Genomic DNA, 112,164 nt, shown 5'->3' on the forward strand with positions numbered 1-112,164 from the left:
GCCGGACGCGCTCGTGCGGGATGCCGCGTCGCGGCGGGCGGGGCCTGGGCGTCAGGGGGCGAGCGGTGGCCAGGACGCCGTCGTGCGGAAGGTGCGGCGTGGTGGGTGTCGGCCGGGGCTCGTGGCGCGGTGGCCAGGACGCTGTCCTGGGGGAAATCGGGGAGCGGCGGGTGTCTGGGCGGAATCCGGCGGCGTGGTGGGCAGGGTGGCGTTGTGAGGCGGGGTTCTATGACGTGGTGGGCAGGATGATGCTGCCCCTAGGTGGGGCGTTGCGGCATGCGGGCGAGGTCCCGTAGCGGGCGGCGTGGTGGGTGTCGGATCGAGGGTGCCGTGGTGTGGTGGGTCTCGGGGCGGGGTCTGTGGTGGGTGCCGGGGTGAGGGGTTGTGGGGTGGTGGGCTCAGGAGGGGATGAGGAGCCAGGATTTTGAGGGGCCGGGTTCGTACGTCGAGTCGAGGCGCTTGGCCAGGATCCCGGGCAGCCCCTGCTCGCGGGCGGCCTGACGGACCGGGCCCGCCTCGCCCGGCCACGACGGAGCCGTCTGCCAGCGGGCCCCGGCCAGCTCCAGCGCCTCCAGCGCCGCCCGTCGCACCGTGTATGGCTCGTCGACCAGCGAGCGGCCGTCGTCGTACAGCAGGTCGTAGAAGACCAGGATCTCCGCGCCCCCGAGCGTGGCCACCTCCCCGTCCAGCATCGCGGTGCGGCTGCCGAACGACTCCGCCAGTCCCCGCAGCCATGGGTGCTCCCGCGCGGCCGTGGTGCGCCCGCCCTCGACGGGGACGAGCAGGCGGCGGCCACCCCACGCGAACTCGAAGGCGTAGGCCGAGACGTCCTTCGGGGGTTTGGCGCGTTCTGTCGGGAGCATGGGTTCGACCGGCGGGAACGGGTCGCGGGACCGGGAGTCCATACGGTGGATCATCCAGTTCTGGCCTCGGGTCCGGAACAGGACGAACCGCCCCGAGGCCCGCCTTCCGTGCAGGACGAACTTGACCTCGCGATCCGACCACTTCTCCGTCTCGTACGTGCCGGTGTCCCAGACGGTCATCGTGCCGCCGCCGTACTCGCCCTTGGGGATCTCGCCGTGGAACGTGAGGTACTCCATCGGATGGTCCTCCGTGTGCACGGCCAGGTGGTTGGTGCCGGGGTCGGCGGGCAGGCCCTTGGGGACGGCCCAGGACACGAGGACGCCGTCGCGTTCGAGCCGCAGGTCCCAGTGGAGGGAGCGGGCGTGGTGCTCCTGGATGACGAACGCGTTGCCGTCCACGGAGGGAGGCGGCGATGCGGGGATGGGTTCGGGGGTGCGGCTGGCGTCGCGTTTGCTCCGGTATCGCTCCAGTTTGTCGGCCACGACATAGGTACTACCCGCCCCACCGAGGTCAGGGCGAGCGCTGGAGGTCCTGCGTGCCGATGACCTTGAGGAGCCGCAGCGCCTCGTACGACGGCGAGCCCGGCGCGGCCGTGTAGAGCACGACCCACTGGTCGCCCTCGGGCACGTGCAGCGTCTCGCAGTCGAGCTCCAGCCACCCCACCGCCGGATGGTTGATCCGCTTGCGAACAGACCTGTGGACGGTCACCTCGTGCCCCGCCCACAGCTCGGCGAACTCGGCGCTGCTCGACAGCAGCCGGTCGGAGGCCGGCCGCGTGGTGAACGTCTCCAGCGGCCTGGGCACGTTCGCGCGCGCCAGGCCGCCCTGCCCGACGTCTCGACCGGCGTCTTCCTCAGCGAGCAGGGCGGCACCAACCCCTGGTGACGGGTCAGTCGAGATCGAGCGCCTTGCGCAGCCACGACTCCACGCCCGCCACGTGCACGGTCGCCCAGGACCGGGCCACGTCGGCCTGGCGGGCGGCGATGGCCTCGTAGATCGCGGTGTGCTGCTCCCGCGTCTTCTGCATCGCCCCCTCCTGGGTGAGACCGCGCCAGATCCTGGCCCGAGTGGTCGGACCTGACAGGCTCTCGATGAACGAGCACAGCACGCTGTTGCCCGACCCCTGCGCGATCCGCTGGTGGAACTGGAGGTCGTTGGCCACCAGCTCCTCGACCGTGGGCTCGTCGGGCAGGGACTCCAGGATCAGGCGCAGCTCCTCGACCTCGGCGTCGGTCATCAGCTCGGTCGCCATCGCCGTGGCGGCCGGCTCCAGGATGCGCCTGACCTCGAAGAACTGGATCACCGTGTCGTCGCGGTGCAGGTCGAGCACGAACGACATGGTGTCGAGCAGCAGGTGCGGCTCCAGGCTGGTCACGTAGGTGCCGTCACCCTGACGTACGTCGAGCACGTTGATCAGGGACAGCGCGCGCACGGCCTCGCGCAGCGAGTTGCGTGAGAGGCCGAGCCGCTCGGCGAGGTCGGCCTCTTTGGGCAGCCGGTCGCCGGGGACCAGCTCGCCCGAGAGAATCATCTGTTTGATCTTGTCGATGGCCGCGTCGGTGACCGCCACGCTTCTCTCCCTAGACATCGGATGTCTAGGAGTCTAGAGCCTGGAAGCGGACCGGATCGACACCGGGGACCCGGCGAATCTCGCCCCTGGCCTCCAGGGTGCGCAGGTGTGCCGCGGCCTCCCCGGCCGCCATGCCTCTCAGCGCGGGGGGCAGATCGCCCCATGGCCTGTTCCACGTCATCATCGCGGCGACCTCCCAGATGGTCAGCGGTTCCGGCCGCTGGGCCAGGAGGGCGCGCAGCCGTTCGAGCTTCTCATCGTGATGGTGGCGGATCTCGGCGGCTCGCGCGGCCACATCAGGAAATATCCATTCGTGTGCGGGCAACGCGTCGAGGGGGCCCAGCTCGGCGACCCGATCCAAGGAGTCCAGGAAATCACCCAATGGATCGACATCATCCCGGTCATACGGATAAATCCCGACGTGGGGGGTGATGTCGGGGAGGACGTGGTCCCCGGTGAACAGCCGGTCGGCGTCCTCCAGGTGCAGGCAGATGTGCCCGGGAGTGTGGCCGGGCGTGTGGACGGCCCGGAGCTTGCGGCCGGGCAGGTCGACCAGGTCGCCGTCACGTAACCGGCGGTCGGGCAGCGCCGGCGGGATCGGGCGGCTCACCGCCTGCCGCACCTCGCCCGGATCGGCCCCGGCCCGCCTGAGCATGTCGGACTGGAAGCTCTCGTGCTCGTCGGCAGGGTAGTCGTGCATGAGCCTGACCAGCGCCGCGTCGTCCTCGTGCATCGCGATCCACCCGCCGGACACGTCCTTGACCTGCCCCGCGAGCCCGGCGTGGTCGGGATGGAAATGGGTGACGACCACCCCGCTCACCGTGCTCACGTCGATCCCGAGGGCGGCGAGGCCGCCGTTGAGCGCGTCCCAGGCGTCCGGATGGTTCCACCCGGCGTCGACCAGCACCGGCCCCTTGGGAGATTCGAGGGCGTAGACGAGCGTGTAGCCGAGCGGGTTGCCCGGGATCGGCACCGGCACGCTCCACACCCCGCCGCCGAGATCCTGCGGTCGCTGCTCGGCGTACGGCCTGCGTCTGCTCTTCATGCGCCCCCGATCAGGTAAGGAGTTGTTCACCGGCCGGATCAGCCGGCCCGCTCGAGAATGGTGGCCGTGGCCAGCGCCCCGCCGGCGCACATCGTGACGAGCGCGGTGGCCGAGTCGGACCGCTCCAGCTCGTGCAGCGCCGTGGTGATCAGCCGCGCGCCCGTGGCGCCGACCGGATGGCCGAGCGCGATCGCGCCGCCGTTGACGTTGACGCGGTCGATGTCGGGCGCGTGCGCGCTCGCCCACGACAGCACGACCGATGCGAACGCCTCGTTCACCTCGAACCTGTCGATGTCGCCGATCGTCATCCCCGCCGCTGCCAGCACCTTCGCCGTCGCCTCCACAGGCCCGTCCAGGTGATAGTACGGCTCCGCGCCGACGAGCGCCTGCGCCAGGATCCGCGCCCTGGGCCGCAGCCCGTGCCGCGCGGCCGCCTCCTCGCTCATCACCAGCACCGCCGCGGCGCCGTCGGAGATCTGCGACGAGGTGCCCGCCGTGTGGAGCGCGCCCTCGGCGACGGGCCTGAGGTTGGCCAGCGTCTCGACCGTGGTCTCGCGTAAGCCCTGGTCCCTGCGTACGTCCCCGACGGGCACGATCTCGCGCTCGAACCGCCCGTCGGCCCACGCCTTGGCCGCCAGCCGCTGGGAGCGCGCCCCGAGCCAGTCGAGCCGCTCCCGCGTCAGCCCGCGCCGCCGCGCGATCCGCTCGGCCGCGGTGAACTGGTCCGGCAGGTCGATGCGCCAGTCGTCCGGTTTCGCGGTGGCGGGCCGGACGTTGCTGCCGAGCGGCGCCCGGCTCATCACCTCGACGCCGCACCCGACGCCGGCCTCGATCACGCCCGCGCGCACCATCGCCGCCGCGAGGTGCACCGCCTGCTGCGACGACCCGCACTGCGCGTCCACCGTCGTCACCCCGGTCTGGTACGGCAGCCCGGCATAGAGCCACGAGTATCGCCCGATGTGCCCGCCCTGCTCGCCCGCCTGCGTCACACATCCGGCGAACACCTGGCCCACGGCCGCCGGATCGATCCCCGACCGCTCGACGAGCCCGTTCAGCGCGGTGGCCAGAACCTGTTGCGGTTTCAGCCCGGCCAGCCATCCCGCTCGCTTGCCGATGGGGGTGCGAACGGCCTCGACGATCACAGGTGTGCCCACAGTCGCCTCCAGAATGATGCTCTGGCGTGACTGTAACGCGTTCTACTTTGGCGCGGAACCCTCCAGCGTCGCCGGCAGCCCGAACGTCTCGAACAGGCTCTCCTCGAAGAACATGCCGACGTGCCTGACCTGCTCCCCGGCGAACGTCAGCACCATGATCGCGAACTGCCCGTAGACGCCGTTCTCGCGGTAGTACACCGCGAAGGCCGGCTGCCCGTTGGCGGCGATCGGGACCAGCTTGAGGTCGCCGGAGCGCTCGGCCGGGCACTGCGTCCTGGTGAGCTCCATGATCGCCTCGGGCCCCTGGTACCAGCCGACGAACGGCGGCATCTCCCAGACCGCGTCCTTGGTGAACAGGTCCACCAGGCTGTCGACGTCGTAGTTCTCGAACGCCGCGACATAGCGGTCGAGCTGGGCCCGCTGCTCGGCGGACAGCGGCTCGACCGGGTCGTCGATGCTCGGCTGCACCTCGTTGAGCTGGGCGCGGGCCCGCTGGAGGATGCTGTTGACGGCCGCGGTGGACGTCTCCAGCGCCTCGGCCACCTCGGCGGCCTTCCACTTGAGCACGTCACGCAGCACCAGCACCGCCCGCTGCCGCGGCGGCAGGTGCTGCAGCGCGGCGATCAGGGCGAGCCTGATGCTCTCGCGCGCGGTCACGATCGTGGCGGGGTCGTCGCCGCCGACGCCCACCAGGGCGTCGGGCACGGGCTCCAGCCACGGCACCTCGTGGTCCGACACCAGGGGAGCGGTCGGCTCGGTGCTGGGTGCACCGAGACCGGTGGGCAGCGGCCGCCTGTTCCGGCTGTCGAGCGCGGTCAGGCAGGCACTGGTGGCGATGCGATAAAGCCACGTGCGCAACGAGGAGCGCCCCTCGAAGCCCTCATAGGCCCGCCACGCGCGCAGGTAGGTCTCCTGGACGAGGTCCTCGGCGTCGTGCACCGAGCCCATCATCCGGTAGCAGTGCGCCAGCAGCTCGCGCCGCATCGGGTCGACCTGTTGGAGGAACTCCTCGTTTGTCGGCTTGTCGGTCATACATCCCTGTATAGACGCCGCCACTGACAGACCGGCGACTTTTGACCGCGACCAAGGCGAACCATTTACGGACCCAAAGGATTGACCATGAATGCGTCAGCGGGGCACGGTGAGGACGATCTTGCCGGTGACCCGGTTCGTCTCGCCGAGCTCGTGAGCCTTGGCGGCCTCCGCCAGCGGCAGGGCGGCGGCGACCTCCGCGCGCAGCCGCCCCGCCTCGGCCAGTGCCGCCAGCGCGCGCATCGCGGCGTGGTCGGGCTCCACCAGCATGGCCTCCGAGCGGATGCCCAGCTCGGCGGCCCGCCGGTGCAGGTCAGGGTCGAGATCCCGGAGCACCAGCGAGACGATCGTGCCGCCCGCGCGCAGGGTGCGCAGCGAACGCGGCCCGTAGTCGCCGCCGATGGTCTCTAGCACCACGTCCACGTCCCGCACGACCTCGGCGAAGTCCTCGTTCCGGTAGTCGACCAGCTCGTCGGCGCCCAGGCCGCGCAGGAACTCGTGCTTGGCCGCGCTGGCCGTCCCGATCACGTACGCGCCGCGCGCCTTGGCGATCTGCACCGCCAGGTGCCCCACCCCGCCGGCGGCGGCATGGATGAGCACCCGCTGGCCGCCCTTCAGCCCGGCGACGTCCACGAGCGCCTGGTAGGCGGTCAGCCCCGCGAGCGGGATCCCGGCCGCCTGGACGTGGTCCACGGCGGCGGGCTTGCGCACGAAGTGGCGCGACGGCGCGGTGACGTACTCGGCGAAGGCGCCGTGCCCGTCCGGGTACTTGAGCATGCCGAACACCTCGTCGCCCGGCTTGTGGAGTGCCTGCCCGACGCCGGAGTCCTCGACCACGCCCGAGACGTCGTAGCCGAGCACGAACGGCAGCTCGTCCCGCAGGAAGCCGCCGCTCTCGCGGGTCTTCCAGTCGGTCGGGTTCAGCCCGGCCGCCTCCACCCGCACCAGCACCTCGGTCGGGCCGGGGACGGGCCTGTCGACCTCGACCATCTTCAGAACCTCAGGGCCGCCCAGGGCGTCCTGGCTGATCGCCTTCATCTTCATGAGACCCAGCCTGCTGGTTCAGGGGGCGGCCCCGCGAGTGGCCCAAAGGCCATGATGTGTAAAAATCGGGCCATGCATCGAGTCGCCGTCCTCGCCGTCGACGGGGTGATCCCGTTCGAGCTGAGCGTGCCGTCCAGGATCTTCTGCGCCGCCCGGGGGCCCGGCGGCGAGCCGCTGTACGACGTGGTCACCTGCACGGTCGACGGCCGTCCCGTCGCCACGGCCGCCGACTACTCCGTCGCCGTCGAGCACGACGCGAGCGTGCTGGCGAGCGCCGACACCGTGGTGGTGCCCGCCGCGGAGTGGTACGACGGGCTCACGGGCGCGGACTCGCTGCCCGCCGGGCTGGCCGCGGCGCTGGCCCGGATCCGCCCCGGCACCCGGATCGTCTCCATCTGCATCGGCACGTACGTGCTGGCGGCGGTCGGACTGCTCGACGGCCGCCCGGCGACCACGCACTGGCGGCACGCCGAACGGTTCGCCGCCGCGTTCCCGAAGGTCCGGGTGGACGCGGACGTGCTGTTCGTGGACGACGGCGACGTGCTCACCTCGGCCGGCGCCTCGGCCGGGGTGGACCTCTGCCTCCACCTCGTCCGCCGCGACCACGGCAGCCGGGTCGCCAACCAGGTGGCCAGGGCGTGCGTGGTGCCGCCGTGGCGGGACGGCGGCCAGGCCCAGTACGTCGAGCACCCGGTGCCCGAGCCGTCCAGCGTCGGCACGGCCCCCACCAGGGCCTGGGTCATGGAACGGCTGGGCACGCCGCTCCGGCTGGACGACCTGGCCGATCACGCGGGGATGAGCAGGCGCACGTTCACCCGGCACTTCCGGCAGGAGGTCGGGCTGAGCCCGGGGCAGTGGCTGACGCAGCAGCGGATCGCGCTGGCCAGGCACCTGCTTGAGGGCAGCGACCTGCCGGTGGACCGCGTGGCGGAGCGGGCCGGCTTCGGGACGGCGGCCTCGCTCAGGCAGCACCTGCAGGCGGCGATGGGGGTGTCACCGCACGCGTACCGGCGCACGTTCCACACGGGGTGACCGGACCACCGGTCAGATGTCGGCGAGCAGTCGGGCGGCGGCGGTTTCGATGCGGCGCTGGATCTGGTCGTAGGTGCGGCGGCCCCGGAGCATCTCCAGCAGCTCCTGCACCCACACGCTGGCCAGCGACCCCGCGAGGTCGGCCTGCTCCTCGGTGGCGTCTTCGAGGGTCAGACCGTCGGCCGAGACGCGCAGCAGCAGCCCCGTGATGCGCTCCCCGAACGGCGTCTGCACCTCCGCCATGATCAGCGAGCGGATGAGCGCGTCGGCCAGCTCCGGCTCGCGCATCAGCCCGCGGGTCGCCCGCATGAGCACGTCCACCGCGCGGCTCGACGGGGTGGTGGCCCCGGGCGGCCGCCGCTCGATGCTGCTTTCGAGGAGGTCGATCTCCTCGCCCACCACCGCCACCACCAGGTCCATCTTGGACGGGAAGTAGCGGTAGAGCGTGCCAAGCGCCACGCCCGCGCGCTCGGCCACCGTGCGCATCTGCATGGCTTCGACCCCGCCGCGCGAGGCCAGCGCCGCGGCGGCCTGGACGATGCGCTTGCGGCGTTGGTGCTGGCTGCGCGTACGGACGCTGTGCCCGCCCGGCGTGGGGTGGCTCTCCATGGTCCCCTCGGTGTCGCTGGAGGGCGCGGCGGTCGTCGCGTGCGGGGTACGCATAAGAACACGTTATCTGATTTCTCGATAACACGGCTTGTTACTCGCGGGTCACAAAGAAGCCCTATAGGCCCATGTCTGTGGCGTTACAGGCTTATGTCGCGACTTATCAGGATGGGTGGGCACTGGACAGATATTAGAATCTGTTCTAGTTTGCGATTCGGCTGACCGAGCGCTTGGTGGAGGCTCTGGATGGCGGCGAACACGATGGCGGCCCTGCTCCTCGCACGGGCCGGCGACGACCGACCTGGACTGATGTTCGAGGACACGACGTGGTCGTGGCGCGAGCACGTGGCGGCCTGCCGTGGCGCGGGGGCCTGGCTGTCGCGGCGCGGCGCGGGACTGCACGTCGGGGTGCTCAGCGAGAACGTTCCGGAGCTGGTGTTCCTCGTGGGCGGGGCGGCGCTGTCCGGGCACGTGGTCGTCGCGCTGAACCCGACGCGGTCGGTCGACGAGCTGATCCGCGACGCCCGCGCCACGGACGTGGACCTGCTCCTGGTGGACGCCCCGTACATGGGGCTGGCCGGGCCGATGTCCGAGGCCCTGGGGGTGGAGGCGCTGCCGCTGTCGCGTGCCGTGGCGGACGATCTTCTCGATACGGACGCCGCGCCCGAGGACCTCATGATGCTGATCTTCACCTCGGGCACCTCGGGCCGGCCCCGCGCCGTGCGGATCACGCAGCGCAAGATGGCCGTCCCCGGATCGAGCCTGGCGGCGCTGCTCACCCCGTCGGACGTCGTGTACTGCTCGATGCCACTGTTCCACTCCGGCGCGCTCATGGCCGCCTACGCCCCGGCCGTGGCGTCGGGTGCGGCGCTGGTGCTGCGGCGGCGGTTCTCGGCCTCGGGACTGCTGCCCGACATCAGGCGGTACGGCTGCACGTACCTGCACTATGTGGGCAAAGCGCTCTCCTACGTCCTGGCCACCCCCGAACGCCCCGACGACGCCGGCAACCCGCTCAGGATCGCGTTCGGGAACGAGGGCAGCGCGGTGGCGACGAGGAGGTTCGGGGAGCGGTTCGGATGCCATGTGATCGACGCCTTCGGCTCCACGGAGACGGCCATCTCGCTCACTCCCGACCCCTCCGGGCCGCCGGGGTGCCTGGGGCGGCTGCCCGAGGGCGTCCTGATCCTCGACCCGCTCACCGGCCGCCCCTGCCCGCCGGGCCGCGTCGAGAACGGCCGCCTGCTCAACCCGGACGAGGCCGTGGGCGAGCTGGTCAACGTGCGCGGGCTGGGGTTGTTCGACGGCTACTACAACGACCCCGAGGCGGACGCCGAGCGGATCAGGCACGGCGCGTTCTGGTCGGGCGACCTGGCGTACGCGGACGGGGACGGCTACGTGTTCTTCGCGGGGCGTGGCACCGAACGCCTGCGCGTGGACGGCGAGAACCTGGCGGTCGCGCCCATCGAGGCGGCGCTGCGGGAGTTCGCGGGGGTGGTCGAGGCGGCCGTCTACCCGGTGCCCGACGCGGCGGCGGGCGACCAGGTCATGGCGGCGCTGGTGCTGGAGGGGGGCTTCGACCCGGAGGCGTTCACGGCGTTCCTCGCCGCCCGCCGCGATCTGGGTGCCAAGTCCTTACCCCGATATATCCGCCTTTCTGATCACTTGCCCCAGACGCCCTCCCACAAGGTCATCAAACGGCTCCTCGCCCGCGAGGGCTGGCGCACCGCCGACCCGGTCTGGTGGCGTTCGGGCTCCGGGCTCCGGCGGCTGACCGACTCGGACGTCAAGGGGATCGAGGACGAGTTCGTACGGCACGGCAGGCAACACCTCTTGGAGACGTGAATGGACTTCAACCTGGACGAAACCCAGCAGGAGCTGCGGAAGCTGGCGGCCGAGGTACTGGCCAGGGAAGGGGACGACGAGCGGCTGTGGCAGGCCGGGCTCATGAGCGTGTGCGTGCCGGAGGAGGCCGGGGGAGCCGGGCTCGGGCCGGTGGAGATGGCCGTGGTGCTGCGGGAGGTGGGGGCGCGGGCGGCGCCGGTGCCCGCGCTGCCCACGCTGGTGAGCACGCTGACCCTGGCCCGCTATGGCACCCTTGACCAGCAACGCCGCCCGGGCGGCAGCACCCTCGCGCTCCGCGAGCCCGGCAGGGCGCCGGCCGACCCGCCCGCGACGACCGCCCGCGCCGCCGACGGCGGCTGGACGCTGACCGGGCGCAAGGTCTCCGTGCCGCACCCCGCCGCCACGGTGCTCGTCACCGCCGACGAGGGCCTGTTCCTGGTGGAATCGCCGGCCACGATCCCCGAGCACACCTCCACCGGCGAGCCCGCCGCCACGATCGTGCTCGACGGAACCCCGGCCGAACGGGTCGCGGGGACCGAGGCGGTCACCGGGGCCCGGCGGCTGTTCATGGCGGCCGTGGCGGCCCAGGCCGGCGGCGTGCTGGCCGGCGCGCTGGAGCTGACCACCGACTACATCAGGACGAGGAAGCAGTTCGGCCGGGCGCTGGCCGAGTTCCAGGCCGTGACCATGCAGATCGCCGACGTCTACATCGCGGCCAGGGCCCTGGACGTGGCCATGTGGTCGGCGGCCTGGCGCCTGGGCGAGGACCTGCCTGCCGACCAGGACCTGGCGCTGGCCGCGTACCACGTCAGCGAGGCCTGGAAGGCCCTCTACACCTGCCAGCACCTGCACGGCGGCCTCGGGCTGGACGTCACGTACCCGCTGCACCGCTACTTCGCGCAGGCCAAGCACCTGTCCCACCTGCTCGGCGGCGCCGACGCCCAGCTCGACCTGATCGGAGCGCTCCTCTGATGCTGATCGACCTGACCCCAGCCCAGCGCGCCCTGCGCGACGAGCTGCGCGAGTACTTCCAGGGCTGCCTCACCGACGAGGACCGCAGGAAGATCGCCGAAGATCCGTTCGGCGGGGCGTACATGGAGCACTGCCGCCGCCTCGGCCGCGACGGCAAGCTCGGCCTCGGCTGGCCCAAGGAGTACGGGGGAGGCGGCTACGGCCCCCTCGAACAGCAGATCTTCGCCAACGAGATAGCCCGCGCAGGCGTCCCGTACCCGATCATCACGGTGCAGACCGTGGGGCCCACGCTCATGCAGTACGGCACCCAGGAGCAGAAGGACCTCTTCCTGCCCCGCATCCTCGCCGGCGAGTGCCACTTCGCCATCGGCTACAGCGAGCCCGAGGCCGGCACCGACCTGGCCTCCCTGCGCACCACGGCGGTGCTCGACGGCGACCACTACGTCGTCAACGGCCAGAAGGTGTTCACCAGCGGCGCCCACTACGCCCAGTACATCTGGCTGGCCGCCCGCACGAACCCCGAGGCCAAGAAGCACAAGGGCATCACCATGATGATCGCCTCCACGGACGACCCCGGCTTCTCGTGGACGCCGATCGTCACCATGGACGGCCGCCACCACACCAACGCGACCTACTACAGCGACGTCCGCGTACCCGCGAACATGGTGGTCGGCGAGGTGGACCGGGGCTGGGACCTGATCGTCAACCAGCTCAACCACGAGCGCGTCACCCTCGGCCCGGCCGGGAACCTCGGCCAGACCTACGACCGCTTCCTCGCCTGGGCCCGCCGCACGGGGCAGGCCGACAATCCGGACGTACGGCGCGCGCTGGCCAGGGTATGGGGCGCCTTCCGTACGAACGAGCTCCTGAACTGGCAGGTCGCCGCGAACATGGACCTCGGCTGGCTGGGCGCCCCCGACGCGTCGGCCACCAAGATCTACGGCTCCGAGCGCATGCAGGAGGTCGGCCGGCTCGTCGGCGACATCCTGGCCAGGTACGGGGACCCGTCGGACCCGGAGACGGCCGAACTGCTCGAACGCACCGATCACGGGGTGAAGGGGGCGGTGGTGCTGACGTTCGGCGGCGGAGTGAACGAGGTGCAGCGGGAGCTGATCGCCATGCTCGGCCTGAACCTGCCGAGGCCGCCGCGATGACCTCTCCCATGAGCGACGAGGAGCTGCACGAGCTGGCGGGCAAGCAGGCGGCGCTGGGAGAGGTACGCGGAACCCCCGCGCAGGACCCGGTGAACGGCCCCATGATCCGGCACTGGCTGGACGCCATGGGTGACGAGAACCCGGCGTACCTGGAGAAAGGGGTCGCCCCGCCCGCGATGGCCCAGGTGTGGACGATGCCGGGGGTGCGCCGGGGGGCGAAGGACCGTTCGCCGGTGGACGACATGATGGCCACGCTCGACGCGAGCGGTTACACGGGCGTGGTGGCGACCAACTGCGAGCAGACCTACCACCGGTACGCGCGGGTCGGCGAGCGGCTCACCCCGGCCACGCGGTTCTCGGACCTGGCCGGGCCCAAGCGGACGGCGCTGGGGGTGGGGTTCTTCGCCACCTGGAAGGTCACCTGGTACGGCGAGGACGACGAGCCGGTCGCCGAAATGCTCTTCCGAGTCCTGAAATTTCGCCCACGCACCAAGGCTGCCGTTGAGCGGGAGGCTGCCTACCCGCTCCAACCGGCGATCAACCAGGACACCGCGTTCTTCTGGGAAGGCGTGCGGCAGGGGGAGCTCCGCATCCAGACCTGCGCCGACTGCGGCCACCACCGCCACCCGCCCGGCCCCCTGTGCCCGCAGTGCCGCTCGGCCAGCAGCTCCCACCTGGTCGCGAGCGGCCACGGAACCCTCTACAGCTACGTCGTGCACCACCACCCGCCGGTGCCGGGCCGGGAGACCCCGTTCGTCGTGGGCGTGGTGGAGCTGCCGGAGGGGGTGCGGATCGTCGGCAACGTCGTGGACTGCCCGATCGAGGAGGTGGCCGTCGGCATGCCGCTGCGCGTGACGTACCGGCCGATGGACGACCAGCTCGTCCTGCCGATGTGGGCGCCTTCGAAGGAGGACGCGTGATGCCTGCCGAGATCGGGTCCGCGCTGCCGGAGCTGGCCATCGACCTCACCCCCACCGTGGTCGTCTCCACGGCCCTGGCCACCATGGACTTCACGCCGGTGCACCACGACGTCGGAAAGGCGCGCGCCCAGGGGTCGAAGGACATCTTCCTCAACATCCTGACCACCATGGGCCTGGTCGAGCGGTACGTCACCGACTGGGCCGGACCGGAGGCCGTCATCGAGCGCATCGCGGTCAAGCTGGGCGTCCCGGCGTACGCGGGGGACCGGCTGTGCTTCAACGGGACGGTCGTGTCGCGCGAGGACGGCCGGTTCACGGTCGAGGTGCGCGGCAAGGTGAGCCTGGGCGACCACGCCAGCGGGACCGTCACCTTCGCCCTGGCCGAGGAGGGGAAGCCGTGTTGAGCGGGCGTACCGCCGTCGCGGGCGTCGGCGCGACCGAGTTCAGCAAGAAGTCGGGGCGTTCCGAGCTGCGACTGGCCGCCGAGGCCGTACTGGCGGCCCTGGACGACGCCGGGCTCTCACCCGGCGACGTGGACGGCATGGTGACCTACACCCAGGACTCCAGCCAGGAGATCGCCGTCGCCAGGGAGGCGGGGATCGGGGACCTGACGTTCTTCTCGCGGGTCGAGTACGGCGGCGGCGCGGCCTGCGGGACCGTGGCGCACGCGGCCATGGCCGTGGCCACGGGGATGGCGCGGACGGTCGTCTGCTACCGCGCCTTCAACGAGCGCTCCGGCCGCCGCTTCGGCCAGCCGAACAGTCGCCTGACCGGCGAGCCCACCTCCCAGGGGCTGGAGATGAGCTGGCACGTGCCGTACGGGCTGATGACGCCGGCGGCATGGGTGGCGATGTTCGCCCGCCGCTACATGCACGTGTACAACGCGACCTCGGAGGACTTCGGCCGGGTGGCGGTGGCCATGCGCCGCCACGCCGCCACCAACCCCGCCGCCTGGTTCTACCGGCGCCCCATCACGCTGGAGGAGCACCAGGCGTCCAGATGGATCGTCGAGCCGCTGCACCTGCTCGACTGCTGCCAGGAGAGCGACGGCGGCGTGGCCCTGGTGGTCACCTCGGCCGAACGCGCCCGAGACCTCCGCAGGTCGCCCGCCCTGATCACGGCCGCGGCCCAGGGCGCGGGCTCGGGCCAGATGATGATGACCAGCTACTACCGCGACGACATGACCGGCCTCCCGGAGATCGCCGTGGTCGCCCGCCAGCTCTGGGAGATGTCCGGCCTATCACCCAGAGACATCCAAACCGCGATCCTGTACGACCACTTCACCCCGTTCGTCCTGGCCCAGCTGGAGGAGCTGGGCTTCTGCGCCCGCGGCGAGGCCCCGGACTTCCTCCGGGACGGCGCCATCGAACTGGACGGCCGCCTGCCCGTGAACCCCCACGGAGGCCAGCTGGGGGAGGCCTACATCCACGGCATGAACGGCATCGCCGAAGCCGTCCGCCAGATCCGCGGCACGGCGGCCAACCAACTCCCGGGCGTCCGAAACGTCCTGGTCACGGCCGGAACCGGCGTACCGACCAGCGGCCTCATCCTCTCCTCCGACTCGTAGACCGCCCGGACAACGAGTTCCGCCCGTCGGCGCCGGCTGCGGGCCGGCGGCAGCGGTGGATGAACGCTGCGGTGTTCGCGGTGTTGTCCTGGTCTAAGCGGTTTGGTGCGCAGTGGCGACAGCCTTCTCGCGCCAGGTGTCGATGTCCGACATCAGGGTGCGCTGATGCCGCTCGATCTCCTCGATGCAGTCCCCGCCGACAGCAAGGTGTACCGGTGGGTGCTCTGCGGCGGCGACTTCGACGAGAAGCCGTCCCAGGGCCGCCGGATCGCCGACCTGCTGGTGATTGGCCTGCTCGGCGAAGGATCGCATCCCTGTGCGGGAGGGCTCGTAGTCGGCCAGTTCCTGCGCTGGGCTGGCTTGCACGGAGGAACCGTCGAGGAAGTCGGTGCGAAAGTAGCCGGGCGCGACGTTGGTCGCCTTGATGCCGAACGGGTGCAGCTCGATCGCCAGTGACTCGGTGAATCCCGTGACGGCGAACTTGGTGGCGGAGTACATGGCGGCGCCGCCCACGTAGCCTGCGGCGGAGGAGAGGTTGAAGATGTGCCCTGACCGCTGCCGTCGCATGATCGGGAGCACGGCCCGGGCAACGCGCATGAGTCCGAAGACGTTCGTCTCGAACAGGTCGTGCACCTGTGCCTCGTCCGTCTCCTCGAAGTGGATCAACATGCCGCGGCCCGCGTTGTTGACCAGGACGTCGATACGTCCGAAACGTTCCATGGCCGACTCGACCAGCGAGGAGTACGCCCGCTCGTCGGGTGTCGTGACGTCGAGCGGCAGCACCAGCAGACGGTCGCCGAACTGTGGATCGGTGCCGTCGAGCTGGCCGCTGCGGGTCGTCGCCACGACCGAATGTCCAGCCGCGAGTGCAGCGTCGGCGATGGCGCGGCCCAGTCCGCGGGAGGCGCCGGTGATGAGCCATACCTGTGACATGAGTAGTCCTTTCCGGTCCGTCAGGACGCGGGAACGTGGGGCTGTGCTGATGGGTCTGTGGATGGGGTTCGCGCCACTCGGCGGCGGGTTGAAGGGGAACCTGGTCAGAAGGCGTAGGGCCCGAACCGGCCCCAGGCGACGACCGCCGCGGCGATGAGCAGGACCGCGTTGAACGCGATGGCCTGCGGCTCCCTGCGGCGAGCGTGGACGCCCATGGCCAGGATCATGATGATGCCCAGGCCGGTGGCAGCCAACGGGGTGAGCACGGTGGCGATGCCGGTGGCGGCGGGAAGGATCAGCCCCAGCGCCCCGGCCAGCTCGGCTCCGCCGATCAGCCGCACGACCGGGGTGGAGAAATCCTCAACCCACGGCAGGCGCGGGATGAGCTTGTCACGCTGCTGGGTCAACTTGGTGACGCCGGCGCCGGCGAACAACGCGGCCAGGGCGCCCTGCAGGATCCACAGGAACACGTTCATCGGAGCGGAAACCTCTTCTTCGGTCGTGCTGCGGCGGATCGGGGGTGAACGATGGGGGGAGATGAGGAGAGCCGGAGCGGGCCAGGCACTTGCGTCAGCGTGACAGCACGCATCGCGACTCCTCCGATCGATCTGGAAAGGTCTATCCGGTTCGCTGGCCAGCATACACACAAATCGGATAGACCTTTCCAGTTCGTTAGGATGGGCCCATGAACCCAGGCGACCCGCGAGCCGACGACACCACCCCACCGCTGCGCAGCGACGCCGAACGCAACCGCGAACGCATCCTGGCCGCCGCCCGCACCGTCTTCGCCCGCGACGGCCTGGGCGCCTCCATGGCCTCGGTCGCACGCGAGGCAGGCGTCGGCATCGCCACGCTGTTCCGCCGCTTTCCCGCCAAGGAAGACCTGGTCGCCGCCGTCTTCGCCGACCGCATGGACGCCTACGTCGACGCCGTCGCCACCGCCCTGGCCGACTGCGACCCCTGGCACGGCTTCACCGGCTACCTCCACACGGCGTGCGCCATGCAAGCCGCCGACCGCGGCTTCGCCGACGTGCTGACCATGACCTTCCCCACCGACAAGACCCTGGAGGGCCGCCGCAGCCAGGCCTACGACGGCGTGGTGAACCTCATCGACCGCGCCAAAGCCGCAGGCCACCTGCGCGACGACTTCACCCCGCAGGACGTGGCCCTGCTGCTCATGGCCACCGCCGGCGTCATCACCGCCACCGCCGACGCCGCCCCCGACGCCTGGCGCCGCATCCTCGCCCTGATGATCCAGTCCTTTCAGGGCCCGGCCCGCGGCCCGCTTCCTGCCCCGCCCGCGCACGCCGCCCTGTACCGGGCAATGATCAACCTCGGCCGCGCAGACTCTCCTTCCCGCGAATCGACCAGAGGCTGATCTCGGCCGGGGCGCTCTCGCAAACGCTCCTTCCGCGCGGCGGCACGGTCGCCGGCGCCATCGAATACGTGCACCGGGCCACCCCGACACCCCGGCATCGAGCGGCACATCCTGAAGAGGGCTACCGGTCCGCCTCGGACCGGCTCAGCGGTGCAGGGCGGTCTCCCGCTTCATGTGCGACAGCTTCTCGGGGTTGCGTACGGCGTAGAGGCCGGTGACGAGGCCGCCGTCGATGCGCAACGCCAGGACGGTGTCGATCTCGCCGTCGAGCCGGACGATCAGCGCCGGGTAGCCGTTGACCTGGGCCGGCTCCAGCGATCGTGTGGGGGCGACCCGGCCCAGCACGGGAGCCACCTTGACGGCTCCCACGACGGGCACCAGCGCGGCCTGCTTGATCCCGCCGCCGTCGGTCAGCAGGACGACGTCCGGCGCGAGGATGTCGAGCAGGCGTTGCAGCTCGCCCGTCTCGACCGCCCGCTGGAACGCCTCGAACGCGTCTCGGGTCTCGGCCGGGGAAACGACCTCGCGCGGCCGGCGCGCGGCGACGTGCGCCCGTGCCCGGTGGGCGATCTGGCGGACCGCGGCCGGGCTCTTGCCGACGGCGTCGGCGATCTCGTCGTAGTCCAGATCGAACACCTCGCGCAGCACGAACACCGCCCGCTCGGTCGGCCCGAGCGTCTCCAGCACCAGCAGCATCGCCATCGAGACGCTGTCGGCCAGCTCGACGTCCTCGGCGACGTCGGGCGAGGTGAGCAGCGGTTCGGGCAGCCAGGGGCCGACGTAGGACTCCTTGCGCCGGCCCAGCGTGCGCAGCCGGCCCAGCGCCTGCCGGGTGGTGATCCGGACCAGGTAGGCACGCTGGTCCCGTACGGCGTCGAAGTCGACGCCGGCCCACCGCAGCCAGGTCTCCTGGAGGACGTCCTCGGAGTCGGCGGCCGAGCCGAGCATCTCGTAGGCGACGGTGAACAGCAGGTTGCGGTGGGCGAGGAACGCCTCGGTGGCAGGGTCGGGGCTCATGCCCCCGTCGCGATCTCCGGGCGCGGTGTGTGACGTGCCGGCCATGGGTGGCTCCTGTTCGCTCTCGGCTGTTTCACCCACCAGACGCCGGCCACCGCCGTTTTGTGACACCGAGGCGGTGGCCGTTCCTTGTCGTCCGCTGCCTGCGCGCCACCTGCCTGTGGCGCACGTCACGTACGCCGAGCTGTCACAGGACTCTGGGCACCGGCATCTCGTGTTCGTCCAGTACACGACAGCACGAGTGAGGATGACTCGCGTTCTCCCGTGTGGAAGGAACGTCATGAGCTCAGCGCTTGAAACCCTTCGCCGTGACTTCGGCGGCGACATCATCGAACCGGGCGGGGCGGAGTACGCATCGGCCAGCCGCTCGGTGCTGGCCTCGGGCAGCCCGGCCTACGTCCTGCGGCCCGAGAGCGTCGCGGACGTGCGGGCAGGTGTCGGATTCGCCGCCCGCACAGGGCTGCCGCTGTCCGTACGAGGCGGCGGCCACGGCTTCGCCGGCTTCGGCACCAACGACGACGGCGTCGTGATCGACCTCGGCAGGCTCTCGGCCGTGGAGATCATCGACAAGGAACGTCACCTCGTACGGATCGGCGGCGGCGCCACCTGGGGCCAGGTCGCGGCCGCCCTGGCCCCGCACGGCCTGGCGATCTCCTCGGGCGACACCAAGAGCGTCGGCGTCGGCGGGCTGACGTTGACCGGCGGCATCGGCTGGAAGGTCAGGAAGTACGGCCTGGCCCTGGACAACGTGGTCGCGGCGGAGCTGGTCACCGCCGGCGGAGAGGTCGTGCGCGCGAGCGCGGAGCAGAACCCGGAGCTGTTCTGGGCGATCCGCGGCGGTGGCGGCAATTTCGGCGTCGTGACCGCCTTCGAGTTCGCGGCGCATCCGACGGCGGACGTCTTCCACGGCACGATCGCCTTCCCGGCGGCGGAGGCGGCCACCGTACTCCAGGGCTGGGCGGACCACCTCCGCGCCGCTCCCGACGAGCTCACCTCCGTCGTGGACTTCGCCAATCCCTTCGCCGGGGGGCCCGAAGCGCCGGTCGAGGTGCACGTCACCTTCGACGGCGACGACCCGGAGCACGCGGCCCGGGCGCTCGACCCGATCCGCCGGCTCGGCACGGTGATCCGCGACGATGTCGCGCCGAGACCCTACGCGGACACGCTCGTGGACGGCGCGACCCCGCCGCCCGGCATCCGGCTGGTCACCCGGAGCGCGTTCGTCGACAAGGAGTCGGTGTCCGCGGTCCTTCGGATCCTCGCCGAGGTCGGGGCGTCGGAGCGGTCGCCGTTCATCGCCGTCCGCAGCGTCGGCGGCGCGGTGTCGCGAGTCCCCGAGGACGCCACCGCCTACGCGCACCGCCAGGCGGAGCTGATGTTGGTGACGACCGTCGCGGGTCCGGAGCCGGTCGTCGAGGCCGCTCGTCCCGCTCTGGAAGCGATCTGGGGGAGGCTCGCGCTCCACGTCAGCGGCGCGTACGCGAACTTCCTCGCCTCCGCCACCGAGCAGGACGTCGCCGCGATCTATCCGGCGGCGACCTACGAGCGGCTCGCGGCGGTCAAGCGTCGGTACGACCCCGGCAACCTGTTCGCCCGCAACCACAACATCCAGCCATAGAAGGTACGGAGAGACATCATGAGCAAGATCTGGTTCGTCACCGGCTCGTCCCGCGGCCTGGGCCGCCACTTTGTCGAGGCCGCGCTGTCCCGCGGCGACAGGGTGGCGGCCACCGCCAGGAACGCCGCACACCTCTCAGAGCTGGTCGTCGCGTACGGCGAGGCGGTGCTCCCGCTTGAGCTGGACGTGACCGACAAGGCCGCCGTCTTCGAGAGCGTGAAGCGGGCCAGGGAGCACTTCGGCCGCCTCGACGTCATCGTGAACAACGCGGGCTACGGCCTGCTCGGCGCCGTCGAGGAGCTGACCGAGCGGGACCTGCGCGACCAGCTGGAGACCAACCTGTTCGGCGCGTTGTGGGTCGTCCAGGCCGCGCTGCCCCATCTCCGCGAGCAGGGCGGAGGGCACATCGTCCAGATCTCCTCGGTCGGCGGCGTCACCGCGATGCCGCTCGGCGGCGGATACCACGCCTCCAAATGGGCTCTCGAAGGTCTGAGCGAGTCCCTCGCCCAGGAGGTCGCCGGCTTCGGCATCAAGGTGACCCTGGTCGAGCCGGGTTCCTACGCCACCGAGGGGGCCGCCGGCGCCGTCCACGCCGAGGCCCACCCGCTCTACATGGCTGCCCGCGAGAGCTTCGCCGAGTTCGCGAAGACGCTCGACGCCGGCGACCCGGCCGCCGCGGGCCGGGCCCTCCTCGAGATCGTCGACTCGGGCGACCCGCCGCTGCGGGTGTTCTTCGGCGTCCAGGGCAGCCCGATCGTCCAGCAGGCCTACGCCAACCGGCTCAAGACCTGGGCCGACTGGCAGGACCTCGCGGTGCGGGCCCACGGCCACACCCCGAAGGGTTGACGGCGCCTCATGAGAACGCCTGCCCTCTTCCCGGGAAGGGGGCAGGCGTGTCACTTCGCCGGGGTTACCCCCACTGGCCGACCTGGTAGTCCCCGGCGGGCTGCTGGGTGATGACGTTCAGGCGGTTGTAGGAGTTGATGATCGCGATGAGGGCCACCAGGGCGGCGAGCTGGTCCTCGTCGTAGTGCTTGGCGGCGTTCGCCCACGCCTCGTCGGTGACGCCGCCGGCGGCGTCGGCGATGCGGGTGCCCTGTTCGGTCAGTTCCAGGGCGGCGCGCTCGGCCTCGGTGAACACCGTGGCCTCCCGCCAGGCCGCGACCAGGTTCAGGCGCACCGAGGTTTCGCCGGCGTGCGCGGCCTCCTTGGTGTGCCCGTCGATGCAGACGGCGCAGCCGTTGATCTGGCTGGCGCGGATCTTCACCAGTTCCTGCGTCGCGGTCGGCAGCGTCGAGTCGTGCACGACCTTGCCGGCCGAGCCGAGGTACTTCATGAACTTGGCCGCGATGGAGTTGCCGAAGTAGTTCAGGCGGGCTTCCATGGTGATCTCCTTGCCGGGTTCGCTGTTACGTCCCACTGACGGAACAGCTCGGCAAGAAGTGACATCCGACGACTGTGATGTGCGTCTCTAGTCCCCGGAGTCCGCGCGCGAGCCGTACGCCGGGCCGAACACGACCAGCAGCGTCAGGTCCTCGGTGATGTCCACGAAGCGGTGTTCCTCACCGGCCGGGACGAAGATCACGGCGCCGGGGCCGACCTCTGCCTCGCCGCTCGCCGCCACCATCCGGGCCCGGCCCGAGGTCACCACATAGATCTCGTCCTCGGTGTGCGGGCTCTGGGTGTCGGCCCCGCCCGCCGGGATGCAGTACGTCCCGACGGACAGGTTCGGCACTTTGAGCTGCTCGACCCAGTCGTTCGCAGCCCCGGCGGCAGGCTGCGCCCACTCGCCCGCGCCCTTGATGATCTGCAATGACGTGCCTCTTACGGGTGGAGGAACACGGGCATCGAGAAGAAGACGATCATGGCGATAGCCACGCAGATCAGGAACCCGACGACCTCCCAGGCCCAGTCGAAGTGCCGGTCCTTGCGGCGGTGGGGCTTCTCGGGGCGAGCCCCGTACTCCGGGAGCTTTCTGGACACCGGCCGGGCCCGTACCGGGCGGGGGGCCAGGAGCGAGGGCTCAGGAGCGAGCGAGGCGAAGGAGTTCCGGGTCTCCTCCTCGGGCGGAGCCGGGCCCTTCCTGGCCGGGCTGGCGGGTTTGGGCAGGGTGGGAGGCTTCGGGGGCGCCTTGTCGTACAGGGGCAGGCGGTAGACCGGTTCAGCGGGCCTCACGGGTTCGGCCGCTTCGGGGGCGCGCTTGGCCGGCTCCGAGGGCTTGGGGGCCTTGGTGCGCCTGGAGGACTTGGGGCGCGGGCGGAAGAGGGGCGCCGGCTCGTTCGTCCGCGGCGGTTGCGGGAGCGGGCGGGCGGGGCCCTTGTGCACCAGCACGTCGACGTGCGGGTCTCTGGGGGCCAGGATGTCGCCGTCGTCGTCGCCACCGCCGAACGGCTTCGGGACGTCTCTCGGCAGGATGATGTCGCCGGTGGCGAAGGGCTCAGGGGTGTCCCTGGGTAAGATCACGTCGCCGGTGGCGAAGGGCTCGAAACCACCCGACGGCTCGTCGGGCGGGTCCACGAAGAACGGGTGGGTGTGGGGCGGCACTGGGGTCCTCCCTGCGAAGGGTGGAGCTGTTTGTGGCGTGCCGGGCTGGTAGGGCCGGGCACCGTCCACCGCCGCCGGGGGGTCTCCTAGGGAAGCCGCCGAATCCAGGACGTCCCTGCGGGGACGGTTGGAGGCCAGCGGGTCCCTGAGGGACGGGGTGGGTCCCAGAGGGTCGTGCAGACGCTGGGCGGAGGCCAGCGGGTCCCTGAGGGATGAGCGCGAGTTCGCGGCCGGGCCGTCCCCGAAGGGGGAGCGCGGCGCGGCGCGGGTCGGGCCGTCTCCGAAGAAGGAGCGCGAGGCCGGGGTGTCTCCGAAGGGGACGTGTGAGGTCGGGACTCCTCCCCGGCGTGGGGTGGACTCCGGGGACTTGTTGAGCTTGGGCATCGGGGCCGTGGTGGCGGCGTGCTCGGGCACCTGCGACGACGACGGCGGCGTCAGCAGCTCGGCCGGGAAGATGCCCGTGCTGGTCGCCGGGTCCTCCTCCGCCAGGGGCTGGGGCCACATCGGCGGGCTGGGCCAGCGGGGCTTGACGAAGAGGGGACCGGGAGTGGCGGAGCGGGAGCCCGCGAACTGGATGCGGAGCGCGCCCGGCGGCTCCGCCCAGGGGAGGCGGCTGATGATGTCGGCGAGCGGAGCCACGCTCAGCGCGCCGTACACGTCCGCCACCGGCTTGGGCACGCGGACCCCGGTCGAGGAGAGCCCCGTCACCAGCGCGTGGCGGAAGTGGTTGCCCGCCCCCACCGCCAGTTCGTCGGCGGTGTCCGGGGCGACGTCCAGTACCCACGCCAGCTCCGATTTGCTCAGCCCGCAGACCGCGCACAGCACCAGCACCTCGCGCTGGTGTGGCCGCAGCTCGCGGAAAGTGCGCTCGACGAGGGCGGAGGCCGGGTCGATCAGTGGATCGATGGAAGGGGGCGCGTAGACGATGTCCCGCCGGTGGATCTCGCGTCGGGCGAACGCGTAGAGAGCGGCGCGAGGCGCCTCGGCGGCGGAGGGAACGCCGGCGACACTGGAGAACAAGGTCACCAGGACGTCGGACGCAGAGCCTAGATCGCCGAGCTGGTCAGCGCAGTACGCGAACAGCCCAGCGGCATGGCGGTCGTAGAGCTCTGCGATCAACTCGGCGCGACGGCGCTGATCGGTGAGCGGCTGAGACACGGGGCCGGATCCTCTTGCTGTGAGCGGACGCTGAGGGTGAGGGGTGAGGGGCTGGAGTTCGTGAGTTTGGTATGGAGTGCTCGTCAGGACTTTGTGTAGGTATAGGACAGAAGTTCGTGGAGGTAATCATGCCAACTCACCATGGTCCGGCGCACTAGCACTTCAATATTTGGGGTAAATATCCAGCTCAACTGAAGCGTTTCAGCTGGATCCCAGGACGACATGGTGGTCCGGATCGCCGTAGTCTGTCCTGCGATAGATCATGCGGCGGTCGTGGCACGGGGGCTGCGACCCCTGCCACAGAAGCCTGAAGCGAGAGTTCGCGCGTGATCACATTCGACGCTGTCACAAAACGCTACCCAGACGGAACGGTCGCCGTGGACCGTCTCGACCTCGAGGCGCCCACGGGTGAGATCACCGTGCTCGTCGGCCCCTCGGGCTGCGGGAAAACCACGTCACTCCGGATGATCAACCGGATGATCGACGCCTCCGACGGTCAGATTCTCCTCGACGGCGTGCCGGTGCAGGGCATCGACCCGCCGACGCTGAGGCGCGGCATCGGGTACGTCATCCAGCAGGCCGGCCTGTTCCCGCATCGCAAGATCGTCGACAACATCGCCACCGTCCCCTACCTGCTCGGCTGGGACCGGAAGAAGGCCCGAGCCAGGGCCATGGAGCTGCTCGAACGGGTCGGCCTCGACCCGGCGCTGGCCGGTCGCTACCCCTTCCAGCTCTCGGGCGGGCAGCAGCAGCGCGTGGGCGTGGCCAGGGCGCTGGCCGCCGACCCGCCCGTGCTGCTCATGGACGAGCCGTTCAGCGCCGTCGACCCCATCGTGCGCACGAGCCTGCAGGACGAGCTGCTCCGGCTCCAGTCCGAGCTGAACAAGACCATCGTGTTCGTCACCCACGACATCGACGAGGCCATCAAGCTGGGCGACCGCGTGGCGGTGCTGCGGGTGGGCGGCAAGCTGGCGCAGCTCGCCGATCCCAAGACGCTGCTGTCCGCGCCGGTCGACGACTTCGTGAAGGAGTTCCTCGGGCACGACCGGGGGATCAGGCGGCTGCAGTTCATCCCGACGGACGGGCTGCGGCTGCGTACCGACCTGACCGACGCCGGGGACGAGCCGTGGCGGCTGGTCGTGGACGAGGACGGTAGGCCCACCGGCTGGGTCTCCCGGGAGCGGCCCGACGAGCTGGAGCCGTACGGGACGTTCGTGCACGGGCGCGACTCCATGCGCGCGGCCCTCGACGCGGCGCTGCTGTCGCCGTCCGGCTGCGCGGTGGGCGTGGACGAGCAGGGCAAGGTCGTCGGCGTGGCCACCAGGGAGACGCTCGACCAGGCCCTCGCGGAGGCCGCAGATGGGTGACGGCCCTCCTTCCATATGGGAATGGATCGGGCGTAACTGGGACACCGGCCGGGTCGACAGCATCAAGAACCTGCTCCTCGACCACCTGACCATGTCCCTCGTGCCGATCCTGGTCGCGCTGGTCGTCGCGCTGCCGCTGGGGCTGGCCTGCGTGCGCTGGCGCTGGCTCTACCAGCCGACCGCCGGCTTCATGAACGTCGTCTACGCGCTCCCCTCGCTGCCGGTCTTCATGCTGCTGATCTCGGCGACCGGGCTTTCGCAGACCACGGTGATCATCCCGCTGACCTTCTACGGCATGGCCGTGCTGATCCCGGCCGTCGTGGACGGGCTCGGCTCGGTGCCCGACCACGTGCGGCAGTCGGCTATCGCGATGGGGTTCACGCCGCTGCGCAGGCTGCTCGCGGTCGAGCTGCCGATCGCCGTCCCCGTGGTGCTGGCGGGGCTGCGGGTGGTCGCGGTCTCCAGCATCAGCCTGGTCAGCGTGGGTGCGCTGATCGGGCAGGGCGGGCTCGGCGGGCTGTTCACGCGGGCCTACCAGAACCCGTTCATGCCGCCGGTGATCGTCGGCATCGTGCTGATCGTGGCGCTGGCGCTGGTTGCGGACGGGCTGCTGGTGCTGGCGCAGCGGCTGCTCACTCCATGGGTACGGGCCCGAAGGGGGCAGGCATCGTGAGCTGGCTCACCGCGTTCTTCGGCTGGCTGATCGAGTTCTTCGGCAGCGGCGCCAACTGGTCGGGCCCCGACGGCATCCCCATGCGCCTGCTCGAACACCTGGAGTTCTCGGCCCTGGCCCTGGTCCTGGCCGTGCTGGTCGCCGTCCCGCTGGGGCTGCTGATCGGCCACACGGGCCGGGGCGAGGTGGTGGTCGTCGTCACCGCGAACCTGTCCAGGGCGCTGCCCACGCTGGGCCTGCTGGTGATGTTCGTGCTGCTGCTGGGCACGGCCTCGATCTGGCCGGTGATCATCCCGCTGGTGCTGCTGTCGGTGCCGCCGATCCTGGTGAACACCTTCGAGGGCATCAAGGGCGTCGACCCCGAGCTGCGCGACGCCGCGTACGGGATGGGGCTGCGCGGCGGGCAGGTGCTCGGACGGGTGCTCGTCCCGGTCGCGCTGCCGCTGATCCTGCTGGGGTGCCGGCTGTCGGCGATCCAGGTCGTGGCCACCACCACCGTCGCCGCGTACACCGGGCTCGGCGGTCTGGGGCGGTTCGTGATCGACGGTTTCGCGACGAAGGATTACGCGAGCGTCGTCGGCGGTTCAGTACTGATTGTGCTGTTTGCCCTGGTGGTCCAGATATTGTTCACGCTCGCCCAGAGAGTGACGGTCTCCCCAGGGGTGAGCCAGCGGCTGAAGGTTCGATAGTCTCCTGTATTACCTCCCGCTTAGAAGGGAAAAGCAAGATGGGACGCAAGTACGGCATCGCCGGGGTGTTCGTTTCGGCGATGCTCGCGCTGTCCGCCTGTGGCGGTGGCGGCGGTGGCAACACTGGAGGCAACCCGCTCGACACCTCGAGCGCGGCACCCAGCGGTTCGGCTTCGAGCGGGGGCGGGGGCAAGGCCGTCATCGGATCCTTCGACTTCGACGAGAGCGTGCTGCTCGGGTCGATCTACGCCCAGGCGCTGGAGGCCAAGGGCGTGCAGGTGGAGGAGAAGTCGCGCATCGGCAGCCGCGAGGTCGTGTTCGACCAGGTCAAGAGCGGTGGCCTGACCATCGTGCCCGAGTACAACGGCAACCTGCTGGCCTTCGTCGACCTCAAGAACACGGCCGCGACCACCGACGAGGTCAACGCCGCGCTGAAGGAGAAGCTCCCCGCCGAGCTGGAGGTGCTCGACTCCTCCCCGGCCGAGGACAAGGACAGCCTGTCCATCAGCAAGGACACTCAGACCAAGCAGTCGCTGAACACCATGGAGGACCTGGCCAAGGTCTCCAAGACCTTCATCGTCGGCGGCCCGCCCGAGTTCAAGAAGCGGTGGGAGGCGCGGTTCAAGGAGGTCTACGGGGTCGAGTTCAAGCAGTGGAAGCCCACGGGCCCGACCACCGCTGACGCGATCAAGGACGGCACGATCCAGGTCGGCAACGTGTTCACCACCGACCCCAAGATGACGGCCAACAACCTGGTGCCGCTGCAGGACCCCAAGAACATCTTCCCCGCCCAGAACGTGACGCCGCTCCTCAACAAGGCGGCCGCCACCGACACGATCAAGACCACGCTGAACGCCGTCTCGGCGAAGCTCAGCACGCAGTCCCTCCTGGACATGATGCAGAAGATCTCCGTCAACAAGGACGAACCCGCCACCGTGGCCAAGGAATGGCTGACCGCCAACAGCCTCAGCTGACGCAGCTTTCCGGTGCGGGCCCCCGTCGTCCGGGGGCCCGCACCGCTAGGTTCGTGCCGTGAGCGAGTTCACGGAGGCGATGGCGCAGCTCGCGGCCGGGGTGGCCGTGGTGACCGTCCGCGATGGGCGTGACGACCTGGGCACCACGGTGTCGGCGCTGATGTCCGTCTCGCTGGAGCCCCCACTCGTCCTGGTGAGCCTGGCCGGCAGCGGTTACCTCAACGAGGTCCTGCTCCGGCAGGACCGCTGGGCGGCCTCGCTCCTCTCCTCCGGCCAGGCGGCCATCGCCAGCCGCTTCGCCACCGCCGGCCGGCCCAGCGCGCGGCTGCTGCTGGCGGGCACGCCGCATCACCGGGGAACGCACTCGGACGCGCTGGTGGTGGAGGGCGGGGTGGCCGCCCTGGAGGCCGAGACCACCACAGTGGTCCCGGCCGGGGATCACACCCTCTTCATCGCCGCGGTCCTCGCGGTCCCCTACGTCGAGAGCTCCCTCCAGCCCCTGGTACGGCTGCGCTCCCGCTACCGCCCGATCGGAACGTGACGCCGGTGCTCAGCGGATCACGTACCACGTCGGGAGGAGCAGCGGTCCGGCGGCGGGGAGGCCGAGCTCGGCGGACAGGCGGGCGAGGGGGCCCCACGCGTCCAGGCGCAGGCGGGCCAGGGCGGCGGACTTGTCCTCGCTCGAGTCCGGCCCGCGCAGCCGCTCCAGCGGGTTGAGCCGGGGGTAGGCGCGTACGGGGGCGTCGTCGGAGAGGCCGGCCCGCTTCCTGGCCAGGGCCAGCGCGTCCTCCAGGCCGCCCAGCTCGTCCACGAGGCCGCCGGCGTGCGCGTCGGCGCCGGTCCATACGCGGCCGCGGGCCAGCTCGTGCGCGCGCTCCCGGGTCAGGTCGCGGCTCGCGGCCACTTTGCCCACGAAGTCATCGTAAATACGGTCGAGCCAGGCGTTCACCCGCTCCCATTGCTCGGGGGAGAAGGCGCGGGACGTGGAGAACATTCCGGCGTTGGGCCCGGACGCCACCATCTCAGAATTTATACCGAATTTTTCGAGCATTTCCGAGATGACCGGCTTGCCGCCGTACACGCCGATCGAACCTGTCAGCGTGCCGGGCTGGGCCACGATCACGTCGGCGGCCATCGCGACGAAGTAGCCGCCGGACGCGGCCAGGTCGCCCATCGAGACGATCACCGGCTTGACCTTGCGCGTGAGGGTCACCTCGCGCCACACCGTGTCGGAGGCCACGTACGAGCCGCCAGGGCTGTCCACCCGGAACACGACGGCCTTGACGTGCGCGTCCCGCCGGGCCGCGCGGAAGGCGGCGCTGATCGTGTCGGAGCCCATCGCCCCGCCCCCGCCGAGCGGGCTGCGCCCGCTGCGGCCGGTTTTGATCATGCCGGTGCCGTGGATGAGCGCGATCCCGTCCGCCGTCGGGTGCGGCAGCTTCTTCACGGCCGCGCTCCTGGCGTACCTGGACACGTACAGGAGGTGCGAGTCGTCGCCCGCGGCCTGCTTGACCTGGTCGTACACCTCGTCCCGGTACGCCAGCCCGTCGACCAGCCCGGCCTCGAGCGCCTCGGAGGCGGTGAACGGGCCGCGGTCGATCAGCTCCCGCACCTTGCCCGGGTCGAGCCGCCGCCCGTCGGCGATGCCCGCGCTGAGGCTCTCGGTGACCGAATCGACGATGCGGCTCATGGACTCGCGGTGGGGCTCGGTCATGTGGTCCTGGGTGAAGATGTTCACGGCGGTCTTGTACTCGTGCCGCTGCCCGGCCTCGTACCCGACGCCCAGCTTCGTCAGCGCTCCCTTGACGAAGCGCTGCTCCAGCGCCACCCCGGTCAGCCCGACGTCGCCGCTCGGCTGCAGGTAGACGCGCTCGAACGCGGTGGCCAGGTAGTACGGCACGGTGCCGCCGCCGAACTCCCCGAACGTCTCCGCGAACGCGACGGTCAGCTTGCCCGACGCCCTGAACTGGATCACCGCCTGGCGCAGCTCCTGCACCATGGCCAGGCCCAGCGGGTTGCCCCCGATCTTCACCACCAGCGCCTTGACCCTGGAGTCCTGCCTGGCCCGCCTGAGCCCGGACAGGACGTCGGAAAGGCGCGTCTTGCGCATGGACAGCACCGCGGCGAGCGGGTCCGCCGGCGGGCCCTCGGTGAGGCCCTCTGTGAGATCGAGCTCCAGCACCAGCGGGGCCGTGCGCCGCTGGCGAAGCTTTTCGACGGTTTCGAAGATCGCCTTTCCTGCCTCCATGAAGACACCCTAAGCGACCCGATGCGGATCCGCTTAGAGATGTACAGCTAAGGTATTTGCACCTAAGTTGTATGCACCTAAGGTGTATGTTTATATCATGAGCTCGATCGCCAAGCCTGCTGCGGCCAAGCCGCCCCATGTCTTCGACCGTGATCGCGAATGGGCGAGCTTGATCAGGTTCGCCACGTCGCCCAGCTCTGATGTGAGGCTCGGCATTGTGAGCGGGAGGCGTCGGCAAGGCAAGACCTACCTGCTCGACGCCTTGGTCCAGGAATTCGGTGGGTTCTTCTTCGCCGCCATTGACGAAACGGAAGCCGAGGCGCTGGCCCGTTTCGGCGAAGCCTTGGCGACGCAGGCCAGCGGCGCAGGCGGGCGATTCACCTTCGCCAACTGGAACGAGGCGCTGGAGCGGCTGTTCGCCCTCGTTCCTGAGGGGCTCATCGTGATCGACGAGTTTCCTTATCTGAGCAAGGCCTCGCCTTCACTTCCCTCGCTGATCCAGCACGCCCTCGATCCCAGGGGATATGCGAGACAGGGGAAGACGCGCCTGCTGCTGTGTGGTTCGGCGCTGGGGGTGATGGGCCGCCTCCTCGCGGGCAACGCGCCTCTGCGGGGGCGGGCCAGCTTGGAACTCGTGATCAAACCGCTGGACTACCGCGCATCTGCCAGATTCTGGGGTATCGAGGATCCGCGCCTCGCGGTGCTGGTCCACTCCATCGTGGGGGGCACCCCGGCTTATCGTCGGGAGTTCGTGGCCGGGGACGTCCCCGAGTCGGTGGCGGACTTCGACGCCTGGGTGGCGCGTACCGTGCTCAACCCGGAGATCCCGCTGTACCGCGAGGCCCGCTACCTGCTGACCGAGGAGACGGACATCCGCGACACGGCCATCTACCACGCGGTGCTGGGGGCCATCGCGTCGGGGAACGCCACGCGTGGCGGCATCGCGAACCATATAGGCCGCAAATCCACCGACATCGGTCACCCGCTTTCGGTCTTGGAGGACTCGCAGCTGATCGCCCGTGAAGAGGACGCGTTCAGGAAAGGGAGGTCCCTCTACCGGATCTGCGAGCCGCTGATCGTTTTCTACGAGGCGGTGATGCGTCGCGAGTGGACCCGGCTGGAGCGCGGCCGGACCGAGGCCGCCTGGAGCAATTCGCGTGCCACTTTCCTGTCGCAGGTGGTCGGGCCGCACTTCGAAGCCCTCTGCAGGGAGTGGGCGATGTTCGCCGAAGAGGAGGTGTTCGGCGAACTGCCCGGCAGGGTGGCCGCGGGGGTGGTGGCCGATCCGCACAACCGGACGCAGATCCAGGTTGACGTGGCGGTTCTCGCTCAGGAGGAGCCCGGGCGTCCGCAGCGGATCCTGTCCTTGGGCGAGGCCAAATGGGACAAGGTGCTGACCGCTGGACACGTGGACCGGCTGCGGCGGGCTCGCGACCTGCTGTCGGTGAAGGGGTACGACACCAGGGACACGGTGCTGGCCTGCTACAGCGGGGCCGGGTTCCATGAGGACATCCCCGAGGGCGTCCGGCTGGTCGGCCTCAAGGAGCTCTACGCATAGCCGAGGGCGGTGCGCCTAAACCGGTCCGGAGCCGGGGCCCGGTGCGTTCGGGCTGACCAGGCCGGTTTCGTAGGCGAGCACGACCGCCTGGACCCGGTCGCGGAGCTCCAGCTTGGACAGGATGCGCGCGACGTGCGTCTTGACCGTCGTCGGGCTCAGCACCAGGCGGTCGGCGAGCTCGGCGTTGCTCATGCCGGTCGCGAGCAGGCGCAGGACCTCCAGCTCGCGCGGGGTCAGTTGCGACAGGTCGCCGTGGACGCCGTGGACGCCGCGGTGCGCGGTCTGGTCGCGGCGGGCGAAGCGTTCGATCAGTCGGCGGGTGATCGTCGGCGCGAGCAGCGCGTCCCCGGTGCGCACCAGGCGCACCGCGGCCACCAGGTGCTCGGGGGAGACGTCTTTGAGCAGGAAGCCGCTGGCCCCGGCGGAGAGCGCCGCGTAGACGTAGTGGTCGAGATCGTACGTGGTCAGGATGAGGACGCGGGGTCCGTCCGTGCCGCCGGACAGGATCTGCCGGGTGGCCTCGATGCCGTCCAGCCGCGGCATCCGCACGTCCATGAGCACGAGATCGGGCCGGGTCCGCCGGACGACCGCGACCGCTTCGACGCCGTCGGCGGCCTCGGCGACCACCTCGATCCCGTCGGCGGTCAGGATCATCCCGAACCCGCTGCGCACCAGCGCCTGGTCGTCGGCGATGACCACGCGCGGCGCCTCGTTCACGCCGTCCATCGTAGGCGCGCTCTCGTCAGGAAGCCTCCGCCGCTCCGCGGCCCCGCCTCCAGGGTCCCGTCGTAGAGCGCCAGCCGTTCGCGCAACCCGATCAGCCCCCGGCCCTGGCCGGCCCCCGCGCGCGCCGCGGGGGCGCCGCCGCTGTCGGCGACCTCGATGTCCAGCCAGTCGCCGGTGTGGCTGATCGCCACCGACACGGCGGCGCCGCCCGCGTGCTTGATCGTGTTGGTGAGTGCCTCCTGAACGACGCGGTAGACGGCCAGGCCCGCTCCCGGCGGCACCGGCCCCTTCGGCGTGCTGATCTCGGCGCTGACCGGGACCCCGGCCGCGCGCACGCGCTCGATGAGCGAGTCGAGCTGGTCGAGCCCCGGCTGCGGTTCGAGAACGTCGGAGCCGCTGCCGGAGGCGGCCAGCAGCCCCATGACGTGGCGGAGCTCGGCCATGGCGGCCCTGCCGCTGGTCTCCACCGCGAGCATGGCCTGCTTGGCCCGGTCCGGCGCCGTGTCCATCACCTTGCGCGCCGCCCCCGCCTGGATCACCATCACGTTCACGTTGTGGGTGACGACGTCGTGCAGCTCGCCGGCGATGCGCGAGCGCTCCACCTGTACGGCCTGGTGGAGCCTTTCGTCGCGTTCGGCGAGTTGCTGCCGCCAGAACCGGACGAAGCTCGCCATGACCCCCGCGCTGAGCAGCACCACGAAGGGCCCAAGCCAGCTCGGCAAGCCCGCGACGGCATCCTTGAAGGCCGCACCCGCCAGTACGGTGGCCAGAACCAGGCCGCCCAGCGCCACCAGCCGGTTGCGGCTGTAGGCGACCGCTCCATAGGCGGCGATGGCGCAGCTCGCCACGGTGACCCAGGTCGCCTCGTCGTCGGTGGCCAGGGCGGCGAGCAGCACGACCCAGAAGGCGGTCAGCGGATACAGCCGCCGTACGGCCAGCGGCAGAGTCGTCAGCGCCACGATGAAGAGCAGACCGGGATCGACCGGGTCACCGTCGGCGGGCAGCAAGTTGTGGGGCAGGTCGGGCAAGGGTGGGGGAGTGGGCAGGTCGGGCAAGGGTGGGGGAACGGGCACGACGGGCCGGGGTGGGGGCGGCAGCCGCAGGAGTTCGACGCTGTGGGCGGTGTCCATGGAGGCCGCTGCCGCCACCGCCAGCGCGGTCAGGACGGCCGCGAGGAGGAGGTCGGCCAGGAGCGCGTGATGTGAGGGCCTGCGCTCCGCAAGGAGCATGTCCTGCCATCGCCTTTTGATCGGTGACACCTGCACATTGTCCTGTTCGTGGCGTATTGGCGGCATCGGCGGAGCGGAGTACATCTCAGGGATGACCCCGCCGCCGATGTCGTCGTCGCGGACGACGCGCCCGGAGATCGCCGGACCCTAGCGTCAAGGCCCATGACTCACCGAATGGGGCGTCTTGCCCTCGCCGCACTCCTCGCCCTGCCGGTCGCCGCCGCGTCCGCGTCCGCCGCGTCCGCCGCCGCGGGCCGGGGGAACCCCGCGGGCGGCTCCACCATCCAGACCGTCGCCGCGCGGGAGACCGCTCTCCACATCCCCAAGCCGACGGGCAAGCTGCCGATCGGCATGACCTCCCTCTACCTCAAGGACGCCTCCCGCCCCGACCCCTGGGTGTCCAGCGTGAAGGCGCGGGAGCTCATGGTCTCGCTCTGGTACCCGGCGGCGAAGGCCGGCGGGGCGCGGGCGGCGTACATGACGGTCAAGGAGTCCGAGCTCACGCTGAAGGAGGCGGGTGTTTCCGGCGTACCGGGCGACCTGCTCAGCAAGACGCGGATCGACGCCGTCAAGGACGCCAAACCGGCGGCCAAGGGCCGGCTGCCCCTGGTGATCCTCTCCCCGGGCTTCACCAAGCCCCGCTACTCGCTCACCGGCCTGGCCGAGGACCTGGCCAGCCGGGGCTACGCGGTGGCCGTCGTCGGGCACACGTACGAGAACGTCGTCACGAGCTTCCCCGACGGGAGGGTCGCCGAGTGCGCCGCGTGCGAGATGCCGCATGATGCGGCGTTCTGGGCCAAGGTCGATCAGGTCCGGGCGGTCGACGTCACCTTCGTCCTTGACTCGCTGCTGGCCAGATACCCCAAGCTGATCGACCGATCCAAGATCGCCATGGGCGGCCACTCCGTGGGCGGCGCGGCCTCCGTGTCCGCCCTGCTGAAGGACGCCCGGCTGCGCGCCGGGATGAACATCGACGGCACCATGGATGTCTCGGTCCCCAGCGGCCGGCTGGCCAAGCCGTTCCTGCTGCTCGGCACCGAGGTGAGGCACAGCCCGGGCAAGGACGCCTCCTGGGACAAGACCTGGACGAACCTCACCGGCTGGAAGCGGTGGTTCGTCGTGTCGGGCACCGAGCACGCCTCCTTCACCGACATCTCCGTGCTTTCCGAGCAACTCGGCATCGACGACGGCGCCGACCTGCCCGCCACCCGATCCCTGAAGATCACGCGCGCGATCGTCGCGGCCTTCTACGACCAGCACCTGCGAGGGAAGGCGCAGCCTCTCCTGAACGACCCGGGATCGCGCTTCCAGGAGGTCAAGTCGGTGGGCGGCACGAGCTAGACCTGGCCGCCTGCCGGAGTTCGTTCTGGCCGATGGCGCGGGGCCGGGTGGCCGGGTGGCTCACAGGCCGTGGCCGCAGGTCCCGTAGAAGCCGCCGTCCCAGCTGAAGCAGTGCTCCCAGACGATCGGGACGCCCTCCTCGGTGTAGGTGACCCACCGCGACGCGGCGTCGGCCGGGGCGGCGGTGACGGCGCTGATCGCGGCGGCACTGAGGACCCCGGCCATGGCGATCACAATCCGCCTGGCAATTCCGGAAAATCGTGACATATCTATCTCTCCTCGTTCTGTCAGGACAAGATCGAGTCCAGCAGGGGGGTCCTGTGACCGGCTTGGATCGTCTTGCAGGCGAGTTGGAACAGTGATCATCAGGACTCACTCCGGATCCGGCAGGTCCATCGACGCGAGCCTGGCCGGGTCGGTCACGACCGAGAGGCCGGTGATCCGGCCGTCGACGACGGTGAACGCGATGACCGAGAACGGGCTGCCGTCCGGGCGCCACGACACGAACCCGGGAAGGCCGTTGACGTACACCGCCTGCCCCCGCGTGGCGGCGGAGGCGGACCACCGCGCGCCGGCGGCGACCTTGGTGGCGCCGAGGATGACGATCTCGCCCTGCGGGGTGTCGACGGTCAGCCGCACCTCGGGGTGGAGCACGCGCAGCAACCCCTCGAAGTCGCCGCTGCGCGCCGCCGTCAGGAAGGCCTGGACCACCTCTCGCTGCTCCCGTCCGGCGGCCGCCGGCCGGTCGGTCGCCTGCACCTTCCTGCGGGCGCGGCTGGCGAGCATCTTGGTGGCGTCGGCGGACTTGCCGAGGATCCGGCCGATCTCCTCGAACGGCACCGCGAACAGGTCGTGCAGCACGAACGCCAGCCGTTCGCTCGGCCCGAGCGACTCCAGGACGACGAGGAGCGCGAGCCCGACCGAGTCGGCGAGCGCCACGTCGTCCTCCGGCGCGGGGCCGTCGTCGACCGTCACGACGAACTCGGGCAGTTGTGCGTCGTAGGACGCCTCAGGGTGGGTCTGGCGGGATCGCAGGACGTCGAGGCTGATCCGGCCGACCACCGTGGTCAGCCAGCCGGAGAGGTTGTGGATGGTCGCGGTGTCCTGGCGCGACAACCGCAGCCAGGCCTCCTGGACCGCGTCCTCGGCATCGGCATGCGATCCGAGCATGCGGTAGGCGACCGCGCGCAGCCGGTCGCGCTGGGCCTCGAACGCCTCGGCCACCGGGTCTCTCGGGCTGGTCTCGGACATGTTGTTACCTTCCTCGGAGCTGCTCCGTCATGGGGATGACGAGCCAGAACGGGCTCAGGTAACCGATGAAGGAGCAAGACCGATGGAAGCACGCATGCAGAGCCCGGCGAACCCCGACGTGTTCACCGCGATCCAGCATCTCTACAAGGCCATGCAGGCCGGTGGCGTCGACCCGGTGGTGCTGGAGCTCGTCCACCTGCGCGCCAGCCAGATCAACGGCTGCAGCCCGTGCGTCTTCGCCGGGGTCGCGTCGGCCAAGAAGCACGGAGAGACCGACGAACGGCTGCACAACGTGGTCACGTGGCGCGAGACGCCCTTCTTCACCGAGCAGGAGCGGGCGGCGCTCGCGCTGACCGAGGCCGCCACCCGGATCCAGGACGGCGCGCCGGGCGTCACCGACGAGATCTGGGACGCCGCCGCGGCCCAGTTCGAGGAGAAGCAGCTGTCCGCGATCATCCTGAACATCGCGCTGACGAACTTCTTCAACCGGATCAACCGTACGATCCGGGAGCAGGCCGGCAAGACCTGGTGAGGTCGCCGACAGCCGGCTTGTAAGTTACGGCCGGTTCGAGGCCTGGCCGGTCGTGACTTGGGCCATGAAGCGTCTCAGCGCGCGCGGACTCCGGATCACGTGCAGTTCCGCGTCACCTGCGTGAGCGGCGATCGCCGTGAGGAGAAGCGGCCGGCTCCGGCGGCGGTAGGCCCACACCCACAACCAGAAGTCGGCGCGTTCCCGGGAGCGGCGGATCGCGCGCCAGGCACAGCGCCAGAACGAGAAGTCCAGCAGGATGACGGTGTCCGCCGCTCGGAGCCGGACCTCCAGGACGTCGTACGGACCGAGGTCGCCGTCCATGATCCAGGCCTCGGCCCGGACGAGGTCACCCTGGACGGCCGCCCACTGATCGGGAGGCGTCGCTTCAAGCTCTGGCCCCCAGAAGTGCTTGTCCAGCTCGATGACGGGAGATCCGGTGATCGCGCCCAGCCGGGCTGCCAGGGTCGATTTTCCCGAACCGCCACGCCCCAGGATCACGACTCGTTTCATGGCTGTCATGGTTCCAGACCGGTTCCCGGGACGTGGGGGTGTCATGCCATGGGGGCCGGGCCGTTCGGACGAGGTGGGGTGCGGTGATCGCCGTGCCGTCGGGACCGGTCCCGGCGGCACGATCGGTGTCGCGGTGGCCTTCATCGTCCTCGCGAAGTTCATGCGGGAAGGGAGCGACGCCGCCCGGATCACGCTGACCGTACTGGGGTCCATGTTTCTCCTGACCTTTTGGCCCATCCTGTTCGTCATCCCGGCGATCGTGCTGCAGTTCCGGCCGGCCAGCAGCGCGTGGTTCCAGGCCGTCAAAGCGGCCGCGCCCAGGTTGGACCGGCGCCTGCCGTAAGCGTCGACTGCGCCGGGCCGCGAGTGGCGGCGTTCGGTCGGCGGCGCCCGGTGCCTCACGCCGAACCAGGGCGCTCAGCCATGTCGGCCCGTGCCGCTACGGTGCTGCCGTGGCTGACATTCACGAACTCATGGTCGCGATGGACCTGCGTGGCGACCTGCCCGAGACCGAACTCGCCGAGTTGCGCTGGCACGTGGGCCTCGGCTCGCGGCCCGAGCACATCACCGAGAAGACGATCGTCGTCAACGACGTTCTCGATCTGCTGGACGACGAGCAGCAGCCGGTGCGGAACGAGAACGGCGACTGGGTGGTCAAGGAGTTTCCGCAACCGGCGTGGGACGACGGCTCGCCGTACGCGGCCTCGAAGATTCCCGGCGCCGGCGGCTCGATCCTGGTGCGTGCGGATGACCACGACGACGAACGCTGGGCGCTGACCTGCCGCTGGGAGATCCACCCCGACGGGCATGCCGAGGTGGCCAAGCTGATGGACTGGTTGGCCACCCGGCTCCACAAGGACGAGTCCTTTTTCGGTTACCAGCGGTGGTATGAGGACGATGGGCCGGAGTTGCTGAGCGTTCGGGACGGGAAGGTGGTGGCGCGTCGCGACGCCGCCCTCGTGCCGCCGTTCTGGGTCGAAGCCGACGAGGACTGAGCGATCGTTCGCTGTTCTGGCGGCGTTTATCTCCGAAGCCTCGCCTGCCTGGCCAACGGTCAAGGCAGCAAATAAGAGGACTCATTGATACGCCCGGGGCCAGTGGTCGCCAATGGGTGGTCCGAGAGGCGTCCCGGCCGGGGCGAAGGTGATCGGTGGGTCGTGACTACGTGAGAGGATTTCAAGATCGTTCGGCAGCGGGAAACGGCACGGGGACCGCGCGGCGGGCGAGGGACGCGTGGTACTGCCGCGCTGGCGTAATCCGCTGGCCGATCTTGCTTGCACGGTTACTGACCACAGTCCTGGATGATCATGGATGAGGATGGACTGTGAGGACGTATCCAGGGCTGCGGCCGGTTCGTTGAGGCGTGGGCAGACGGGGGCGCGTCAATCCATCCAGGTAACGCGAACGATCAGCACAAGGCGCAGATGCTCCGCGACAATGAAGTTGAGGAATCCACGGCCGCCGAACAGATCAAGCGTTCGAAGACCTCCCCCATGCAGCGGGCCTCTGCCGGCGCGGGTCGCGTCCCTTCCGAGGACTGCGAGTTGGTCGGCAAGCCGCTCAACCTCGAGGATGACGGTCGGCGGAGCCCAGCGATGACATGCTCGGCGTCGGGGTTGTACTCCCACGTCCAGGCGTCACTCACCGACGGCCTCTCGGCGCGCGGATGCCGTGATCTCGCTGATTTCGGCCAAGGCCGAGTCCAGCTTGGCTCTGTCGGTAGCAGCGGCGACTTCTGCCTCCAATGCCTGCAGCCGGGCCGCCCAGGCAGGGTGGCGCTGGATCGCCACGAACTCGCCCCACTGCTGCAGGAAATTCTGCAGAGGTGCCACGGTGCTCTGCCGCGCCGCCTGCTCTGTCGCCTGGTCGAGGTGGTCAACAAACTGGCCGAGGTAGGCCGGAGCAATCTGAGCAACTGCCGCCCGAAGGGCGGCGGTGGTCAATGGCGGGCGAGGGATCAGTACCTCGCCGTCTTGATGCGGGGTGGACATAGTTGACCTCCAAGCTGTACGCGTCCACGCTACCGATACCACTGAAGCCATACCACCCTAGAAGCGCAGGTCGAAGGCTCTGGTGTAGGTGGCTGGCGTTCTTCGCGTTGTTGGCGGCGAGATGTCCGGATCGCGTAATCGTCAGGGGAGATCTCTGCCGGATGATGAGTCCGGCCTTCCGACTCGACTCAGGCGTCAAGACGCGCCGCTGGACGATCGGCACGCCGAGTCATGAATACCGCTCCTTCAGGCCCGGAGGGTCTTCCCGCGCGGGCCTTCACCTCCCACCTAAAAGTGGAGCACTGGCCCGCATCGCCGTAGATGCGGCTCCTCCCAACCAGTTGTTGCGCCCGAAGCCAATGGACGGCCCGAAAGGCATCCCGCTCGGGGCGGGGTCCAGCGGGATAACCACCAGTGGGGCAACGGGTGGGGGAGCCTGGCCCACCTACCCGTTGCCCCCTTGGGTTTCTAGTAGCGGGTGCGCAGGGCCGCGTACACGTTGATGCGGGGCGTCGTGACCTCGGCTTCCGCGCTCGTGTACGTGATCGGCTTGCCCGTGCGCTTCAGGGCGTCCACCATGCTGTCCACCCCGGCCCGCGGCCGCTTCTGGTGGAGGAGTGCCAGTGCGCCGGCCACGTGCGGCGATGCCATGGAGGTGCCGTTCAGCGTCGCGTACGTGTTGCCCGCGATCGCCGCCTTGATCGACACGCCGGGCGCGAACACGTCCACGAGCGTGCCCCGGTTCGAGAAGGCGGCCACCGCGTCCTGCTTGTCCGTGGCGCCGACCGAGACCGTGTTGGAGACGCACGCGGGCCACGACACCGCGGCGTCGAAGCCGTTGTTGCCGGAGGCGACCACCGTGGCGGTGCCCTTGGCGAGGAGCTTGTCGACCTCGGCCTTGAAGTCGGCTCCGTCGCCCGCGTCGCAGGCCTCGGTGTACTGGCCGCCGCCCAGGCTCAGGTTGACGGAGGCGATGTTGTACTGGTCCGCCAGCAGGTCCGCGTACGCCATGCCGGTCAGGATCGACGAGTCGTAGGCGAGGATGCAGACGGGACGGCCCGCGCAGTACGGGGAGTCGTCGAAGCGGCTGAACACCTGCACCGGCACGATCTTGGCCTTGGGGGCGACGCCGCCGGCCGGGAAGTCGGCGGTGGCCTGGCCGGCGGTGATGCCGGCGACGTGCGTGCCGTGGTAGCACAGGCCGTACTGCGGTTGCGGTGCCCCCGTCATGCAGGCGGCCGTCTCGGCGTCGGCGGCGCCGTCGCCGATCTGGAACGGGCTGCCGTTCGGGCACAGCGGCGTGGAGTTGTCGGCCGGGTCGGCGGCCGAGAAGCAGGCCTGGGCGACGATGCGGTCGCCGAAGGCGGGGTGGTCGTCGTCGATGCCGCTGTCGATGATCGCGACGGCCGTGCCCTTGCCCGTGACGCCCCGGCGGTGCGCCCGGTCCGCGCCGATCAGCGGGATGCTCTCGACGAGTGAGGGCTCGTTGAGCCTGTCCTTGCGGATCGAGACGACGTCGGACTGCTCGGCGATCTTCTCCAGCTCCGCCCGGGTGCCCCGGTAGACGAAGAAGTCCAGCTTGTCGGCCACCTCGGAGGGCGGCTCCGCGGTGACGTTCCGCCTGTCCCGCTTGATCTCCTCCGCGTCGGACTGCGCGGACCTTACCTGTGCGGGCTGCCGCACGCGGACGATGGCGCGGTACTCGCCGGTCGCGGTGATCGCGGGGTCGATCTTGGACTCGGGGTCGGCCAGGGCGGGTGTGGCGGCCAGCGTGGCCGAGGTGGCGGCTAACGCGATGGCGCCGGCCAGCAGAGACAGGAGTCTCAACTGTTCCTCCGGGGGTTGAGGGGGTGTTTGTTATTAAGAGTAATGATTGATGTAAGAAGACAGAGAAAGGGCCGGATCCCGCCGATCCGGCCCTTGTAGCCGGCCCCCGCCGGTCCGGCCCTCGCGGCCGGACCCCGCCGGTCCGGCCCTCCCCACGCCGATCAGGCGCGGGCGCCCGCGGTGGCGCGCTCGGCGTCGATCCGCATCGTGGTCACAGAGGTTCCCGCCGCGTCGTACCGCACGGCCGTGCCCGTCTCCTGCAGCCGCTGCAGGCTCTGCGCGACCGTGAAGGCCGGGTACGCCTGCTTCATCAGCGCGAACATCCCCGCCACGTGCGGCGCGGCCATCGAGGTCCCGCTCTTCTCCCCGTACGTGTTGTCCGGCACGGAGGACCTGATGTTCACCCCCGGCGCGAACAGGTCGAGCAGCGGCCCCCGGTTGGTGAAAGCGGTCACCGCGTCGGAGTCGTCGGTGGCGCCCACCGCGACGGCGGTGGAGATGCAGGCGGGGGAAGCGACGCCGTTCGCGAAGCCGTTGTTGCCCGCCGCCACCACGGGGGCCACGCCCAGGCCCACCAGCGTGTCGAACTCGGGCTTGACCGCGGCGACGGACGCGTCCGTGTCACAGGCCTGGGCGTACGGGCCGCCCCCGCCGAGGCTCATGTTCACCGACGCGACGTTGTGCGTCTTGGCCACCCGTGCGACGTATTCGAGCGCCAGCTTCTGATCGGAGGTGTAGCTGAGGAAGCATGGCGGGGACGTGCCGCCGATCAGGCAGGTCATCGGGCTGTCCACGCGGCTGAAGACCTGGATCGGCAGGATGCCGGCCTCGGGGGCGACGCCGCTGGACGGCGCCCCCGTGGCCAGCCGGCCGGCCGCGATGCCGGCCACGTGCGTGCCGTGGTTGCAGACGTTCGCACCCCTGATGACGCACTGGGCGGTCTCGGCGTCGGCGGCGCCGGGACCGGTCTGGCTGGGCTGGTTGTTCGGGCAGAGGGAGACGGTGCCGTCGCCGGCGTCGGAGGAGGAGAAGCACGCCTCGTCCACGATCCGGCCGGTGAAGAACGGGTGGTCCCGGTCGATGCCGGTGTCCAGGACGGCGATGGTGGCGCCCCTGCCGGTCCAGCCTGCCTGGTTCGCTCGGTTCGAGCGGATGAGGGCGGTGCTGACGTCAAGGGCGGGCATGCGCAGCTCGTCCTTGTAGACGGACTGGACGCGGCTGTCCTTCTTGAGCTTGGCCAGCGTGGGGCGGTCCACCTCGGCCACGAAGAAGTGCGGCGACTGCGCGGCCTCCAGGACCCGGCTGCCCTCGGACGCCTGCTCGAGATCGCGTGCGACGGCCTCGACGCTCTGCCCTGGTTTGAGCTGGATGATGGAGCGGACTCTGGACTTCGCCTCGACCTCCGCGGCCAGCGACGGGCTGATGATCGGATCGCCCGAGTCGGCGTGGAGCGCCGGGGCCGTACAGAGCCCGGCGACGGTTGCGGCCAGCGCCGTGGCGCCGGCCAGCAGAGTTCGTAGCCTCACTTGTCCCTCCGAAGGCTCCCGGCTGACTTACAGCCGCATACATCCCCACCTGCGACAACTGTGATGTCGGTGACATATGGAGCCCAGAGCAACGTTGGAGGCTTTTTTGCCTTCCTGTGGACGTTGCAGCCTAACGCTGGCTATTTAACGGTCTTAGCCGCCTTCCGTAGCGCCGCCGCGGTCGACTTGGCGTTCAGCCGCACCTTCTCGGCGGTGGTCAGCTTCTTGGTGCCGTTCGTGCCGTGCGCCCAGTTCAGCCAGGACGTGAGCAGCGCGCTGTCCAGCTTGGCCTTGCCGGCCTTGGTGTTCTTCAGCACCCGGTACGCCTTGCCGAGTGAAGACGCCTTCGTGATCTCGGGGAACACCTTGCTCGACTTGCCGATCAGCTTGAGGTAGCAGGTGAGCGTGGCGTCCGGGATCGTGCCGCTGCTGCGGTGGATCTCCACGGCCCACTGCTTGGCCGACAGCTTGGTGGCGTTCGTCCCCCGGGTGCAGACCTGCGCGGTGGTCTTCGGGGTCGGCGTGATCGTCACCGTGACGGTCACCGTCGGCAGCGGTACCGGAGAAGCGGAGGGCGTGGGGTCGGCCGGGTCGTCGGGCTCGGGGCTGGGGCCGCTGCTGTCCGACGGGTCGGGCTCGGGGGCGGGGTCCTCGGTCGGCACGACCGGGGTCTGCGTGATGGGCGGCTGCGGCGAGGCGCCGGCCAGGGCCGCCGCCAGGTCCAGGCGCGGCGTGGTGACCTGCTGGCCGTTGGCCTCGTACGAGTACGGCCGGCCGGTCGTCTTCAGCGTGTTGATCAGATCGGCCATCGGTGTCTGAGGCGAGGACTGCTTCATCAGCGCCAGCGCGCCGGCCACGTGCGGGGTCGCCATCGAGGTGCCGCTGTGGACGGCCGTCTGGTTGTCCGGCACCGACGACTCGATGTCCACGCCCGGCGCGAACAGGTCCACGATGGCCCCGCGGTTGGAGAAGTCCGCGATGACGTCGCTGTTGTCGTTCGCCCCGACGGCCACCGCGGAGGAGATGCAGGCCGGGTACGACGCCCCCTCGAACGACTCGTTGCCCGCGGCCACCACGGTCGCGATGCCCTTGTCCAGCAGGGCGTCGATCTTCGGCTTGAAGATCGCCCCTTCCTCGCCGGTGTCGCAGTCGGTCTCGGACAGCTCACCGCCCAGGCTGAGGTTCACGGCGGCGATCGGCTCGCTCAGGCCGGCCACGTAGTCCATGGCCTGCCGCAGCGACGACTCGAACGCCAGCAGGCACGAGGGCTCGCCGCAGATGTCCTCGTCGTTGACCCGGCTGAAGACCTGCACGGCCACGATGTTCGCGCCCGGCGCGACGCCGCCGGTGCCGGCCGCGATGCCCGCGACGTGGGTGCCGTGCTCGCACAGGTTCGTGCCGTCGGCCAGGCACTTGGCCGTCATGGCGTCCGCCGCGCCCGCCCCGGTCTGCGACGTCCCCCCGTTCGGGCAGAGCGACTCGACGCCGGTCTCCACGGCGGAGAAGCAGGCCTCGGCCACGATCCTGTTCCCGAACCACGGGTGGTCGCGGTCGATGCCGGTGTCCAGCACGGCCACCGCCTGCCCGGCCCCGGTGAAGTTCTTGGCGTGCGCCTGGTCGGCCCCGATCAGCTTGAGGTTGGGGCTGACGTCCACCGGCGCGTACGTCCGGTCCCGGTGGATGGAGGTGACCCGCGGATCCTCGGCCAGCTTGGCCAGCTCCTCCGCGGTGCCCTCCACGACCATGAACGGCTGGCTCTGCGGCTGCAGCACCACGTCCACGCTTTCGGCCACCGCCAGGCTCGCGACGGGCGCGTGCTGCGCCGGGTCGGCGAGCTCGACGATGGCCCGCACGGAGCCGCCGTCGACGCCTAACCCCTCCTCCACCTTGGCAGGGGACTCGGTGGCGTCGGGCGTCGGCTCCTCCATGGTCTGGGAGACGCTCGGGCTTGGGGTCGGATCCTCCGCGTAGGCCGGCGCCGATAACGGCAGCAGAGCCAGCGCGATCGAGCTCACGATCAAGGGGCGAAGTCGCACGCGTCCTCCGAGAGGGGGATGATCTCGGAGTTTAGGGTGATTTTTCGGATAGAGACAGGCCTCGGGGCCGGATTCTCACCTAACTCACAGCAGGCGCACCTCAAGCGTTCAGCGTGTCCCCCTCGTGCGTGAGCCACACCGCGCCGAGCGGCGGCACCCGCAACGTGGTCGAGTGCGGCAGCCCGTGCCACGGCTCGTCGTCGGCCTCGACCACGCCCATGTTGCCCACGCCGCTGCCCCAGTAGTCGTAGGCGTCGGTGTTGACGATCTCCGACCACTGGCCCGCGTAGGGAAGGCCGAGCCGGTAGCTCTCGTGCGGCCCGCCGCTGAAGTTGATCACGCACGCCAGCGCGGACCCGTCGCCGGCATAGCGCACGAACGAGAACGTGTTACCGGAGGCGTCGTCGGCGTCGATCCACCGGAACCCCTCGGGCCTGGAGTCCTGATCCCACAGCGCGGGGGTCTCCTTGTAGATCCGGTTGAGGTCGCGGACCAGCCGCTGCACGCCCTGGTGCCCGTCGAACTCCAGGACCCACCAGTCGAGCCCGCGCTCCTCCGACCACTCCGAGCCCTGGCCGAACTCGCCGCCCATGAACAGCAACTGCTTGCCCGGATGCGCCCACATGAACGCCAGCAGCGCCCGCAGCTGGGCGAACCGCTGCCACTCGTCCCCGGGCATCTTGCCGAGCAGCGACCCCTTGCCGTGCACGACCTCGTCATGGGACAGCGGCAGCACGTAGTTCTCGGAGTACGCGTACAGCAGCGAGAACGTCAGCTGATGGTGGTGGTACTGGCGGAAGATCGGCTCGTGACGCAGGTATTCGAGCGTGTCGTGCATCCACCCCATGTTCCACTTGAACCCGAACCCGAGCCCGCCCAGGTGCACCGGGCGCGAGACCCCCGGCCAGGCCGTCGACTCCTCGGCGACGGTCGAGATGCCCGGCGCCTCCCGGTAGGCGACGGAGTTCAGCTCCTTGAGGAACTCGACCGCGTCGAGGTTCTCCCGGCCGCCGTAGACGTTCGGCGTCCACTCGCCCTCGCGCCGCGAGTAGTCGAGGTAGAGCATCGACGCCACCGCGTCCACCCGCAGCCCGTCGATGTGGAACTCCTTGAGCCAGAAAAGCGCGTTGGCCACCAGGAAGTTGCGCACCTCCCTGCGGCCGAAGTCGAACACGTACGTGCCCCAGTCGGGGTGCTCGCCCCTGGCCGGGTCGGCGTGCTCGTAGAGGGGGGTGCCGTCGAAGCGCGCCAGCGCCCACTCGTCCATGGGGAAGTGCGCCGGCACCCAGTCGAGCAGCACGCCGATGCCGCGCCGGTGCATCAGGTCCACGAAGTGGCGGAACTCGTCGGGCGTGCCGAACCTGGCCGTCGGCGCGTAGTAGGACGTCACCTGGTAGCCCCACGACCCGCCGAACGGGTGCTCGGCCACCGGCAGCAGCTCCACGTGGGTGAACCCCATGTCGACCACGTACGCGGACAGCTGCTCGGCCAGCTCCACGTACGACAGGCCCGGCCGCCAGGACCCCAGGTGCACCTCGTAGACGCTCATCGGGCCGTCCTGCGGATGGTTCTCGTCCCGGTCCGCCATCCACTGGTCGTCGGCCCAGGTGTAGGCGGACCTGTCGACCACGGAGGCGGTCAGCGGCGGCACCTCGGTGCGCCGGGCCATCGGGTCGGCCTTGTCGCGCCACACGCCGTCGGCGCCCAGGATCTGGAACTTGTACCGCTCGCCCGCGCCGACGCCGGGGACGAACAGCTCCCACACCCCGGAGCGGCCCAGCGACCGCATCGGGTAGGCGGTGCCGTCCCAGTGGTTGAAGTCGCCGACGACCCGGATGCCGCGCGCGTTGGGCGCCCAGACGGCGAACGCCGTGCCCTCGACGTCCTCGTGCTTCATCACGCGGGCGCCGAGCGCCTCCCACAATCGTTCGTGCCGCCCCTCGCCGATGAGGTGCAGGTCCACTTCGCCGAGCGTGGGCCAGTGCCGGTACGGGTCGCGGATCTCGTACGCGTCGTGGTCGGCGTACTTGACGCTCAGCGTGTAACCGGGCACCTTGTCCAGGCCGGGCACCGTGACCTCGAACACCCCGTGGGCCTGGTGTTCCATGTCGTGGGCCGTACCGTCCTCCAGCACCACCCGCACCCGCTCGGCCAGCGGGCGCAGGGTACGGAAGACCACCCCGCCGGACACGGGGTGCGCTCCCAGCACGGAGTGCGGGTCGTGGTGTGCTCCACCCGCGAGGCGGTCGAGCTCTGTCCTCATCGGCATGCTCCCAACCTTGCCCTATGATGACCGTCCATCCCAGGCACTGCCCGCTTTCACCGGGACAATCACCGAAAGTGGGAAATCGTGGGTTTAACCTGCCTCACACCAGGCTTGGATCCAACCGCTCCGGCTCCGACGCCGCGCCACGCGTCAGAGCGGCCTCAAGCGCCTCCCGCCCCAGAACCGCCCGCACCGCGGCCGTGATCCGGTCGACGTCGCCCCGTTCTCCGGCGGGGAGCGGCGCGCCCGCGCCCGCCCGCAGCGCCGTAGCCCGGCCCAGCAGCAGCGCCGCCTCCTCGTGCCGCCCGGCCAGGGCACGCGCGCCCGCCAGCCCCTCCAGCGCGAGCGCGGTGGCCCGCGGATCGCCGACCTTGCGGGCCGCCCTGAGCCCTTCGAGCTGCAGCTCCAGGGCGGCGGCCGCGTCGCCCCGCTGCTCGGCCGCGAACCCCAGCTCGGCCAGGATCAGTGCCGCCCCCGGCTCGCCTGCCACGTCCCTGACCCATTCCAGCCAGGCCCGCAGCCGCCGCTCGGCGTCGTCGAGGCGCCCCTGCCGCCGCGCCGCGAGCGCCAGGCCCAGCTCCGCGAACTCCTCGGCCGGACGGTTCGACTGCTCCACGGCCAGCCGCCTGGCCCGCTCGTGATAGTCGTCGGCCCGCGCGTGGTCACCCGTCAGCAGGGCGATCCGTCCCAGCCGGGACAGCGCGTCGGACACCGAGCTCCACAGCCCGAGCTGCTCCGCCATCCGCAGGCCCTCGGCGCGCAGCGCGGCGGCCCCCTCGTAGTCGCCGGTGATCTCGGCGAGCGTGCCGAGGTTCTCGGCGGCCCGCAGCTCGCCCCACCGGTCGCCGAGCTCCCTGAACAGCGCCAGCCCCTGCTCGCCGTCCCGCCGCAGCGCCGCCAGGTCGCCGCGCATGGCGGCGTAGCGGGCCAGCACGTTCAGCGCCGCGCCGATGCCCCACGTGTCGCCCAGCTCCTGGAACGTCTCCAGCGCCTGCTCGATCAGGGTCCGGCTGGCCGACAGATCGTCGTACCCGAACATCGCGTACCCGACGAACCACCGCGCCCTGGCCCGTTCCGACCGCTCCTCGATGGCCTCGAACACCTCGCCGTCCGGTGCCTGCGGCCACCCTGACAACATCCGGAGCCCGGCCAGCCACGCCGTCGCCTGCGCGGCGCCGGACCCTCTCGCACCCGGGACGGACAGCGCGGCCTCCAGCGCTCGCCGCCCCTCGCCGAGCCTGCCGCGCAGCACCCAGTACCAGGCCATGGCGTTCACCAGCCGCAGCGCCTCGCCGGGCCGGCCCAGCCGCACCGCCGTCTCCAGCGCAGCCCGCAGGTTGGCGCTCTCGGCGTCGAGCAGCGCGAGGGCGTCCCGCTGCCCGTGCCCCCGCAGGTACGGCTCCGCCCGCTCGGCGAGCGCCGTGTAGTACGCGGCATGCCTGAGCCGCACCTCGTCCAGCTCGCCGGCCTCGTCCAGCCGCTCCAGGCAGTACGCCGAGACCGACTCCAGCAGCCGGTACCGCGGCTCGGCCCCGTGGCCCCGCACCCGGACGACCAGCGAGCGGTCCACCAGCCTGGCCAGCACGTCGAGGACGTCCACGCCGGGGTCGGCGGACACCTCCTCGGCGGCCTCCAGCGTGCTGCCGTCGGCGTGCGCGGCCAGCCGCCGCAGCACCACGCGCTCGGGGCCGGTCAGCAGCTCCCAGCTCCAGTCGATCATCGCCCGCAGCGTCCGCTGCCTGGCCGGAACCCCGCGCAGACCCGACGCGAGCAGCCTGAACCGGTCGTCCAGCCGCTCGGCGAGCTGGCGCGGGGTCAGCGCCCGCATCCTGGACGCGGCCAGCTCCAGCGCCAGCGGCAGGCCGTCCAGGCGGGCGCAGATCTCCTCCACGTCCGCGTCGGGCTCCACGCCGGCCCGCGCGGTGAACAGCTCCACGGCCGCCTCGCGCGCCAGCGGCGGCACGCACCACAGGGCCTCGCCCTGGATCCGCAGCGGCTCCTGGCCGGTGGCGAGGATCCGCAGCCCGGGCGCGGCCTGGAGCAACCGTCCGGCCAGCGCGGCGACCTCCTCGACGACGTGCTCGCAGTTGTCCAGCACGAGCAGCGTCTCCTTGCCCGCCAGCGCGCCCGCGATCCGCTTGACGGCGCCCTCTCCGATGCCCTCCCCGATGCCTTCCACGATGCCTTCCACGGGGCCTTCTCCGATGCCGCCTTGAAGCCCCGGCCGGGCGGTGAGCGCGCCCGGCCGGCGGCGGGCGGCCGTGTCGTCGCGCAGGCCGAGCACGGCCGCGATCGCCTCGGCCACCTCGACGGCCGCCGCCCCCGGACGGAGCGCGGCCAGCTCGACCAGCCACGCGTCCCCGCCGGCCGCGCCCGAGGCGGCGGCCAGGGCCAGGCGGGTCTTGCCGACGCCGCCGGGGCCGGTGAGCGTCACCAGGCGGCCGTTCCGCAGGAGCGAGCGGACCTCGGCCACCGCCCCGTCCCGGCCCACCAGGCTCGTCAGGGGGGTGGGCAGGTTGGTGCGGGGGCGCCCGGCCGGGCCCAGGGACGGGTCCTGCCGCAGGATCGCCTGGTGCAGGGCCGCCAGCTCCGGCCCGGGGTCCAGGCCCAGCTCCTCCGACAGGCGCCGCCGCAGCTCCCCGTAGCCGGCCAGCGCCTCGCCCTGCCGCCCGGCCAGGTAGAGAGCCCGTACGTGCGCGGCGCGCAACCGTTCGCGCAGCGGGTGCTCGGCCACCAGGGAGGCCAGCTCGGCCGCGAGCAGGACGTGCTCGCCGAGCCCGAGCCGGGCCTCGGCCAGCTCCTCCAGGGCCACCAGCCGCTGCTCGCCCAGCCGGGCCACGGCGGCCAGCGCGAACGGCTCGTCGGCGAACTCGGCGTAGGCGTCCCCGCGCCACAGCCCGAGCGCCTCGCGCAGCAGCGCGGCCCGCTCCTCAGGCCCGGAGGCCCGCTGCGCGCGCCCGATCAGCGTCTCGAACAGGCCCGCGTCCACGGAGGACGGCTCGACCTGGAGCACGTACCCGGGCGCCCGGTAGGCGATGAGCCCGCCGACCGCCCGGCGCAGCTGCGACACCTTCACCCGCAGGGCGCCGGGCGCGTTCGCGGGGGGACGGTCGCCCCAGAGGTCCTCGATCAGCCGGTCCGCGGAGACGGGGCGGCCCGCGTGCATCAGCAGGTCGGCGAGGAGCGCCCGGACCTTGACCTCCGGCACCTTGACCGGCTCCCCGTCCGCGGTCCACACCGCGAGCGGGCCCAGCACCCCGAACCGCATCCGCCCCCCATAACCGAGCCCGAATCAGACCATAACCGCTCCCGTGCAGGCTGACGGCATAACGCTCGTACATGGAGGAACAACGAAATGTCGGAAAATATCTCCGTTTTGGGCCTCGGCCTCATGGGCTCCGCGCTCGCGGAAAGCCTGATCCGGGCCGGCCACCACGTCACGGTGTGGAACCGTACGCCGGCCAAGGCCGACCCTCTCGTCGCCGAGGGCGCGACCCGCGCGGACACCCCGGCGCAGGCCGTCTCGGCGAGCCCGCTGGTGATCGTCTGCCTGCTCGACTACCCCTCCGTCCTGGAGACGCTCAAGGACGTCCCGCTGGAGGACCGCGTCGTCGCCAACCTCACCACCGGCCGCCCCGCGGAGGCCCGCGAGATGGCGGCCTGGGTGGCCGAGCGCGGCGGCGAGTACCTGGACGGCGGCATCATGGCCGTGCCCCACATGATCGCCAAGCCGGGCGCGCTCATCCTCTACAGCGGCTCCCGGCCGGCGTTCGAGCGCTACGAGCAGGTGTTCGGGGCCATGGCCGCGTCCCGCTACACCGGCGACGACCCCGGCATGGCCCCGCTGCTCGACCTGGCCATGCTGACCGGCATGTACGGCCAGATGGCCGGCTCTTTGGAGGCCCTTGCCCTGGTGCGGTCAGCGAAATACCCGTTGATGGAGTTCACCACGGAACTGCTGGTCCCGTGGCTCAACGCGATGGCCGTGCAGCTGCCCCAATGGGCGAAGGAGATCGAGGCGGGCGACTACCGGACCGAGGTGTCCAACCTGGAGATCAACCGGGCGGGCATGGAGAACCTCGTCCGCGCCTTCGAGGAGCAGGGCGTCAAGCTGGATCTCCTGCTGCCGATGAAGACCGTCATCGACCGGCGCGTGGCCCGCGGCCTCGGCCACGAGGGCCTGTCGGGGCTGGTGGAGGAGCTCTAGCGGGCTCTAGCGGGGGCGGAACGCGGCCAGGGGGATCGAGATCCACGACGGCCGGTTGCGGGCCTCGTACACGACCTCGTACACGGCCTTGGACAGCTCGAACGCCCGCAGCAGCGCCGCGTCGCCCCGCGTGATCACGCCGCCGCCCTCGGCATACCCCTCAAGGAACGCCTCCCGGTTCCGGTCCGCCCACTCCTGGGCCCGCGGCTCCAGCTGCCCGGCCTGGGGGTGGCCGGCCAGCAGGTGCCTGGCCGCGTAGTCGAACGAGCGCAGCATCCCGGCCACGTCCCGCAGCGGCGAGTACAGCGCCCTGCGCTCGGCCAGCGGCTGCCCGGGCTCGCCCTCGAAGTCCAGCACCACCCAGTCCGTGGGCGTGCGCATGACCTGGCCCAGGTGGTAGTCGCCGTGAACCCGCTGCACGGGCACCTCGTGGGTGAGCAGCTCCACCTGGTGGTAGGCGTGCTCGACGGCGGGCACGTGCTGACGCAGCTCGGGCACCTCCGCGGCGGCCCGGCCCAGTTTCCGCCTGAACGTCTCGGCCATGCGCTTGACCTCGTGCGACTCGACGACCTCCGTGGGGAAGGCCGCGGCCAGCTCGTGGTGCACCCGCGCGGTGGCGCCGCCGAGCCGCAGCGACTCGGCGGCGAAGTCCCCGCCCGCCTCGGCCGCCGGCACCTCGGGCAGCGACGCGTACAGGTCGCGGACGCTGGTCAGGGCCAGGTCCCAGCCGTCGTTCGCGGTGGACAGGAACTCCTGCATGAAGCCGAGCGTGGTGTCGGTGCCGTCGAGGTCCGACTCGATCCACCCGTACGGCTGCGCGATGTGCGGCGCGCCCCTGGCCGCCAGCGCGGTGACGATCTCCAGTTCGGGGTTGACGCCGGGGATGAGGCGGCGGAAGAGCTTGCAGATGTACGCGTCCCCGTACACGAGCGAGGTGTTGGACTGCTCCGCCCCCAGCACCAGGCTGCGGTGGGAGGTGTCGACGGCGGCGCCGGGCACGTGGCGCATGCGCAGGCCGTTGCTGGTCGCGTCGTGGGCCATGCCTTCGAGGAGCCAGCTCGTGCGCTCGGGATCGTGGACGGCGTCGTACAGGTAGGTGTCGCCCACCGTGCCGATGAGGGCGTGCGTCAGGCGGTCGGGGAGTTCCGTCCGCTCGCCGAGCAGGAGCTGGTAACGGTCCCGCGATCCCTCCTGCCACACGGCGACGATCAGGTGTCTGAGCCCGGACGTCAGTTCGACGTCCGATTCGATCGACAACTCGTCGATCACGCGCCCCTTGCCGCCGAACCAACGCTGACGACCGATCCACGCGGCAAGGGGCTCGCTCAGCACGTCCTACTCCTCCTGGATGATGGCCGGCGGGAGTGTGAACCAGTAGAACCCATGCCCAGGAAGCGTCAAAAGATACGGAAGTTCGCCAATTGCCGGGAATGGAACCCCACCCATGGTCTCCACAGGAGAAACCCCGACAAATCTCCGCAGGTCCAGCTCGACCGGCTGCGGGAAGCGTGACAGGTTGTTCACGCAGAGCATCCGGTCGTCTCCCAGCTCCCTGACGAACGCGAGCACGCTGGGGTTGGAGGAGTTGAGCTCCGCGTAACCGCCCAGCCCGAAGACCGGGTGCCGCTTGCGGATCTCGATCATGCGCTTGGTCCAGTGCAGCAGCGAACCGGCGTTCTTCTGCTGGGCCTCGACGTTGATGCCTTGGTAACCGTAGATCGGATCCATGATGACCGGCAGGTAGAGCCGGCCGGGGTCGCAGTCGGAGAAGCCGGCGTTGCGGTCGGGGTCCCACTGCATGGGCGTGCGCACGCCGTCGCGGTCGCCGAGCCAGATGTTGTCGCCCATGCCGATCTCGTCGCCGTAGTAGAGCACGGGGGAGCCGGGCAGTGACAGGAGCAGGGCGGTGAACAGCTCGATCTGGTTGCGGTCGTTCTCCAGCAGGGGCGCCAGGCGGCGGCGGATGCCGACGTTCGCCCGCATGCGCGGGTCCTTGGCGTACTCGGCGTACATGTAGTCGCGCTCCTCGTCCGTGACCATCTCGAGCGTCAGCTCGTCGTGGTTACGGAGGAAGATCCCCCACTGGCAGTGCTCTGGAATTTTCGGCGTTTGCGCCAAGATTTCGGAAATGGGGTAGCGGGACTCCCGGCGTACGGCCATGAAGATGCGCGGCATCAGCGGGAAGTGGAAGGCCATGTGGCACTCGTCGCCGCCGCCCACCGGGTCGCCGAAGTACTCCACCACGTCCGACGGCCACTGGTTGGCCTCGGCGAGCAGCACCCGGTCGGGGTAGAGCCGGTCGATCTCGGCCCTGATCCGCTTGAGGTATTCGTGGGTCCGCGGCAGGTTCTCGCAGTTGGTGCCCTCCTCCTCGAAGAGGTACGGCACCGCGTCCAGCCGGAACCCGTCGATGCCCAGGTCCAGCCAGAAGCGCAGGACCTCCAGCATGGCCTCCTGGACGTCCGGGTTCTCGTAGTTGAGGTCCGGCTGGTGGTGGAAGAAGCGGTGCCAGTAGTACTGGCCGCGCACCGGGTCGTAGGTCCAGTTGGACGTCTCGGTGTCGATGAAGATGATCCGGGCGTCCTGGTACTTCTCATCGCTGTCGGACCACACGTAGAAGTCGCCGAACGGCCCCTCGGGGTCGTGGCGCGACGCCTGGAACCACGGGTGGGCGTCGCTGGTGTGGTTCATGACGAGGTCGGCGATGACGCGCATGCCGCGTTTGTGTGCCTCGTCCACGAGCTTGACGAAGTCTCCCAGGTCCCCGAACTCGGGCAGGATCTTCATGAAGTCCGCGATGTCGTAGCCGCCGTCACGCAGCGGCGACTCGAAGAGGGGCAGCAGCCAGAGGCAGTCGACGCCGAGCCATTGAAGGTGGTCGAGCTTGTCGATGAGCCCTCTGATGTCGCCGGTCCCGTCGCCGTTGGAGTCGGCGAAACCTCGGATCAGGACCTCGTAGAAAACCGCGCGTTTGTACCAGTACGGATCGCGCGGCTTTTCCTCGTCAAAGGTGTTCGGAATGGGTGTGGTTGAGCTCATGAGCCGCTCCGGGAGTGGCTCATGACGGAGGCGCTTTCACACACGTTGAAGACTCCCCGCTGAATTCAGTTCTTACCGTGGCGCGGCTCGTACGGTGAGAATGTGGGCAGGCTGGATGTGGGGATCGAGGCGCACGTAGTTGCTCTGCCGCCAGCGGTACGACTCGCCCGAGAGCTCGTCGTCCACGACGAACTCGGCGTTCCGGTCGAGTCCGATGGCAGGAAGGTCAAGGTCAACGGTCGCCTCGTGGGTATGGTGCGGATCCAGGTTGACGACCGCCAGCACCACGTCGCCCGGACCGTGCCTGCGAGTGGCCGGGTCATAGGCGCCGGGAAGCCGCTTCGAGAAGCAGACGATGTCCGGCTGGTCGACTCTGTGGATCCGTAGATTACGCAATTCCTGCAGTGCCGGATGCGCTCTTCGGAACAAATTCAGGTGAGTGATGAAAGGCGCCAGGCTCCACCCCTCACGCTCGGCGGTAACCCAATCGCGAGGTTTGTACTGATATTTCTCGCTATCGAGGTATTCCTCACTGCCGGGGCGCACCGGAATGTTCTCTATAAGCTCATATCCGGAGTAAACCCCCCAACTTGGCGAGCCGAGCGCGGCCAGCACCGCCCTGATCTTGAAGGCCGGCACGCCGCCGTGCTGCAGGTATTCGTGCAGGATGTCCGGCGTGTTCACGAAGAGGTTCGGGCGCAGGTAGACGGAGGTCTCGTGGGAGAGCTCCATGAGGTACGACTCCACCTCGGGCTTGGTGTTGCGCCAGGTGAAGTACGTGTACGACTGGTGGAATCCGACCTTGGCCAGCGCGCGCAGCATCGGGGGCCTGGTGAACGCCTCCGACAGGAAGATCACGTCGGGGTCGGTGGTGTGCACGTCGGCCAGCAGCCGCTCCCAGAACCCGACCGGCTTCGTGTGCGGGTTGTCCACCCGGAAGATCCGCACGCCGTGGTCCATCCAGTGCAGCATCACCCGCTTGACCTCGGCGTAGATGCCCTCGGGGTCCTTGTCGAAGTTGACCGGGTAGATGTCCTGGTACTTCTTGGGCGGGTTCTCGGCGTACGCGATGGAGCCGTCGGCCCTGATCGTGAACCACTCGGGGTGCTCCTTGACCCACGGGTGGTCGGGCGCGCACTGGAGGGCGAAGTCGAGCGCGATCTCCATGCCCAACTCCCTGGCGCGGCCGGCGAAGACGTCGAAGTCCGCGAGCGTGCCCAGGTCGGGGTGGATGGCGTCGTGGCCGCCGTCCTCGGAGCCGATGGCCCAGGGGGAGCCGGGCTCGTCGGGCTCGGGGCTGAGCGTGTTGTTGCGGCCCTTGCGGAACGTCGCGCCGATGGGGTGGATCGGCGGCAGGTAGACGACGTCGAAGCCCATCTTGGCGATGGCGGGGAGCCGCTTGGCAGCAGTCTGGAAATTTCCGGATTTGGAGATGCCGAGCTCGTTGACCACCGCGCCTTCCGACCTGGGGAAGAACTCGTACCACGAGCCGTACAGCGCCCGGCGCCGGTCCACCCTGACCTTCTGCGACTTGGACCTGGTCACCAGCTCCCGGAACGGATGCGCTTCCAGCAGCGCGGACGTGTCCGGCAGCTGCGCGATCGACAGCCGGGCCCTGGGGTCCAGCTCCTCGTCGCGCAGCGTGGCGGAGACCGACAGCAGGGCGGCCCGGTGGCCGCAGGCGCTGTCGCCGTTCGCCTTGGAGCCGTTCGAGCCGTTGGCGGGCCGCCCGTTGGGCCGTCCATTGGGCCGTCCGTCGGGCCGGCCGTTGGGGCAGTCGGCCGTGCGCACGGCCTTCGCCGCCCGCTCGAACAGCCGCGCGCCCTCCTCGCACATCAGGTCGACGTCCATGCCGCGCGGGATCTTGATCTCGGCGTCGTGCAGCCACGTGGCGATCGGGTCGCTCCACGCCTCGACCCGGAACAGCCAGTCACCCTCGGCCGGCAGGCAGACGTCGACGCCCCAGCGGTCGGTGCCGGGGGCGAGCTCGCGCATCCGTCTCAGGCGGCCACGCTGCCCATCGGGCGAGGTGAGCACCACGCCCGCGGCCACGGCGTCGTGGCCCTCTCTGAACACGGTCGCCGAGACCTCGAAGGTCTCGCCGGCGACCGCCTTGGCGGGCCACTGCCCGCAGTCGACGACGGGGGAGATGTCCGTGATGGGAATTCGTCCGATCATCGCATTCAAGGGTTTGCGGCGGCGCGCTCGGTGCCGCCGGAGGCTTTCCGTGGGTGCAGACTCCGCGTCCCGGCGGTGGGCCGCTGGAGGCGAACCACCGTGGTAGGAACGATCCTTGCATGTAAATTGTGGACAGCAGCGGATAGACCTCCCGAGTGTGTCCGCGGGAGTGCCAACAATCAGGAAAGTTGCCCCAATCGTCCCTCTTCATGCTTGTTCCCGGAAGGGGTTTGAACGGCCTTCATGGGGGTGAAGGACTGAGAGGTCCCTCCTAGCCCGTAGGGTGCAGAAACGTGAGAGCAATCCGCCGGTTTACCGTCCGCACCGTCCTGCCCGCGGAGCTGGCCGCCCTCGGCGAGCTCGTGCACAATCTCCGTTGGTCCTGGCACCCGGAGACGATGGACCTCTTCGCGGAGGTCGACGCCGACCTCTGGGAGCAGGTCGGGCACGACCCCGTGGCCCTGCTCGGCGCGGTCTCCCCTGCCCGGCTCACCGAGCTGGCCGCAGACCGCCGCTTCCTGCGCCGTCTCGCCGACGCGGCCGACGACCTGCGCGAATACATGACCTCCCCGCGCTGGTACCAGACGCTGCCCGACGGGGCGCGGGCCATCGCGTACTTCTCCCCGGAATACGGCATCGCCACCGCCCTGCCCCAGTACTCGGGCGGCCTCGGCATCCTGGCCGGAGACCACCTCAAGTCCGCCAGCGACCTGGGCGTGCCGATCCTCGCGGTCGGCCTGCTCTACCGCCACGGCTACTTCACGCAGTCGCTGTCGCCGGAGGGCTGGCAGCTGGAGCACTACCCGTCGCTCGACGCCGGCGGCCTGCCGCTCAGCCTGCTGAAGGACGCCGACGGCGAGAGCGTCAAGATCCGCCTCGCCCTGCCCGGCGAGCGCGAGCTGCACGCGCAGATCTGGGTGGCGCAGGTCGGGCGGGTGCCGCTGCTGCTGCTCGACTCCGACGTGGCCGAGAACGACACGGCCGCCCGCGACGTCACCGACCGCCTCTACGGCGGGGGCACCGACCACCGGCTCATGCAGGAGCTGCTGCTGGGCGTGGGTGGTGTGCGGGCCATCAGGGCGTACTGCCGGATCACCGGGCACCCCGATCCCGAGGTGTTCCACACGAACGAGGGGCACGCCGGCTTCCTCGGCCTGGAGCGCATCCGCGAGCTCACCGAGGCGCGGCTCTCGTTCGACGAGGCGCTGGAGGCCGTGCGGGCGGGCACGGTGTTCACCACGCACACGCCCGTCCCCGCGGGCATCGACAGGTTCCCCGTGGACATGATCGAGCGCCATTTCGGCGGCTCGAACGCCTGGCCGACCGTGCCCGTCGAGCGGATCCTGGCGCTGGGCGCGGAGTCCGATCCCACCCGGTTCAACATGGCCGTCATGGGCATGCGGCTGGCCCAGCGGGTCAACGGCGTCTCCAAGCTGCACGGCGAGGTCAGCCGGGAGATGTTCCAGGATCTGTGGCCCGGGTTCGACGTGGACGAGGTGCCGATCGGCTCGATCACGAACGGCGTGCACGCGCCCACCTGGGTCGGCAGGGAGCTCATGGAGCTGGCCGGGCGGGAGCTGCCCTCGCTGCTGGAGCGGGCCCGCGGCTGGGAGGGCATCCAGAAGATCTCCGACGCCGACATCTGGCAGATCAGGAGCACGCTGCGGCAGCGGCTCGTCGAGGGCGCCCGGGTGCGCCTGCGCAGGTCGTGGCGGGAGCGGGGCGCCTCGGACGCCGAGCTCGGCTGGATCGACGACGCGCTCGACCCCGACGTGCTGACCATCGGCTTCGCCCGGCGGGTGCCGTCGTACAAGCGGCTCACGCTGATGCTGCGCGACTCCCGGCGGCTCACCGAGCTGCTGCTCGATCCGGACAAGCCGGTCCAGATCGTGATCGCCGGCAAGGCGCACCCCGCCGACGAGGGCGGGAAGAAGCTGATCCAGCAGATCGTCAAGTTCGCCGACCGGGCGAACGTCCGCCACCGCATCGTGTTCCTGCCCGACTACGACATGGCGCTCGGCCGGCTCATGGTCCAGGGCTGCGACGTCTGGCTGAACAACCCGCTGCGCCCGCTGGAGGCGTCCGGCACCTCGGGGATGAAGTCCGCGCTCAACGGCGGGCTCAACCTGTCGATCCGCGACGGCTGGTGGGACGAGTGGTACGACGGCACCAACGGCTGGGCGATCCCGACCGCCGACGGCGTGACGGACCCCGATCGCCGGGACGAGCTGGAGGCCGCCGCCCTCTACGACCTGATCGAGCACGAGGTGTCCGACCGGTTCTACGACCGACCCGTCGACGGGCTGCCGCGGCGCTGGCTGGAGATGGTCAAGCACACGCTCACCTCGCTGGGCCCGAAGGTGCTGGCCGGGCGCATGCTGCGGGACTACGTGGTCGACCTGTACAACCCGGCCGCCGCCGCGGCCAACGCGCTGTCGGCCGACTCGTACGCGCCCGCCAAGGCGTTCGCGGCCTGGCGGGTCCGGGTCACCAGAGCCTGGCCCGGGGTACGCGTCGAGCACGTCGAGGCCTCGGGCGTGGGGGACACGCCGGAGGTGGGCGCCACCATCGAGCTGCACGCCACGATCGCGCTCGGCGACCTGGAGCCCGACGACGTGCTGGTCGAGGCCGCCTACGGCAAGGTCGGGCCGCACGACGAGCTGGCGCATCCGGCGTACGCGAAGCTCACCGTCGCCTCGACGGGCGACGACGGGCGGGCCCACTACACCGGCACGGTGCCGCTCGACCGCACGGGAGCGTTCGGTTACACCGTGAGAGTCGTCCCTTACCACTCGCTGGCGGCCACTCCCGCCGAACTGGGCCTGATAGCCGTGCCGGAGGAACCCGTCGGTATGACAAATGGCACATTGCGTTAAACAGGGGTACCCACGACCGGCATATCGCGTGTAAACGGACGGCATAATCAGGACGTGGAAGACAGCGGCAACGGCTTGCGGGCCGACACTCTGGTGGCCACGGTCCGCGGTGTGCTGCCGTCCCTGACGCCGGCCGCGCAGACCGTCGCCCGGCTCATCCTGGAGGACCCCGCGACGGTGGCCAGGAGCACCATCACGGAGCTCTCCGCCGCCTCGGGCACCAGCGAGGCCACGATCGTGCGCACGGCGCGGCTGCTCGGGTTCGCGGGATACCCCCAGCTCCGGCTGGCCTTAGCGGCGGCCGCCGCGCAGCCCGACCGGCTCGTGCCCGGCGACCTGGCGCCCGACGACCCGCTGTCGGAGGTCATCCAGAAGGTCGCGCGGGCCGAGTCGGAGGCGATCAACGACACCGTGGCCCAGCTGACCTCCGAGCGGCTGGGCCTGGTCGTGGACGCCATCGTGGGGGCGCGGCGGATCGACGCGTACGGCGTGGGCGCCTCCGGGCTGGTGGCCGAGGACGTCGCGCAGAAGCTGCTGCGCATCGGGCTGTCCAGCCACGCCTTCCAGGACGCGCACCTGGCGCTGACCAGCGCGGTGCTGCTCAGGGAGGGCGACGTGGCGATCGGCATCAGCACGTCGGGGGAGACGCCCGACGTGATCGAGCCGCTGACCCGGGCCAAGGAGGCCGGGGCCACCACGGTCGCGATCACGAACAACCCGCGCTCGTCCATCGCGGAGCTGGCCGAACTCGTGCTGATCTCCGCCGGGCGCGAGACGGAGTTCCGCCCCGGCGCCCTGGCCAGCCGGATCAGCCAGCTCCTCGTCGTCGACTGCGTCTTCGTCGGCGTCGCCCAGCGCACGTACGACTCCTCTCAGGAGGCGCTCGCGAGCACCAGGCGCGCCGTCAAGGAGTTCACCCGGAGAACTTCACCTGCACGTCGTCAGCCTTGACGAACATGACGCGGTGGCCGAACTGGATCTGCAGGTACTTCGTCTTGCCCCGCACCACCTTGTGGTCCTGGTCCATGGTGAACGTGACCGCCCGGTAGTACTCGGCGGGCGCCGGCCCGGCGAGCGTGTACTTCTCGCCTGCCGAGAACGTGTACTGCAGCGGGGTCACCGCCTGGTACGGGATGTCCGCCGGGTACGCCTCCTGCTCGGGGTACGCCCTGCCGTACACGGGGACGGTGGCCTTGCCCGGCTTCGGGGTGACCACGAGGCCGGCTGACGGGACGGCGGTCGGCGCGCTCGCCGGGTTGAAGAACCACGCCTTCTGGCCGAGGTACCAGATGGCCGTCCAGTCGCCCTGGCGGTCGGCCACGGCGAAGCGCTGGCCGGTGGTGGCGCGGGCGCTGTGGTCGTACACGCTGTAGAGGGACTCGCCCGTGGGGTGCTTGCCGATGTCCTTGACCAGCGGCGCGTCCGACCTCGGCTCGGTACGGAGCCAGACCGTGCTCGCGGGGAGCGGCGGGCAGGCGTTGTTCGGGTTCTTGCGGTCGCACCCGTAGAAGTACGGCTTGTTCGTCGCGAAGTCCGGCTTGATCATGACCGACCCGGACCTGGGCCCGCCGAACCGGTGCAGCGGGGCGCCCATCAGCTTGAAGTAGTGCGCCCAGTCCCAGAACGGGCCCGGGTCCTCGTGCATCCCCTTGACGGTCGTGGGCAGGGTGCCGGGCACGTTGTCGTGGCCCAGGATGTGGGCGCGGTCGAGCGGGATGCCGTACCTGAAGGCCAGGTAGCGGACCAGGCGGGCGCTCGACCGGTACATCGCCTCGGTGTACCAGGTGCTGCCCTCGGCCAGGAAGCCCTCGTGCTCGATGCCGATGGACTTGGCGTTGATGTACCAGTTGCCGGCCTGCCAGGCGACGTCCTTGCCCTTGATGTGCTGGGCGATGTGGCCGTCGCTGGAGCGTACGGAGTACTGCCAGCTGGCGCCGTACTTCGGGTCCTGGTTCAGGCGGATGGAGGAGTCGAAGTATCCCTCCATGTCGTGAATGATGATGTACTCGATCTTCTGGCTGACCGGCCGGTTCGCCAGGTCGTAGTGCCCGTAGTCGTCCGGGGGCAGCTCCTGGTACGCGGACGGGATCCACTCGCACGAGACCGAGACCGGGCACTCCACGCCGTCCGTCCTGGACGGGCGGAGACCGAGCTTCTCCAGCCACTTCTCGATCTTGTCCAGGCCCGGGACCGCCGGGAGGGCGACCCGCTGGCCGTCGTCGGTGGTGCGCGCGACGCCGTCCTTGATCGTCGTGAACACCTCGTCGGCGAAGAACTTCGCCGCCCCGGCCTCCTGGGCGCCGGAGTACTTGGCGACGGCGCCGTACCACTCGGCGGGGTTGGCGCTCAGCGGCGCGCCGAGCGCCTTCTGGTAGTCGGCGAGCAGCGCGGCGCCGCCCCGGATGTTGGCGACGTCGTCCGTACGCAGCCGCTCGTGGGTCTCGCCGGTGAGCTGCGCGGCCTTCTCCATGGTGCGGAGGGAGGCGGGGATCTCGGCGGGGGACGCCTGGGGTTCGGGGGCGGGCAGGGGCCGGGTCTCGTCGCCCCGGGCATCCTCCTCGCCCTCGCTGTGATGGTTGGAGGCGGTGTACGCGGCGGCGTCGGTGAGATGCATGGGCCCGAACCCGGCATCGTTGGACGGCTGCCCGGCATGGGCATCCCACCGCGACTCCAGGTAGGACACGCCGAGCAGGATGCTCTCGGGCACCTCGAACTCCTGCGCGGCGGCCGCGAAGGCCTGCTGCCGGTCGCCGGGATCCTGGGCGTGAGCTGGGGTGACGCCGGACGTTAAGGGCAGCGCGGCGACCGCGGAGATCGCCAGTAGGCGGCGCATGAACCACTCCTCGGGACTGGGGGGCACCTGGTGCAGATCAGCGTCTCAACATTTTCCTTCGTAGGCGAGATCTTTGCGAAGACATTCTTCATCGATTGCCGCGGATCACCTCACGGCGGCCTGCACGGTCAGGGTGCCCGCGGCCGTGTCGACGGTGGCCTTCGTGCCGATGGGGATGGTGGGCGGGTGGTGGCCGTCGACCCGGACCCGATCGCCGGGCTTCAGGCGGGGAGATCGTAAGGTGCCCATCGCCCGCCACCTTATTCGCTGGACCGGGTCTGGTGATCGTGCGAGGCTCGTCGTGTGCCGGACTACTACCGCGACCTGGCCGTCGACTACCACTGGATCTTCGCCGACGAGATCGTGAATCCGCCGGGCGTGATCGGCGGCACGTCCGTCTCCAGCCGGGAGTTCATCCGGTCCGTGGTCGACGCCCTTCCGCCCGGCGCCCCGGTGCTCGACTGCGCCTGCGGCATCGGGACGGACGCCATGGCGCTGGCGCACGCCGGGTTCCAGGTGACCGCCACCGACGGCGGCCCCGCGATGGTGGCGCAGGCGCGGCGGCGACTGCCCGCCGACGTGGAGGTGCTCACCTCCCGGTGGGAGGACCTGTCCGCCGCCGTGAGCGGGCCGTACGAGCTGGTGCTGTGCCTGGGCAACTCCCTCGTCCACACGGGGTCGCGCGAGGCCATGGTGGCGGCGCTGTCGGGGATGCGGCAGGTGCTGTCCCCGACCGGCACGCTGATCGTCGACTCCCGCAACTGGGAGCTGCTCTATCGCGAGCGCCGGCGGATCGTGGTCGGCGACCGGGAGCCGTTCACCCCCGCCGACCTCGAAGCGCGGCTGGCCGAGGCCGGGTTCACCGTCGTCGGCTCGTCCTACCGCCCAGAAAACCCGCAGTACGCCGTCGCGGCTAAGGGATGAGCACGACCTTGCCCGTCGTCCGCCTGCTTTCGAGCGCGGCGTGGGCGGCCGCCGCCTCCGAGAGCGGGAACGTCCGCACGGCAGGGGTCAGCGTGCCGTCGGCCGCCGCCGCCAGGGCCCTGACCTCGTACTGCGGGCGCGTGTTCGGCTCGCCGAGCAGCAGCATCAGGGCGTTGGTCACGGTGAGGCCGCGCTCCTTCACCGTCTGAGGGTCCGGCTGGAAGTCCTGCCGGGAGGCGTTGCCGATGGTGACGTACCGGCCGCCGTCGGCCAGCAGCCCGAACGCGGCCCGCGCCTTGTCGCCGCCGACCCCGTCGAGCAGGGCCGTGACCGGGTGGTCGCCCAGCTCCTTGACGACGTTCTCCTCCCAGCCGGGCTGCTCGTAGTCGACGGCGAGGTCCGCCCCGAGGTCGCGTACGGCCGCCACCTTCGCGGGCCCGCCCGCCGCGCCGACGACCTTGGCGCCGAGACCGCGCGCGTACTGGACGATCAGGCGGCCGATGCCGCCGGCCGCCGAGGTCACCAGCACCACGTCGTCAGGGGTCAGCTCGGCCACGTCCAGGAACTGCAGCGCGGTCACCCCGGTGACGATCATGGCCACGGCCGTCTCGTAACCGGAGGTGATCGGGTGCACGGACGTCACGTCCGCGACCGCCAGCTCCGCGTAGCCGCCGGGCCGGCCGCGCGCGGTCACCACATCGCGCCCGATCCAGGACGGATCCACCCCGGGACCCACTTGGTCCACGCGTCCGGCCACCTCGCCGCCGAAGATCGCCGGAAGCTCCGGCAGCGGCGGCGTCATGCCGCCGGTCAGCCCCGAACGCATGGTCGTCTCGATCAGGTGCACCCCGGCCGCCCTGACCGCGACGCGCACCTGGCCGGGACCCGGCTCGGGGTCGGGGACGCTCTCGTAGCGGAGGTTCTCGGCGGGGCCGAAGGTGTGCAGGACGACGGCATGCATGGCGCACTCCCGGAGGTGGCGGTCACTTCGTCCTCCGAGCCTGCAACCTCAACCTTGCTTGATGTCAACCGCCATGCTTTGACGTCAACCGCTCACAGGAAGCCGCGGCCGGCGGCGGCGCGGGCGTACCCCTCGACTCCCATGATGCGCTGCACCCGAGCCCCGGCCGCGGGCCACACGCTCGCCAGCCCGGCCGCGACGCGGACGGGCAGCGGCGCGACGTCGATCTCCGCGGCGTCGGTCAGGATGGCCCGGCACACCGCCCGTGCCACGTGCAGCGGGCTGCGCGTCATCCACGGAGGCACGGTCAGCGAGGTACGCGTGAGCATCCCGGCGTCGCGCACCAGCCCCGGGCAGATGACCGACACGCCGACGCCATAGGGCGCCAGGTCCATCCTGGCGGCGTGCCCGAACCCCCGCAGGCCGTGCTTGGTCGCGTTGTAGACGGCGAGGTGCGGATGCGCCATCTTCCCGCCGATCGAGCTCATGAACACCAGGTGGCCGCGCCCGTTGGCCACCATCCGCTCGGCGGCCAGGCGGGCCATCACGAGCGGCACGCGCAGGTTGAGCTGCAGGTAGTGGTCGATCTCGTCGAGATCGTGATCGGTCATCCGGGCGGGCGCGATGACCCCGGCGTTGGCCACCAGGATGTCGACCGGTCCGGCCTGTTTCATCATCTTCGCGATGGCGTTGCGGCCGGTCAGGTCGGCGGGGACGGCACGTCCGCCCACCTCCGCGGCCAGCGCCCGCAACACGCGGGCGTCGCGGCCGGTCAGGACCAGGCGCGCGCCGTGCCGGGCGAGCGCGCGGGCCGTGGCCTGGCCGATGCCGCCGCTGGCGCCCGTGACCAGGGCGGTCGTGCCGGCGAGCTTCATCGGTCCTCCAGGAACGGGGTGAAGACGAGGGTCGCGTTGTGCCCGCCGAAGGCGAACGAGTTGGACAGCACCGGCCCGGGAACGATGGGGCGCGGCCCGGTCACGACGTCGACGGGACAGGCCGGGTCCTGGCGGTCGAGGTTCGCGGTGGGGTGGACGGTGAGCTCGCGCAGCGTCAGCACGCTGATCACGGCCTCGATGGCGCCCGAGGCCCCCAGGGCGTGGCCGACCACGCTCTTGCTCCCCGTGACGGGCACCCCGTACGCGCCGAACAGCCGCGCGATCGCCCGCGCCTCGATCTCGTCGTTGAGGCGGGTGGAGGTGGCGTGCGCGTTCACGTGGACGACGTCGGCCGCCGCGATCCCGGCGTCGGCCAGCGCGGCCCGCATGCACCGGTACGCGCCGTCGCCCTCGGGGTGGGGGGCCGTGAGGTGATGGCCGTCGGACGTCCGGCCGTACCCGCTCAGCTCGGCGTACACGTGGGCGCCCCGGCACAGCGCGTCCTCCAGCCGTTCCAGCACGAGGAACGCGGCGCCCTCACCCAGCACGAACCCGTCTCGGTCGGCGTCGAAGGGCCGGCTGGCGCGTTCGGGCTCCGACACGCGGCGCGACAGCGCTCCCGCCCGCCCGAACCCCGCCAGCGCGCTGGCCAGCACGCACGCCTCCATGCCGCCCGCCAGCACCACGTCGGCCGTCCCGTCGCGCACCAGCCGCGCGCCCTCGCCTATGGCGTGGGTGCCGGAGGCGCACGCGGTGGCCACCGACATGCTCGGGCCGAGGAACGCGTGCCGGATGCTGATCTCCGCGGCGGCGGCGTTGTGCATGCTCATGGGGATGTGCAGGGGGCCCGGCCAGGCGCGCCCGCGTTCGTCCAGGGCGCCGAAGGCGACCTCCTGGGTGGCGGTGCCGCCGTACCCGGTCCCGGTCACGACCGCCCGGCGCTCAGGCACGGCCGGCGGATGCCCGGCATCGGCCAGGGCATCGGTCGCCGCGCAGAACGCCAGCCGCGTGACCCGGTCCATCCGGCGGGCGTCCCTGGGCTTCACGTAGCCGTCCAGGTCGAGGTCGGGCACCTGGCAGGCGAAGTCCGCCGGCAGGCCCTCGGCGTCGAACGAGGTGATCGTACGTGCCGCCGACCGGCCGGACAGCAGGGCACCCCACAGCTCCCTGGGCTGGGCGCCGGCCGGGGTACGAACACCCATACCGGTCACGGCCACGCGGGAGCGCGGTGGAGCTCCGTTGGATCGCATGTCCCACATGAAAACCGATCATCGCACGCGTTATCACGGAAAGTAGTGCGACAACCCCGTAGTGTCGCGGACGTTTAACTCACCCTCAAACCGGCCACGCCCCCATCCACTCCTTCGGGACTGACCACCACCCCAAACTTTCGATGCCGAGGCCCAGCCTTGCTGCGTCTGGCGCGAGCCACCGCCCCCGCACTCCCAGCGCCGTCCACCCTCGGGGTCGGTCACCGTTCCCAAAGCGCCTTCCGGCCGCCGTGACGCAGAAGAGGCGGCCATGGCGACCGCCACCAGCGCGGGAGTTCACCAGCGCAGAAGTACAGTCCCAGCGCTGACCCCGCTGGCCACCCCCACCAACGCGACCAGATCCCCCCGCTGGACCCGGCCCGACCGGACCGCCTGGTGCAACTGCACCGGGATCGTGGAGGCGACGAGGTTCCCGTGCTCGGCAACGGTCACCACCACCTTGCCCAGCGGGATCCCGATCGCCTCGCAGAAGGTGTGCAACGACGACAGGGACGCCTGGTGTACGCAGATCGCCGCCATGTCGTCCCAGTCGAGCCCGCGCTCGTCCAGCGGCGCCCGCAGCACCGACCGGTCGAGCTTGTGCACTCCGACGGCCAGCCCCACGGGATCCACGGTGAACGCGCCGAACTGATAACCGGCCGAGGCGGAACGCGTGACCGGCAGGACGGCCGCCTCCCAATACGCCGAACTGGCGCAGAATCGGTGCCCCAGCACCCCGGGCACCGCACTGGCCTCCAGCAACATGGCCGTCCCCGAGTCGGAGACGGTGTAGGAGGGGCCGGCGGCGGCGAAATCCGCGGCCGACTCGACGTGCCAGCGGATGGCCGGAGTGACGATCTCCCCGCACACGATGAGGACCGTGCGGTAGCGGCCGGCCGTGATGAGGGTGTCGGCCAGCTCGATCGCGTTCAGAACGCTGTTGCATGCATTGCGTACATCGAATACCGGGCAGCTCGCCCCCAGCTCGGCGGCCACCATGTGCGCGGTGGCGGGCTCGACGGCGTCGACGCTAACCCCCGCGTAGATGATCAGGTCGATGACGGGCGGGACGTGCCCGGTCTGTTCGAGCAGGGTACGGGCGGCGGCCGCGGCCAGCCCCGCGGCAGTCTGGCCGGGAGCGGCGACGTGGCGCCGCTGCACGCCGCTGGCCTGCTCGATGACGCCGCGGGGAATATGCGTGCCGGGATTACGCGCGGCCAGCAAGCCTTCCAGCTCCGGCGTGGTCATGCTCTCCTCGGGCAGGTGCACCGCCACTCCCGCGACGTGGGCGTACCGCCTCGGGTTCGTCTCGGGCTGCGCGGCCACGTCCATCCCCCTCAAGATCAGGTGCTGCTCAGGATAGGTACGCGGTGCCGCGGGGGCCCGTCGCGACCCTCGAAACTTGATCAACTCCTTAACGGCGGGTTCCGCGTCACCAGTGACCATTTATCGGGTGATCGGCAACGCTAGGTGACTAGACCGCTACGAGGAAGGGGCCTGGTGTGAGCGACGAGGAGATCCTGGCGGTGGTACGCGATCACTGCGTCAGCATTCTGAAGGTCCACCCGAGCCGGGTCACACTGGACGCACGGCTCCATGAGGACCTGGAGGCCGACAGCCTCGACCTCGCCGAACTCCACGTCGCCATGGAGGACGCGTGGGGCCCGATGCCGCGCGAGACCCTCGCCGGGGTGCACACGATCGCCGACGTCCTCACGCGGGCCCGCCTCCTGGTCGGGACGAGTGTGTGAAGAACGCCCGCGCCGCTCCGCCCGCCGACTGGGGCCTGCGCGTCGCCATACCGCCCCATGCCGCACCACCGACACCAGCCAGCCCCTTTTGCGGCCGCGGCGGCGACAACCCAACTCGGATCTTCTCGCCGGCCACGAAGGAAGCAGCATGTACAAGCACGCTCTGACCGCGACCGCCATCGGCGCCGCCCTGCTCTCCGGCCCGGCCGCCACCGCCGACACCCCACCGAACGCGGGCCAGGACGGGAAAGTCTGCATGAAAGTCCCGGTGAAGGCAATAGCCAAGTCCTTTATGGACTTCGTCACGATGGGCGACGTGAGCATTCCCGTGAAAAAGATCGTCAAGGGAGACCAGGTTTCCCTTTCTGACTTCATCGGCGGCAGAACACCAAAGGACGTGACGATCCTGGAAAGCACGCCATGTTAGTGCGACCACCCCATTGACTATTCCGGGCCCGGTAGGCGGGCCCGCCTACCGGTAGCTGCTGGGCGCCTACCGGGGAACTGCACAAGCGACCGCCGCACCGGGTGACCGCGGCACTGGGCGAGCGCCGTCGCGCTGGTCGCCGCCCCCTGTGCGACGAACCCGCCACCGGCCGCGCAATCCAGGCCCGCCCTCACGGCAACTCGCAAGGAGGGCGATGTCGTCTCCTCGGCCGATCGCGTTAAATGAGCTTTCGTTACGCACGGTTATCGCGTGCTTGCGGGGTCAAAAGGTGACGCCAGCGTTCGGCCGTCTGGAGTATGTCCTCGCCGGTACGCCGAAGAAATTCGCCCACGAATTCACAGCGTGCGCCGGCGGGTGTTGTGGCGCCCAATATGCGGGCCCCGTTGCGAGCGGTCTCGGCCAGCATGAAGTTTCGCTGGGCGCTCGCCAGGAACGACCGGTACCAAACGGCGTTGTCGACGCTGTACAACTCGCGACGCCACCGTGGGTCGCGGTCGCGTTTGATCAGCTCCTGCTCCTCCAGGTACGCGATGGCGGTGGAGATCGAGGCGGGGCTGACCTGAAGGCGTTGGGTGAGGTCTTTCGCCGTGAGCGCGCCGGCGTCAGTGGTGTAGAGGCAGGCCAGGACCCTCGACGGCATCCGGGGTAGGCCCGTCAGTACCAGGATGTCGACGAGCTGCTCCGTGAATTCGCGCATCTCCTCGGGGTCGCGGCCGTACGCCGTGTCGGTGATCTGCGGCGCGGATCGAGGGGGCTGCTTGCGGCGGCGGGCGCGTTGCTCGGTCGCCTGGTGTGCTCGGTCGGCCCGGTACGCTTGCGGGCCGCCGTTGCGGCTGACCTCCCGGCTGACGGTGGAGGTCGGCCTGGCCAGGCGCCGTGCGATCTCGGCGTAGCCGAGTCCTGCCGCCAGACCTGCGGAGATCTCCCGGCGGTCCTGTTGGGTCAGCCTGCCTCCTGGCATCGGCACTCGCCTCCTGGGGCTCCTGTCATGGCGATCTGGTGGACCAGTATTGCGTTCAACCGCATTCCATTGCAACAGCGGCAGGCTTGGGCGTTGCGTTCAATTGCAGACTCATTGCAATCTTTGGTCCATATAACCTGCTCATATGCGAGATTATCGATCAGATCTGGTTGACATATATTTGAATGCAACGTAGCTTTTGGTCGCAACTGAACACGTACTATCGCGAATGAGGGGTTGTGAAAGCTCATGCCCAGGCGGGGCCCGGCAGGCGCTGGACGAGGTTGCTGGTCACCGACGCCACCGTGGAAAGGCTGCCCGATGGGGTGGTGGTTGGGGGCATGGAATGGCCGGGCGGGGTGGCGGTCGGGGTTCTGGGGTTGCCCGGTGGGGTGGCGTCAGGGTTCCGGGCTGCCCGAGCGTGTGGCGGTTGCGGGTCTGGAGTGGTGATCAGCGGCTCGTTCCCGGTGGCGATACCCGGCTGCCGTTCAGTGACCTCGCCCTGCTCGCGGTGGATCTCCCTCGAAGCGGCTCCCGGTGAGCCCCGCAGGACATACCTGAGCGGCGCCGTCGGGCCCGCCGCCGCATCAGTCCGGCGTGCAGGTCCGGAACGGGAGCAGCGTGCGGGCCCGGAACGGGAGCGGTGTACGGGCCCGGACTGGAACTGGCCTACAGAACTGGAAGGAAATCGACATGACCCTTACGGCGCCCACCGGCGTGACTGCGAGAGCGCTGGCGCCGGATCTGGCGCGTGGCTTCATGCTGCTGCTGATCGCCCTGTCCCACGCGCCCGCGTTCGTCGGCGACTGGGACGCGGGCCCCGCCGCGCTCAACGCCGTGGCGAGGTTCGTCAAGTCCCTGTTCGCCGACAACCAGGCCCGCGACATGTTCGTGTTCCTGTTCGGCTACGGGCTCGGGCAGTTAGCCCACAGCCAGCAGGCCAGGGGCAGCGACTGGATCTCGATCCGGAGCCTGCTGCGACGCAGGGCGCTGTGGCTGATCGTCATCGGGTTCGTGAACACCGCCGTGCTCGTGCCCATCGACATCATCGCGGTGTACGGGCTGACCCTGCTGATGCTCGCCCCCCTCGTACGAGCGCGGGACGCGGTGCTGTGGTGGACAGGATTGCTGACGCTCGTCCCGGCGACCCTCCTGCTGGCCTGGCAGAGCGTGGTGGCCCAGGCGAAGCCGGTGACGATGGCGGAGTTCATGGAGCCCACCTTCGGCGCCCACCTCGTGGCCAGTCTCCCGTCCTGGCCGGTGGAGACCGCGATCTCCACCGTCACCGTGGTGCCGGGCATGATGCTGGGCATCTGGGCCGCCCGGCGCCGGGTGCTCGACGAGCCCGAGCGGCACCTGCCGCTGCTGCGCCGCGTCACCGCGGTCCTCATCGGCGTGGCAGTGGCGGGCAGGCTGCCCGCGGCGCTGCTCGCGGCCGGCGCGTGGACGCCTGCCTCGGCCCCCGTCAGCTGGGCGGTCGCCGTCGCGCACGACCTGACCGGATACGCCGGCGGCATCGGCATGGCCGCCGCCGTCGGGCTCGTCGCGGTCAAGGTCCGGCGTGGCCGGCTCACCACGGCCCTGGCGGCATTGGGGCAGCGGTCGTTGACGTTCTACCTGTTCCAGGCCGTGATCTGGGTGGTGCTCTTCTACCCGTTCACGCTGAGCCTGCACGACGACGTGAGCTTCGCCGCCACCTTCGGGATCGCCGTCGGGGTCTGGCTGTTGTCGATCGCGCTGGCCGAGTGGTTGCGCGCCGTCGGCTACCGGGGCCCGGCGGAGGTGCTCCTCCGGCGGATGTCGTACGGCCGCCGTCGGTGATGCCATCCCGAAGCCATGAGGCTGGTGTCAGTCCGAGGCTGTGAGGCTGCCCAGCAGGCCCAGGAGTTCGGCGCTGCGGCTGCCCGGTTCGGCGTGGAAGACGGCCAGGATGAAACCGTCGGTGCCGTTGATGGTGAGCTTGTCGGACTGGAGGTCGATGTCGCCGACCAGCGGATGCCGCAGCCGGATGACGTGCGCCTTGTGGGGCTGCACGTCGTGGCGGGCCCACAGCCGCCGGAACCGGTCGCTGCGCAGTGACAGGTCGCCGACGAGCTCCACCAGCCGCGGATCGTCGACGTCCGGCCCGACGCGGGCGCGCAGGCTCGCCACCGCGTCCTCGGTCGCCCGCTCCCAGTCGCGCCGCAGCTCCCGCTCCGCCGGGTCGAGGAAGACGGCGCGGAGCAGGTTCACGCCGGGCGCGTGGTTCGGCGACAGCGCCGCGCCCAGAGTGTTGACGGCGAGGATGTCGGTGAGCTTGTTGTGCACGAACGCCGGATTGGTGGTCCAGCCGTCGATGAGCCGGCGGACGCTCGGCGGCACCTGCTCCTGCTTCGGGGCGCGCCGTCTGCGCGGAGTCCCGCGCCGCTCCTCGTGCAGGCGCGCCAGGCCGATCATGTGGGCGGTGGCGTCGGCGTCCAGCCGCAGGACCGCGGCGAGCGCGTCGAGGACCTGCACCGAGGGGTTGCGGTCGCGGCCCTGCTCCAGTCGCAGGTAGTAGTCGGAGCTGATGCCGGCGAGCGTGGCGACCTCCTCACGGCGCAGGCCGGGCACGCGCCGCAGGCCACCGGCGCTGATCCCGACGTCCTCGGGGCGCACCAGCTCACGCCTGGCGCGCAGGAACTCGCCGAGCGCGTTCGTACCGTCCACGAATTCCAAGGTAGTCGCGCCGCATCGTAGCTGCCTGGCCCTGTCACCCCCAGGAACGACGGGGTACTCCCACCTGGAGCAGGCACGTTGCAGAGTGTCCGCGGAATGAGAGGAAATCAGGAAATGTCGAATAACGCCCTGACGCTTGCGGACGACCTCACCCTCAACCGCATGGGGTACGGCGCCATGCAACTGGCCGGACCCGGCGTCTTCGGACCGCCCAAGGACCGCGACCAGGCCGTCGCCGTGCTGCGCGAAGCCGTCGATCTGGGCATCAACCACATCGACACCAGCGACTTCTACGGCCCTGTCGTCGTCAACGAGCTCATCAAGGAGGCACTGCACCCGTACCCGGCGGACCTGCGCATCGTCACCAAGGTCGGCGCGCGCCGCGGCCCCAACGGCGAGTGGAACCCCGCTCAGGACCCCGCGGATCTCAAGGCCGCCGTGCACGAGAACCTCCGGCACCTCGGCCTCGACGTCCTCGACGTCGTCAACCTGCGCCTGGTCACGCACGAGGGCGGGACCGAGGAGTCGCTCGCGGAGCAGTTCGGGGCGCTGGCGGAGCTGCGGGACGAGGGCCTGATCCGCCACCTCGGTCTCAGCGACGTCTCCGCGGCCCAGCTCATCGAGGCGCAGTCCATCGCGCCCGTCGTCACCGTGCAGAACCTCTACAACCTGGCGAACCGCCAGGACGATGCCCTCGTCGAGCGGTGCGCGGCCGCGAACATCGCCTTCGCGCCGTTCTTCCCGCTGGGCGGCTTCACCCCGCTCCAGTCGGAGACGCTGGAGAGCGTGGCGGCCCGCCTGGGCGCCTCGCCGCAGCAGGTCGCCCTGGCCTGGCTGCTGCAGCGCTCGCCCACCATCGTCCTCATCCCGGGGACCTCGTCGGTGGCCCATCTCCGCGAGAACGTCGCCGCCGCCGACCTGGCCCTGCCCGCGGACGCGGTCGCGGAGCTGGACACCATCGGTAAGGGCTAAAGGACGAGCTTCAGCGAGGGCCGCTGGTCGGGCAGGCCGATCAGCTCGCGTACGCGGGTGATGGGCCAGGCCAGCTCCCGGGCGAGGGTGGCGGCGGTCAGGTCGCTCTCGCGGGTGGCCAGGTCGAAGGCGTGGGCGAGCAGGACCGGCTGCTCGCCGGGGTAGCCGGAGACGGGCTCGTTGGTGAAGCCGGGCTGGTCGCGCAGGGCGGCCAGGCGCTGGTAGGCGCGGCCGGCGGCGGAGTCGGAGATCAGCCCGGTCTCGCGGCACCGGTAGAGCAGCGAGTCGACCGACACCCCCCACGTGCGCCGCAGCTCGGCGAGCTTGCGCAGGTCGGCCCGCTGCGGCAGCTGCGGCAGGATGCTGTCGCGCGGCGTGAGGAACTCGGCGGCGAACGCGTCGGCCTCGCGCTCCTGATGGCTGTCACCGGCCGCGGTGTCGCCGTGCAGGACGAGGTGGCCCAGCTCGTGGGCGGCGGTGAAGCGATGGCGGTAGATGTCGTCGAACCGGTTGGGGGTCAGCACGACGATCGGCCGCGGCAGGCTGGAGGTGGAGAACGCGTCGACGGTGACCGCGTCGGGGTCGTGGCGGGGGAAGGCGACGACGATGCCGTGGGACTCCATGTGGCGGACGAGGTGGCTGACCGGGCCGGTGCCCAGCCCCCAGTGGGCCCGCAGCGCGCGGGCCGCGCCCGCCGGGTCGCGCGGCAGCGCCGAGTGCATCTCCCCGCCCGCGAACCCGGGCAGGTCGACGGCCGGCAGCTGGACCCGCTTCTCCAGCGCGTACGTCAGCTCCCACACCTGCTCGACGAAGGCCACGGCCTTGGCCCGCTGGTAGGCGCGGGTGGAGCGCAGGCTGCGGAAGTGGGCCATGGAGCCGTCGAGCTTGCCGTGCGGCCGTCCGGGCAGGAAGAACGCCATCGGCACGGCCAGCACGTCGGCCAGCAGCGGGATCAGGTCGGGGCGCGGGCGGGTGACCCCCGATTCGTATTGCCCGACCGCGGCGGGGGAGACGCCGAGGAGCTCGGCCACCTCCTTCTTGGTGAGCGCGGCCAGGTGGCGGCCCTGGGTGAGGCGGGTGGCGTCGAACGCGTCGGCGACGGCCTGCGGGGTGGGCGCGCCGGTCTTGAACTCACTCACCGCCGGCGGCTTCTGCCCTGATCGGCACGGCTTCGCTGACGGGCGCCGACAGCCGCTCGGCCCCGGTGCGGGGGTTGAGCGACGGGGTGGGCAGGGCGCCCTGGTCGAACGCGGCGGTCTGCGCCCCGGGCTGCCCGGCCGTCGTCGTGTCGTGGGCCAGCGGGATCGGCTCGCACACGTGCCAGCGCAGGCTGCCGGTGCGGTCGAGCAGCTCGGCCTCGCCCCACCAGGCGTCGAGCAGCCCCGCGTGCGCGTTGCAGGCGTAGGCGATCAGCACCAGGCTCGTGTCGTCGGGCAGGCCGGACAGCGCCTCGGCCACCGGCGCCGCCTGCGGCGCGAGGTCGTGCAGCGCGAGCTGCCGTATCCGGGGCTCGGGCCCGAACCGGTTGAACAGCGCCTGCACCAGCGCCGACGGCCGGCCCTCGCCGATGCGCGCGCTCATCACGCTGATCGAGCGGTCCTTGGCGTAGCGGAACGGGAACAGCAGCTTGCCGTCGAGCACCACCAGCTCGTGGGGGGACCCGGCGGGCTTGATGATGCGCACGTCGCCCATGTCCTCGAACGCCTCGGCCAGCGCCTCGAACTTACGCGACATGAGCGTGAACCCGAACGGGTGCGTGTGTACGGTCTGCGCCGCCGTCTGCGCCTCGCGGGCGTTGTCGAGCGCGACCGACAGCGCCTCGGCGACCGCCTGTCTGATCAACGGCACACGCTGCCCGAACGTGTCGCGGGCCCACTGCGACTCCAGCATGCGCCGACCTCCGAACGCTTTGCCCGGCGGCGACCGGAGACCGGAGCCGCTTCATTTTCCAACATCATAGACCCGCCACGACTTCACGAAGCCACTCCTTCGACACGCGCGTGTCGCCCCGCTTTTGTGACTCCTGCAGTCTTGCGTGACAATGTTCCGAGTCTGACCGGGAAGAGGACTGCGCGTGACCAAGTGGACCGTGAACTGCTCGATCCTCTACACGGAGCTGCCCCTGCTCGAACGCCCGGCCGCGGCCGCCGCCGACGGGTTCGCGGCGGTGGAGTTCTGGTGGCCGTGGCCGGTGGCCGTACCCGAGGACCGGGACGTGGACGCGTTCGTCCGCGCCGTCGAGGACGCCGGGGTGCGCCTGACCGGGCTCAACTTCTTCGCGGGAGACATGCCGGGCGGAGACCGCGGGCTGGTGTCGTGGCCGGGACGCTCGCGGGAGCTGCTGGACAACATCCCCGTGGTGGCGGCCATCGGGGAGCGGCTCGGCTGCCGGGCGTTCAACGCGCTCTACGGCAACCGCGTGGACGGCGCCGCGGCGGAAGAGCAGGACGAGCTGGCGGTCGAGATGCTGGCGGCCTGCGCCCGGGGCGTGACCGGGACCGTGCTGCTGGAGCCGGTCAGCGGCGCGCCGCGCTACCCCCTGCTGACGGCCGGCGACGCCGTGGCCGTGCTCGACCGGCTGGGGGACGTGCCCGGCCTGGGGTTGCTCGCCGACTTCTACCACCTGGCGACCAACGGCGACGACGTGGCCGCCGTCGTCGAGCGGTACGCCCCGCGCATCGCCCACGTGCAGATCGCCGACGCCCCGGGGAGGGGCGCGCCCGGCGAGGGCACGCTGCCGCTCCAGCAGTGGATCGACGACGTGTATGCCGCCGGATATGACGGATATGTCGGCCTCGAATACCGTTCCGAGGGCCCGGACCGCTTCGCCTGGCTCCCCCGCGACCGGCGTGCGACCCCCGGGATCCCGGGGCGCTGACACGGGAGGATCAACGTGACCACCATCGCCTTCATCGGCCTCGGCATCATGGGCAGCCCCATGGCGATCCACCTGGTCAAGGCCGGGCACACGGTGACCGGCTACAACCGTTCGCCGGAGAAGGCCAAGGCTCTGGCCGAGGCCGGCGGCCGGGTGGCGGAGTCGGTCGCCGGCGCCGTGGCGGGAGCCGAGGCGGTCGCCCTCATGGTCCCCGACTCGCCCGACGTCCAGGACGTGCTGACCGGCGACGACGGCGTGTTCGCGCACGCCGCCCCGGGCACGCTGATCATCGACTTCTCCTCGATCCGCCCCGACGTCACCCGCGAGCTGGCGGCCGAGGCCACGGGTCGCGGCCTGCGCTATCTGGACGCCCCCGTCTCGGGCGGCGAGGCGGGGGCGAAGAACGCGGCCCTGTCGATCATGGTGGGCGGCGCGGCCGACGCCTTCGAGGCCGCCCGGCCGATCTTCGACGCCGTCGGCAGGACCGTGGTCCACGTCGGGCCGAGCGGCGCGGGCCAGACGGTCAAGGCCGCCAACCAGCTCGTCGTCGCCGCCAACATCGAGGCGCTGGCCGAGGCGGTCGTGTTCCTGCGCGCGTACGGGGTGGACCTGGAGGCGGCGCTGGAAGTGCTCGGCGGCGGCCTGGCCGGGTCGGCGGTGCTGGCGCAGAAGCGCGCCAACATGGTGAACCACACCTTCGAGCCCGGCTTCCGCATCGAGCTGCACCACAAGGACATGGGCATCGTCACGTCGGCGGCCCGCGAGGCAGGCGTCGTGCTGCCGCTCGGCGGGCTGGTCGCCCAGTTGGTGGCGGCGGCGAACGCGTCCGGGGACGGCGGGCTCGACCACTCCGCGCTGCTGCGCGTCGTCGAACGCCTGGCGGGCACATCCTGACAGGCGTTACCGGCTGACGGCCGCCGCGGGGGGCAGGAGGCGGTCGCGGAGCGCGGCCAGGGCCACCACCCACGCGCTCCAGGCCACGTACCCGGCGAAGTTGGCCAGGTCGGCGCCCGGCACGGCGAGCGGCGCGAGCACGCCCGCCGCGACGGCCAGCGCCGACCCGATCCCGAGCGTGGCGAACCAGCGCGGCGGCCGGGGCAGCGCGGCCAGCACCAGCACGGTCCAGGCGGCCGTGAGCAGGTAGCCGAGCGTCTCACCGACGCCGGTGCCGAGATAGCCGTGCAGCGCGGCGAAGGTCGTCTCGGCGGCGCGCGGGTCGGGCGCGTGGACCAGGGCGGGCACGGCGTACGGCCACCGCAGCAGCCCGAGCACCTGCACGAGCCCGGCGAGCACGCCGACCGGCGCCGACAGGGACGCCGCCGGCCCCGGCGGCAGCAGCCGCCCCAGTAGGACCGCGCCGGGCACGAGCGCCAGCGCGCTCACCGCGAGCACCAGGAACCAGGCCGAGACCGCGCCCTGATGGGCGGCGAACGCGGCCAGGATCCGCCCGGGAGGCTCGGCGAGCACGCCGGGGTAGCCGAAGGCGGCGGAGAGGCCGATGAAGGCGAGGTTCGCGGCGACGACGGCGACGATCAGGGTCCATCTCATGGCGGGCTCCTTGTAACTCTGAACGATGTTTAATATTAAACACCGTTTAGAGTTGCCTTGTGAAGAGAGGACCTCAACGTTCGGTGGACCAGAAGGCCGTCCTGGACGCCGCCCTGGAGCTGATCGACGCGGACGGGCTGACCATGCGGGCCCTGGCCACCCGCGTGGGCCTGACGCCCGGCGCGCTCTACACCTACTTCCCCGACCGGGCCGCGATCGTGACCGCGCTGGCCGACCGGCTGCTCGGCGAGGCCGACCTGGGGTTGCTGGAGGACGGGAGCCGCCCGCCGGGCGAGCGCATCGTCGCGTTCGCGCTCAACCTGCGCGACGTGCTGATGCGCCACCCCGCGGCGGTCCCCGCGATCCTCGGCGCCGCCTTCAGCGGCCCGGTCGCGCTGCGCGTGGGCGAATGCCTCCTGGCCGCGCTGCCGGACCCGCGGGCGTCCTACACGGTCATGGTGTACGTGCTGGGCGCGATCGCGCTGGAGGCGGCGGAGGTGCACGGCCCGGTCCCGCCGGAGGAGGAGCGGATCGCCGCCCGCCGCGCCGCGCTCTCGGTCGACCCCGAGGCCTTCCCGCGTACGCACGCCGCAGTTGACGCGATCGCCGCGTACGTGTCGACGGACCAGTTCCGGTGGGGCCTCGAACGCGTCCTGGCGGGCCTCGCCTAGGGGAGGCGCTTGCGGTAGACGGCCCTGGCGCGCTCGTACAGCTCCAGGTGGTCCTCCAACTGGGCGGGCGTCTCGAACGTGCCGTATTCCCGCAGCAGGACCTCCAGGCGGTCCAGCCACGCCAGGCACCAGCGCACGTCCGCCTCCCTGGCCACGTGCCCGCCGGCGACGTCCACGTAGACCGGGCTGGTGTGCGCGTACGCCCCCGACCGGTGCGCGCTGCGCGGGTGTGGCCCGCCCGACGCCACCGCGACCACGTACGTCGGCTCGCCCGCCGTCATCGACGCGACCAGCCGCCCCGGCGGCCCCTGCGCCAGGACGCCCTCGGCCGTGCGGATCTCCAGCGACTCGACCTCCGGCCCGATCGAGGAGAGCACGATCTCCACCCGCTGCCCGGGCGCCAGCTCCAGCGTGTCGCCTGGCCCGTGGCCGTTCACGGTCAGCTCCAGCCACGGCCCGGTGGTGGCGAACGTGCGGCCGAGCAGGATCGCCTCGGTGTAGGACTCGGCGGTGAGCGGGCCCGCGACGTTCGCGTACACCCGCTCCCACCCCGGCGGGCTGGACGCGGTGCCGCGCCGGCAGAAGGACAGCACGGCGTCGGTGCCCGCGGTGGCCGTGAGCCGGTTGCCCGCGCCGATCAGGCGGCGGTAGACGGCGGCGGTGCCGGCGATCGAGGAGTGGTTGAGCACGTCGAGCGTGTCGATCAGGCCGAGCGCGGCGTCTGCGACGATCTCCCTGGCCGAGCAGTCGCGCCCCCTGTCGAGCACCACGTCGGGCGGGTCGTCGTCGGAGAACGCCGTGTGGAACGGGTGCCCGTAGCCCGTCACCCCGCCGAGCCCGCGCAGCTCCTCCAGCGCGACCGCGTTGGGCGGCCAGTCGACCGTGCCCTCGAACCCCGTGTGGTAGCGCCGCGGCGGCTCCCGCAGGCCGAACGCGGTCAGGTGGCCGACGACGTCGTTGCGGTATTCGACGCCGAGTCTGGCCAGATGCCTGTCGTCGGACCAGGGCAGGTCCTCGCCCACCCAGTGCTCCAGGGCCTCGACGTCGTAGACGCGCCCGCTCGCGACGTTGCCCGCGACGAGGTTGAGGACGTGCAGGTCCTCGCCGTGCTGCGCGGCCGCGGCCAGCTCGGGCGCGGCGGGCTCCTCGCCCATCCAGTTGAGGTGCACGTGCAGGTCGCCGCCGTACCAGCCGCGGGCCGCCGCGTCGTACAGGCGCTCGGGGGCCAGCTCGACCAGCGTCTCCGCGCCCGCCTCCGGGGTGATCACGACCTCGGACGAGGTGTACTCCATGCCCCTGGCCACCGCCACCGTGACCGGCGCGGCGGGCACGGCGATCACGAGGTCGTCGCCGTGGAAGTAAGGTCTGCGGTGGGCGTCCAGCTTGGGCGGGGCGCCCTCGGGGTACCAGCCCTGCCCGTTCGCGCCCGTCACGCTCCACCGGCACGGGAACCCCGCCCGCACCCTGATCGTGGCCGCCTCCGCCCGCCTGCGCGGCGGCGACAGGTCCACGGACCGCCCGGCCACGCTGACGTCCCGCTCCAGGCCGGCCACCCGGGCGCCGCGGGGAGGCACCTCGTACGGGATGCCGTCCACGACGACCGTGACCGGCTCGTCCACGCCGGAGTCCAGCAGCAGCGACGTACGGAAGGGCCGCTCGTCCAGCACGACCCGAGTGACGGCCGCCAGCGCGAACCCCTCGGGGGTGAGGCGCAGCGCGGCCAGGTTGTCCGGCACGTCGCCCGCCAGCGCGTCGCGCACGGCCCGCTCCGGGTCCACCTCGTCGAGATGGTCCTCGGCCTCCTCCGGGGGGTAGCGCTCGGCGAGCTGCCGCAGCGCCGCGTTCCAGTAGTTGTGACGGCGGTCGAGGAAGACGGTGGCCCAGGCCTGGACGACGTACGGGATGGGCGGCTCGCCCCAGCAGGGGCCATGCGCGTCACGCAGCTCGCGGTAGCCGGCCAGCGCGCGGGCAACGGAGACGGGCAGCAACGGATCGTCACACATCGGGCACTCCCTGAACAGGACGCCTCGTCATCGTGACACGAATCGCCGTCTGAGGGTACGTGGACGCCATGACGAACATCATCGATCGCGAAGCCGTGCGGGACCTGGTCGCCAACCGGCGGGCCCAGCTCGTGGAGGTGCTGCCGGAGAAGGAGTACGCGTGGGCGCATCTGCCCGAGGCCGTGAACGTGCCGCTCGCCGCCATGCGCGCGTCCGCCGGCGAGCTGGATCCGGGGCGTCCGGTCGTCGTCTACTGCCACGACTGGGTCTGCGACCTGAGCCCGCGGGCCGCCGCCCGGCTCGAACACCTCGGGTTCGAGGACGTGTACGACTACAGGCTGGGCAAGATGGACTGGCTTTCGGCGGACCTGCCCTACGAGGGCAAGGCCGCGCTGGTGTCGCGGAGCCTGCGCCGCGACCCCGTGCGGGCCGCCCTCGGCGACCCCCTGGACGAGATCACCGAGCGGATCATCGCCGACCCGGCCGGGCTGGCGGTGGTCGTGGACGACGACGGCGTGGTCCAGGGCGTGATCGGCTCGCGTGAGCTCAAGGGCGCCGACCTGGACGGCGTCGCCGAGCGGGTCATGCGGGTCGGCGTGCCCACGGTGCGGCCGAGCGAGGAGCTCGAACCGCTGGTCCGGCGCATGGATCGCGCCAAGGCGGACCACGTCGTCGTCACCCGGGTGGATGGGACGCTGGTGGGCCTGTTCGGGCTGGGCGACGTGCGCCCGCCCGAGACCGGGCCCGACTTCGGTTAGGACCTGTCAGGAACGGCGATCCAGCCGGAACGTCGGCTGCCCCGGCGCGCCCGGCTGCGCGTCGAGCGCCTTGTCGTCGAGGACCTGGACCACGTCCTCAGCGACGAAGACGCGTACGTCCTCCTTCTCGACGACCTGGTCACCCGCCTCCGGCGTGCTCGCCAGCGAGAGTTCGAGCGTCCCGGCCTCGTCGGGCTTCGGGGAGATGCGCAGGCCCGCGTCGGCGGGCACGTCCTCTCCGATCATCAGGTCACGGATCGCCTCGACGGCGTTGTCTGTCAAGGTCAGCACGGCTAACTCCTTCGCAGTCGCCAACCCTCCGCCTCCCCATCGACCTCCACCCCAAACCCGGTATGTCACGACACGCCGCGGGTAGCGGGCGGGCATGGGTAAGACCGACAGGGAGACTGGCAGGGCCGTTGTGGACGCGCTGCTCGACCGATACGGCCGGACGTTCGCCCGCGAGGCCGGGATCAGGCTGGCCGACCAGCCCAAGCCCCTCTACCAGCTGCTCGTCCTGGCCACGCTGCTCAGCGCGCGCATCTCGGCCGAGGTCGCCGTCGCGGCGGCCAGAGAGCTGTTCGAGGCCGGGTACGGCACGCCCAGGGCCATGCGGGAGGCAAGCTGGCAGGACCGGGTCGACGCGCTGGACCGCGGCCACTACGTCCGCTACGACGAGCGCACCTCGACGATGCTGGGCAAGGGCGCCGAACTGCTCCTCGACCGCTGGAAGGGCGATCTGCGCCGCCTGCGCGACGAGGCCGGCGGCGACGACCGCGGGATCGCGGGGCTGCTGACGGAGTTCCCGGGCATCGGCCCGACCGGGGCCGACATCTTCCTGCGCGAGGTTCAGGCCGTGTGGCCCCAGGTCGCGCCGCACCTGGACCAGCGGGTGCTGGACGGCGCGGGCAAGCTCGGGCTGCCGCGCCAGGAGCGCCGGCTGGCCGAGCTGACCCACTCCGGCGACGAGCTGGCCCGGCTGTCGGCGGCGCTCGTCCGGGCCTCCCGGAGCAGCAAGGCGGTGGACGAGGTGATCTCCGCCGCCCGCTGACCGTGGCTGCCGTGGACGGGCGCGATCACTCTGTTAGGTTCGGCTCATGGGTGAGTTTGTGAGCGTCGAGGTGGCCGACCAGATCGCCACGATCCGTCTTGACCGTCCGAAGATGAACGCCCTCAACGGGCAGGTTCAGCGGGAGATCGCCGAGGCGTCCCGCGAGGTGGACGCCGACCCGCAGGTGCAGGCCGTGATCGTCTACGGCGGCGGGAAGGTCTTCGCCGCGGGCGCCGACATCAAGGAAATGGCCGACATGTCCTATGCCGACATGGCCGCCCACTCCCGTACGCTCCAGGCCTGCTTCACCGCGGTCGCGCGGATCGGCAAGCCGGTCATCGCCGCCATCGCCGGCTATGCGCTCGGCGGCGGCTGCGAGCTCGCCCTCTGCGCCGACTTCAGGGTCGCGGGGGAGTCGGCCAAGCTGGGCCAGCCGGAGATCCTGCTCGGCATCATCCCCGGCGCGGGCGGCACCCAGCGCCTGCCCCGCCTGATCGGCCCGGCGCGGGCGAAGGACCTGATCTTCACGGGCCGCCACGTGCCCGCCGCGGAGGCCCTCGAAATGGGCCTGGTGGACCGGGTGGTGCCCGACGAGCAGGTCTACACGGCCGCCCTGGAGTGGGCCGCCACGTTCGTCGGCGGCCCCTCGGTCGCGCTCCGGGCCGCCAAGCAAGCGGTTGATCAGGGTCTGGAGGCGGACCTCGACACGGGGCTCGAGATCGAGCGGCTGCAGTTCTCCGGACTGTTCGCCACGGACGACGCCAAGACCGGTATGCGGGCGTTCGCGGAGAAGGCCAAGCCCAAGTTCACCGGCCGCTGAAAAGGGAAAGTCAAACCATTCGAACGGCTCGTCCTATCGCGTGCGGGTTTGCCAGTATGGTGGCGTTTCATGATGCGCGTCCTGGTCCCTGCGCGGCTCCGGAAGGCCGTGCGTACGTGGTTCGACTCCCGCTACATCTCCATTTCCGACCACCGTCAGGACATCAGGGACGCGCTCTGGGAGGTGCAGACGCTCCGCCGGGAGATGGCCACCCTCCAGAGCGAGGTGGAGCGGCTCAGGAACGCCCGCCCGCCCGCGAGCAGCCCCGGGATCGGGAAGGCCGACAAGGCGCGGCTCGACGACGCCCACCGGCTCGCCCAGGAGACGGCGAAGGCGCTGGACGGCGTGCTCCAGAACGAGGTCCTGGTCTGGCAGGCCATCGACGACCTCCGCGCCGGTCGCGCCTCCGGGCAGCCGGGGGAGCAGCCGTGCGCGTGACCTGGACCGGCACGAGCCTGACCTTCCGCCTCGACGCGGAGGACGAGATCACGGGCAAGGCCTCCGACGAGCATCCCATCAAGCTGGCCACCAACTCGTGCTCCATCGGCGGCGTCCCCGGCGACGCCCACCCCGACCTCTTCGCCGTCGCCGCCTGGACGGTCGTGGCGCCGTGGACCAGGAAGCGCATCTCCTTCGACCGCGCCATCTCGGCGGGCCTCGCCGACGCCCTGCACTCCGGATGGGGCGTCGAGGCCGGGCCGGTGGGGGCCGAGCCCCGCCGCCCTGGGGCCCGGCTCGCGATCTCGTACAGCGGCGGCGCGGACTCCGTGGCGGCGGCCACCGTCTATCCGCAGGCGCCGTTCGTGCATTTCCGGCGGGTGCCGCACCCGCGCGTGCCCAACCGCTGGTCCCACTACCGGTCGGACGTGCTGGCCAAGCTCGCCGCCAGGACCGGGCGCGAGCTGAGCACGGTCACCTCCGACCTCGAGTTCACCCTGGCCGAGCCCCGCCCCGGTTACCCGGAGCACCACGCGGTCGCGTCCGGCGCGCTGCTGCTGGCCGACCAGCTGGACCTCGGCGGGCTGGGCTTCGGCTACGAGCTCGGCTCGCGCTGGCTCGGCGGGGGCCGCTACCTGTGGCGCTACACGCCCGACAACCCCATGTGGTCGCCGCACGGCAGGTGGGGCCGGCTGTTCGCCGCCGCCGGCGTGCACATCGTGCTCCCCGTCGGCGGGGTGAGCGAGGCGACCACGATGCGCCTGGCCCTCGGGTCCGACCTCAAGGACCACGTGCGCTGGTGCCTGCGCGGCACCGACGGCCCGTGCCGCACGTGCGGGAAGTGCCTCTACAAGGAGCTCATCCAGGCGGCCGTCGAGCGCCGCCCCCTCGACACCCCCATCACCGCCGACCGCCCCGTCGCGCAGAAGTACCTCAAGAAGCCGCCGTACGGGGGGCAGGAGATGATCGAGTACGGTTTCGCCCGCGTACCCGGCATCGAGAAGACGCTCTTCGCCAAGGCGCTCGACTACTTCGACGTCTCGGAGGAGTCGACGGCCTGGCTGGACCACTGCTACCCGCGGGCCCTGGCCGAGATCCCGGCCCAGTGGCGCGAGGAGGCCACGGCGTTCGTCGAGAAGCACGTGGGGCTCATGACGGAGGACGAGGTCCGCCGGGTGGAGACATGGGGCGCCTGATGAGGAGTGGGAACGCGTGAAGGTTTATCTGTCCGTCGACATGGAGGGCGTGACGGGGCTGACCGACCCCGAGGAGATGCACGCCGGCAAGCGCGGCTACGAGCGCGGCTGCGAGCTGATGACCGCCGACGCGAACGCCGCCGTCGAGGGGGCCTTCGACGCCGGGGCGGCCAGTGTGCTGGTCAACGACGCGCACGGCTCCACGAAGAACCTCCGGATCGACCTGCTCGACCCGCGTGCCAGCCTCATCCGCGGTCCGGGCAAGGCGCAGCGGATGGCCCAGGGGCTCGACGGCTCGTTCCAGGCGGCGTGCTTCGTCGGGTACCACGCCCGCGCGGGCGTGCAGCACGGCGTGCTCAACCACACGTGGATGGGCAAGGAGATCCAGAACGTCTACCTCAACGGCGAGCTGTGCGGCGAGACCAGGCTCGTGGCGGCGTGCGCCGGGTTCCACGGGGTGCCGGTCGTGCTGGTGGCCGGGGACGAGGCGGTCGGCGAGGAGGCGCGCGAGGTGCTCGGCGACGTCGAGACGGTCGCGGTGAAGAAGGGGATCGACAAGTTCTCCGCCGAGTTGCTGCCGCCGAGCGTCGCCCAGGCCAGGATCCGTGAGGCGACGGCGCGGGCGCTCAACCGGTTGAGCGACTTCACGCCTTACGTGGTGGATGCTCCGTACACGCTCGGGGTGGAGTGGAACTCCACCGCCATCGCGGCGGCCGTGGCGCTGATCCCCGGTGTGAAGTCGGTGGGGTCGCGGCACATCGAGTTCACGACGGACGACTTCACGCAGGTCATGGCCCTGTTCGGCATCTTCGCCTCCATCGGCGGCCAGATAGCCTGCGGCAGCGGCCCGTACGGCTGACAGGCGCGGCGACAGGCAGGGCGGTCTTGTGGAGCAGGGAGGGGAGGCGGCGGCGTGGAGGGTGCGGCGCTGACTCGGCGGGGGTTGCTCGTCGGGATCGGGGCGGTGGGCGGCGCGGGCGCCATGTACGCCGCCATGGGCGCCCTCGGCCTGGCGCCGTCCGAGCAGGACAAGCGGTTCGTCGCGCCCAGGCCCGGCGACTTCGGCCTGAGCGGTAAGGGGGCGGCGAAGGTCGTGATCCTCGGGGCCGGGGTGGCGGGGCTGACGGCCGCGTACGAGCTGGGCAAGGCCGGGTACGACTGCACGCTCCTGGAGGCCAGGGACAAGGCGGGCGGACGGAACCTCACGTTGCGTCGCGGCGACCGGCTGTCCGAGCTGAACGGCCCCGCCCAGGACGTGAAGTTCGGCGAGGGCGTCTACTTCAACGCGGGCCCCGGCCGGATCGCCCCCTGGATGGTCACCCTCGACTACTGCCGCGAGCTGGGCATCCCCATCGAGACCTTCGTCAACAACAACGCCGCCGCCTACGTGCACACGAACGACCGGACGGTGCGGGCGCGCACTGCCCGCGCCGACATGTACGGATATATCGCAGAATTATTGGCAAAAGCGACAAATGTCGGCGCGCTGGACAAAGCCGTCAGCAAAGCCGACCAGGAAACGCTGCTCGACTTTCTCCGGAGATTCGGCGACCTGGGCCCGAAGCATGAGTACGAAGGGTCCATGCGCCGCGGTTTCACGAAATATCCGGCAATCGACATCGGCACTCCGCTGAGCGCCCCGGGCACCCTCCACCAGGTCCTCGCCGCCGGCACCGGCCGGGCCATCACCAACGACTTCGGCTACGACCAGGCCACCCCCATGTTCCAGCCCGTCGGCGGCATGGACGCCATCGTCGCCAAGCTGACGGAGGCGGTCGGCCGGGACCGGATCAGGACCGGCGCCAAGGTCACCAAGATCACCAGCTTGGCGGACGGCGTCGAGGTCGTATGGGAGGGCGGCAGCGTCAAGGCCGACTACTGCGTCGCCGCCCTGCCGCCCCACATCCTCGCCAGGATCCCGCACAACCTCGGCGCCCAGGTCGCCACCGCGCTCAGTACCCCGATCCCGGTCGCCGCCGGCAAGATCGGCCTGGAGTACGGCCGGCGCTGGTGGGAGCTGGAGGACCGCATCTACGGCGGCGTGACCGAGACCGACCTGGACATCACCCACATCTGGTACCCCTCCCACGGCTACCACTCCGAACGCGGCCTGCTCGTCGGCTACTACAACACCGAGCGGAACGCCGAGCTGTACGGAGCCCTCACCCCCGAGGACAGGAGGCGCAGGGCGCTCACCCAGGGCAAGAAGATCCACGGCGACAAGTACCGCCAGAACGTCCTGTCCAGCGTCTCCATCGCCTGGGAGCGCCAGCCGCACATCCAGGGAGGCTGGGTGCGCTGGCCCGACTTTGATTCGTCCTTCACTTTTCTGCAACGCCCCGCCGGAAGGGTTTACTTCGCGGGCGACTGGCTCACCCATCTGATCGCTTGGCAGGCGGGGGCCATGGAGTCCGCCCGCGCCGCCGTCACCCAACTGCACCAGCGAGTGCTGCAGTCCGCGTGACGCCGCACGCTGCTCCCTCGGCCACCGTAGGCTCCAAGGAGGAGCGAGTGATCGAGGAGATGGGATGACGTTGCACTGGGTGCCCGCCACCGACCGGATCGACCTGCTGGCCGACCCGGTCGCGCACGCCGTGCCGGAGCTGGAGGGCGTCGAGGTGACCGAGATCGACCCCGGGCTGGCCGACACGGCGAAGTTCTGCGAGCGGTACGGCGTGACACTCGACGAGTCGGCCAACTGCGTGGTCGTGGCGGCCAAGCGGGGCGGCGAGACGCGCTACGCCGCCTGCATGGTGCTCGCGACGATGCGCGTGGACGTGAACGGTGTGGTGCGCCGCCACCTGGAGGCCCGGAAGGCGAGCTTCGCGCCGATGGCCGACGCGGTCGAGCTGACCGGGATGGAGTACGGCGGCATCACGCCGCTGGGCCTGCCCGCCGACTGGCCGATCCTGGTGGACAAGCACGTCGCGGAGCACCCCAGAGTGGTGATCGGCAGCGGTGTGCGCAGGTCGAAACTGGCCGTGTCCGGGGCCGCGCTGGCCGGGCTGAAGGGCGCCGAGGTGCTGCCGCTGGCCGGCTGAGGGAAAACTGAAGCCGATTCGAGACCGTTGGATGGGAAACCGATGGGCCCTTTCTGGACGTTGTACGAGTGGGAATGTGGCCTCATGGTTCATCTCGTGGGCGGGGATTAAGCCGGTATGGTGCTTCATGCCATGAACGATGACCGACTAGGCCCTTACCGGCTGCTCAGGCGGCTCGGTGAAGGCGGGATGGGCGTTGTCCACCTCGCTGTCGACCCGCAGGGGCGGCAGGTGGCGGTCAAGGTCCTGCGCGGAGAGGTCGCCGGCGACGAGGTCGCCAGGCGGCGGCTTTCGCGCGAGGTCGAGACGATGCGGCGGGTCCGCAGCAAATACATCGCCGAGGTGCTCGACGCCGATGTCACCGGTCATCGGCCGTACATCGTCACCCGTTACGTCCCCGGCCGTCCGCTCGACGAGATCGTCAAGGACGACGGGCCCCTCGACCTGCCCTCGCTGGTCAAGGTCGCGCACGGGGTGGCCGCCGCGCTGTCCTCCGTGCACTCGGTGGGCGTGATCCACCGCGACCTCAAGCCGGGGAACGTGCTGATCCTCGACGGCGAGCCCGTCCTGATCGACTTCGGCATCGCCCAGGCGGTCGACGCGACGCGGCTGACGCAGACCGGCATGTTCATCGGCACGCCCGGCTACCTCGCGCCCGAGATCATCGAGGGCCAGGAGGCGGGGCCGGAGGTCGACGTTCACGCGTGGGCGGGCACGCTGCTGTTCGCCGCCACCGGTCTGCCGCCCTTCGGCAAGGGCACGCTGGAGATGATCTTCTACAACATCACCGCGGGCAGGGCCGACGTGAGCGCCGCCCCGGCGGCGTTGCAGCCGCTGCTGAAGGCCGCGTTCCAGCGCAACCCCAACAAGCGTCCCAAGGCGCCCGAGCTGGCCGAGCAGACCGCCCGGATGCTGCCGAAGACGCCGAGCGCCTCGCCCGACGAGATCTCGACCGTTCCCCGGCCGACCGAGCCCCCGCGCCCGGCCGAGTCTCCGCGCCACACCGAGCCTCCGCGCCCGGCCGAGCCCTCGCGCCACACCGAGCCCCCGCGCCCGGCCGAGCCCCCGCCGTCCGTGCAGGACAAGCCGTCGTACGACGTGTCCACGCCGCCGGTGACGCCCAAGCGGCTGCTGGAGTCCCAGGAGCAGCCGGCCCCGCTGCCGCAGGACCAGCAGTACGTCTCGCTCCTGCCCAACCAGCCGGACCCGTGGCCGACCCGCAGGGTGACGCCGGAGGAGCTGCGGCGCATCCAGCGCGAGAGCGGACCGACCCCGCCGCCCTGGCAGCCGCAGCAGCCGGTCAACAATCACGGCCACGTGGCCCCGCCGGGCGAGGGCGACGTGCCTACCCGACGGGTTCGCCCCGACTCGCCCGACTACGGGCGGATCCACACGCCGGTTCCGAACGCCCAGGTGCCGAACGCGGGTCCCGACGTGCCCGACTACGCCCGGCCCGCGCCGAACCCGGTCCGGCCGCCCCCGTACATCCCGCCGCAGTACCCGCAGCCCGACCCGATCACCAAGCGGGAGCCGTACATCCCGTCGGTCCCGCCGGGCAAGATGCTGCAGCGCTCCAAGGCGTACGGTGTGGCCGGCGCGATGCTGCTCGTCCTGATGATCGTGGCGGCCGTGATCGCGCCCGTGCTGGTCGCGGTCGTGGCGGTTCCGGCCGCGATCCTGCTGCGCGCGGCCGACCTGGCCCAGCCCCAGCTGACGGCCCGCAGGGCCGCGGGGGCCGCCGCGCTCGACGTGGTCAGGGTGTTCGCCTTCCCTCAGGCGCTGGCCAAGTCGGTGGGCATCACGCTCGCACTCGTGCTGTACGCGCTCATCCTGGGCCTGCCGGTGACGCTGCTGCTCACCGTGGTGGCCAGGATGGACCCGACCAACGCCCTGGCCTGGGGCGCCGCGGTCGCGCTGTGGACCGTCTGCGCGGGCCCCGGAGTGGAGGGTCCTGGCAAACAAATGCGCAGAACGCTCTCATCGCTCGTACCCTCGAGGGCAGCGGCGATGGTGATGGCAGGGGCTCTGGCGGTGGCCGCCGCGCTCTCGCTGATCCTCGCCGCCGGCACGTTCGGGGACGAACCTAGGGGGGCCGTATGGACTCCGCTGAACGTCAATCCAGTGGTCGAGAAGCTAGACGGGCTAAGGGGGAATCCCGGGGGATGACGCGGGGAAGGTGGCGATGAGCACCCAAGCACCAGAACGCCTCGGCCCTTACCGGTTGGTCAGGAAGATCGGCGAAGGCGGCATGGGGGTCGTCCACCTCGGTCTCGACGGCGAGGGCCGCGAGGTCGCCATCAAGGTGCTCCACCCGCACGTGGCCGCCGACCTCAAGGCGCGTGACCGGCTGACCCGCGAGGTCGAGACGATGCGGCGGGTCCGCAGCCCGCACGTCGCCGAGGTGATCGACGCCGAGCTCGTGGGCGGCCAGCCGTACGTCGTGACCCGCTTCGCCCCCGGGCGCACGCTGGAGGACACCGTCCTGGCCGACGGTCCTCTGGAGGCGCGCGAGGTCATCAGGCTCACCCAGGGGCTCTGCCAGGCGCTGGTGGCCATCCACACGGCCGATGTGATCCACCGCGACTTCAAGCCGTCCAACGTCATGCTGGTCAACGGCGAGCCGCTGGTCATCGACTTCGGCATCGCCCACCTGGTGAACGCGACCAGGCTGACCCAGACGGGCATGTTCGTCGGCACGCCGGGCTACCTGGCTCCCGAGATCATCCGCGACTCCGAGATCACCCAGGCAGCCGACGTGCACGCGCTGGCCTCGACGGTGTTCTTCGCCGCGACGGGGGCGCCGCCGTTCGGCACGGGAACGTTCGAGGCGGTCTGCTTCAACATCATGGAAGGGCGGGCGCAGATCGACAAGGCGCCCGCGTGGCTGCGCGGCTGGCTCGGCAGGGCGCTGCAGGTCGATCCCGCCTCCCGGCCCGGCGCGCACGAGCTGCTGCGGATGGCCAGGGCGCTCGACCCGGCGGTGACCACCTTCAACGAGACCTCCTTCGACGGGCCGACCGGCACCAAGCGCATGGGCGGGGGCACGCGGGTCATGGACTCGTACGCCGACCTGCTGCCGCCGGTCGAGTACGGCAAGACCGCGCCGCCCCCGCAACGTGAGGAACGGCCGCACCGGGAGGAACGGCCGCCTCCGCGCCGGGAGGAGCGGCCGTACCGGGAGGAGCGACCGCCCTCGCACCGGGAGGAGCGACCGCCGCCCTACGTGCCCGCGCCCGTCGCGGCCAGGCCGCCGATACCACGCGCCGACCAGCGGGTCGCGGGCTACCCGGCGCCGCCGCCCACGTCGCCGTCGCAGGTCAGGCCCTATACGCCGCCGCCCCAGTACACCCCGCCGTCCGAGCGGAAGAGATACCTGTTCGGCAGCCAGGTCGTGGGCCTGCTCCTGCTGGTCACGCTGGTGGCGCTGACCGTCATGATGCCGGTCATGGTCGGCGTGATCGCCGTCGCGCTCGCGCTGGTGCTGCGGCTCGGCGAATACCTGTTCGGCGACCTGGTCAAGCGGCGCCAGATGCGCGGGAACAGCTCGGCGGACCCGCTGCTGGCGGTGGTCGGCACGCCCTGGGCGCTGGTCAAGTCGGCTCTCGTGACGGCCGTGCACGTGCCGCTGGCGCTGCTGTTCGGCCTGTGCGTCTGGGGCCTGCTCCACTGGGTGGGCGGGATGGACGTCAACGAGGCGGCCTCGTTCGCGGCGGGCTCGTTCGCGGCGGGCCTGTTCGTGCTGCCGGGCGGCGGCGCGCCGCGCATGGCCGTCACCCGCACGCTCACCGGCGTGCTGCGCAGTCCCGGTGCGGCACTGGTCGCGGTCGTGCTGGTGGGCACTGCGGCGCTGTTCGCGGTGATGTTCGCGCTGGGGCAGGACCCTTCGTGGTACCCGTGGCGGGCGCCGAAGTCGGTCATCGACGAGCTGGCGAGCAGCGCCCAGCAGAGCACGATCGGCCTGATCACCGGAATGATCGACAGCCTGCTCGGCGACCTCGGGCTGGGGTTCCTGACTCCCTGGTCCTGAGTGTCCGCATGGGCTCTCGGGGGGAGAGATGAGGTATGAGCGAGCGCCTCGGCCCATATGAGCTTCTTTCCAAGCTCGGGGCGGGCGGGTTCGGCGAGGTGCATCTCGCCCTCGACGCCGAGGGCCGTACGGTCGCGGTCAAGGTGCTCCACCCTCACGTCACCGCCGACGGCGGGGCGCTGGCCCGGCTGGGGCGCGAGGTGGAGACCATGCGCCGGGTCGGCGGGCCGCACGTGGCGGAGGTGCTCGACGCCTCGCTCGAAGGCGCCCGGCCCTACCTCGTGACCCGCTACGTCCAGGGCCGCCCGCTCAGCGCCGTGCCCGTGCCCGTCGCCGACCTGCGCAGGCTGGCCGCCGGGCTGGCCGACGCGCTGCTCGCCATGCACGAGGCCGGCGTGGTCCACCGCGATCTCAAGCCGGCCAACGTGATGATGACCGAGGGCGAGCCCGTCGTCATCGACTTCGGCATCGCCAGCGCGCTCGACTCGCTGTCGGTCACGGCCTCCGGCGCCGTGGTGGGCACGCCCGGCTATCTGGCCCCCGAGGTGCTGGAGGGCAAGAGCGCGGGCATGGAGGCCGACGTGTTCTCCTTCGGGGCGACGCTGGCGTACGCGGCGACCGGGCGGCAGCCCTACGGGCAGGGGCCCGCGTCCGCGGTGGCGTACCGGGTCGTGCACCATTCGCCCGACCTGGAGGACGTCCCCGAGTGGCTGGCGCCGCTGTTACGCGAGTGCCTGTCCACCGACCCGGCCGCGCGGCCGACGGCCGCGCAGCTCTGCGCCAGGCTGGGGGTCGAGCCGGTCTCCCACGTACGCGACGTCCGGCCCCGGGCGGTGAGCCCCGCCGACGACACGGCCACGAGGGAGTGGCGGCTGGGCAAGCGGCGGCCGCGCAGGTCGGTGGAGGAGTCCAGGGCCAGGCACCGGGAGAAGGTACGCAGGCGCTGGCTGATCGGCTCGGGACTGTTCGTGTCGCTGCTGGCCGCCGCCGCCCGGGAGCCGCTGCCCGAGGTGGCGTTGTTCCTGCTGGCGACGTACGCGCTGGCGGTGGTGGCCGACGCCGGGGTGGCGCTGTTCTCGAAAGGCCTGTTCCGGCGCGGTCGCATGATCGCGGACCTGGTCAGCGTGGCGGGGGCCGTGGGGCTGTGTTTCGGGCTGGCGGCGGTGTTCAGCACGTTCACGCTGGCGCTGTTCGCGGGTACGGCACTCGTGGTGGGGATCGTGTTCCTGCTGTCAGCCTAGACCGAACAAAGTTCTGTATAGTGGGTAGCTGCGGGTTTGCAGTTAAGCTACTCATGGGTAACATAACTGGCGAAAGCTAGGGCAGACCCTCTGTCAGTGGCCTCGTGGGCACCTGGCAGTCTGGACAGCATTGCATTCGGCGCCGGCCGCAACGAGGCGGTGGCGCACGCGAACACGGGAGGTCGGCCACCGGCCATGAACATCGTCGTCTGCGTGAAGCAGGTCCCCGACACTGCGACCGAGCGCAAGCTGCGGTCCGATGACAAGACGCTCGACCGCGACGCCGTCGACGGCGTGGTCAACGAGCTTGACGAGTACGCGGTCGAGGAGGCGCTGCGGCTCAAGGAGGCCCACGGTGGTGAGGTGACCGTGCTCACCATGGGCCCCGGCAAGGCCACCGAGACCATCCGCAAGGCGCTGGCCATGGGCGCCGACAAGGCCGTCCACCTCAGCGACGACGCGCTGCACGGCTCGGACGCGCTGTCCACCTCGTACGCGATGGCGCAGGTGCTCAAGAAGATCGGGTTCGACCTGGTCATCCTGGGCTCCGAGTCCACCGACGCGCGCACCGGCGTGCTCGCCGCGATGCTGGCCGAGCGCCTGGGCACCCCGCAGCTCACGCTGGCCAACAAGGTCGACGTCGAGGGCTCCTCGATCGCGATCCAGCGCATCACCGACTACGGCTTCGACAAGGTCGAGGCCACGCTGCCGGCCGTCGTCTCCGTCGTCGAGAAGATCAACGAGCCGCGCTACCCGTCGTTCAAGGGCATCATGGCCGCGAAGAAGAAGCCGGTCGAGACGCTGGCCATCGGCGACGCCTCCATCGACGCCGCCCAGGTGGGCCTGGCCGCCGCGTGGTCCTCGGTCGTCGACTTCGCCGCCGCCCCGCCGCGCGCGGCCGGCACGATCGTCAAGGACGAGGGCGACGGTGGCGCGAAGGCCGCCGACTACCTCGCGTCCAAGAAGTTCATCTGAGAACGGGAGTTTTGCTGAAATGTCGGAGATTCTCGTTCTCGTCGAGCAGGTCGAAGGCGAGGTCAAGAAGGTCACGCTGGAGCTGCTGACCCTGGCCCGCTCGCTCGGCACCCCCTCCGCCGTCTGGGCGGGCCCCGGCCTCACCGCCGAGGCCAAGGCCAGGCTCGCCGAGTACGGCGCTGACAAGATCTACGTGGCCCCTTCGAGTGACATCGTCGAGTACGTGGTCGCGCCCAAGGCCGAGCTGCTCGCCCAGCTCGTCGCCGCCAAGTCCCCGGCCGCCGTGCTCGTGGCCGCCACCTCCGAGGGCAAGGAGGTCGCCGGGCGCCTGGCCGTCAAGACCGACTCCGGCGTCATCACCGACGCCGTGGGCCTGGGCGAGGGCTTCGTGGCCGACCAGTCCATCTTCGGCGGCGGCGTCAACGTGCAGTCCAAGGTGAGCAAGGGCACGCCGATCGTCGCCGTACGCCCCAACTCGACCGCCCCCGAGGCTTCCCCCGCCGCCGGCGCCGAGGAGGAGGTGCCGGTCACCCTGTCCGACGCCGCCAAGGCGGCCCGCATCGTCGAGCGGGTCAAGCAGGAGAAGGGCGCCCGCCCGGAGCTGACCGAGGCCGCGATCGTGGTCTCCGGCGGCCGCGGCGTCGGGTCCGCCGAGAACTTCTCGATCATCGAGGGCCTGGCCGACTCGCTCGGCGCCGCCGTCGGCGCCTCCCGCGCCGCCACGGACGCCGGCTGGTACCCGCACCAGTTCCAGGTGGGTCAGACCGGTAAGACGGTGTCGCCGCAGCTCTACATCGCGGCGGGCATCTCGGGCGCCATCCAGCACCGGGCCGGCATGCAGACGGCCAAGACGATCGTCGCGATCAACAAGGACCCGGAGGCCCCGATCTTCGAGCTGGCCGACTACGGCGTGGTGGGCGACCTCCACCAGGTCGTGCCACAGCTCACCGAGGAGATCAACAAGCGCAAGTAGGCGCCGGGGGGAAGGCATGGTCTTCGCTTGATAGCGCTTCGCGCTGGGGAGCTCAGGCTGTGACATTGGGGGGCGCGGCCCCCCAAACCCCCGGCTTCAAAGGCTCGGGCCTCGCGGTGGGGGCGCTTCGCGCTTGGGGGCTCGGGCTGTGACATTGGGGGGCGCGCCCCCCAAACCCCCTGAGTGACTCGAACGCGTCGTCGGGCAGGCCCGACCAGAGCTGGGCGCGCGCCAGCTCGATGTAGAAGCCGCTGCGCCGCTCGGCGGGCAGTTCCGGCGGCGGCGCCCACTCCCGGGCTACTTCAAGGGCGCTGTGCACATGCTCGCTGCCGAGGCTGACCGCGACGGACACCTCGTGGATGCGGACCGAGGACGGTCCAAACGCGGTGCCGCCGTACACCGCCTCCGGCACCTGGTCGCCAAGGCGGCGGGCCTCGGCGAGATGCGTGTGGGCCGAGTCGACGTCGCCGGCCCGGCCCGCGATGACCGCGGCCCGCATGTGGAGGGCGCCTCGCGCGGCTATGGAGGCCGTGCTGCCGGGCGAAGCCGCGGAGTCGAGCGCGACCTCCAGGGCGCGCAGGCCGTGCTCGTGCGCGCGAGCAGCGAAGAACGTCTCCGTGCGGACATACGCGACCACGCTGTCCAGGAGGCTGTCATCGGCCTGCCTCGCTGCCCAGCGCATCAGGTCGATGAGTCGAGCGCTCAGATCGTGGGCGCCGAATTTGTAGGCGACGGCATCGGCTGACCGGCAGGCGGAGGCGACGAGCCGGGCCACGTCAGGCTGATGCCGGGGCGGAGCGGCCTGCAGCGCGCGGAACAGCTCGGCGAGCAAACTGGGCGCGTGACGGGTGATCTGTACGTATTGGGCGGCGAGCCGCCAGGTCACCGCCTCGGCGACGGCGCCCTGAAGCAGTGGCAGCGCACGTACGGGAGCATCGTCAGGCACGTCGTAGGCCGCGATTGCGGCCGACAGCGCGGGGATCGCGGCCTTGATGCGGGAGCTCGCTTGCGCCCGATCGGCCAGCAGTAGCGACGGGTCGATGCCGAGCGCGGCCGCGATCGACTCCACGACCCCGTCGCTTGCCCCACGTGCTCCGCGTTCGATTTTCCGTAGCGTCCCGACATGGATGTCGGCAGCGTCGGCCAGCTGTTGCTGCGTGAGTCGGGTGACGCTCCGGTGGTAGGCGATGCGCCGGCCTATCCCGCCGTGGGGGGCTGAAGACATTAGGGCTCCAGTGCGAGGCTCTTCTCGGACTGTAGTCGCCTCGTGACAGGTCTGCCCAGGCTTACGTGACGATCGCCGCCAGCTCGGAAAGCGTGCTGATCCGCCAGTCGGCCGCTGCGGCGGCAGGGGTGTCCGCCCACAGATGACCCCACGGGCCGCGGCGAATGTGTGCGGCTCGCAGGCCCGTGGCCTTGGCCGGTCCGACGTCGTTGGCCGGGTGATCGCCCACGTACACGATGCGATCCGGCGGGGTCCCGGCGAACTCGACCAGCCGGTTGAAGAAGCGCGGGTCAGGTTTGGCGACGCTCCACTCACCAGACGTGGCAATCGCATCGACCGGAAGATCAAGCGCGCGCAGCAGACGGGCAGCTCGCGCCGTCTGGTTTCCCGCGATCACGAGGCGGTGGCCGGCCGCCCGGAGCGCGATCAGGGCAGGGCGGACGTCGGGATAGATGTCGTCTTCTTCGATGCGCTCGCCGCGTCCGGCGGCCTCGCGCGCCTCGTACTCGGCATCGAGGTCGATGCCGGGGCGGAGGAGGCGTAGGGCGTCGGCGTTGTCCCGGCCTTGGGCGACGACGGCGCCGACGAGGGCGGACAGGGTGTGGTGGGGGATGTCGAGCCAGTCGGCCCACGCCGCCCAGTATCGGTCGTCGCGGATGATGGTCTCTCCGACGTCGAAGGCGAAGGTCAGCACACGCTGAGCTTACGAGGCGCTCATCAAGGGCAGAGACCGCACGGCCGAACGCGACGCCTGGGGCGTGTCCTGCGGATCTTGGTGTCGTTCCTTGAGGGTTCAGGAGTTGGACTGCCATTGGGTGAATATCGCTCGATCGCCGTCCTCAACCCGGAAGGTGATCTGCTTACCGAGTTCGTGTGGGGTCCAGCCGTGATCCAGCGCATTGCGGACGATCTCTGCCACCAACCCGGGCGTGATGATCGTGCCGTGTTCCACCCACGTGACCATCCGCTGGCCAGACCCTTCGGCCTGCTCAACTACAATCGCTAGGCCTGGCTCGTCATCTGGGGCGACAACCCAGCGAAAGCTTGCGCCATCTACGACGATGGTCCTTGTTCCCTTCCTCGCCAGAGCCATGCGATCGATAATGCCACTGCGCCGATCGCTCCGAGCGATTCACTCGACGATGCGCTGTTCGCATGATCATGTGACCGGATCGCGCAGCCAGATTCGAATCGAGGCGACATCGACGGTGCCTCGATAGATGCGCTCGCGCTTGTCGGTCCTCAGGGCCACCGCCCGGTAGCCCTTGAGCTTGTTCACACACCGCTCCGCGGTATTGCGCTCCTTGTGTCGTTCGGTGTCAAACGCGGGTGGTCGCCCACCCCTGCGACCTTGCTTGAGCCGGTTGGCTCGCTGGTCTTTCTTGATCGGGATGACCGCCTGGATGCCGCGCCGACGCAGATACGCGCGGTTGGCGCGGGAGGAGTACGCCTTATCATCCAGCACCCGAGCGGGACGCTTCCGAGGGCGGCCCAGGCCGCGGCGTTGGATGCGCACACCTTCCAGCACGCGTCGGAAGTACGGGCTGTCGCCTTCGCCGTTTCGCCGGCCGATTACGTTCGTGAGGGCCATGTGAAGAGGGAGAAACCGTTCACGCTCGTGGTCAGAAGCCTAGAGTTGCAGCGTGAGTGCCCAGGAACTACGCAACAACACCGCTGAGGTGCTGCGGTAGGCCGTGATTGCGGCCGACAGCGCGGGATCGCGGCCTTGATGCGGGAACTCGCTTGCGCCCGATCGGCCGGCAGCAGCGACGGGTCGATGCCGAGAGCGGCCGCGATCGACTCCATGACGCCATCGTTTGCCCCCACGTGCTCCGCGCCCGACATGGATGGCGGCCAACTGCTGCGTAAGGAGGGTGACGCTCCGGGGCAGGCGATGCGCCGACCTAATCCCGCCGTGGGGGCTGAAGGCATTGCGGCCTCATGGCAGGTCTGCCCAGAGTGACGTGACGATCCCTTGGCCGGGTTGGGGGCATTTCTACCTTTTGTCGAGCAGGCGCTCAGGAACGCTGACGCAAGGGAACCGTCGCGGGACGCGGAGGAATTATCGCTGGTCGGATAGGCATTGTCGTCGGGAGAGGGCCAGCCTGCGTCGTTCTCGGTCGATTTCGGTGACGACGACCGTGAGCTCATCGCCGACTTGGACGACATCTGACGGAGTCTCCACGGGCGTCCAGGCGAGCTCTCGCAGGTGGACCAGTCCCACGATTCCGTCGGCGATCTGGACGAAGACGCCGAACGGGATCAGCTGGGTAACCCGTCCGTGCAGCTTCTGCCCCACAACGATGCCGTCGGCGAGTGCCTGGAAAGGATCCGGCTGAGTCGCCCGCAAGGACAATCTGGCTTCCAGATTCCATGTGTCGAACTGGAGGAACTCGCATGAGACGCGCTGTCCGACCTGCACGACGTCGGAGGCCGCTTCGAAGTGCCGCCAGGACAGTTCGGGAATGGTGATGAATCCGACACCGGGGAAGACCGGGTGGTCGGGGCCGTCGTCCAACGCCACGAACACGCCGAACCGTTCGATCGCTGTGACGGTGCCGGAAAGGATTTCGCCGTAGTGCAGTGATTCCAGGAACGCCCAGAGTTCCGGGTTCTTAGACGGCCCGCCCATCATGCTCCCAGCCTTTCACGAGGAGCTGCGCCTGAGCGGCGCGTCAGAGGACTACTTCTCGTGCAGGCTCTCGATTTCGGCGGCCAGCACGGCCATGTCGCGCACGTGCGTGTAGTACTTGGTCGCGTACTCGTCGTCGATCGCCGGGAGAACCTTCTCGAACACCGACGTCAGCCGCGTCAGGCCTGCACGGCGCTGTTCGCTGAGCGGACCTTTGAGGACGCTTGAGGCGTAGCCGGCGGCGTCCGCGTCGAGCATCACCATGTCCTGGTCCTCGATGTCCAGGCCGCGGAAGCTGGGTGGGAACGGCATGGCCATGTGCTCGGCCATCATCCGCGAGAGCGCGTCGAGCTTCTCTTCGAACATGCGGGAGATCCTGCCAGTCCCCAAGTGCGGCTCGCGTCATTGGATCGGACGTCCCGGCACCCAAACGTGTGCCCCAACCCGGTGAAGGGATGTCGTCTTCTTCGATCGGTGTCATGCCGCATTCCTCGCGGACCGTGCGCGTCAGATGGGGGGCCCACCGGAACGCCGTCCAACTCGGGGATCGGCGGGCGTAGGCTCTCCCGGATCACCGCCGCGAACGCCTGGATGTGGCGGATCGCCGCATCCAGCTCGATCTCGGACTCGGCAACACCCAGAGCACCTTGGATGTTGGCTCAATCAAACAGGCAGGAATTGGCTCTCTCACCGGAGCCGCTTCGTCAACTAGGGTCGTGCCGCCCAGAACGATCCACTGCCAGGAGCGGTAACGATGTCCTACCCGCCGTCGCGATACGTGAAGGATCACGGGATCGCCAGCGCAACCTACCGGTCGGCCAACGTGCCACCGGACCTCACGATCGGAGTCAAGTCCCGGGTCGGCTATCTGGCGACCGGGGCGAGCACCGATGGCCAATTCGGCCTCTACCGCTGGGACATGGCCGCGATCCCGAACGGCCCCGGCGCCCATTTTCACAGGACCATTTCCGAGTCGTTCTTCGTCCTGGAGGGCACCGTCTCGCTGTACAACGGCGAGCGATGGCTGGACGCGACACCGGGCGACTTCCTGTACGTGCCGCCAGGCGGGGTCCACGCCTTCAGCAACAACTCCGATGCGCCTGCTTCCATGCTGGTGCTGTTCACCCCGGGAGCGCCCCGGGAGGCGTACTTCCAGGAGCTGGCCGAAATCGTCGCGTCCGGCCGCCGGCTCACCGACGAGGAATGGACCGAGCTGTATGCCAAGCACGACCAGTACGTCGCACCGTGAACACACGTGACTCCGGCAAGCGCCGCACGTGGCGGGCCGGGGCCCGGCCACCTGCCACAGCGCGGCGGGCGGGCGTCAGCTCGGGTCGGCGGCCGGGAGGCGGACCCGGAAGGCCGCGCCCCTGCCCGGCGAGGAGCGGACCTCCACCCGGCCCCCGTGGGCCGTGACGATGGAGCGGACGATCGCCAGGCCGAGCCCCGCACCCCCCGTCGCCCGGGTACGGGAGCCGTCCGCCCGGTAGAACCGGTCGAACACCCTGGCCGCCTCCTCGGCATCGAGTCCCGGCCCCTCGTCCTCGATCACGAGCACCGCCTCCGCCCCCTCCGTTCCGACGCCGATCCGTACCGGCGTGCTCGGCGGAGTGTGGGTGATGGCGTTGCCGACGAGGTTGCTGACCACCTGCCGCAGGCGGGCCTCGTCCCCCAGCACGGGCGCGGACGCCGCCGGGCCGCCGGAAGGGCCGGTGAAGGTGACGGGCCTGGACGGGGCGAGCGCGGCGAAGTCGTGGCGGGCGTCGGCGGCCAGCGTCCGCAGGTCCATGGGGGTGAGGTCGAGCCCCGGCCCGTCGCTCTCGTCGAGACCGGCGAGCAGCAGCAGATCCTCCACCAGCCGGGCCAGGCGGCCCGACTCGCTCTCGATGCGGGCCAGCGCGGGCCCCGCCTCGGTGCCGCCCATGCGGTACAGCTCCGAGAAGCCCTTGATGCCGAACAGCGGGGTGCGCAACTCGTGGCTGACGTCCGCCACGAACGTGCGCATCCTGGCCTCCGACTCCACCTTCGCCGCGACGCCCTGCTCGATCTGGGCCAGCATCTTGTTCAGCGAACGGGCCAGCCTGCCCACCTCGGTGGACCGGCCGGCCGGTTCGGGCACGCGCCTGGTCAGGTCGCCGTCGGCGATGGCCGCCGCCGTCTCCTCCACCCGGCGCAGCGGCGACAGCCCGGCCCTGATGGCGACCCCGCCCACGAGCGCGAGCACGCCGAGCAGGACGGCGCCGGTGAGCAGGCAGGCCACCCGGAGGCGGTCGATCGTGGACCGCATCTCGTCGAGCGAGACCGCCGCCACCACCGCGGTGTGTTCGGCCGGGCCGAGGCTTGTGCCGCCGGAGCCGAGGCCGTTCGTGCCGGCGCGGGGCAGCGCCACCGCTCGCCATTCCTCGCCGTTCGTGCCGCTCACCGTGAACGGCTGCCCGGCGCGGGCCGCCACCGCGGCGCTGTCGAGCCGGGGCAGCGCGGGCCCGGCGAGGTCGCCCAGTTCGCGCAGAACGGACCCGTCGGCCGCGAGGTAGGCCACGAACCCCTTCTCCACCAGATCGAACTGCCCGGCCGGGATCGGGGCGCGCGACAGCTTGACGACCAGGTCCGGCGGGATGGCGGACGCCGCCTTGCCCATCGGCTCCAGCTGGGCGTCGACGCGGGTCATGAGCTGGGCCTCCAGCTGGCGCAGCACCACCGAGCTGATCACCACCAGGCCGACCGCCAGCAGCGCGACCGCGATGGCCAGCAGCCGGGCGGCGAGCGACAGCCGGCCGATCATGGCGTGGGCCTGCGCAGGACGTAGCCGACGCCGTGCACGGTGTGGATCAGCTTGGGCTCGCCGGTGTCGAGCTTGCGCCGCAGGTAGCTCACGTACGTGTCCACGATGCTCGTGTCGCCGGCGAAGTCGTAGCGCCACACGTGCTCCAGGATCTGGGACTTGGGCAGCACCCGCCCGGCGTTGAGCACCAGGTGGAGCAGGAGCCGGAACTCCGTGGGCGACAGCCGTACCGGACGTCCCGCCCTGCTGACCTGGTGGCCGTCGGGATCGACTTCGAGGTCCCCGACCACCAGCGTGGACTCGTCGGGGGTCGCGCCCGTGCGGCGGAGGATGGCCCTGATGCGGGCCAGCAGCTCCTCCAGGTCGAACGGCTTGGTCACGTAGTCGTCGCCGCCCAGCCGCAGCCCGTTGATCTTGTCGGCCGTGGCGTCCCGCGCCGTGAGGAACAGCACCGGCACCGGACCGGGCCGCCCGCCGCCCCTGGGCAGGCTCCGCAGCCGACGGATCACCTCGAACCCATCGAGATCGGGCAGCATGACATCGAGGAGGACCAGGTCCGGCGGGTCGCGCCTGGCCGACTCCAGCGCCTGCGCGCCGTTCTCCGCCGAGCTCACCGTGAAGCCGGCGAACCTCAGCGTCGCGGAGAGCAGCTCCTTGACGGTGGGCTCGTCGTCGACCACGAGCAGCCGTTCTCCCACGAGAGGCACCTCCCCGGTCCAGCGTAGTCAGGCGTCGCGGTTCTTGAGCTGGACGTACGCGCCGATCAGCAGGACCGTCACGAACCCGACCAGCAGCCCGAACCCCACCGCCTCCGGCAGCTCGGACTTCCCGGAGACGGCCTGGAGCGCGGCCATGCTCGGCCAGTAGACGCCGATGAGATCGCGCAGGAAGCCGGGCGAGGCCCCGGCCATGACGGGAAGCAGGAGGAAGGCGGTGCTGACGTTCACGGCGGGGGCCGTGCCGCGCAGGAGGACACCCAGTGACAGGCCGAACAGCGCCAGGAGCGTCAGCACGAGCGGCCCGAGCAGCAGCAGCCGCAGCGCGGCGGAATCGGCCGGCATGACGGACGGCGCCCCGCCCGCGGACAGCGTCATCTGGCTCGTCACGAACATCAGCCACACCGCGGCCACGCTCACCGGCAGCGCGGCCAGCACCGTCATGCCGCACTTGGCCGCCAGCAGCCGGCTGCGGCTGCTCACGGCGGCCAGGCTGGCCCGCATCGTGCCGGAACCGTACTCGGAGGAGGCCACCAGCACGCCCAGCGCCGCCACCAGGAGCTGCACGATGAACACTCCGCGCATGCCCAGGTCCAGCGGCTGGAAGTCCAGCCGCTCCTGCGCCGTGGCCGTGGCGTACTCCTTGGCGGCCGTGCTGCTGAACAGCCACCCCAGCAGCGCCGCGACGGCGGCGGTCGCCAGAGACAGCACCATGGTGGACCGGATGCTGCTGAACTTGGTCCACTCCGCCCTCAGCACCCCCGCGTCGATCATCGCGCCACCCCGTACTCGACGCTCTCCCTGGTGAGCTCCATGAACGTCTCCTCCAGTGACGTGCGGCGCGGGGCCAGCTCGAACAGCGGCACGCCCTCGGCCGCCGCCAGCCGCCCGACGTCGGGCGCCGTCATGCCGGTGACCAGCAGCTCGTCGTCGCCGCTGGGCTGGACGTGGGCGCCGGACAGCTCCAGGCGCCGCGCGAAGGAGGCCGCGTCCGGCGTGCGTACGACCACCGCCGCCCCGCCCTCGGTGAAGTCGCCGATGTCGCCCTCCGCGATGAGCCGGCCCTTGCCGATCACCACGAGGCGGTCCGCCGTCAGCGCCATCTCGCTCATCAGGTGGCTGGACACCAGAACGGTGCGCCCCTCCGCGGCCAGCCCGCGGATGAGCGTGCGGATCCACAGGACGCCTTCGGGGTCCAGGCCGTTGACCGGCTCGTCGAGCATCAGCACCGGCGGGTCCCCCAGCAGGGCCGCGGCGATGCCCAGCCGCTGCCCCATGCCCAGCGAGAACCCGCCCGCCTTCCTGCCCGCCACCGCCGTGAGCCCGACCAGGTCGAGCACCTCGGCGACGCGGAGGTCGGGGATGGCGTTCGTCTGGGCGAGGTAGAGCAGGTGCTTGTACGCGCTGCGCCTCGGGTGCACGGCCTGCGCCTCCAGCACCGAGCCGATCTCGCGCAGCGGATGGCGCAGCTCGTGGTGGGCGCGGCCGTTGATCGTGGCGGCGCCGGAGGTGGGCAGGTCGAGGCCGAGGATCATGCGCATCGTGGTGGTTTTTCCCGCGCCGTTCGGGCCCAGGAAGCCCGTGACGAGGCCGGGCCGTACCGTGAAGGTGAGATCGTCCACGGCGAGCACGTCGCCGTGGCGTTTGGTCAGTCCATCGAGCTGGATCATGGGTCCAGCGTGCGGCGGGCGGTTGGAGGAGTTCTGGGGAGTCTGTGAGTTCTCTGTGAGCCGGGGCGGCCCCACGTGGGCCGGCGCGGCGCCGCCCGCAGCCGATTCACAGAGAACTCTTAGGAGAGCGCCTGCCGGACGCGCGCGGCCAGCTCCTCCGCCTGCGCCCGCGTCCAGGGGATGAGGCCGTTCTCGGACATGAGCGCGTGGTACTGCTGCTTCTCGTACGGCGTGCCCGGCGGGAGCGGGGCCACGTGCCAGTGCAGGTGCGCGTTGCCCTGCCGGCTGCCGAGGGAGAGCAGGTACGTGCGCTCCGACGGGACGACCGCCTCGACGGCCAAGGCCACCTTCCTGACCACGCGCATGAGGGCGAGGTAGGCGTCCTCGTCGAGGTCGCGTACGACGTGCTCGACGTGCTGCTTCGGGCTCACCAGGAGGTAGCCGGGGAGGGTGGGGTAGCGCGAGAGGAAGGCCAGGTGGTGCTCGTCCTCGTAGACGATCTGCTCGTGGTCGTAGGCCGGGTCACCGGCGACTATGGCGCAGATGAAGCACGGGCTCGACTTCACGCGGGCTTCGTAAGCCTGGACGTCGAAGGGCACGTTCCTTTCAAGATCCATCCCACGATGATGCCACCCAGCAGCGCGGCCGGCGCGCCCGTCCTGCACCACCAGCGCCGTCCCCAGCCGCCACCACTCACCGTCGCCGATCGCCGCCGGGTCCCACATCAAGGCGGGCTCCAGGCCGGGGCTCGCGAACTGGAGGAGGCTGGGGACCGCCGTGATCACGAAGACCGCGGCCGTGGGCGTACGGGCTTGAACATGGCGTTCAGCCTCGCCCAACGGCTCTGAACAGGGCAGTGTCCTATGTACGAGGCTGAATGGTGACAGATGTCAGGCCGCGACCTCGGCGGGCTCGCGGTCCGCGAGCGGGACGGCCGGGGTGATCGCGGCCGGCTCGCCGCGGGGGAGGAGGCGGGAGGCGGCGGCGATCAGCACGCCCAGGACGACCCCGATGCCGAGCGCGGTACGCAGCGACGTGGCGTCCGACATGAAGCCGATCACGACGGGCCCGAGCAGCAGACCGGCGTACCCCATGGCGCCGGCCTGGGCGATGGCCGGCCCCGGGGTGTCGGTCGCGGTGCCCGCCAGCGACAGGGTCAGCGGCGAGATCGTCGCCACGCCGAGCCCGACGAAGAACATCGCGAACACCGCCACCAGCGCCGCCGGCGCCAGCAGCACCACCGCGAAGAACCCGGCCGTCGCCACCCCGGAGACGGTCAGCATGCCCCGGACGCCGAACCTGGTCCGCAGCCGGTCACCGGTGAGCCTGGCGATCAGCATGCCCGCCTCGAACACCGGGTAGCCGAGGGCGGCCAGCGCCTCGGGAGCGCCCAGCTCGTCGCGCATGTAGAGGCCGTTCCAGTCGGCGACCGTGCCCTCGACCATGAACGCGAAGAACATGATCGCGCCCAGCAGGTAGACGATCGGCGGCATGCGCCGGCGCGCCGCCGCAGCGGTCTCGGCCGCCGGGGGCTCGGGCAGGTACGTACGGCCGATGACGACCATGACGGGCAGCGAGACCAGGCCGATCAGCGCCACGTTGGCGGTGAACGGCAGCCCCACGGCGATCGCCAGGCTGCCCAGCGCGCCCGCCGAGATGGCGCCCACGCACCAGCCCGCGTGCATGCCGTTCATCAGCGGCCGGCCGTACGCCTGCTCGACCGTGGAGCCCTGGGCGTTCATGGCCACGTCCACGGTGCCGAACGCCATGCCGAAGAACGCCACGGCCACCAGGAGCAACGGGAGGTTCGGGGCGAAGGCCACGGCCACGAGTCCCAGCGCGGTGAGTGGCCCGCCGATCCGCAGCACCGCCCTGCTGCCCGCACGAGCCATGATCCGGCGCATGGACTGCATGGTCAGCAGCGCGCCCAGGCCCCACACGAGCAGCACGGCGCCGATCGTCGACTCGGACAGGCCGAGCTTGTCGGTCATCGCCGGAATACGCACCGTCATGGTGCCCACCATGAGTCCAGCCAGCACAAACGTCAGGACCGCCCCGTAGCGGGCGCCTCTCAGCGCGCGGGTCATGACTTAACACCTCACAAATTTCTGCACTATTTCGCCATGTTCAGGTCTCGCCGCCACGGCTTGATCAGGGAGTGGGCGCGCTCGGCCGTTCTGCCCGAGCGGCGCGCGGGATCGGGCCCTCGACGGCGTACGTCGAGCGGGGAGCAGGCGGATGCCGTCCAGCCGGCCGAAAGGCGCGGTCGTGGGGCGCCGTCGTGGGGCGCCGCGCACCGGGCGCGCGCCGAGGGGCAGGGGGATCAGGAAGGGGGTAGGAGCAGCGCTTTCATCCGAGTCTCAAGAGCCCGGAGGTCGTCCTCGGTGTTCAGCTCCGGGTCGTGGCTGGCCACGTCCCAGAGCCCCTCACACGCCAGTCGTACGATCTGCGAGGCTCGCGGATCCGGCTCCTCGCCCAACCCCTCGCGATGCCAGCGGGCCATCGCCTCGCGCAGCGGCGCGAGCAGGAAGAGGTTGCCCGAAGCGCCCGTGACCACGGCCCATCGTCGCAGCCGCCCGGAGCGGACGGCGGCCAGCGTGGCGTGCAGGTAGCGCTCGGTGTAGGTCTCTCCGGGCTGCGCGGCCATGAGCTGGTCGAAGTCCTCGATCAGGCGCTCCACCATGCCCTTGATCAGGGCCTCTTTGGTGCCGTAGTGGTAGAGCAGCCCGCCCTTGCTGACGCCCGCCCGGTCCGCCACGGCGGCCAGGGTGAGCGCGGACGAGCCATGATCGCAGAGGAGGTCCTCCGCCGCATCCAAAAGCTCGTCTCTTCGCATGCCACCACTGTACCGTCCGGACGGTACAGTGGCAAACGAGATACGCTGATCGGGTGACCAGACCGTCGGCCTATCTTGACCATGCGGCTACCACGCCCATGCTGCCCGAGGCGATCGAGGCCATGACGGAGCAGCTCAAACGCGTCGGCAACGCCTCCTCGCTGCACGCGGCGGGCCGCCGGACGCGGCGGGTGGTCGAGGAGGCGCGCGAGACGATCGCCGACGCGCTCGGCGCGCGGCCCAGCGAGGTCGTGTTCACCTCGGGCGGCACCGAGGCCGACAACCTCGCGATCAAGGGCCTCTACTGGTCGCGCCGCCCGCGGCGGCGCGTGCTGCTCAGCTCCGTGGAGCACCACGCCGCGCTCGACCCCGCCCACTGGCTGGCCGACAGCCAGGGCGCCGAGGTCGACCTGCTCGACGTCGACGCGTACGGCCGGGTCCACCCCGAGACGCTGCGCGCGGCCATCGAGCGCGACCCCGACGACGTGGCCATGATCAGCATCATGTGGGCCAACAACGAGGTCGGCACGGTCCAGCCGGTCCACGTGCTGGCGGCCATCGCCCACGACCACGGCATCCCGTTCCACACCGACGCGGTGCAGGCGGTGGGGCAGTTGCCCGTGTCGTTCTCGGGCTCGGGGGTCGACGCGCTCACGCTGACCGGCCACAAGGTCGGCGGCCCGATGGGGGCCGGCGCGCTGCTGCTGGCCAGAGGGCTGACGCCGGTCTCCGTGCAGCACGGCGGAGGCCAGGAGCGCGACGTGCGCTCCGGCACGCTCGACGCGCCCGCCATCGCCGGGCTGGCCGCCGCCGTCGGCGCCGCCGTCAAGGAGCAGGAGGCCCTGGCCCGCCGCCTGACGTCGCTGCGCGACGAGCTCATCCAGCGGGTCCGCCAGGCCGTCCCCGACGTGGTGCTCAACGGCGACCCGGCCGACCGGCTGCCCGGCAACGCCCACTTCTCCTTCCCCGGCTGCGAGGGAGACGCGCTGCTCATGCTGCTCGACGCCAAGGGCGTGGAGTGCTCCACGGGGTCGGCGTGCTCGGCGGGCGTGGCGCAGCCGTCCCACGTGCTGCTGGCCATGGGGGCCGACGCGGCGGCGGCGCGGGGCTCGCTGAGGTTCACGCTGGGCCACACCTCGACCCGCGACGACGTCGACCGCCTGATCGAGGTGCTGCCCGCCGCGGTCGAGCGCGCCCGCCGCGCCGGCCTCAGCTGAGGTCAGGTCAGGAAGGCCACCACGGCTGACCAGGAAGGGTCGGCGGCCACGTCAACCCGGGGCTCGCCCTCCTCCCAGCTCACGATCAGCTCCTTGGCGTGGATCGCCGCGTCGCCGGTCGGGTCGGCGTACACGTGGATGATCCGATGCCCCTCGGCGCTCATGTGCGCCGCCAGCACCGCGTCGTCGCGCAGCTTGAGCAGCCGCGCGGCCAGCCGCTCCTCGAAGTCGCGCAGCGCCGTCAGCGAGTCGCCGACCGGCAGGCCGTTCTCGTCGCGGTGCGTGTACGGCAGCGTGATCGCGATGTGCTGGTCGAACAGCGGATAGTCCACCGGCCGCAGCGGGTGGCGGGCCGTGGCGACCAGCGGCGCGCCGCCGCCGGTCTGCCCTTCCAGCAGCAGCCACTCCTCCTCGGTGTAGCCCGAGGCCACGTCGGCGACCACGGCGGGCAGGTGGGCGGCCGCCACGGAGTCGATCGGCTGGAACGTGGCGGGCGTGATCTCCCCGACCCACCTGGCCACGTCGTCCTCGCCGAGCAGCCAGTCGAGGGCCAGCAGCGTGGCCTCCATCCGGGTGTCCTCGTCCAGCTCGCCGAAGATCGGGTGGTACGCGGACACGTCGACCCGCGGCTGGTCCCTCGGCACCCGCAGCCCCAGCATCAGCTTGTCGAGCGCGAACTCGAAGCCCCCGACGTCCAGCGTCAGATCCATGGCCTGCGGATTGGCCTGCCGCGAGGGGTGGTACTCCCACAGCATGTCGGACGGCGGCGCCGCCTTGGCCCAGCGGTGCGCGAGCGAGCGCAGCTCGGGGTCGCCCGCCGCGGTCACCACCAGGGCGTGCGCGGCCTCCTTGCCCGGGGCCACCTCCCAGACCAGGCTCGGGTGGATCGCGGCGGCCGCCGGGGCGAGCTGCTCCTCCAGCCCTTCGACGTCGCCGTTCGCGACCAGGGAGTCGAGTCCCGGCCTGGACTCCTGCCACCACGCCCAGAATTCGGCGATCCCGTCGCCGGCCTCTTCGTCTGCGCCCTTGCGCCCGAACAGTCGCATGGCCTGAATACTCGCAGACCCCGGCCATGGTCGCGCACTCCCGCGCGGACAGTACGCTGGAACGGTCATGGGACTGCGTGTGCTTGCCGCCATGTCGGGCGGCGTCGACTCCGCCGTGGCCGCCGCTCGGATCGCCGAGGCCGGTCACGACGTCACTGGTGTGCACCTCGCTCTGTCGGCCAACCCCCAATCCCACCGCACGGGCGCGCGGGGCTGCTGCACGATCGAGGACTCGCGCGACGCGCGTCGCGCCGCCGACGTGATCGGCATCCCCTTCTACATCTGGGACATGGCCGAGCGCTTCCAGCGCGACGTGGTGGAGGACTTCGTGTCCGAATACGCCGCGGGCCGCACACCCAACCCGTGCCTGCGGTGCAACGAGAAGATCAAGTTCGCGGCGGTGCTCGACCGGGCGCTGGCCCTGGGCTTCGACGCCGTCGCCACCGGCCACCACGCCAAGCTGGTCGACGGCGTGCTGTCCAGGAGCCCCGACCAGGGCAAGGACCAGTCGTACGTGCTCGGGGTGCTCACCCGGGAGCAGCTCAGCCACGCGATCTTCCCGCTGGGCGACTCGACCAAGGCCCAGGTGCGCGAGGAGGCCGCCAGGCGCGGCCTGACCGTCGCCGACAAGCCCGACAGCCACGACATCTGCTTCATCGCCGACGGCGACACCCGCGGCTTCCTGGCCCAGCGGCTCGGTGCGGCCGAGGGTCCCATCCTCGACCAGAGCGGGGAGGTCGTCGGCAGCCACCAGGGCGCCCACGGCTTCACGGTCGGCCAGCGCAAGGGCCTGCACATCGACCGCCCGGCGGCCGACGGCCGGCCCCGCTACGTGCTGTCGATCGAGCCGGTGTCCAACACGGTCACGGTCGGCCCGCGTTCTGCCCTGGAGGTCACCTCGATCACGTGCGGCAGCCCGGTGTGGAACGGCCCGGCCACGGTCGAGGACCTGACCGTGCAGCTGCGGGCGCACGGAGAGGTGTACGGGTGCCGCTTCGCGGAGATCGACGGCGGCGTCCGCATCGACCTCGACCGCCCGGCCACCGGGGTGGCGGCGGGCCAGGCGGCCGTGCTCTACTCCGGCGACACCGTGATCGGCTCGGCGACGATCGTCGCCGCTAGCTGAGCGTCACCGACTCGCCGACCGCCAGGCGGCGGATGTCGGCGCTCTGGTGCTCCGACTCCATCTTCAGCCAGTTGTCCACCAGGCCGAGGCCGATGTCGTTGTACAGGCCGTCATGGGTGGAGAACGCCCTCGCCGGGCGGATCTCGCGGAGATATCCGACCATGTCGCTGAGCTTCAGCCAGGGCGCGCCGGTCGGCACCAGCAAGGTGGGCACGTCCACGCCCGGGACCGTCAAGGCGTCACCCGGGTAAAAGATCTCGTCCTCGACAAGGAACCCGACATTCTGGACGACGGGCACGTCGGGGTGGTTCTTGGCGTGCCACTCGCCGAAGGCCCGCACGCGGAAACCGGCCGCCTCGAACGCGTCGCCGTGCCGTACCACCTGGACCTTCTGAGGAACGTCCGTCAGATCCGCGGCCACGCCCTCGCAGGTGTAGATCTCCAGGGTGGGCGGCGCGGCCTTCAGCTTGTCGACGTCCACGTGGTCGAAGTGCTCATGGGTGATCAGGACCGCGTCGGCGCCGTCGAGCACCGGTCCGTTGCTGAACGTCCCGGGGTCGATGATCAGGATCTTGCCGTTCTTCTCCACGCGTACACAGGCGTGCTCGTGTTTCGTCAGCTCCATTCCGCAGAGCCTACGCTTGTCCCCATGTCAACGTGGGAAGCCACCGGAGTCGGCTCGCACCCGGGCGAGGACCATCTCGAGGCGATCAGGGTCGTGTTCGGAGAGGTGCCCGGACTGCCGTACCTGCCCGAACTGCCGGCCAGGGGCGTCGGCGCCGACATGATCGGCAGGACGGCCGGGCTGCTCGTCGAGCTGCCCGTCGAGGTGCAGCCCTCCGGGTGGCGGCTGACCGATCGGCCGGGGCGTGACCACCAGCGGGCCGTCGATCATCTGCGGCGGGATCTCGACGGGCTGGAGGAGGTCGGCCACGACTACTCCGGGCCGCTCAAGCTGCAGGTCTGCGGCCCGTGGACGCTGGCCGGGTCGATCGAGCTGAAGCACGGCGACAAGATGCTCTCCGACGCGGGGGCCGTCCGCGATCTGACCGCCTCGCTGGCGCAGGGGGTCGCCGACCACTGCGCCGACGTGCGGCGGCGGCTGCCCGGGGTGACGGAGATCGTGCTGCAGCTCGACGAGCCGGGGCTGCCCGGCGTGCTGGCGGGGACCGTGCCGACGGCGTCGGGGTTCGGACGGCTGCCGGCGGTCGAGGAGTGGCGGGTGGAGGAGTCCATGCGCGCCTTCGACGCCCCGATCGTGCACTGCTGCGCGCCGTCCGTGCCCTTCGACCTGCTGCGCAGGGCCGGGGTGCGCGGCGTGTCGGTGGACGCCTCGCTGCTGCGGCGCAAGGACGAGGACTCCGTCGGGGATGCCGTCGAGGCGGGGCTGCGGTTCCTGCTGGGGGTCGTGCCCGGCAGGGACGTCCGGCTGCCGGGCGTCGGGGCGGTCGCCAAACCGGCGCTGGACCTGTGGCGGCGGCTCGGGTTCGCGCCCGACCGGCTGGCCGAGCAGGTCGTGCTGACCCCGGCGTGCGGGCTGGCCGGGGCGTCGCCCGCCTACGCCCGCGCTGCCCTGGCGGCCTGTCGGAAGGCGGCCCAGGTGCTCAGGGAGGACCCGGAGGCGGGGCCGCAGGGCGGGTGAGCCGAGCGTCGATTGTCAGTGTTCGGCGGTAGCGTTTGCACAGGTTGGCGTATGGAAGGGGACCCTACGGTGAGTGAGACAGGCGCCGAGGTCGCGGGTGTGCCAGTGGCCGCGCTCAAGCGGCATGCCGAGCTGAGCGAGCTGGTCGACGAAGCTCGCTGGCGCTACTACGTGCTCGACCAGCCGACGGTCAGCGACGCCCAGTTCGACGGGTGGTTCAGGGAGCTGCTCGCGCTGGAGGAGTCGCATCCGTCGCTCCAGACGCCCGAGTCGCCGACGCAGAAGGTCGGCGCCCCCGTGTCGGGCGACTTCGCCAAGGTCCAGCATCTCAACCGGATGGAGAGCCTCGACAACGCCTTCAACGAAGCCGACATGGCCGCCTGGATGCAGCGGGCCGAGCGGCTGGCCGAGGGCGATCCGGGGCCCTACCTCTGCGAGCTCAAGATCGACGGGCTGGCCATCGCGCTGGTCTACCGCGACGGCAGGCTGGAGCGCGGGGCGACCCGCGGCGACGGGCGCACGGGCGACGACGTGACGGACAACGTGCGCACGATCAAGGGCGTGCCCCACCGGCTCACGGGCGACGACGTCCCCAGCCTGGTCGAGGTGCGCGGCGAGGTCTACATCCCGGTCGAGGACTTCAAGAAGCTCAACGAGCAGCTCGTCGAGCAGGGCAAGACGCCCTTCGCCAACCCGCGCAACTCCGCGGCCGGCACGCTGCGGCAGAAGGACCCGCGCGTCACGGCCCAGCGGCCGCTGCGGATGCTGGTGCACGGCATCGGCGTCTGGGAGGGCTCGGCCGTGCCGAGCGCGCAGTCCGACGTGTACGACCGGCTGCGGGAGTTCGGGCTGCCGGTCAGCGATCTCTACCGGGTGGTGCCGGGGCTCACCGAGGTCAACGAGTTCATCGAGCACTACCGCGTGCACCGGCACGATCCCCCGTACGAGATCGACGGGGTGGTCGTGAAGGTCGACGACTTCCGCACGCAGCGGGAGCTGGGCTCCACGTCGCGGGCGCCGCGCTGGGCGATGGCGTACAAATACCCGCCGGAAGAGGTCAACACCAAGCTGCTCGACATCCAGGTGGGCGTCGGCCGCACGGGGCGGGTCACGCCGTACGCGGTGATGCGGCCCATCGTGGTGGCGGGCTCGACCGTCGAGCGGGCCACGCTCCACAACGCCGCCATCGTGGTCAAGAAGGGCGTGCTCATCGGCGACACCGTGGTGCTGCGCAAGGCGGGCGACGTCATCCCCGAGATCGTCGGGCCGGTGACGGCGCTGCGCGACGGGTCGGAGCGCGAGTTCGTCATGCCCACCCACTGCCCGGAGTGCGGCACCGAGCTGGCGTACGAGAAGGAGGGCGACGCCGACCTGCGCTGCCCCAACGCGCGCGGCTGCCCCGCCCAGATCCGCGAGCGCATCTACTTCGCGGCCGGGCGGCGCGCGCTCGACATCGACGGGCTCGGCTACGTCGCGGCCACCGCGC

General features: G+C 70.9%; 106 protein-coding genes (1 of these 106 only partly in view). 49 read left to right on the forward strand and 57 right to left on the reverse strand.

What is annotated here, in order from left to right; genetic code table 11:
- Positions 1-398: 398 nt before the first annotated feature.
- The 7 genes from ACIBQ1_RS21750 to ACIBQ1_RS21780 all read right to left on the reverse strand — a co-directional run bounded on the left by ACIBQ1_RS21750 (position 399) and on the right by ACIBQ1_RS21780 (position 6,703).
- Positions 399-1,346, reverse strand: coding sequence for a DNA polymerase ligase N-terminal domain-containing protein (locus ACIBQ1_RS21750; protein ID WP_397279947.1), 948 nt, complete (start codon positions 1,344-1,346; stop codon positions 399-401).
- A gap of 28 nt (positions 1,347-1,374) precedes the next feature.
- Positions 1,375-1,668 (reverse strand): hypothetical protein, encoded by a 294-nt coding sequence (locus ACIBQ1_RS21755; RefSeq protein WP_397279949.1) that lies wholly within the window; start codon positions 1,666-1,668, stop codon positions 1,375-1,377.
- 85 nt (positions 1,669-1,753) lie between these two features.
- On the reverse strand, positions 1,754-2,434 hold the full coding sequence (locus tag ACIBQ1_RS21760; protein ID WP_397279951.1) for a FadR/GntR family transcriptional regulator: 681 nt from the start codon (positions 2,432-2,434) through the stop codon (positions 1,754-1,756).
- A 25-nt stretch (positions 2,435-2,459) separates the two neighbouring features.
- Positions 2,460-3,479, reverse strand: coding sequence for an MBL fold metallo-hydrolase (locus tag ACIBQ1_RS21765; RefSeq protein ID WP_397279952.1), 1,020 nt, complete (start codon positions 3,477-3,479; stop codon positions 2,460-2,462).
- A 38-nt stretch (positions 3,480-3,517) separates the two neighbouring features.
- A complete protein-coding gene (locus ACIBQ1_RS21770; protein ID WP_397279954.1) occupies positions 3,518-4,633 on the reverse strand; it encodes a steroid 3-ketoacyl-CoA thiolase in 1,116 nt (371 codons plus the stop codon).
- Positions 4,634-4,675: 42 nt separating this feature from the next.
- The gene (locus tag ACIBQ1_RS21775) at positions 4,676-5,665 is read right to left on the reverse strand and encodes a sigma-70 family RNA polymerase sigma factor (RefSeq protein ID WP_397279956.1); all 990 of its coding nucleotides are present in this window, start codon (positions 5,663-5,665) and stop codon (positions 4,676-4,678) included.
- Positions 5,666-5,761: 96 nt separating this feature from the next.
- Positions 5,762-6,703, reverse strand: coding sequence for an NADP-dependent oxidoreductase (locus ACIBQ1_RS21780; protein WP_397280345.1), 942 nt, complete (start codon positions 6,701-6,703; stop codon positions 5,762-5,764).
- A 78-nt stretch (positions 6,704-6,781) separates the two neighbouring features.
- Between ACIBQ1_RS21780 and ACIBQ1_RS21785 the strand changes: the two genes are divergently transcribed.
- Positions 6,782-7,741 carry a GlxA family transcriptional regulator gene (locus ACIBQ1_RS21785; protein WP_397279958.1) on the forward strand — a complete coding sequence of 320 codons (960 nt, stop codon included), beginning with the start codon at positions 6,782-6,784 and terminating at the stop codon, positions 7,739-7,741.
- Positions 7,742-7,753: 12 nt separating this feature from the next.
- On the opposite strand, the gene ACIBQ1_RS21790 is transcribed toward ACIBQ1_RS21785, so the two are convergent.
- Positions 7,754-8,404, reverse strand: a complete 651-nt coding sequence (locus tag ACIBQ1_RS21790; protein ID WP_397279960.1) for a TetR family transcriptional regulator — start codon at positions 8,402-8,404, stop codon at positions 7,754-7,756.
- A 189-nt stretch (positions 8,405-8,593) separates the two neighbouring features.
- On the opposite strand from ACIBQ1_RS21790, the gene ACIBQ1_RS21795 reads away from it, so the two are divergent.
- Genes ACIBQ1_RS21795 through ACIBQ1_RS21820 form a run of 6 tightly spaced genes read left to right on the forward strand, consistent with a single transcriptional unit; the run spans position 8,594 to position 14,802 of the window.
- The gene (locus tag ACIBQ1_RS21795; RefSeq protein ID WP_397279962.1) at positions 8,594-10,189 is read left to right on the forward strand and encodes an AMP-binding protein; all 1,596 of its coding nucleotides are present in this window, start codon (positions 8,594-8,596) and stop codon (positions 10,187-10,189) included.
- Positions 10,190-11,161, forward strand: a complete 972-nt coding sequence (locus ACIBQ1_RS21800; protein ID WP_397279964.1) for an acyl-CoA dehydrogenase family protein — start codon at positions 10,190-10,192, stop codon at positions 11,159-11,161.
- A complete protein-coding gene (locus ACIBQ1_RS21805) occupies positions 11,161-12,315 on the forward strand; it encodes an acyl-CoA dehydrogenase family protein (RefSeq protein ID WP_397279966.1) in 1,155 nt (384 codons plus the stop codon). Before ACIBQ1_RS21800 ends, ACIBQ1_RS21805 begins: the two co-directional genes overlap by 1 nt.
- 8 nt (positions 12,316-12,323) lie before the next feature.
- A complete protein-coding gene (locus ACIBQ1_RS21810) occupies positions 12,324-13,235 on the forward strand; it encodes a bifunctional MaoC family dehydratase N-terminal/OB-fold nucleic acid binding domain-containing protein (protein WP_397279968.1) in 912 nt (303 codons plus the stop codon).
- Complete coding sequence (locus ACIBQ1_RS21815; RefSeq protein WP_397279970.1) at positions 13,235-13,639, forward strand: MaoC family dehydratase; 405 nt, start codon at positions 13,235-13,237, stop codon at positions 13,637-13,639. The genes ACIBQ1_RS21810 and ACIBQ1_RS21815 overlap by 1 nt, the downstream gene beginning before the upstream one ends.
- Positions 13,636-14,802, forward strand: coding sequence for a lipid-transfer protein (locus tag ACIBQ1_RS21820; protein ID WP_397280348.1), 1,167 nt, complete (start codon positions 13,636-13,638; stop codon positions 14,800-14,802). Before ACIBQ1_RS21815 ends, ACIBQ1_RS21820 begins: the two co-directional genes overlap by 4 nt.
- 93 nt (positions 14,803-14,895) lie before the next feature.
- On the opposite strand, the gene ACIBQ1_RS21825 is transcribed toward ACIBQ1_RS21820, so the two are convergent.
- Together ACIBQ1_RS21825 and ACIBQ1_RS21830 are read right to left on the reverse strand one after the other, a co-directional pair.
- Positions 14,896-15,735, reverse strand: a complete 840-nt coding sequence (locus tag ACIBQ1_RS21825; RefSeq protein ID WP_397279972.1) for an SDR family oxidoreductase — start codon at positions 15,733-15,735, stop codon at positions 14,896-14,898.
- Between the two features lie 104 nt (positions 15,736-15,839).
- Positions 15,840-16,211 carry a DoxX family protein gene (locus ACIBQ1_RS21830; RefSeq protein WP_397279974.1) on the reverse strand — a complete coding sequence of 124 codons (372 nt, stop codon included), beginning with the start codon at positions 16,209-16,211 and terminating at the stop codon, positions 15,840-15,842.
- A gap of 209 nt (positions 16,212-16,420) precedes the next feature.
- On the opposite strand from ACIBQ1_RS21830, the gene ACIBQ1_RS21835 reads away from it, so the two are divergent.
- Positions 16,421-17,113: a TetR/AcrR family transcriptional regulator gene (locus ACIBQ1_RS21835; protein WP_397279976.1), complete on the forward strand. Its 693-nt coding sequence runs from the start codon at positions 16,421-16,423 to the stop codon at positions 17,111-17,113.
- 144 nt (positions 17,114-17,257) lie between these two features.
- Here ACIBQ1_RS21835 and ACIBQ1_RS21840 read toward each other — a convergent pair whose 3' ends face one another.
- On the reverse strand, positions 17,258-18,175 hold the full coding sequence (locus ACIBQ1_RS21840; protein ID WP_397279978.1) for an RNA polymerase sigma-70 factor: 918 nt from the start codon (positions 18,173-18,175) through the stop codon (positions 17,258-17,260).
- Positions 18,176-18,410: 235 nt separating this feature from the next.
- On the opposite strand from ACIBQ1_RS21840, the gene ACIBQ1_RS21845 reads away from it, so the two are divergent.
- Together ACIBQ1_RS21845 and ACIBQ1_RS21850 are read left to right on the forward strand one after the other, a co-directional pair.
- Positions 18,411-19,748, forward strand: a complete 1,338-nt coding sequence (locus ACIBQ1_RS21845; RefSeq protein WP_397279980.1) for an FAD-binding oxidoreductase — start codon at positions 18,411-18,413, stop codon at positions 19,746-19,748.
- A gap of 18 nt (positions 19,749-19,766) precedes the next feature.
- On the forward strand, positions 19,767-20,594 hold the full coding sequence (locus ACIBQ1_RS21850; RefSeq protein ID WP_397279982.1) for an SDR family NAD(P)-dependent oxidoreductase: 828 nt from the start codon (positions 19,767-19,769) through the stop codon (positions 20,592-20,594).
- 64 nt (positions 20,595-20,658) lie between these two features.
- Here ACIBQ1_RS21850 and ACIBQ1_RS21855 read toward each other — a convergent pair whose 3' ends face one another.
- The 3 genes from ACIBQ1_RS21855 to ACIBQ1_RS21865 all read right to left on the reverse strand — a co-directional run bounded on the left by ACIBQ1_RS21855 (position 20,659) and on the right by ACIBQ1_RS21865 (position 23,450).
- Entirely contained in the window at positions 20,659-21,132 is a 474-nt protein-coding gene (locus ACIBQ1_RS21855) for a carboxymuconolactone decarboxylase family protein (protein ID WP_397279984.1), read from the reverse strand.
- Positions 21,133-21,219: 87 nt separating this feature from the next.
- Positions 21,220-21,561: a cupin domain-containing protein gene (locus ACIBQ1_RS21860; protein ID WP_397279986.1), complete on the reverse strand. Its 342-nt coding sequence runs from the start codon at positions 21,559-21,561 to the stop codon at positions 21,220-21,222.
- 11 nt (positions 21,562-21,572) lie between these two features.
- Positions 21,573-23,450 (reverse strand): hypothetical protein, encoded by a 1,878-nt coding sequence (locus ACIBQ1_RS21865; protein ID WP_397279987.1) that lies wholly within the window; start codon positions 23,448-23,450, stop codon positions 21,573-21,575.
- 326 nt (positions 23,451-23,776) lie between these two features.
- On the opposite strand from ACIBQ1_RS21865, the gene ACIBQ1_RS21870 reads away from it, so the two are divergent.
- The 5 genes from ACIBQ1_RS21870 to ACIBQ1_RS21890 are packed head-to-tail and all read left to right on the forward strand — an operon-like array spanning position 23,777 to position 27,694.
- Positions 23,777-24,817 (forward strand): ABC transporter ATP-binding protein, encoded by a 1,041-nt coding sequence (locus ACIBQ1_RS21870; RefSeq protein WP_397279988.1) that lies wholly within the window; start codon positions 23,777-23,779, stop codon positions 24,815-24,817.
- Positions 24,810-25,490 (forward strand): ABC transporter permease, encoded by a 681-nt coding sequence (locus ACIBQ1_RS21875; protein ID WP_397279989.1) that lies wholly within the window; start codon positions 24,810-24,812, stop codon positions 25,488-25,490. Before ACIBQ1_RS21870 ends, ACIBQ1_RS21875 begins: the two co-directional genes overlap by 8 nt.
- Positions 25,487-26,179: an ABC transporter permease gene (locus ACIBQ1_RS21880; RefSeq protein ID WP_397279990.1), complete on the forward strand. Its 693-nt coding sequence runs from the start codon at positions 25,487-25,489 to the stop codon at positions 26,177-26,179. Before ACIBQ1_RS21875 ends, ACIBQ1_RS21880 begins: the two co-directional genes overlap by 4 nt.
- A 38-nt stretch (positions 26,180-26,217) precedes the next feature.
- Positions 26,218-27,153 carry an ABC transporter substrate-binding protein gene (locus ACIBQ1_RS21885; RefSeq protein WP_397279992.1) on the forward strand — a complete coding sequence of 312 codons (936 nt, stop codon included), beginning with the start codon at positions 26,218-26,220 and terminating at the stop codon, positions 27,151-27,153.
- Positions 27,154-27,211: 58 nt separating this feature from the next.
- Positions 27,212-27,694 carry a flavin reductase family protein gene (locus ACIBQ1_RS21890; RefSeq protein ID WP_397279994.1) on the forward strand — a complete coding sequence of 161 codons (483 nt, stop codon included), beginning with the start codon at positions 27,212-27,214 and terminating at the stop codon, positions 27,692-27,694.
- Positions 27,695-27,703: 9 nt separating this feature from the next.
- Here ACIBQ1_RS21890 and sppA read toward each other — a convergent pair whose 3' ends face one another.
- On the reverse strand, positions 27,704-29,401 hold the full coding sequence (gene sppA, locus ACIBQ1_RS21895; protein ID WP_397279996.1) for a signal peptide peptidase SppA: 1,698 nt from the start codon (positions 29,399-29,401) through the stop codon (positions 27,704-27,706).
- Between the two features lie 97 nt (positions 29,402-29,498).
- Here sppA and ACIBQ1_RS21900 point away from each other — a divergent pair, with 97 nt between their 5' ends.
- Positions 29,499-30,959, forward strand: coding sequence for an ATP-binding protein (locus tag ACIBQ1_RS21900; protein ID WP_397279998.1), 1,461 nt, complete (start codon positions 29,499-29,501; stop codon positions 30,957-30,959).
- A gap of 15 nt (positions 30,960-30,974) precedes the next feature.
- Here the strand turns inward: ACIBQ1_RS21900 and ACIBQ1_RS21905 are convergent, their stop codons facing one another.
- Together ACIBQ1_RS21905 and ACIBQ1_RS21910 are read right to left on the reverse strand one after the other, a co-directional pair.
- Positions 30,975-31,685 carry a response regulator gene (locus tag ACIBQ1_RS21905; RefSeq protein WP_397279999.1) on the reverse strand — a complete coding sequence of 237 codons (711 nt, stop codon included), beginning with the start codon at positions 31,683-31,685 and terminating at the stop codon, positions 30,975-30,977.
- Positions 31,673-32,944: a sensor histidine kinase gene (locus ACIBQ1_RS21910; protein ID WP_397280001.1), complete on the reverse strand. Its 1,272-nt coding sequence runs from the start codon at positions 32,942-32,944 to the stop codon at positions 31,673-31,675. Before ACIBQ1_RS21910 ends, ACIBQ1_RS21905 begins: the two co-directional genes overlap by 13 nt.
- Before the next feature lie 144 nt (positions 32,945-33,088).
- Here ACIBQ1_RS21910 and ACIBQ1_RS21915 point away from each other — a divergent pair, with 144 nt between their 5' ends.
- Entirely contained in the window at positions 33,089-34,255 is a 1,167-nt protein-coding gene (locus ACIBQ1_RS21915) for an alpha/beta hydrolase family protein (RefSeq protein WP_397280003.1), read from the forward strand.
- A gap of 60 nt (positions 34,256-34,315) precedes the next feature.
- Here ACIBQ1_RS21915 and ACIBQ1_RS21920 read toward each other — a convergent pair whose 3' ends face one another.
- Both ACIBQ1_RS21920 and ACIBQ1_RS21925 read right to left on the reverse strand, forming a co-directional pair.
- Positions 34,316-34,480, reverse strand: coding sequence for a hypothetical protein (locus ACIBQ1_RS21920; RefSeq protein WP_397280005.1), 165 nt, complete (start codon positions 34,478-34,480; stop codon positions 34,316-34,318).
- Between the two features lie 147 nt (positions 34,481-34,627).
- A complete protein-coding gene (locus ACIBQ1_RS21925) occupies positions 34,628-35,506 on the reverse strand; it encodes a sigma-70 family RNA polymerase sigma factor (RefSeq protein WP_397280007.1) in 879 nt (292 codons plus the stop codon).
- A gap of 82 nt (positions 35,507-35,588) precedes the next feature.
- On the opposite strand from ACIBQ1_RS21925, the gene ACIBQ1_RS21930 reads away from it, so the two are divergent.
- The gene (locus ACIBQ1_RS21930; RefSeq protein WP_397280008.1) at positions 35,589-36,038 is read left to right on the forward strand and encodes a carboxymuconolactone decarboxylase family protein; all 450 of its coding nucleotides are present in this window, start codon (positions 35,589-35,591) and stop codon (positions 36,036-36,038) included.
- Positions 36,039-36,062: 24 nt separating this feature from the next.
- Here the strand turns inward: ACIBQ1_RS21930 and ACIBQ1_RS21935 are convergent, their stop codons facing one another.
- Positions 36,063-36,548: a hypothetical protein gene (locus tag ACIBQ1_RS21935; protein WP_397280010.1), complete on the reverse strand. Its 486-nt coding sequence runs from the start codon at positions 36,546-36,548 to the stop codon at positions 36,063-36,065.
- A 133-nt stretch (positions 36,549-36,681) separates the two neighbouring features.
- Between ACIBQ1_RS21935 and ACIBQ1_RS21940 the strand changes: the two genes are divergently transcribed.
- On the forward strand, positions 36,682-36,891 hold the full coding sequence (locus ACIBQ1_RS21940; RefSeq protein WP_397280012.1) for a hypothetical protein: 210 nt from the start codon (positions 36,682-36,684) through the stop codon (positions 36,889-36,891).
- Between the two features lie 109 nt (positions 36,892-37,000).
- The gene (locus tag ACIBQ1_RS21945; RefSeq protein ID WP_397280013.1) at positions 37,001-37,543 is read left to right on the forward strand and encodes a hypothetical protein; all 543 of its coding nucleotides are present in this window, start codon (positions 37,001-37,003) and stop codon (positions 37,541-37,543) included.
- Between the two features lie 642 nt (positions 37,544-38,185).
- Here the strand turns inward: ACIBQ1_RS21945 and ACIBQ1_RS21950 are convergent.
- The 6 genes from ACIBQ1_RS21950 to ACIBQ1_RS21975 form a co-directional block, all read right to left on the reverse strand.
- Positions 38,186-38,539 (reverse strand): hypothetical protein, encoded by a 354-nt coding sequence (locus ACIBQ1_RS21950; protein ID WP_397280015.1) that lies wholly within the window; start codon positions 38,537-38,539, stop codon positions 38,186-38,188.
- A gap of 468 nt (positions 38,540-39,007) precedes the next feature.
- Positions 39,008-40,366 (reverse strand): S8 family peptidase, encoded by a 1,359-nt coding sequence (locus tag ACIBQ1_RS21955; RefSeq protein WP_397280017.1) that lies wholly within the window; start codon positions 40,364-40,366, stop codon positions 39,008-39,010.
- 161 nt (positions 40,367-40,527) lie between these two features.
- Positions 40,528-41,892 (reverse strand): S8 family peptidase, encoded by a 1,365-nt coding sequence (locus ACIBQ1_RS21960; protein WP_397280018.1) that lies wholly within the window; start codon positions 41,890-41,892, stop codon positions 40,528-40,530.
- Between the two features lie 140 nt (positions 41,893-42,032).
- Positions 42,033-43,928: a S8 family peptidase gene (locus ACIBQ1_RS21965; RefSeq protein ID WP_397280019.1), complete on the reverse strand. Its 1,896-nt coding sequence runs from the start codon at positions 43,926-43,928 to the stop codon at positions 42,033-42,035.
- Positions 43,929-44,028: 100 nt separating this feature from the next.
- On the reverse strand, positions 44,029-46,191 hold the full coding sequence (gene glgB, locus ACIBQ1_RS21970; RefSeq protein ID WP_397280350.1) for a 1,4-alpha-glucan branching protein GlgB: 2,163 nt from the start codon (positions 46,189-46,191) through the stop codon (positions 44,029-44,031).
- Positions 46,192-46,294: 103 nt separating this feature from the next.
- Positions 46,295-49,462, reverse strand: coding sequence for a BTAD domain-containing putative transcriptional regulator (locus ACIBQ1_RS21975; protein ID WP_397280021.1), 3,168 nt, complete (start codon positions 49,460-49,462; stop codon positions 46,295-46,297).
- Between the two features lie 87 nt (positions 49,463-49,549).
- Here ACIBQ1_RS21975 and ACIBQ1_RS21980 point away from each other — a divergent pair, with 87 nt between their 5' ends.
- Positions 49,550-50,401 (forward strand): NAD(P)-dependent oxidoreductase, encoded by an 852-nt coding sequence (locus ACIBQ1_RS21980; RefSeq protein WP_397280023.1) that lies wholly within the window; start codon positions 49,550-49,552, stop codon positions 50,399-50,401.
- Between the two features lie 6 nt (positions 50,402-50,407).
- Here ACIBQ1_RS21980 and ACIBQ1_RS21985 read toward each other — a convergent pair whose 3' ends face one another.
- The 3 genes from ACIBQ1_RS21985 to ACIBQ1_RS21995 form a co-directional block, all read right to left on the reverse strand.
- A complete protein-coding gene (locus ACIBQ1_RS21985; protein ID WP_397280025.1) occupies positions 50,408-51,733 on the reverse strand; it encodes an aminoglycoside phosphotransferase in 1,326 nt (441 codons plus the stop codon).
- A 3-nt stretch (positions 51,734-51,736) separates the two neighbouring features.
- A complete protein-coding gene (gene treS / locus ACIBQ1_RS21990; RefSeq protein WP_397280027.1) occupies positions 51,737-53,440 on the reverse strand; it encodes a maltose alpha-D-glucosyltransferase in 1,704 nt (567 codons plus the stop codon).
- A gap of 72 nt (positions 53,441-53,512) precedes the next feature.
- Positions 53,513-55,618, reverse strand: coding sequence for an alpha-1,4-glucan--maltose-1-phosphate maltosyltransferase (locus tag ACIBQ1_RS21995; RefSeq protein ID WP_397280029.1), 2,106 nt, complete (start codon positions 55,616-55,618; stop codon positions 53,513-53,515).
- 293 nt (positions 55,619-55,911) lie between these two features.
- On the opposite strand from ACIBQ1_RS21995, the gene glgP reads away from it, so the two are divergent.
- Both glgP and ACIBQ1_RS22005 read left to right on the forward strand, forming a co-directional pair.
- Positions 55,912-58,494: an alpha-glucan family phosphorylase gene (gene glgP / locus ACIBQ1_RS22000; protein ID WP_397280031.1), complete on the forward strand. Its 2,583-nt coding sequence runs from the start codon at positions 55,912-55,914 to the stop codon at positions 58,492-58,494.
- A 54-nt stretch (positions 58,495-58,548) separates the two neighbouring features.
- Positions 58,549-59,445, forward strand: a complete 897-nt coding sequence (locus ACIBQ1_RS22005) for a MurR/RpiR family transcriptional regulator (protein ID WP_397280032.1) — start codon at positions 58,549-58,551, stop codon at positions 59,443-59,445.
- On the opposite strand, the gene ACIBQ1_RS22010 is transcribed toward ACIBQ1_RS22005, so the two are convergent.
- Together ACIBQ1_RS22010 and ACIBQ1_RS22015 are read right to left on the reverse strand one after the other, a co-directional pair.
- Positions 59,408-61,327 carry an N-acetylmuramoyl-L-alanine amidase gene (locus ACIBQ1_RS22010; protein ID WP_397280033.1) on the reverse strand — a complete coding sequence of 640 codons (1,920 nt, stop codon included), beginning with the start codon at positions 61,325-61,327 and terminating at the stop codon, positions 59,408-59,410. The genes ACIBQ1_RS22005 and ACIBQ1_RS22010 overlap by 38 nt on opposite strands.
- 105 nt (positions 61,328-61,432) lie before the next feature.
- Entirely contained in the window at positions 61,433-61,576 is a 144-nt protein-coding gene (locus ACIBQ1_RS22015; RefSeq protein WP_397280034.1) for a hypothetical protein, read from the reverse strand.
- A 54-nt stretch (positions 61,577-61,630) separates the two neighbouring features.
- Here ACIBQ1_RS22015 and ACIBQ1_RS22020 point away from each other — a divergent pair, with 54 nt between their 5' ends.
- Positions 61,631-62,251, forward strand: a complete 621-nt coding sequence (locus ACIBQ1_RS22020; protein ID WP_397280037.1) for a class I SAM-dependent methyltransferase — start codon at positions 61,631-61,633, stop codon at positions 62,249-62,251.
- Here ACIBQ1_RS22020 and ACIBQ1_RS22025 read toward each other — a convergent pair.
- The 4 genes from ACIBQ1_RS22025 to ACIBQ1_RS22040 all read right to left on the reverse strand — a co-directional run bounded on the left by ACIBQ1_RS22025 (position 62,241) and on the right by ACIBQ1_RS22040 (position 66,669).
- A complete protein-coding gene (locus ACIBQ1_RS22025) occupies positions 62,241-63,212 on the reverse strand; it encodes a zinc-binding dehydrogenase (RefSeq protein WP_397280038.1) in 972 nt (323 codons plus the stop codon). The two genes, ACIBQ1_RS22020 and ACIBQ1_RS22025, sit on opposite strands and share 11 nt — an antisense overlap.
- 92 nt (positions 63,213-63,304) lie before the next feature.
- A complete protein-coding gene (locus ACIBQ1_RS22030; RefSeq protein ID WP_397280040.1) occupies positions 63,305-64,087 on the reverse strand; it encodes an SDR family NAD(P)-dependent oxidoreductase in 783 nt (260 codons plus the stop codon).
- The gene (locus ACIBQ1_RS22035) at positions 64,084-65,346 is read right to left on the reverse strand and encodes a beta-ketoacyl-[acyl-carrier-protein] synthase family protein (RefSeq protein ID WP_397280042.1); all 1,263 of its coding nucleotides are present in this window, start codon (positions 65,344-65,346) and stop codon (positions 64,084-64,086) included. Before ACIBQ1_RS22035 ends, ACIBQ1_RS22030 begins: the two co-directional genes overlap by 4 nt.
- Positions 65,347-65,634: 288 nt before the next feature.
- Positions 65,635-66,669: a 3-oxoacyl-ACP synthase III family protein gene (locus ACIBQ1_RS22040; RefSeq protein WP_397280044.1), complete on the reverse strand. Its 1,035-nt coding sequence runs from the start codon at positions 66,667-66,669 to the stop codon at positions 65,635-65,637.
- 170 nt (positions 66,670-66,839) lie between these two features.
- On the opposite strand from ACIBQ1_RS22040, the gene ACIBQ1_RS22045 reads away from it, so the two are divergent.
- Positions 66,840-67,088, forward strand: coding sequence for an acyl carrier protein (locus ACIBQ1_RS22045; RefSeq protein ID WP_397280045.1), 249 nt, complete (start codon positions 66,840-66,842; stop codon positions 67,086-67,088).
- 148 nt (positions 67,089-67,236) lie between these two features.
- On the forward strand, positions 67,237-67,515 hold the full coding sequence (locus tag ACIBQ1_RS22050) for a hypothetical protein (RefSeq protein WP_397280046.1): 279 nt from the start codon (positions 67,237-67,239) through the stop codon (positions 67,513-67,515).
- Positions 67,516-67,768: 253 nt separating this feature from the next.
- Here the strand turns inward: ACIBQ1_RS22050 and ACIBQ1_RS22055 are convergent, their stop codons facing one another.
- On the reverse strand, positions 67,769-68,497 hold the full coding sequence (locus tag ACIBQ1_RS22055) for a helix-turn-helix domain-containing protein (RefSeq protein WP_397280352.1): 729 nt from the start codon (positions 68,495-68,497) through the stop codon (positions 67,769-67,771).
- 693 nt (positions 68,498-69,190) lie between these two features.
- Here ACIBQ1_RS22055 and ACIBQ1_RS22060 point away from each other — a divergent pair.
- A complete protein-coding gene (locus tag ACIBQ1_RS22060; RefSeq protein ID WP_397280048.1) occupies positions 69,191-70,318 on the forward strand; it encodes a DUF418 domain-containing protein in 1,128 nt (375 codons plus the stop codon).
- Positions 70,319-70,345: 27 nt separating this feature from the next.
- Here the strand turns inward: ACIBQ1_RS22060 and ACIBQ1_RS22065 are convergent, their stop codons facing one another.
- Complete coding sequence (locus ACIBQ1_RS22065; protein WP_397280049.1) at positions 70,346-71,185, reverse strand: helix-turn-helix domain-containing protein; 840 nt, start codon at positions 71,183-71,185, stop codon at positions 70,346-70,348.
- A gap of 123 nt (positions 71,186-71,308) precedes the next feature.
- On the opposite strand from ACIBQ1_RS22065, the gene ACIBQ1_RS22070 reads away from it, so the two are divergent.
- Positions 71,309-72,166 (forward strand): oxidoreductase, encoded by an 858-nt coding sequence (locus tag ACIBQ1_RS22070; RefSeq protein ID WP_397280051.1) that lies wholly within the window; start codon positions 71,309-71,311, stop codon positions 72,164-72,166.
- Here ACIBQ1_RS22070 and ACIBQ1_RS22075 read toward each other — a convergent pair.
- On the reverse strand, positions 72,163-73,305 hold the full coding sequence (locus ACIBQ1_RS22075; protein WP_397280052.1) for a helix-turn-helix domain-containing protein: 1,143 nt from the start codon (positions 73,303-73,305) through the stop codon (positions 72,163-72,165). The two genes, ACIBQ1_RS22070 and ACIBQ1_RS22075, sit on opposite strands and share 4 nt — an antisense overlap.
- Positions 73,298-74,056: a hypothetical protein gene (locus tag ACIBQ1_RS22080; RefSeq protein WP_397280053.1), complete on the reverse strand. Its 759-nt coding sequence runs from the start codon at positions 74,054-74,056 to the stop codon at positions 73,298-73,300. Before ACIBQ1_RS22080 ends, ACIBQ1_RS22075 begins: the two co-directional genes overlap by 8 nt.
- A 178-nt stretch (positions 74,057-74,234) precedes the next feature.
- Between ACIBQ1_RS22080 and ACIBQ1_RS22085 the strand changes: the two genes are divergently transcribed.
- Both ACIBQ1_RS22085 and ACIBQ1_RS22090 read left to right on the forward strand, forming a co-directional pair.
- A complete protein-coding gene (locus tag ACIBQ1_RS22085; RefSeq protein WP_397280354.1) occupies positions 74,235-75,044 on the forward strand; it encodes a hydroxypyruvate isomerase family protein in 810 nt (269 codons plus the stop codon).
- A gap of 9 nt (positions 75,045-75,053) precedes the next feature.
- Positions 75,054-75,938, forward strand: a complete 885-nt coding sequence (locus tag ACIBQ1_RS22090; RefSeq protein ID WP_397280356.1) for a 2-hydroxy-3-oxopropionate reductase — start codon at positions 75,054-75,056, stop codon at positions 75,936-75,938.
- 6 nt (positions 75,939-75,944) lie between these two features.
- Here ACIBQ1_RS22090 and ACIBQ1_RS22095 read toward each other — a convergent pair whose 3' ends face one another.
- Positions 75,945-76,592, reverse strand: coding sequence for a DUF4386 family protein (locus ACIBQ1_RS22095; RefSeq protein WP_397280054.1), 648 nt, complete (start codon positions 76,590-76,592; stop codon positions 75,945-75,947).
- Positions 76,593-76,651: 59 nt separating this feature from the next.
- Between ACIBQ1_RS22095 and ACIBQ1_RS22100 the strand changes: the two genes are divergently transcribed.
- Positions 76,652-77,263 carry a TetR/AcrR family transcriptional regulator gene (locus tag ACIBQ1_RS22100; protein ID WP_397280056.1) on the forward strand — a complete coding sequence of 204 codons (612 nt, stop codon included), beginning with the start codon at positions 76,652-76,654 and terminating at the stop codon, positions 77,261-77,263.
- Here ACIBQ1_RS22100 and ACIBQ1_RS22105 read toward each other — a convergent pair.
- On the reverse strand, positions 77,260-79,266 hold the full coding sequence (locus ACIBQ1_RS22105; RefSeq protein ID WP_397280058.1) for a CehA/McbA family metallohydrolase: 2,007 nt from the start codon (positions 79,264-79,266) through the stop codon (positions 77,260-77,262). The genes ACIBQ1_RS22100 and ACIBQ1_RS22105 overlap by 4 nt on opposite strands.
- 68 nt (positions 79,267-79,334) lie before the next feature.
- Here ACIBQ1_RS22105 and ACIBQ1_RS22110 point away from each other — a divergent pair, with 68 nt between their 5' ends.
- Positions 79,335-80,024 carry a rhodanese-like domain-containing protein gene (locus ACIBQ1_RS22110; RefSeq protein ID WP_397280060.1) on the forward strand — a complete coding sequence of 230 codons (690 nt, stop codon included), beginning with the start codon at positions 79,335-79,337 and terminating at the stop codon, positions 80,022-80,024.
- 6 nt (positions 80,025-80,030) lie between these two features.
- On the opposite strand, the gene ACIBQ1_RS22115 is transcribed toward ACIBQ1_RS22110, so the two are convergent.
- Complete coding sequence (locus ACIBQ1_RS22115; RefSeq protein WP_397280062.1) at positions 80,031-80,315, reverse strand: HesB/IscA family protein; 285 nt, start codon at positions 80,313-80,315, stop codon at positions 80,031-80,033.
- A 94-nt stretch (positions 80,316-80,409) separates the two neighbouring features.
- Here ACIBQ1_RS22115 and ACIBQ1_RS22120 point away from each other — a divergent pair, with 94 nt between their 5' ends.
- The 12 genes from ACIBQ1_RS22120 to ACIBQ1_RS22175 all read left to right on the forward strand — a co-directional run bounded on the left by ACIBQ1_RS22120 (position 80,410) and on the right by ACIBQ1_RS22175 (position 93,786).
- Positions 80,410-81,075 carry an endonuclease gene (locus ACIBQ1_RS22120; protein ID WP_397280064.1) on the forward strand — a complete coding sequence of 222 codons (666 nt, stop codon included), beginning with the start codon at positions 80,410-80,412 and terminating at the stop codon, positions 81,073-81,075.
- Between the two features lie 46 nt (positions 81,076-81,121).
- On the forward strand, positions 81,122-81,895 hold the full coding sequence (locus tag ACIBQ1_RS22125) for an enoyl-CoA hydratase/isomerase family protein (RefSeq protein ID WP_397280065.1): 774 nt from the start codon (positions 81,122-81,124) through the stop codon (positions 81,893-81,895).
- 69 nt (positions 81,896-81,964) lie between these two features.
- Entirely contained in the window at positions 81,965-82,333 is a 369-nt protein-coding gene (locus tag ACIBQ1_RS22130; RefSeq protein WP_397280067.1) for a hypothetical protein, read from the forward strand.
- Positions 82,324-83,529 carry a DUF6395 domain-containing protein gene (locus ACIBQ1_RS22135; protein ID WP_397280068.1) on the forward strand — a complete coding sequence of 402 codons (1,206 nt, stop codon included), beginning with the start codon at positions 82,324-82,326 and terminating at the stop codon, positions 83,527-83,529. Before ACIBQ1_RS22130 ends, ACIBQ1_RS22135 begins: the two co-directional genes overlap by 10 nt.
- Before the next feature lie 16 nt (positions 83,530-83,545).
- Positions 83,546-84,388 carry a M55 family metallopeptidase gene (locus ACIBQ1_RS22140; RefSeq protein WP_397280069.1) on the forward strand — a complete coding sequence of 281 codons (843 nt, stop codon included), beginning with the start codon at positions 83,546-83,548 and terminating at the stop codon, positions 84,386-84,388.
- A 54-nt stretch (positions 84,389-84,442) separates the two neighbouring features.
- On the forward strand, positions 84,443-85,993 hold the full coding sequence (locus ACIBQ1_RS22145) for a flavin monoamine oxidase family protein (RefSeq protein WP_397280071.1): 1,551 nt from the start codon (positions 84,443-84,445) through the stop codon (positions 85,991-85,993).
- 64 nt (positions 85,994-86,057) lie between these two features.
- Positions 86,058-86,570, forward strand: coding sequence for a YbaK/EbsC family protein (locus ACIBQ1_RS22150; RefSeq protein WP_397280073.1), 513 nt, complete (start codon positions 86,058-86,060; stop codon positions 86,568-86,570).
- A 132-nt stretch (positions 86,571-86,702) separates the two neighbouring features.
- Positions 86,703-88,736, forward strand: a complete 2,034-nt coding sequence (locus ACIBQ1_RS22155) for a protein kinase (protein WP_397280075.1) — start codon at positions 86,703-86,705, stop codon at positions 88,734-88,736.
- 16 nt (positions 88,737-88,752) lie between these two features.
- Positions 88,753-90,597, forward strand: coding sequence for a serine/threonine-protein kinase (locus ACIBQ1_RS22160; RefSeq protein WP_397280076.1), 1,845 nt, complete (start codon positions 88,753-88,755; stop codon positions 90,595-90,597).
- Positions 90,598-90,632: 35 nt separating this feature from the next.
- Positions 90,633-91,838, forward strand: a complete 1,206-nt coding sequence (locus ACIBQ1_RS22165; RefSeq protein WP_397280078.1) for a serine/threonine-protein kinase — start codon at positions 90,633-90,635, stop codon at positions 91,836-91,838.
- Positions 91,839-92,033: 195 nt separating this feature from the next.
- Complete coding sequence (locus ACIBQ1_RS22170; protein WP_319713589.1) at positions 92,034-92,813, forward strand: electron transfer flavoprotein subunit beta/FixA family protein; 780 nt, start codon at positions 92,034-92,036, stop codon at positions 92,811-92,813.
- Positions 92,814-92,832: 19 nt separating this feature from the next.
- The gene (locus ACIBQ1_RS22175) at positions 92,833-93,786 is read left to right on the forward strand and encodes an electron transfer flavoprotein subunit alpha/FixB family protein (protein WP_397280080.1); all 954 of its coding nucleotides are present in this window, start codon (positions 92,833-92,835) and stop codon (positions 93,784-93,786) included.
- A 52-nt stretch (positions 93,787-93,838) separates the two neighbouring features.
- Here the strand turns inward: ACIBQ1_RS22175 and ACIBQ1_RS22180 are convergent, their stop codons facing one another.
- The 6 genes from ACIBQ1_RS22180 to ACIBQ1_RS22205 all read right to left on the reverse strand — a co-directional run bounded on the left by ACIBQ1_RS22180 (position 93,839) and on the right by ACIBQ1_RS22205 (position 98,009).
- On the reverse strand, positions 93,839-95,011 hold the full coding sequence (locus ACIBQ1_RS22180) for a helix-turn-helix domain-containing protein (RefSeq protein WP_397280081.1): 1,173 nt from the start codon (positions 95,009-95,011) through the stop codon (positions 93,839-93,841).
- A 61-nt stretch (positions 95,012-95,072) separates the two neighbouring features.
- Positions 95,073-95,705, reverse strand: coding sequence for an HAD family hydrolase (locus ACIBQ1_RS22185; protein WP_397280082.1), 633 nt, complete (start codon positions 95,703-95,705; stop codon positions 95,073-95,075).
- A 99-nt stretch (positions 95,706-95,804) separates the two neighbouring features.
- Positions 95,805-96,104 (reverse strand): hypothetical protein, encoded by a 300-nt coding sequence (locus tag ACIBQ1_RS22190; protein ID WP_397280083.1) that lies wholly within the window; start codon positions 96,102-96,104, stop codon positions 95,805-95,807.
- 66 nt (positions 96,105-96,170) lie between these two features.
- Positions 96,171-96,602 carry a transposase gene (locus tag ACIBQ1_RS22195; protein ID WP_397280085.1) on the reverse strand — a complete coding sequence of 144 codons (432 nt, stop codon included), beginning with the start codon at positions 96,600-96,602 and terminating at the stop codon, positions 96,171-96,173.
- 471 nt (positions 96,603-97,073) lie between these two features.
- Complete coding sequence (locus tag ACIBQ1_RS22200) at positions 97,074-97,646, reverse strand: S1 RNA-binding domain-containing protein (protein ID WP_397280087.1); 573 nt, start codon at positions 97,644-97,646, stop codon at positions 97,074-97,076.
- A gap of 48 nt (positions 97,647-97,694) precedes the next feature.
- Positions 97,695-98,009, reverse strand: a complete 315-nt coding sequence (locus ACIBQ1_RS22205; protein ID WP_397280088.1) for a hypothetical protein — start codon at positions 98,007-98,009, stop codon at positions 97,695-97,697.
- A 388-nt stretch (positions 98,010-98,397) separates the two neighbouring features.
- Here ACIBQ1_RS22205 and ACIBQ1_RS22210 point away from each other — a divergent pair, with 388 nt between their 5' ends.
- Positions 98,398-98,892 carry a cupin domain-containing protein gene (locus tag ACIBQ1_RS22210; RefSeq protein WP_397280090.1) on the forward strand — a complete coding sequence of 165 codons (495 nt, stop codon included), beginning with the start codon at positions 98,398-98,400 and terminating at the stop codon, positions 98,890-98,892.
- A gap of 75 nt (positions 98,893-98,967) precedes the next feature.
- Here the strand turns inward: ACIBQ1_RS22210 and ACIBQ1_RS22215 are convergent, their stop codons facing one another.
- From ACIBQ1_RS22215 to ACIBQ1_RS22245, 7 genes are all read right to left on the reverse strand, one after another.
- Positions 98,968-100,425, reverse strand: a complete 1,458-nt coding sequence (locus ACIBQ1_RS22215) for an ATP-binding protein (protein WP_397280092.1) — start codon at positions 100,423-100,425, stop codon at positions 98,968-98,970.
- Positions 100,422-101,123 carry a response regulator transcription factor gene (locus tag ACIBQ1_RS22220; protein ID WP_397280094.1) on the reverse strand — a complete coding sequence of 234 codons (702 nt, stop codon included), beginning with the start codon at positions 101,121-101,123 and terminating at the stop codon, positions 100,422-100,424. Before ACIBQ1_RS22220 ends, ACIBQ1_RS22215 begins: the two co-directional genes overlap by 4 nt.
- Positions 101,124-101,150: 27 nt before the next feature.
- Positions 101,151-101,915: a hypothetical protein gene (locus ACIBQ1_RS22225; protein WP_397280096.1), complete on the reverse strand. Its 765-nt coding sequence runs from the start codon at positions 101,913-101,915 to the stop codon at positions 101,151-101,153.
- Entirely contained in the window at positions 101,912-102,811 is a 900-nt protein-coding gene (locus ACIBQ1_RS22230; RefSeq protein WP_397280097.1) for an ATP-binding cassette domain-containing protein, read from the reverse strand. The genes ACIBQ1_RS22225 and ACIBQ1_RS22230 overlap by 4 nt, the downstream gene beginning before the upstream one ends.
- A 119-nt stretch (positions 102,812-102,930) precedes the next feature.
- Entirely contained in the window at positions 102,931-103,596 is a 666-nt protein-coding gene (locus ACIBQ1_RS22235; protein ID WP_397280098.1) for an HIT domain-containing protein, read from the reverse strand.
- A 105-nt stretch (positions 103,597-103,701) separates the two neighbouring features.
- Positions 103,702-104,898 carry an MFS transporter gene (locus ACIBQ1_RS22240; protein WP_397280100.1) on the reverse strand — a complete coding sequence of 399 codons (1,197 nt, stop codon included), beginning with the start codon at positions 104,896-104,898 and terminating at the stop codon, positions 103,702-103,704.
- A gap of 236 nt (positions 104,899-105,134) precedes the next feature.
- Positions 105,135-105,647 (reverse strand): TetR/AcrR family transcriptional regulator, encoded by a 513-nt coding sequence (locus ACIBQ1_RS22245; RefSeq protein ID WP_397280101.1) that lies wholly within the window; start codon positions 105,645-105,647, stop codon positions 105,135-105,137.
- A 53-nt stretch (positions 105,648-105,700) separates the two neighbouring features.
- Here ACIBQ1_RS22245 and ACIBQ1_RS22250 point away from each other — a divergent pair, with 53 nt between their 5' ends.
- Entirely contained in the window at positions 105,701-106,864 is a 1,164-nt protein-coding gene (locus tag ACIBQ1_RS22250; RefSeq protein WP_397280103.1) for a cysteine desulfurase family protein, read from the forward strand.
- A gap of 2 nt (positions 106,865-106,866) precedes the next feature.
- Here the strand turns inward: ACIBQ1_RS22250 and ACIBQ1_RS22255 are convergent, their stop codons facing one another.
- Entirely contained in the window at positions 106,867-107,910 is a 1,044-nt protein-coding gene (locus ACIBQ1_RS22255; protein ID WP_397280105.1) for a DUF695 domain-containing protein, read from the reverse strand.
- A 67-nt stretch (positions 107,911-107,977) separates the two neighbouring features.
- Here ACIBQ1_RS22255 and mnmA point away from each other — a divergent pair, with 67 nt between their 5' ends.
- Positions 107,978-109,036: a tRNA 2-thiouridine(34) synthase MnmA gene (gene mnmA / locus ACIBQ1_RS22260; protein ID WP_397280107.1), complete on the forward strand. Its 1,059-nt coding sequence runs from the start codon at positions 107,978-107,980 to the stop codon at positions 109,034-109,036.
- Here the strand turns inward: mnmA and ACIBQ1_RS22265 are convergent.
- Positions 109,029-109,661 (reverse strand): MBL fold metallo-hydrolase, encoded by a 633-nt coding sequence (locus ACIBQ1_RS22265; RefSeq protein WP_397280108.1) that lies wholly within the window; start codon positions 109,659-109,661, stop codon positions 109,029-109,031. The genes mnmA and ACIBQ1_RS22265 overlap by 8 nt on opposite strands.
- Before the next feature lie 24 nt (positions 109,662-109,685).
- Here ACIBQ1_RS22265 and ACIBQ1_RS22270 point away from each other — a divergent pair, with 24 nt between their 5' ends.
- Both ACIBQ1_RS22270 and ligA read left to right on the forward strand, forming a co-directional pair.
- Complete coding sequence (locus ACIBQ1_RS22270; protein ID WP_397280110.1) at positions 109,686-110,678, forward strand: methionine synthase; 993 nt, start codon at positions 109,686-109,688, stop codon at positions 110,676-110,678.
- 51 nt (positions 110,679-110,729) lie between these two features.
- A protein-coding gene (gene ligA, locus ACIBQ1_RS22275; protein WP_397280112.1) for an NAD-dependent DNA ligase LigA crosses the window boundary here: on the forward strand, positions 110,730-112,164 show its 5' portion. Its footprint extends 782 nt past the window's final position; the window shows 1,435 of its 2,217 coding nt (coding positions 1-1,435); the start codon lies at positions 110,730-110,732; its stop codon lies off the right edge, out of view.

The sequence above is a fragment of the Nonomuraea sp. NPDC050153 genome (genome assembly GCF_044460125.1).
Taxonomy (GTDB): Bacteria; Actinomycetota; Actinomycetes; order Streptosporangiales; family Streptosporangiaceae; genus Nonomuraea.

Bases quoted from the DNA above. Each gene is read 5' to 3' on its own strand.
- ACIBQ1_RS22055 (WP_397280352.1), bottom strand. From the start codon at position 68,497: ATGCCAGGAGGCAGGCTGACCCAACAGGACCGCCGGGAGATCTCCGCA.
- ACIBQ1_RS21815 (WP_397279970.1), top strand. From the start codon at position 13,235: ATGCCTGCCGAGATCGGGTCCGCGCTGCCGGAGCTGGCCATCGACCTC.
- ACIBQ1_RS21780 (WP_397280345.1), bottom strand. From the start codon at position 6,703: ATGAAGGCGATCAGCCAGGACGCCCTGGGCGGCCCTGAGGTTCTGAAG.
- ACIBQ1_RS22230 (WP_397280097.1), bottom strand. From the start codon at position 102,811: ATGATCCAGCTCGATGGACTGACCAAACGCCACGGCGACGTGCTCGCC.
- ACIBQ1_RS22255 (WP_397280105.1), bottom strand. From the start codon at position 107,910: ATGCGACTGTTCGGGCGCAAGGGCGCAGACGAAGAGGCCGGCGACGGG.
- ACIBQ1_RS21845 (WP_397279980.1), top strand. From the start codon at position 18,411: ATGAGCTCAGCGCTTGAAACCCTTCGCCGTGACTTCGGCGGCGACATC.
- ACIBQ1_RS21775 (WP_397279956.1), bottom strand. From the start codon at position 5,665: ATGACCGACAAGCCGACAAACGAGGAGTTCCTCCAACAGGTCGACCCG.
- ACIBQ1_RS22025 (WP_397280038.1), bottom strand. From the start codon at position 63,212: ATGCATGCCGTCGTCCTGCACACCTTCGGCCCCGCCGAGAACCTCCGC.
- ACIBQ1_RS22175 (WP_397280080.1), top strand. From the start codon at position 92,833: ATGTCGGAGATTCTCGTTCTCGTCGAGCAGGTCGAAGGCGAGGTCAAG.
- ACIBQ1_RS21875 (WP_397279989.1), top strand. From the start codon at position 24,810: ATGGGTGACGGCCCTCCTTCCATATGGGAATGGATCGGGCGTAACTGG.
- ACIBQ1_RS22050 (WP_397280046.1), top strand. From the start codon at position 67,237: ATGTACAAGCACGCTCTGACCGCGACCGCCATCGGCGCCGCCCTGCTC.
- ACIBQ1_RS21930 (WP_397280008.1), top strand. From the start codon at position 35,589: ATGGAAGCACGCATGCAGAGCCCGGCGAACCCCGACGTGTTCACCGCG.
- ACIBQ1_RS22165 (WP_397280078.1), top strand. From the start codon at position 90,633: ATGAGCGAGCGCCTCGGCCCATATGAGCTTCTTTCCAAGCTCGGGGCG.
- ACIBQ1_RS21925 (WP_397280007.1), bottom strand. From the start codon at position 35,506: ATGTCCGAGACCAGCCCGAGAGACCCGGTGGCCGAGGCGTTCGAGGCC.
- ACIBQ1_RS22270 (WP_397280110.1), top strand. From the start codon at position 109,686: ATGTCAACGTGGGAAGCCACCGGAGTCGGCTCGCACCCGGGCGAGGAC.
- ACIBQ1_RS21885 (WP_397279992.1), top strand. From the start codon at position 26,218: ATGGGACGCAAGTACGGCATCGCCGGGGTGTTCGTTTCGGCGATGCTC.
- ACIBQ1_RS22130 (WP_397280067.1), top strand. From the start codon at position 81,965: ATGATGCGCGTCCTGGTCCCTGCGCGGCTCCGGAAGGCCGTGCGTACG.
- mnmA (WP_397280107.1), top strand. From the start codon at position 107,978: ATGGGACTGCGTGTGCTTGCCGCCATGTCGGGCGGCGTCGACTCCGCC.
- ACIBQ1_RS21915 (WP_397280003.1), top strand. From the start codon at position 33,089: ATGGGGCGTCTTGCCCTCGCCGCACTCCTCGCCCTGCCGGTCGCCGCC.
- ACIBQ1_RS21805 (WP_397279966.1), top strand. From the start codon at position 11,161: ATGCTGATCGACCTGACCCCAGCCCAGCGCGCCCTGCGCGACGAGCTG.
- ACIBQ1_RS21830 (WP_397279974.1), bottom strand. From the start codon at position 16,211: ATGAACGTGTTCCTGTGGATCCTGCAGGGCGCCCTGGCCGCGTTGTTC.
- ACIBQ1_RS21950 (WP_397280015.1), bottom strand. From the start codon at position 38,539: ATGTCCACCCCGCATCAAGACGGCGAGGTACTGATCCCTCGCCCGCCA.
- ACIBQ1_RS22225 (WP_397280096.1), bottom strand. From the start codon at position 101,915: ATGATCGACGCGGGGGTGCTGAGGGCGGAGTGGACCAAGTTCAGCAGC.
- ACIBQ1_RS21840 (WP_397279978.1), bottom strand. From the start codon at position 18,175: ATGGCCGGCACGTCACACACCGCGCCCGGAGATCGCGACGGGGGCATG.
- ACIBQ1_RS22215 (WP_397280092.1), bottom strand. From the start codon at position 100,425: ATGATCGGCCGGCTGTCGCTCGCCGCCCGGCTGCTGGCCATCGCGGTC.
- ACIBQ1_RS21850 (WP_397279982.1), top strand. From the start codon at position 19,767: ATGAGCAAGATCTGGTTCGTCACCGGCTCGTCCCGCGGCCTGGGCCGC.
- ACIBQ1_RS22095 (WP_397280054.1), bottom strand. From the start codon at position 76,592: ATGAGATGGACCCTGATCGTCGCCGTCGTCGCCGCGAACCTCGCCTTC.
- ACIBQ1_RS22125 (WP_397280065.1), top strand. From the start codon at position 81,122: ATGGGTGAGTTTGTGAGCGTCGAGGTGGCCGACCAGATCGCCACGATC.
- ACIBQ1_RS22180 (WP_397280081.1), bottom strand. From the start codon at position 95,011: ATGTCTTCAGCCCCCCACGGCGGGATAGGCCGGCGCATCGCCTACCAC.
- ACIBQ1_RS22190 (WP_397280083.1), bottom strand. From the start codon at position 96,104: ATGGCTCTGGCGAGGAAGGGAACAAGGACCATCGTCGTAGATGGCGCA.
- ACIBQ1_RS21795 (WP_397279962.1), top strand. From the start codon at position 8,594: ATGGCGGCGAACACGATGGCGGCCCTGCTCCTCGCACGGGCCGGCGAC.
- ACIBQ1_RS22035 (WP_397280042.1), bottom strand. From the start codon at position 65,346: ATGTGGGACATGCGATCCAACGGAGCTCCACCGCGCTCCCGCGTGGCC.
- ACIBQ1_RS22155 (WP_397280075.1), top strand. From the start codon at position 86,703: ATGAACGATGACCGACTAGGCCCTTACCGGCTGCTCAGGCGGCTCGGT.
- ACIBQ1_RS21825 (WP_397279972.1), bottom strand. From the start codon at position 15,735: ATGTCACAGGTATGGCTCATCACCGGCGCCTCCCGCGGACTGGGCCGC.
- sppA (WP_397279996.1), bottom strand. From the start codon at position 29,401: ATGGAGGCAGGAAAGGCGATCTTCGAAACCGTCGAAAAGCTTCGCCAG.
- ACIBQ1_RS22060 (WP_397280048.1), top strand. From the start codon at position 69,191: ATGACCCTTACGGCGCCCACCGGCGTGACTGCGAGAGCGCTGGCGCCG.
- ACIBQ1_RS22245 (WP_397280101.1), bottom strand. From the start codon at position 105,647: ATGCGAAGAGACGAGCTTTTGGATGCGGCGGAGGACCTCCTCTGCGAT.
- ACIBQ1_RS22240 (WP_397280100.1), bottom strand. From the start codon at position 104,898: ATGACCCGCGCGCTGAGAGGCGCCCGCTACGGGGCGGTCCTGACGTTT.
- ACIBQ1_RS21975 (WP_397280021.1), bottom strand. From the start codon at position 49,462: ATGCGGTTCGGGGTGCTGGGCCCGCTCGCGGTGTGGACCGCGGACGGG.
- ACIBQ1_RS21995 (WP_397280029.1), bottom strand. From the start codon at position 55,618: ATGATCGGACGAATTCCCATCACGGACATCTCCCCCGTCGTCGACTGC.
- ACIBQ1_RS21835 (WP_397279976.1), top strand. From the start codon at position 16,421: ATGAACCCAGGCGACCCGCGAGCCGACGACACCACCCCACCGCTGCGC.
- ACIBQ1_RS22030 (WP_397280040.1), bottom strand. From the start codon at position 64,087: ATGAAGCTCGCCGGCACGACCGCCCTGGTCACGGGCGCCAGCGGCGGC.
- ACIBQ1_RS22200 (WP_397280087.1), bottom strand. From the start codon at position 97,646: ATGATGGGCGGGCCGTCTAAGAACCCGGAACTCTGGGCGTTCCTGGAA.
- ACIBQ1_RS21900 (WP_397279998.1), top strand. From the start codon at position 29,499: ATGAGCTCGATCGCCAAGCCTGCTGCGGCCAAGCCGCCCCATGTCTTC.
- ACIBQ1_RS21765 (WP_397279952.1), bottom strand. From the start codon at position 3,479: ATGAAGAGCAGACGCAGGCCGTACGCCGAGCAGCGACCGCAGGATCTC.
- ACIBQ1_RS22010 (WP_397280033.1), bottom strand. From the start codon at position 61,327: ATGCGCCGCCTACTGGCGATCTCCGCGGTCGCCGCGCTGCCCTTAACG.
- ACIBQ1_RS22015 (WP_397280034.1), bottom strand. From the start codon at position 61,576: ATGGGCACCTTACGATCTCCCCGCCTGAAGCCCGGCGATCGGGTCCGG.
- ACIBQ1_RS21920 (WP_397280005.1), bottom strand. From the start codon at position 34,480: ATGGCCGGGGTCCTCAGTGCCGCCGCGATCAGCGCCGTCACCGCCGCC.
- ACIBQ1_RS22040 (WP_397280044.1), bottom strand. From the start codon at position 66,669: ATGGACGTGGCCGCGCAGCCCGAGACGAACCCGAGGCGGTACGCCCAC.
- ACIBQ1_RS22205 (WP_397280088.1), bottom strand. From the start codon at position 98,009: ATGTTCGAAGAGAAGCTCGACGCGCTCTCGCGGATGATGGCCGAGCAC.
- ACIBQ1_RS21790 (WP_397279960.1), bottom strand. From the start codon at position 8,404: ATGCGTACCCCGCACGCGACGACCGCCGCGCCCTCCAGCGACACCGAG.
- ACIBQ1_RS22195 (WP_397280085.1), bottom strand. From the start codon at position 96,602: ATGGCCCTCACGAACGTAATCGGCCGGCGAAACGGCGAAGGCGACAGC.
- ACIBQ1_RS21855 (WP_397279984.1), bottom strand. From the start codon at position 21,132: ATGGAAGCCCGCCTGAACTACTTCGGCAACTCCATCGCGGCCAAGTTC.
- ACIBQ1_RS21980 (WP_397280023.1), top strand. From the start codon at position 49,550: ATGTCGGAAAATATCTCCGTTTTGGGCCTCGGCCTCATGGGCTCCGCG.
- ACIBQ1_RS22070 (WP_397280051.1), top strand. From the start codon at position 71,309: ATGTCGAATAACGCCCTGACGCTTGCGGACGACCTCACCCTCAACCGC.
- ACIBQ1_RS22080 (WP_397280053.1), bottom strand. From the start codon at position 74,056: ATGCTGGAGTCGCAGTGGGCCCGCGACACGTTCGGGCAGCGTGTGCCG.
- ACIBQ1_RS22160 (WP_397280076.1), top strand. From the start codon at position 88,753: ATGAGCACCCAAGCACCAGAACGCCTCGGCCCTTACCGGTTGGTCAGG.
- treS (WP_397280027.1), bottom strand. From the start codon at position 53,440: ATGAGCTCAACCACACCCATTCCGAACACCTTTGACGAGGAAAAGCCG.
- ACIBQ1_RS21785 (WP_397279958.1), top strand. From the start codon at position 6,782: ATGCATCGAGTCGCCGTCCTCGCCGTCGACGGGGTGATCCCGTTCGAG.
- ACIBQ1_RS22110 (WP_397280060.1), top strand. From the start codon at position 79,335: ATGACGAACATCATCGATCGCGAAGCCGTGCGGGACCTGGTCGCCAAC.
- glgB (WP_397280350.1), bottom strand. From the start codon at position 46,191: ATGAGGACAGAGCTCGACCGCCTCGCGGGTGGAGCACACCACGACCCG.
- ACIBQ1_RS22170 (WP_319713589.1), top strand. From the start codon at position 92,034: ATGAACATCGTCGTCTGCGTGAAGCAGGTCCCCGACACTGCGACCGAG.
- ACIBQ1_RS21935 (WP_397280010.1), bottom strand. From the start codon at position 36,548: ATGAAACGAGTCGTGATCCTGGGGCGTGGCGGTTCGGGAAAATCGACC.
- ACIBQ1_RS21905 (WP_397279999.1), bottom strand. From the start codon at position 31,685: ATGGACGGCGTGAACGAGGCGCCGCGCGTGGTCATCGCCGACGACCAG.
- ACIBQ1_RS22210 (WP_397280090.1), top strand. From the start codon at position 98,398: ATGTCCTACCCGCCGTCGCGATACGTGAAGGATCACGGGATCGCCAGC.
- ACIBQ1_RS22105 (WP_397280058.1), bottom strand. From the start codon at position 79,266: ATGTGTGACGATCCGTTGCTGCCCGTCTCCGTTGCCCGCGCGCTGGCC.
- ACIBQ1_RS21800 (WP_397279964.1), top strand. From the start codon at position 10,190: ATGGACTTCAACCTGGACGAAACCCAGCAGGAGCTGCGGAAGCTGGCG.
- ACIBQ1_RS22265 (WP_397280108.1), bottom strand. From the start codon at position 109,661: ATGGAGCTGACGAAACACGAGCACGCCTGTGTACGCGTGGAGAAGAAC.
- ACIBQ1_RS22120 (WP_397280064.1), top strand. From the start codon at position 80,410: ATGGGTAAGACCGACAGGGAGACTGGCAGGGCCGTTGTGGACGCGCTG.
- ACIBQ1_RS21810 (WP_397279968.1), top strand. From the start codon at position 12,324: ATGAGCGACGAGGAGCTGCACGAGCTGGCGGGCAAGCAGGCGGCGCTG.
- ACIBQ1_RS22150 (WP_397280073.1), top strand. From the start codon at position 86,058: ATGACGTTGCACTGGGTGCCCGCCACCGACCGGATCGACCTGCTGGCC.